Origin of the sequence: Nonomuraea sp. NPDC001831 (assembly GCF_042892035.1) — a bacterium.
Taxonomy (GTDB): Bacteria; Actinomycetota; Actinomycetes; order Streptosporangiales; family Streptosporangiaceae; genus Nonomuraea.
In genome coordinates this window covers 109460-212805 of record NZ_JBIATU010000016.1, presented here as the reverse complement: position 1 = coordinate 212805, position 103346 = coordinate 109460, and the positions used below count along the sequence as shown (strand labels likewise).

The 103346-nt window shown below is 71.8% G+C and carries 86 protein-coding genes (1 of these 86 cut by a window edge); 51 read left to right on the top strand and 35 right to left on the bottom strand.

The window, feature by feature from the left end; translation table 11 throughout:
- The first annotated feature begins 65 nt into the window (after positions 1–65).
- From ACFYYW_RS38770 to ACFYYW_RS38735, 8 genes are all read left to right on the top strand, one after another.
- Positions 66–536 (top strand): hypothetical protein, encoded by a 471-nt coding sequence (locus ACFYYW_RS38770; RefSeq protein ID WP_387656859.1) that lies wholly within the window; start codon positions 66–68, stop codon positions 534–536.
- An 84-nt stretch (positions 537–620) separates the two neighbouring features.
- Positions 621–824: an FxLD family lanthipeptide gene (locus tag ACFYYW_RS38765; protein WP_387656857.1), complete on the top strand. Its 204-nt coding sequence runs from the start codon at positions 621–623 to the stop codon at positions 822–824.
- Between the two features lie 93 nt (positions 825–917).
- Complete coding sequence (locus ACFYYW_RS38760) at positions 918–3977, top strand: lantibiotic dehydratase (RefSeq protein WP_387656855.1); 3060 nt, start codon at positions 918–920, stop codon at positions 3975–3977.
- Entirely contained in the window at positions 3974–5203 is a 1230-nt protein-coding gene (locus ACFYYW_RS38755) for a lanthionine synthetase C family protein (protein WP_387656853.1), read from the top strand. Before ACFYYW_RS38760 ends, ACFYYW_RS38755 begins: the two co-directional genes overlap by 4 nt.
- Positions 5204–5221: 18 nt before the next feature.
- Positions 5222–6052, top strand: a complete 831-nt coding sequence (locus ACFYYW_RS38750) for a thiopeptide-type bacteriocin biosynthesis protein (RefSeq protein WP_387656850.1) — start codon at positions 5222–5224, stop codon at positions 6050–6052.
- Between the two features lie 14 nt (positions 6053–6066).
- Positions 6067–7200, top strand: a complete 1134-nt coding sequence (locus ACFYYW_RS38745) for a hypothetical protein (RefSeq protein ID WP_387656847.1) — start codon at positions 6067–6069, stop codon at positions 7198–7200.
- Positions 7201–7577: 377 nt separating this feature from the next.
- Positions 7578–7736, top strand: coding sequence for a hypothetical protein (locus tag ACFYYW_RS38740; protein ID WP_387656844.1), 159 nt, complete (start codon positions 7578–7580; stop codon positions 7734–7736).
- Positions 7736–8803, top strand: coding sequence for an MFS transporter (locus tag ACFYYW_RS38735; RefSeq protein ID WP_387656841.1), 1068 nt, complete (start codon positions 7736–7738; stop codon positions 8801–8803). Before ACFYYW_RS38740 ends, ACFYYW_RS38735 begins: the two co-directional genes overlap by 1 nt.
- Positions 8804–10201: 1398 nt before the next feature.
- Here ACFYYW_RS38735 and ACFYYW_RS38730 read toward each other — a convergent pair.
- The 8 genes from ACFYYW_RS38730 to ACFYYW_RS38695 all read right to left on the bottom strand — a co-directional run bounded on the left by ACFYYW_RS38730 (position 10202) and on the right by ACFYYW_RS38695 (position 20029).
- Positions 10202–12376 carry an FtsK/SpoIIIE domain-containing protein gene (locus ACFYYW_RS38730; RefSeq protein ID WP_387656838.1) on the bottom strand — a complete coding sequence of 725 codons (2175 nt, stop codon included), beginning with the start codon at positions 12374–12376 and terminating at the stop codon, positions 10202–10204.
- A complete protein-coding gene (locus ACFYYW_RS38725; RefSeq protein ID WP_387656835.1) occupies positions 12373–12672 on the bottom strand; it encodes a hypothetical protein in 300 nt (99 codons plus the stop codon). Before ACFYYW_RS38725 ends, ACFYYW_RS38730 begins: the two co-directional genes overlap by 4 nt.
- On the bottom strand, positions 12672–13406 hold the full coding sequence (locus ACFYYW_RS38720; RefSeq protein WP_387656832.1) for a DUF2637 domain-containing protein: 735 nt from the start codon (positions 13404–13406) through the stop codon (positions 12672–12674). Before ACFYYW_RS38720 ends, ACFYYW_RS38725 begins: the two co-directional genes overlap by 1 nt.
- A 505-nt stretch (positions 13407–13911) precedes the next feature.
- Positions 13912–14337: a hypothetical protein gene (locus tag ACFYYW_RS38715; RefSeq protein WP_387656829.1), complete on the bottom strand. Its 426-nt coding sequence runs from the start codon at positions 14335–14337 to the stop codon at positions 13912–13914.
- Between the two features lie 214 nt (positions 14338–14551).
- Positions 14552–15568 (bottom strand): NAD-dependent epimerase/dehydratase family protein, encoded by a 1017-nt coding sequence (locus ACFYYW_RS38710; RefSeq protein WP_352324258.1) that lies wholly within the window; start codon positions 15566–15568, stop codon positions 14552–14554.
- Positions 15569–15601: 33 nt separating this feature from the next.
- A complete protein-coding gene (locus tag ACFYYW_RS38705; RefSeq protein ID WP_387656826.1) occupies positions 15602–17797 on the bottom strand; it encodes a SulP family inorganic anion transporter in 2196 nt (731 codons plus the stop codon).
- 80 nt (positions 17798–17877) lie between these two features.
- Positions 17878–19317: a hypothetical protein gene (locus ACFYYW_RS38700; RefSeq protein WP_387656823.1), complete on the bottom strand. Its 1440-nt coding sequence runs from the start codon at positions 19315–19317 to the stop codon at positions 17878–17880.
- Positions 19318–19516: 199 nt separating this feature from the next.
- Positions 19517–20029, bottom strand: coding sequence for a YbhB/YbcL family Raf kinase inhibitor-like protein (locus tag ACFYYW_RS38695; protein WP_352324255.1), 513 nt, complete (start codon positions 20027–20029; stop codon positions 19517–19519).
- A gap of 919 nt (positions 20030–20948) precedes the next feature.
- Between ACFYYW_RS38695 and ACFYYW_RS38690 the strand changes: the two genes are divergently transcribed.
- Positions 20949–21470: a PH domain-containing protein gene (locus ACFYYW_RS38690; protein ID WP_352324254.1), complete on the top strand. Its 522-nt coding sequence runs from the start codon at positions 20949–20951 to the stop codon at positions 21468–21470.
- A gap of 74 nt (positions 21471–21544) precedes the next feature.
- The gene (locus ACFYYW_RS38685) at positions 21545–22996 is read left to right on the top strand and encodes a PH domain-containing protein (protein WP_352324253.1); all 1452 of its coding nucleotides are present in this window, start codon (positions 21545–21547) and stop codon (positions 22994–22996) included.
- Positions 22997–23115: 119 nt separating this feature from the next.
- Here ACFYYW_RS38685 and sepH read toward each other — a convergent pair whose 3' ends face one another.
- Together sepH and ACFYYW_RS38675 are read right to left on the bottom strand one after the other, a co-directional pair.
- Entirely contained in the window at positions 23116–25893 is a 2778-nt protein-coding gene (sepH, locus tag ACFYYW_RS38680; RefSeq protein WP_387656818.1) for a septation protein SepH, read from the bottom strand.
- Between the two features lie 161 nt (positions 25894–26054).
- Entirely contained in the window at positions 26055–27011 is a 957-nt protein-coding gene (locus tag ACFYYW_RS38675; RefSeq protein ID WP_387656815.1) for a S8 family serine peptidase, read from the bottom strand.
- A gap of 113 nt (positions 27012–27124) precedes the next feature.
- Between ACFYYW_RS38675 and ACFYYW_RS38670 the strand changes: the two genes are divergently transcribed.
- Complete coding sequence (locus ACFYYW_RS38670; protein ID WP_387656813.1) at positions 27125–28030, top strand: hypothetical protein; 906 nt, start codon at positions 27125–27127, stop codon at positions 28028–28030.
- On the opposite strand, the gene ACFYYW_RS38665 is transcribed toward ACFYYW_RS38670, so the two are convergent.
- From ACFYYW_RS38665 to ACFYYW_RS38655, 3 genes are read right to left on the bottom strand one after another with little or no spacing between them, the layout of a single operon-like run.
- Positions 28027–29304, bottom strand: coding sequence for a D-arabinono-1,4-lactone oxidase (locus tag ACFYYW_RS38665; protein ID WP_387656810.1), 1278 nt, complete (start codon positions 29302–29304; stop codon positions 28027–28029). The two genes, ACFYYW_RS38670 and ACFYYW_RS38665, sit on opposite strands and share 4 nt — an antisense overlap.
- Before the next feature lie 44 nt (positions 29305–29348).
- Complete coding sequence (locus ACFYYW_RS38660) at positions 29349–30071, bottom strand: polysaccharide deacetylase family protein (protein ID WP_352324248.1); 723 nt, start codon at positions 30069–30071, stop codon at positions 29349–29351.
- Positions 30072–30126: 55 nt separating this feature from the next.
- Positions 30127–31278 carry an MFS transporter gene (locus ACFYYW_RS38655; RefSeq protein WP_387656807.1) on the bottom strand — a complete coding sequence of 384 codons (1152 nt, stop codon included), beginning with the start codon at positions 31276–31278 and terminating at the stop codon, positions 30127–30129.
- Between the two features lie 143 nt (positions 31279–31421).
- On the opposite strand from ACFYYW_RS38655, the gene ACFYYW_RS38650 reads away from it, so the two are divergent.
- Entirely contained in the window at positions 31422–32606 is a 1185-nt protein-coding gene (locus ACFYYW_RS38650) for a lytic murein transglycosylase (protein WP_387656804.1), read from the top strand.
- Here the strand turns inward: ACFYYW_RS38650 and ACFYYW_RS38645 are convergent.
- Complete coding sequence (locus ACFYYW_RS38645; RefSeq protein WP_352324245.1) at positions 32597–33556, bottom strand: ferrochelatase; 960 nt, start codon at positions 33554–33556, stop codon at positions 32597–32599. The genes ACFYYW_RS38650 and ACFYYW_RS38645 overlap by 10 nt on opposite strands.
- Before the next feature lie 180 nt (positions 33557–33736).
- On the opposite strand from ACFYYW_RS38645, the gene ACFYYW_RS38640 reads away from it, so the two are divergent.
- A complete protein-coding gene (locus ACFYYW_RS38640) occupies positions 33737–35683 on the top strand; it encodes a prolyl oligopeptidase family serine peptidase (RefSeq protein WP_387656874.1) in 1947 nt (648 codons plus the stop codon).
- On the top strand, positions 35683–36471 hold the full coding sequence (locus tag ACFYYW_RS38635; protein ID WP_352324243.1) for an inositol monophosphatase family protein: 789 nt from the start codon (positions 35683–35685) through the stop codon (positions 36469–36471). The genes ACFYYW_RS38640 and ACFYYW_RS38635 overlap by 1 nt, the downstream gene beginning before the upstream one ends.
- Before the next feature lie 63 nt (positions 36472–36534).
- Here ACFYYW_RS38635 and ACFYYW_RS38630 read toward each other — a convergent pair whose 3' ends face one another.
- On the bottom strand, positions 36535–36699 hold the full coding sequence (locus ACFYYW_RS38630; RefSeq protein WP_352324241.1) for a hypothetical protein: 165 nt from the start codon (positions 36697–36699) through the stop codon (positions 36535–36537).
- A 223-nt stretch (positions 36700–36922) separates the two neighbouring features.
- On the opposite strand from ACFYYW_RS38630, the gene ACFYYW_RS38625 reads away from it, so the two are divergent.
- The 4 genes from ACFYYW_RS38625 to ACFYYW_RS38610 all read left to right on the top strand — a co-directional run bounded on the left by ACFYYW_RS38625 (position 36923) and on the right by ACFYYW_RS38610 (position 40426).
- Positions 36923–37576 carry a response regulator transcription factor gene (locus ACFYYW_RS38625; RefSeq protein WP_357697932.1) on the top strand — a complete coding sequence of 218 codons (654 nt, stop codon included), beginning with the start codon at positions 36923–36925 and terminating at the stop codon, positions 37574–37576.
- Between the two features lie 38 nt (positions 37577–37614).
- Entirely contained in the window at positions 37615–38883 is a 1269-nt protein-coding gene (locus ACFYYW_RS38620) for a sensor histidine kinase (protein ID WP_387656799.1), read from the top strand.
- 340 nt (positions 38884–39223) lie between these two features.
- Positions 39224–39523 carry a DUF4193 domain-containing protein gene (locus ACFYYW_RS38615; protein WP_352324238.1) on the top strand — a complete coding sequence of 100 codons (300 nt, stop codon included), beginning with the start codon at positions 39224–39226 and terminating at the stop codon, positions 39521–39523.
- 93 nt (positions 39524–39616) lie between these two features.
- On the top strand, positions 39617–40426 hold the full coding sequence (locus ACFYYW_RS38610) for a hypothetical protein (RefSeq protein ID WP_364389911.1): 810 nt from the start codon (positions 39617–39619) through the stop codon (positions 40424–40426).
- 16 nt (positions 40427–40442) lie between these two features.
- Here the strand turns inward: ACFYYW_RS38610 and paaK are convergent, their stop codons facing one another.
- Both paaK and paaI read right to left on the bottom strand, forming a co-directional pair.
- Entirely contained in the window at positions 40443–41741 is a 1299-nt protein-coding gene (gene paaK / locus ACFYYW_RS38605) for a phenylacetate--CoA ligase PaaK (protein WP_387656796.1), read from the bottom strand.
- Entirely contained in the window at positions 41738–42106 is a 369-nt protein-coding gene (gene paaI, locus ACFYYW_RS38600) for a hydroxyphenylacetyl-CoA thioesterase PaaI (RefSeq protein ID WP_364414869.1), read from the bottom strand. The genes paaK and paaI overlap by 4 nt, the downstream gene beginning before the upstream one ends.
- Positions 42107–42280: 174 nt before the next feature.
- On the opposite strand from paaI, the gene ACFYYW_RS38595 reads away from it, so the two are divergent.
- Genes ACFYYW_RS38595 through ACFYYW_RS38585 form a run of 3 tightly spaced genes read left to right on the top strand, consistent with a single transcriptional unit; the run spans position 42281 to position 46219 of the window.
- A complete protein-coding gene (locus ACFYYW_RS38595; RefSeq protein ID WP_387656793.1) occupies positions 42281–43228 on the top strand; it encodes an MBL fold metallo-hydrolase in 948 nt (315 codons plus the stop codon).
- Complete coding sequence (locus tag ACFYYW_RS38590; RefSeq protein WP_352324037.1) at positions 43225–44799, top strand: FAD-dependent monooxygenase; 1575 nt, start codon at positions 43225–43227, stop codon at positions 44797–44799. Before ACFYYW_RS38595 ends, ACFYYW_RS38590 begins: the two co-directional genes overlap by 4 nt.
- Positions 44786–46219, top strand: coding sequence for a trehalose-6-phosphate synthase (locus ACFYYW_RS38585; protein WP_352324038.1), 1434 nt, complete (start codon positions 44786–44788; stop codon positions 46217–46219). Before ACFYYW_RS38590 ends, ACFYYW_RS38585 begins: the two co-directional genes overlap by 14 nt.
- Here ACFYYW_RS38585 and ACFYYW_RS38580 read toward each other — a convergent pair.
- On the bottom strand, positions 46152–46436 hold the full coding sequence (locus ACFYYW_RS38580; RefSeq protein ID WP_352324039.1) for a DUF4235 domain-containing protein: 285 nt from the start codon (positions 46434–46436) through the stop codon (positions 46152–46154). The genes ACFYYW_RS38585 and ACFYYW_RS38580 overlap by 68 nt on opposite strands.
- A gap of 107 nt (positions 46437–46543) precedes the next feature.
- Between ACFYYW_RS38580 and valS the strand changes: the two genes are divergently transcribed.
- The 9 genes from valS to ACFYYW_RS38535 all read left to right on the top strand — a co-directional run bounded on the left by valS (position 46544) and on the right by ACFYYW_RS38535 (position 54340).
- The gene (gene valS / locus ACFYYW_RS38575) at positions 46544–49021 is read left to right on the top strand and encodes a valine--tRNA ligase (RefSeq protein ID WP_387656789.1); all 2478 of its coding nucleotides are present in this window, start codon (positions 46544–46546) and stop codon (positions 49019–49021) included.
- Positions 49022–49131: 110 nt separating this feature from the next.
- Positions 49132–50295 (top strand): AI-2E family transporter, encoded by a 1164-nt coding sequence (locus tag ACFYYW_RS38570; RefSeq protein WP_387656786.1) that lies wholly within the window; start codon positions 49132–49134, stop codon positions 50293–50295.
- A 75-nt stretch (positions 50296–50370) separates the two neighbouring features.
- Positions 50371–50925, top strand: a complete 555-nt coding sequence (locus ACFYYW_RS38565; protein WP_352324042.1) for a PaaI family thioesterase — start codon at positions 50371–50373, stop codon at positions 50923–50925.
- Positions 50922–51362, top strand: a complete 441-nt coding sequence (dut, locus tag ACFYYW_RS38560) for a dUTP diphosphatase (RefSeq protein WP_352324043.1) — start codon at positions 50922–50924, stop codon at positions 51360–51362. The genes ACFYYW_RS38565 and dut overlap by 4 nt, the downstream gene beginning before the upstream one ends.
- Before the next feature lie 60 nt (positions 51363–51422).
- A complete protein-coding gene (locus tag ACFYYW_RS38555) occupies positions 51423–52061 on the top strand; it encodes a DUF3710 domain-containing protein (protein WP_387656783.1) in 639 nt (212 codons plus the stop codon).
- A gap of 102 nt (positions 52062–52163) precedes the next feature.
- On the top strand, positions 52164–52550 hold the full coding sequence (locus tag ACFYYW_RS38550; protein WP_352324045.1) for an OB-fold nucleic acid binding domain-containing protein: 387 nt from the start codon (positions 52164–52166) through the stop codon (positions 52548–52550).
- A 4-nt stretch (positions 52551–52554) separates the two neighbouring features.
- Positions 52555–53226, top strand: coding sequence for a DUF3159 domain-containing protein (locus ACFYYW_RS38545; protein WP_352324046.1), 672 nt, complete (start codon positions 52555–52557; stop codon positions 53224–53226).
- A gap of 24 nt (positions 53227–53250) precedes the next feature.
- Positions 53251–53790 (top strand): Uma2 family endonuclease, encoded by a 540-nt coding sequence (locus ACFYYW_RS38540; RefSeq protein WP_387656780.1) that lies wholly within the window; start codon positions 53251–53253, stop codon positions 53788–53790.
- Positions 53791–53857: 67 nt separating this feature from the next.
- Positions 53858–54340, top strand: a complete 483-nt coding sequence (locus tag ACFYYW_RS38535) for an NUDIX domain-containing protein (protein ID WP_387656777.1) — start codon at positions 53858–53860, stop codon at positions 54338–54340.
- Here ACFYYW_RS38535 and ACFYYW_RS38530 read toward each other — a convergent pair.
- The 3 genes from ACFYYW_RS38530 to ACFYYW_RS38520 are packed head-to-tail and all read right to left on the bottom strand — an operon-like array spanning position 54306 to position 56046.
- Positions 54306–54713 carry a TIGR03668 family PPOX class F420-dependent oxidoreductase gene (locus ACFYYW_RS38530; RefSeq protein WP_387656775.1) on the bottom strand — a complete coding sequence of 136 codons (408 nt, stop codon included), beginning with the start codon at positions 54711–54713 and terminating at the stop codon, positions 54306–54308. The genes ACFYYW_RS38535 and ACFYYW_RS38530 overlap by 35 nt on opposite strands.
- Before the next feature lie 8 nt (positions 54714–54721).
- Complete coding sequence (locus tag ACFYYW_RS38525) at positions 54722–55381, bottom strand: TrkA family potassium uptake protein (RefSeq protein ID WP_352324051.1); 660 nt, start codon at positions 55379–55381, stop codon at positions 54722–54724.
- Complete coding sequence (locus ACFYYW_RS38520) at positions 55381–56046, bottom strand: TrkA family potassium uptake protein (protein ID WP_352324052.1); 666 nt, start codon at positions 56044–56046, stop codon at positions 55381–55383. Before ACFYYW_RS38520 ends, ACFYYW_RS38525 begins: the two co-directional genes overlap by 1 nt.
- 101 nt (positions 56047–56147) lie before the next feature.
- Here ACFYYW_RS38520 and ACFYYW_RS38515 point away from each other — a divergent pair, with 101 nt between their 5' ends.
- Positions 56148–58193: an APC family permease gene (locus ACFYYW_RS38515; RefSeq protein WP_352324053.1), complete on the top strand. Its 2046-nt coding sequence runs from the start codon at positions 56148–56150 to the stop codon at positions 58191–58193.
- On the opposite strand, the gene ACFYYW_RS38510 is transcribed toward ACFYYW_RS38515, so the two are convergent.
- Positions 58180–59820, bottom strand: a complete 1641-nt coding sequence (locus tag ACFYYW_RS38510; RefSeq protein ID WP_387656770.1) for an alpha/beta hydrolase — start codon at positions 59818–59820, stop codon at positions 58180–58182. The two genes, ACFYYW_RS38515 and ACFYYW_RS38510, sit on opposite strands and share 14 nt — an antisense overlap.
- A 97-nt stretch (positions 59821–59917) precedes the next feature.
- Between ACFYYW_RS38510 and ACFYYW_RS38505 the strand changes: the two genes are divergently transcribed.
- The 4 genes from ACFYYW_RS38505 (at position 59918) to ACFYYW_RS38490 (ending at position 64426) form a co-directional block, all read left to right on the top strand.
- Complete coding sequence (locus tag ACFYYW_RS38505; protein WP_352324055.1) at positions 59918–61168, top strand: class I SAM-dependent RNA methyltransferase; 1251 nt, start codon at positions 59918–59920, stop codon at positions 61166–61168.
- A 656-nt stretch (positions 61169–61824) separates the two neighbouring features.
- Entirely contained in the window at positions 61825–62592 is a 768-nt protein-coding gene (locus ACFYYW_RS38500) for a DUF4352 domain-containing protein (protein WP_387656767.1), read from the top strand.
- A gap of 214 nt (positions 62593–62806) precedes the next feature.
- Positions 62807–63214, top strand: coding sequence for an STAS domain-containing protein (locus ACFYYW_RS38495; RefSeq protein ID WP_387656764.1), 408 nt, complete (start codon positions 62807–62809; stop codon positions 63212–63214).
- A gap of 69 nt (positions 63215–63283) precedes the next feature.
- Positions 63284–64426, top strand: a complete 1143-nt coding sequence (locus tag ACFYYW_RS38490; RefSeq protein WP_387656761.1) for a DUF418 domain-containing protein — start codon at positions 63284–63286, stop codon at positions 64424–64426.
- A 107-nt stretch (positions 64427–64533) separates the two neighbouring features.
- Here ACFYYW_RS38490 and ACFYYW_RS38485 read toward each other — a convergent pair whose 3' ends face one another.
- Genes ACFYYW_RS38485 through ACFYYW_RS38470 form a run of 4 tightly spaced genes read right to left on the bottom strand, consistent with a single transcriptional unit; the run spans position 64534 to position 68508 of the window.
- Positions 64534–65133, bottom strand: a complete 600-nt coding sequence (locus tag ACFYYW_RS38485) for a response regulator transcription factor (RefSeq protein WP_125646369.1) — start codon at positions 65131–65133, stop codon at positions 64534–64536.
- Positions 65130–66230: a sensor histidine kinase gene (locus ACFYYW_RS38480; RefSeq protein WP_387656758.1), complete on the bottom strand. Its 1101-nt coding sequence runs from the start codon at positions 66228–66230 to the stop codon at positions 65130–65132. The genes ACFYYW_RS38485 and ACFYYW_RS38480 overlap by 4 nt, the downstream gene beginning before the upstream one ends.
- Positions 66227–67345 (bottom strand): sensor histidine kinase, encoded by a 1119-nt coding sequence (locus tag ACFYYW_RS38475; protein ID WP_387656755.1) that lies wholly within the window; start codon positions 67343–67345, stop codon positions 66227–66229. The genes ACFYYW_RS38480 and ACFYYW_RS38475 overlap by 4 nt, the downstream gene beginning before the upstream one ends.
- Positions 67346–67383: 38 nt before the next feature.
- Complete coding sequence (locus ACFYYW_RS38470; RefSeq protein WP_387656752.1) at positions 67384–68508, bottom strand: hypothetical protein; 1125 nt, start codon at positions 68506–68508, stop codon at positions 67384–67386.
- A gap of 119 nt (positions 68509–68627) precedes the next feature.
- Here ACFYYW_RS38470 and ACFYYW_RS38465 point away from each other — a divergent pair, with 119 nt between their 5' ends.
- The 8 genes from ACFYYW_RS38465 to ACFYYW_RS38430 all read left to right on the top strand — a co-directional run bounded on the left by ACFYYW_RS38465 (position 68628) and on the right by ACFYYW_RS38430 (position 87700).
- Positions 68628–69542 carry an LLM class F420-dependent oxidoreductase gene (locus ACFYYW_RS38465; protein WP_387656749.1) on the top strand — a complete coding sequence of 305 codons (915 nt, stop codon included), beginning with the start codon at positions 68628–68630 and terminating at the stop codon, positions 69540–69542.
- A gap of 42 nt (positions 69543–69584) precedes the next feature.
- The gene (locus ACFYYW_RS38460) at positions 69585–71171 is read left to right on the top strand and encodes a 3' terminal RNA ribose 2'-O-methyltransferase Hen1 (RefSeq protein ID WP_387656746.1); all 1587 of its coding nucleotides are present in this window, start codon (positions 69585–69587) and stop codon (positions 71169–71171) included.
- Positions 71155–73614: a polynucleotide kinase-phosphatase gene (locus tag ACFYYW_RS38455; protein WP_387656743.1), complete on the top strand. Its 2460-nt coding sequence runs from the start codon at positions 71155–71157 to the stop codon at positions 73612–73614. The genes ACFYYW_RS38460 and ACFYYW_RS38455 overlap by 17 nt, the downstream gene beginning before the upstream one ends.
- A gap of 67 nt (positions 73615–73681) precedes the next feature.
- Entirely contained in the window at positions 73682–73807 is a 126-nt protein-coding gene (locus tag ACFYYW_RS38450) for a hypothetical protein (RefSeq protein WP_352326762.1), read from the top strand.
- A gap of 85 nt (positions 73808–73892) precedes the next feature.
- On the top strand, positions 73893–75293 hold the full coding sequence (locus ACFYYW_RS38445) for a sugar porter family MFS transporter (protein WP_387656740.1): 1401 nt from the start codon (positions 73893–73895) through the stop codon (positions 75291–75293).
- A 31-nt stretch (positions 75294–75324) separates the two neighbouring features.
- Positions 75325–75858 (top strand): G/U mismatch-specific DNA glycosylase, encoded by a 534-nt coding sequence (gene mug / locus ACFYYW_RS38440; RefSeq protein WP_387656738.1) that lies wholly within the window; start codon positions 75325–75327, stop codon positions 75856–75858.
- A 112-nt stretch (positions 75859–75970) separates the two neighbouring features.
- Positions 75971–85447 carry a hypothetical protein gene (locus ACFYYW_RS38435; RefSeq protein ID WP_387656735.1) on the top strand — a complete coding sequence of 3159 codons (9477 nt, stop codon included), beginning with the start codon at positions 75971–75973 and terminating at the stop codon, positions 85445–85447.
- A gap of 15 nt (positions 85448–85462) precedes the next feature.
- Complete coding sequence (locus tag ACFYYW_RS38430; protein ID WP_387656733.1) at positions 85463–87700, top strand: hypothetical protein; 2238 nt, start codon at positions 85463–85465, stop codon at positions 87698–87700.
- A 73-nt stretch (positions 87701–87773) separates the two neighbouring features.
- On the opposite strand, the gene ACFYYW_RS38425 is transcribed toward ACFYYW_RS38430, so the two are convergent.
- The 4 genes from ACFYYW_RS38425 to ACFYYW_RS38410 all read right to left on the bottom strand — a co-directional run bounded on the left by ACFYYW_RS38425 (position 87774) and on the right by ACFYYW_RS38410 (position 90853).
- Positions 87774–88640, bottom strand: a complete 867-nt coding sequence (locus ACFYYW_RS38425; RefSeq protein ID WP_387656730.1) for a CAP domain-containing protein — start codon at positions 88638–88640, stop codon at positions 87774–87776.
- A 166-nt stretch (positions 88641–88806) separates the two neighbouring features.
- On the bottom strand, positions 88807–89487 hold the full coding sequence (locus ACFYYW_RS38420) for a DUF6879 family protein (RefSeq protein ID WP_387656727.1): 681 nt from the start codon (positions 89485–89487) through the stop codon (positions 88807–88809).
- Between the two features lie 93 nt (positions 89488–89580).
- Positions 89581–90063 carry a DUF1707 domain-containing protein gene (locus ACFYYW_RS38415; protein ID WP_387656724.1) on the bottom strand — a complete coding sequence of 161 codons (483 nt, stop codon included), beginning with the start codon at positions 90061–90063 and terminating at the stop codon, positions 89581–89583.
- 55 nt (positions 90064–90118) lie between these two features.
- The gene (locus tag ACFYYW_RS38410; protein ID WP_387656722.1) at positions 90119–90853 is read right to left on the bottom strand and encodes a PadR family transcriptional regulator; all 735 of its coding nucleotides are present in this window, start codon (positions 90851–90853) and stop codon (positions 90119–90121) included.
- A gap of 311 nt (positions 90854–91164) precedes the next feature.
- Between ACFYYW_RS38410 and ACFYYW_RS38405 the strand changes: the two genes are divergently transcribed.
- Positions 91165–91893: a metal-dependent hydrolase gene (locus tag ACFYYW_RS38405; RefSeq protein WP_352327356.1), complete on the top strand. Its 729-nt coding sequence runs from the start codon at positions 91165–91167 to the stop codon at positions 91891–91893.
- Between the two features lie 145 nt (positions 91894–92038).
- Positions 92039–94768 (top strand): aconitate hydratase AcnA, encoded by a 2730-nt coding sequence (gene acnA, locus ACFYYW_RS38400; RefSeq protein WP_387656719.1) that lies wholly within the window; start codon positions 92039–92041, stop codon positions 94766–94768.
- 153 nt (positions 94769–94921) lie between these two features.
- Here acnA and ACFYYW_RS38395 read toward each other — a convergent pair whose 3' ends face one another.
- Together ACFYYW_RS38395 and ACFYYW_RS38390 are read right to left on the bottom strand one after the other, a co-directional pair.
- A complete protein-coding gene (locus ACFYYW_RS38395) occupies positions 94922–95716 on the bottom strand; it encodes an ABC transporter permease (RefSeq protein WP_387656716.1) in 795 nt (264 codons plus the stop codon).
- A gap of 14 nt (positions 95717–95730) precedes the next feature.
- Complete coding sequence (locus ACFYYW_RS38390) at positions 95731–96645, bottom strand: ATP-binding cassette domain-containing protein (protein ID WP_387656714.1); 915 nt, start codon at positions 96643–96645, stop codon at positions 95731–95733.
- A 70-nt stretch (positions 96646–96715) separates the two neighbouring features.
- Here ACFYYW_RS38390 and ACFYYW_RS38385 point away from each other — a divergent pair, with 70 nt between their 5' ends.
- Positions 96716–97396 (top strand): TetR/AcrR family transcriptional regulator C-terminal domain-containing protein, encoded by a 681-nt coding sequence (locus tag ACFYYW_RS38385; protein ID WP_387656711.1) that lies wholly within the window; start codon positions 96716–96718, stop codon positions 97394–97396.
- On the opposite strand, the gene ACFYYW_RS38380 is transcribed toward ACFYYW_RS38385, so the two are convergent.
- The gene (locus tag ACFYYW_RS38380) at positions 97333–98043 is read right to left on the bottom strand and encodes a neutral zinc metallopeptidase (protein WP_387656708.1); all 711 of its coding nucleotides are present in this window, start codon (positions 98041–98043) and stop codon (positions 97333–97335) included. The genes ACFYYW_RS38385 and ACFYYW_RS38380 overlap by 64 nt on opposite strands.
- Positions 98044–98169: 126 nt before the next feature.
- On the opposite strand from ACFYYW_RS38380, the gene ACFYYW_RS38375 reads away from it, so the two are divergent.
- Positions 98170–98895: a sulfite exporter TauE/SafE family protein gene (locus ACFYYW_RS38375; RefSeq protein ID WP_387656705.1), complete on the top strand. Its 726-nt coding sequence runs from the start codon at positions 98170–98172 to the stop codon at positions 98893–98895.
- Positions 98896–98916: 21 nt separating this feature from the next.
- Here ACFYYW_RS38375 and ACFYYW_RS38370 read toward each other — a convergent pair whose 3' ends face one another.
- Both ACFYYW_RS38370 and ACFYYW_RS38365 read right to left on the bottom strand, forming a co-directional pair.
- Positions 98917–99456, bottom strand: coding sequence for a DinB family protein (locus ACFYYW_RS38370; protein ID WP_387656702.1), 540 nt, complete (start codon positions 99454–99456; stop codon positions 98917–98919).
- A gap of 97 nt (positions 99457–99553) precedes the next feature.
- Complete coding sequence (locus ACFYYW_RS38365) at positions 99554–99868, bottom strand: hypothetical protein (RefSeq protein WP_387656700.1); 315 nt, start codon at positions 99866–99868, stop codon at positions 99554–99556.
- A gap of 228 nt (positions 99869–100096) precedes the next feature.
- Between ACFYYW_RS38365 and ACFYYW_RS38360 the strand changes: the two genes are divergently transcribed.
- The 4 genes in view from ACFYYW_RS38360 to ACFYYW_RS38345 are tightly spaced (at most 60 nt apart) and all read left to right on the top strand, a layout consistent with a single transcriptional unit that may run on beyond the window.
- Positions 100097–101215: a substrate-binding domain-containing protein gene (locus ACFYYW_RS38360; RefSeq protein WP_352325910.1), complete on the top strand. Its 1119-nt coding sequence runs from the start codon at positions 100097–100099 to the stop codon at positions 101213–101215.
- A gap of 60 nt (positions 101216–101275) precedes the next feature.
- Positions 101276–102040 (top strand): ATP-binding cassette domain-containing protein, encoded by a 765-nt coding sequence (locus tag ACFYYW_RS38355; RefSeq protein WP_387656697.1) that lies wholly within the window; start codon positions 101276–101278, stop codon positions 102038–102040.
- Complete coding sequence (locus tag ACFYYW_RS38350; protein ID WP_387656694.1) at positions 102037–103299, top strand: sugar ABC transporter permease; 1263 nt, start codon at positions 102037–102039, stop codon at positions 103297–103299. The genes ACFYYW_RS38355 and ACFYYW_RS38350 overlap by 4 nt, the downstream gene beginning before the upstream one ends.
- 35 nt (positions 103300–103334) lie before the next feature.
- On the top strand, positions 103335–103346 hold the 5' portion of the coding sequence (locus ACFYYW_RS38345) for an ROK family transcriptional regulator (protein WP_352325906.1). 1194 nt of this gene lie beyond the right edge of the window; 12 of the gene's 1206 nt are visible here — the first part of the coding sequence; it begins with the start codon at positions 103335–103337; its stop codon lies beyond the right edge, outside the window.

The window sequence follows — 103346 nt, the reverse complement described above, 5'->3', positions numbered from 1 at the left end:
GCCGCGATCTGGCACAACTGGAACACCGGCGCCCCCGTGAAACGATCACTGACCGCCTACGACCATTGACCCAAATTCACATCAGCGATCTAGGCCGGGCGCTGCACCTGCCGAGGCTCGAACGCTGGTCCGGCGCGGTGTTCGACATGCCCGACGAGCAGGCACTGTTCCTGCTCACCAACGACCCGGACATGGCGCTGCTGCACGCCGACCAGGAGGCCATCGACCACGATCTGATCGCCCGCCCGGCCCTGCGGGGCGTGCCCGTTCTGATCAACGGCGACAGCTTCGCTTACCGCGCGGCGCGGCCGAACGAGGACATGAGCAGCGGATACGAGAGCGGCGTCTACGCGCACGGTCCCTCGGCCGGAATCCTCGCCGCCCGGTACGCGGAGCTGCTGCGCCAGTGGGCGGACAAGTACCACCGCCGCGGCGCCGCCTCCATCCGGTACCTCCCCAAGGCCACCACCCCGCCGGCACCCTCGGCCGGCGTCCTGCCGAAGCGGCACGGGACCGTCGTCGTCACCTGGCCCTAGAGACCGCCGGCGCCCTCGGGGGTCGAACGACCTCCCGGGGACGCGCCGGGGAACCCCAACCGCCCCAACGAAGGAGGCACCGTTATGACCGCCCGCACTTCCACAGGCGCGACAGCACTCGCGCCACCCGCCCCTGATCAGGCCAGCGATGGCTGGGACGCCGAGTGGCTCGCCGACCTGGACGTGAGGATCGTCGAGTCTGGCGTGGCCGCCGAGCAGCTCATCCGCATGACCGACGACGGCTGCAACTCGACCTGCGGGACCGCATGCGTGAGCTGCGGCACGTAGGCGCTCCGCCGAGATCCGACGCCTGACCCGAGCGCCCGACCGGCCATCCGCTGCCCGGCCGGTCGGGCACCCCCCAAATCACGGGAGCGGCTGATGTACCGATACCTCGACTCCGCCGTGTTGCGCGCTCCAGCGTGGCCGCCGACGCAGCAGATCGCCTCGTGGCCCGACCTGACCGGCCTGGACGCCGGTCCCGCTTCCTGGCGTGCTTGGCTGGCTCGTACGTGGCAGACACCCGGGTTCGCGGCGGCCGTGGAGCAGGCCAGCCCGGACCTGGCCCGGCGAGTACGCGAGATCTGCGGTGGAGGGCGCATGTCCGACCTGGCGATGCGCCGGGCGGTGCTCTCCGTGCTGCGCTACCTGCTGCGCGCCTCGGGCCGGGCCACGCCGTTCGGCCTGTTCGCCGGCGTCGCTCCGGCGCGCATCAGTTCCGTGCCGGACCTGCCCGCGGTGTGCATCGGGGACGCGCACCGACCAAGGGCCCGGATCACTGCGGAGTGGCTCGCCGGGGTCGTCCACCGGCTGGAAGGCGAGACTGCGCTGCGGCGGCGGCTGAAGGTGACGGCCAACAACCTCGCCTTCGAGCGTGATGGCCGCCTGGTACTCGAACACCGCGCCAGCACCGAGGCCGGCGGCGCTCCAGGGCATGTGAGCGTGCGCGCCACCGGCCCCGTACGGACGGCGCTCCGGCTGGCCCGTGAGCCCCTCCTAGTGTCGGAGCTGATGACCCGGCTGTCGGTCGCCTGCCCGCGCACTGCCGAGACCACCATCGACTCGCTCGTGGCCGAGCTGGTCGCCCAACGCCTTTTGCTTACCAGCCTGCGCCCGCCCATGACGCGCTGTGATCCCCTGCGGCACCTCCTCCACGAGCTGGACGCGGCGAATGCGGACGAGATCGGCGAGGTGGCCGACATCGTGAAGGGCCTGCGCGTCATCGCCGACGACCTCGCCGCTCATGACCGGGCGCCCACGGCAGCGGCGGGCGAGCATCGAGCACGCGCGGTGGCGGCGATGGCGGGAATCCACCACACCAAGCGCCCGCCACTCTCGGTCGATCTGCACCTGGACGGGGAGGTGACGGTGCCCGCCGCGGTCGCGTCCGAGGCGGCTACGGCGGCCGCCGCGCTGGTCCGTCTTGCCCGCCGACCCGTGCTCTCCGCCGAGTGGGTGACCTGGCACGAGCGGTTCCTGGACCGGTACGGCCCACGCGCCCTGGTACCGCTCCGGGACGCCGTTGGTCCCGACATCGGGCTCGGCTACCCAGCCGGGTACGACGGCGCACCCGCGCCCGAAACGGTGATGCTGGCCGACCGCGACCGCAAGTTGCTGGCCCTGGCCCACAACGCCGCGCTACGCCGCCAGTGCGAGATCCTGCTCGATGACGACATGATCGCCGACCTCGGCGGCGTGGGCCTGGACGCGCCGGTTCAGCCCACCACAGAGCTGACCGTACGAGTAGAGGCGGCCACGCCGCAGGCGTTGGCCGAGGGCCGGTTCACGCTCGTCATCGTTGGTGCCTCGCGTGCCGTGGGCACCATCACCGGCCGGTTCCTGGACCTGTTCGACGACGGGCACATCCAGGCTTACGGGAGCCCGTCCACAGACACCCGGGACTCACTTGCCGTCCAGGTATCGGCCCCGGCACCATACGCCGTCACCGAGAATGTCGCCCGCGCCCCTCAGGTGCTGCCGGACCTGCTGCCGGTAGGCGACGCCCTCGACAATGCCGACGTGGTGGCTTTGAACGATCTGGCCGTCACTGCCGACCTGCGGGGCGTCTACCTGGTGTCGCTGTCACGCCGCCGCACCATCGAGCCGGTGATCTTCAATGCGGTCAACCTGATCCAGCACACCCACCCGCTGGTGCGGTTCCTGCTCGAAGCGCCGCATGCCCTTCGAGCACCGTGCGCCGGCTTCGATTGGGGTCCCGCCTCCGCGCTGCCGTTCGTCCCCGCGCTGCGCTACGGGCGTACGATCCTCTCGCCCGCCCGGTGGCGGCTCACCGCAGGCGACCTGCCCGCGCCCTCGGCCACCTGGGCGGAGTGGGACGCCGCCCTGACCGCCTGGCGGAAGCTGGTGGCGCTGCCAGAGACGGTCAGCCTCGGCGGCGGCGACCAGCACCTACCGATCGACCTGCGCGAGCCCGCGCACCGGGCCCTGCTGCGCGCCCAGGTGGACCGCGCCGGCACCGCCGTGCTGCGCGCCGCCCCCTCAGCGGACGCGGCCGGATGGATCGGCTGCCGCGCCCACGAGCTCGTGATCCCGCTCACCGCGACCGGCCGGCCTGCCGCGCAACCCCGTCTCCCGCGCGAGGTGGCTACTCGAGAGGACGGTTTCCTGCCCGGCCAACGCGGGCGGTTCTCGCTCAAGCTGTACGGGCACCCCGACCGGCACGACGCCATCCTCACCCGCCACCTGCCGCGCCTGATCGACGCGCTCGGCGCCGACGCCCAGTGGTGGTTCCTTCGCTACCGCGATCCCGACCACCACCTCCGCATCCGCCTTACCGTTGCCGAGAGCAGGCTCACCGACGCCACTGCCCAGGTCACCGCATGGACCGAGCAAGTCCGTCGGGCCGGGCTGACGGCGCGCGTGGAGTGGGACACCTACCTGCCGGAGACCGCCCGCTTCGGCGGTCCCGCCGCCATGGACGCGGCCGAGGCGTACTTCGCGGCCGACTCCGCCACCGCCCTCGCGCAGCTGACGGCGACCGCCTCCCGGGGAGGGCCGAACCTGCACGCGGTGACCGCCGCGAGCCTGCTCGACATCGCCGCCGCCTTCCTGGGCGACGCCGGTGCCGCGATGCACTGGCTGATCCGTCACAGCCGACCTGACGCCTTCCCACCCGACCGGATCATCTACGACCAGGCCGTACGCCTGGCCCAGCCGGGCGACCATGCAGCCCTGGCCGAACACCCGGCGGGCGAGCAGATCATTTCCTGCTGGGCCAGGCGACGGCAGACACTCGCCGCCTACCGCGACGCGCTGGAAGAGGCCGGCACGCTGCCCTCGGCCGTCGTACTGCCCGATCTGCTGCACCTGCACCACGTCCGCATGGCCGGGCTCTCCCCGGCCGACGAGCGGGGCTGCCTGCACCTGGCCCGCGCCGCCGCGCTGAGCTGGACCAGCCGCCCCAGGAGACGCCGACCATGAACGAGCCCCGCGCGAGCGCGCTGGCCATGGCACAGTCCATCGCCGCGACACTCGCCGATCCCCTGCCGTGGACAGCCGAACCACCGGGCAACGGCCTGGGCTGGCCCCAATCGCTGTGGTCCGGCGCGGCCGGGGTCGCCCTGCTGCACATCGAGCTTGCCCGCTCTGGGCTCGGCGACCCCGCCACGGCGCACGCTTGGCTGGAGGTGGCCGCCTCCGGGGTGTTGACGGGGGCACCGAACGCGAGCCTGTTCTTCGGCGCTCCCGCGCTGGCCTTCATCACGCATGCCGCCGCAGGCGCCTCACGCCGCTACCGGGGCACGCTCAAGCGCCTGGACGACACGGTCACAGCGATCACCCGCACCCGTCTGGCCGAGGCGCATGCCCGCATCGACCGTGGCGAGCAGCCCCAGATGAAGGAGTTCGACCTGGTCCGCGGCCTGGCCGGCCTGGGTTCCTACCACCTCAGCCGCCGCCCGGACCAGCCCGTCATGGCCGAGGTGCTGTCCTATCTGGTGCGCCTGACCGAACCACTGCCCACAGGCGGCGAGCTGCCGCCGTGGTGGACGACCGTCGCGCCCAACGGGGAGCCCAGCGCGGACTACCCGCACGGGCACGGCAACCTGGGCATGTCCCACGGCATCGCCTCCGCCGTGGCTCTCCTGTCCCTGGCCGTGCTGCGCGACGTCGGCGTGGCCGGCGCGAAAGAGGCGATCGAACGCATCTGCGCCTGGACCGATACCTGGCGGCAGGACGACGCGGGCGCGTGGTGGCCGGGCACGCTCACCATCGAGCAGGTGCGCGAACAGCGCATCGACCCGTCGCAGCGGCCCCGTCCGTCATGGTGCTACGGCATCAGCGGCATGGCCCGCGCCCAGCAACTCGCCGGCCTGGCGCTCGCGGACGAGACCCGCCAGCGGGCCGCCGAAGAGGCGATGCTGGCCACCCTGCGCGACCCGGCACAGCTCGACCAGCTCCCGGAGATCGGACTGTGCCACGGCACGGCCGGGCTGCTCCACGCCGCCTGGCGGATGACCGCCGACGCACCCACCCCTCGCATCGGCGACGAACTCCCCGCCCTCGTCGCCCGCCTGACCACACAGATCTCTCCCACCGAGCCGCAGGCCGGGCTCCTCGACGGCATGGCAGGGGCCGCACTCGCCCTGCACGCCGTCGGCACCGGCGCCGTGGCGTCGCGCTGGGACTCCGTCCTGCTCTTGGCCTGACCCTGGAGGCACCCCCGCATGGATCCCCGCCCGTGGTGGCAAGTCAACGTCGCCTTTCCCGACTGGGCCACCGCCGAGCACACCGCCGTGACCCACCTCGCCCCGCTGCTGGTCGAGGCCGAGAACGAACAGGTCATCACCGCCTGGTTCTTCCTGCGCAAGACGCCCTGCTGGCGCAACCGGTACGTGCCCACTAGCGGCCGAACCCTGGGCTACCTTCGCCACCACCTGCACAACCTCATCGGACAAGGCCACCTCGACGCCGCGATCGAGGCCATCTACGAGCCCGAAACGCACGCCTTCGGCGGCGGCCAGGCCATGGCGTGCGCCCACGACCTGTTCCACCTCGACAGCCGGCACCTGCTCACCTACCTCGCCTCCTCGCCCGGCATCGAGCACCGCCGCGAACTGTCGATCCTGCTCAGCACCGCGCTGCTGCGCTCGGCCGGGCTGGACTGGTACGAGCAGGGCGACGTGTGGGCGCGGGTGGCCGGCCACCGCGACCTCCCCGGGGCGGTCCCTCCGGACCGGCTACGCAGCCTGGAGGCCGGCCTGCGGCGGCTGATGAGTGTGGACGCCGACTCCTTGACGCGCGCCGGCGGACATCTCGCGTCCGCCTCCGAATGGGCCGAGGCGTTCGCCGCCACCGGTTACGAACTGGCCGCCCTGGCAGCTCACGGGCTGCTGAACCGCGGCCTGCGCGCCGTCCTCGCCCACCACATCGTCTTCGCGTGGAACCGGCTCGGCATGCCGTACTCCGCCCAGGCCGTCATGGCCCACGCCGCCGCACGGGTCGCGCTCGGCCCCGACCCCACGACCATCCACGATGCCGACACCGCTAGGAGCTGACCAGGATGGACGCCTTGCAGCAGGCCGCGCAGCGCTTTCCACTGATCCCGCGCCCTCGTCCGGCCTGCCTGCCGCTCGGGGCGCGCATCACCGAACTGCGTGACCTGGCCACGACCGCCGCCGAGGGCACGAGAGCCGACCGCCTGACCATCGCCGCCGAGACGCTGAACAAGGCCGCCCTGATCGCCAGCGACTGCGGCGCCGCCGCCGTGGCCCGCTCCCTGTGCTGGCGGCATTTCACCGCCTACCTGCCCGCCTGGCCCTTGGACGCGCCCCAGGCACGCCACGCCCTGGAACCGCTCGTCAACCTCGCCCGGCTCGCCATCCGCGAACGCGACGGCGCCCGCGGCTACCTCCTGCTGCACTCCCTCTTCCTCGCCGTCAGCGACGGCAGCACGGCCGACATCGACGGCCATCGCGTCCCGTTCGACGGGCTGATCGGATCCGGAAGTGATCTCCACACCGTGCGCAAGTGGCTGTGGGGCGTCTTCCTGGCCGAAGGCATCCGAGCGCTCATCAGCGCGGGCCAGTGGGACCAGGCGGTCGCCCACGCGCATCAGTACCACGGGGTCGGCCAGCGGCTCCTGGACGGCCGCCAGGCCACGATCGTCGCGCACTGCCTCGCCGGGCGCACCGAGGACGCCCTGAACCTCGTTGCCGGCAGCGCCCCCGAGCAGCCGTGGGAACGCCTGGTGGGCGGCTGTCTGGACGCCTTGTGCAACCGCGCTGTCGGGCGATCACCGGACGGCACGATCGCCCAGGTACAACACCAGTTTCTGGAGCTCGACCGCGTGCCAGGACTGTTGATCTTCCGCACGCGGCTCGGCCTGACCATCCTGGATCTGACCGCCGAAACCGGATGCCCCGTGGCCAACCGCGTGTTCACCTCCCTGATCGGCGACATCCGCGCAACCTCCGACGGCTACGCCGCCCGGGAGGTCCTGGCGCACCAGCAGGCCAGTACGCTGCTCAGCCCTGCCGAGCAGCACGAACTCACCTCGGCGGTGCAGGACACCGGGCTCGGGCTCGGCACCATCCCCGACCCATGGATGTCCAGCCTCTTCTCCGCGGTGAAGACGGGCGAGGCGGTGATAGAGGCGGCCCTGACCGTGCCCGCCCAGCCGGTCAACAGCCGTGCGTCCTCTTGAAGACCATCCCGTCCGTGGTTGCCAGCCGCTGACCCCGACCATGGCAGCCGCCCGGCACAGGCCCGAGCCGGGCGGTGTGGCCGTGGGACGGGACCGCCGGAAAGCCTGTCCCACGGCCCTGATGCCGCTCTCGGACATCCGCCGCGAAGGACAGCCATGGACTCCCTTCCGCCCCCTGACGGTGGCTTCTATGGCTGGGTACCGCCCGGTGGGTCGCCGCGCTGGCCATGGCTCGTGAAGCTGCTCCGCTACCTCATCGAGGATCCCTCTGACGGCTCATCCCAGGACGCCGACAACTCGAAGGAGCCTCGACCCCCAGCCGACAAGCAGGGGCAAGCTCAGAGGAGGGGAACCCCTAAGTCATGAAGCGTGACCGCATGCGAGCCCCCGTCGAGCTCCTCCGGACCAACCGCGACTATCGCCGGTACGCGCTGGCGCGGCTGTCCTCCACGATCGGCACCACCGTCGCGCCGCTCGGCCTGGCGTTCGCCATCATCGAGGCCGGGGGTGGTGCCGCCGCGCTCGGGTGGTGCTGATGGGCGGCCTGCTGGTGTTCATCGCGGTCACCCCGGCCGCGGGGGTGCTGGCCGACCGGCTGCCGCGCCTGTCCATCATCGTGGCCTGCCAGATCATCTGCGGGGTGTGCCAGCTCGTCGCCGGCGTGCTGGTGCTGAGGGGCGCGGCAGCGGTCTGGGCGCTGGTCGCGCTACAAATGGTCGCCGGCGCCGCCGGAGCGTTCTTCCAGCCGGCGGTCAAAGGGCTCGTCCCGCAGCTCGTCCCACCGGGGCCGATGCTGAGCCACGCCAACGCCCTGCTCCAGATCGCCAACAACGCCGTCGCCATCCTGGGGCCGGGCCTGGCCGGGCTGGTGATCGCCCTCAGCAGCCCCGGGATCATCCTCGCCTGGGACGGCGCCACCTTCCTCGCCTCCGCCGCCCTGTTTCTCACCCTGCGCCTGCCGCCCTCGCCGCGACGGGAACGGCGGCGCTTCCTGGGCGACCTGGCCGAGGGCTGGTCGGCCTTCCGCAGCCGCCGCTGGCTGTGGGTGCTGACCGTGGTGAGCGCGTTGACGTCGGCGTGCTGGGCGGCCGGCGTGAGCGTGCTCGGTCCCATCTACGCCATCCGCTACCTCGACGGCGCCGTGAGCTGGGGCCTGGTCACCTCCGCGATCGGGATCGGCCTGGCATGCGGCTCGATCACCTCGTTACTCTTCCCACCCACCCGCGTCGGCCTGCTGATGTGCCTCACCCCGATCCCCGTGGCGCTGCTCCTGATCGGCATGGCCACCGGCGCTCCCCTGCTCGCGCTCGCCGGCGCGGGCGCGCTGACCGGAGCGGGCGGGACACTCCAGTTGATCGCCTGGACCTCCTACCTCCAGGAGACCATCCCCACCGAGCAGCTCAGCCGCATCGTGGCCACGAACGCCCTGATCGCCACCCTGCTGGTGCCCGTCGCTTACGCGGTCGCCGGCCCGGCCGCCGAGCTGGTCGGCGTGCGGGCCGTCCTCGGGGGATGCGCCGTGATAGTGCTCGGTGGTGCCGTGATCGCTGCTTGCTCACGCGACGTCCGGCAACTGATTGCGAACCGCATGGACCCTGCCTAGCTCTGCCACCACCCTGGAGCTACCTTGGCCGTGGTCGCGGGCCGCCAGGTTTGGAGGCTGCAACGGTGTTGGCGGACACCCAGCCGGTAGCGCCGAGGGGGCCAGCGCCTCATCCGTCACATCCGTACTGGAGGTGCAGCCGCAGCGCAACGATCACCTCTGGTTGAAACAAGCGGATGACTCGGGGGACCGGAGCGGGCACGTCGTCGCCTGTTGCAACATCGCCACACGACGGCACCGTTCCCGCAACGCGTACTCGCGCTGCTGACCGTCAAGTGTGTCGCAAATCACAATGATCGGGGTGGTCTGCGAAAAACCCCTGATCCGATACGCGAGGTTCCGCGCCCGTCCGCACCGAGCCAACGCAGCCAACGCAGCCAACAGCGAGGGGGATCTGTGTATATCGCCAATGTCCCTCAGACGCAGGACCGCACGTCTAAGCTCTTGCCTGTCCGCTTCGCACGCGGTCCCAGCAGCAGTCCATCGGGGGGTCAGCTGCTCGATGGCGCCGGCCCCGGCACACCATCAACCAGAAAGAAGGGACAGCGTGCGCAAACGGAAAAGAACAACCGACCAGTCCAGGCGGATGGAATGGGCGCAGCTCGCAGTGCGGGCCGTGCTCATCCTCGTAGACCTGGTGGTCAACAGGATCAGGTAACCGCGCCGGTTACCTGATCCCGCAGATGGGTGACCCCCGTCAACGGCCGCTAACCTACGGCGGGGGCGCCTACTTGACAGTGAGGAACGGACCTCACCATGCTCCCTGCATCGTAGCTGCGGCTGCCAGTCAGGGCTCAGTTTTGGTTAAGTTTCGATACCCACCCCGATATTGAGAGCGAAAGCCTCGCAGGACTCTTGCCGCCTTCGAATCACTGCCTGCACGTCAAGGACCTGGTCGCGATCCCTGAAGACTTCACTTCCGCCGTCCCCATGGCGCTGCATGGTGTGTGCCGCGGCTCCTCGCGAGTCCGAGTTTTGGCCGAGTTTCGATATTCAGCCGAAACTAGTCTCCCGTTCGCGTCCGGCCGCCTGCTCTACGTTCGAGCGTCTCGGGAGCGTTGATCTTGCTCTGCCCGGGGCGGGGCTCTCACCTGCTGGGCGGCTCTGACATCGCCGGCTGCCTTCGCCGGATGGTGCGTGCCCTAACCGCGTCCACCATCTTGGCCTGCCCAGCTTCTCCGCAGGCGGCTTCTACATCGGTCTCTTCCCGCTCGGCGACGACGGCATCCCGCCGATTGCCGACGCTCCTCATCTCGCAGTCCTAGCGGATGCAGCCGCGAAGTCTAGCGGCTCAGCTAGCGAAGAAACTCAGCCTGACCTGTGGCCTAGCGTTCTAGCGACCCCACGCGAACGCCCCTGGTATTGGCTCCAGGGGCGTTCGAAGAGGTGATCGGGATGCTAGGCCTGGGCCTTCCGCTTGCCGTACGCGTCGGCGACGTCGCCTCGATTGAAGCCCTTGCGGTTGCGGCCCTTACCGGCGGAGTCGCGGCCCCACGTGTCCTCCGTACGGACGCCGTACTCCTTCAAGCGGGCGGTCAGTGTGGCGGTCTTAGCGTCGTCCTCCAGGTCCGCCCACTGGCCGTAGGCATCCGGCCGGAACTCGGCCAGCCGGTCCACCACCGTGCTATTCCAGATCTTGTCCTCCTTGGCCGTGGTAACGGTCATGATGTCGACCAGCAAGTCGTAGGAGACCCGCTGCGGCCCTTCCTGGCCGATCGCCTGCCCGGACAGCGTCCCAGCCGTCTGGCGCAGGTGGTGAGCGCGCTCGGCGATCAATTCGGAGGTGGGGCCGTCCAGGTACGCGGACCGGACGATGAGCGGGTCTTCGGCGATGCCGACCGCCCAGGAGATCCCCTTGTCGTTGAGGGTGAACATGGTGGCCTTGACCCCGGCCTGGTGCATGCCGGTGCCGAGGATCATGTCGTTCTCCTGCCAGCCCATCACCCGCAGGCAGATCCGGATACCGGCGTTCGCCGAGATGGCCTTGGGCAGGCTGTCCTTGTCTGGACGCTGGGTGGCCAGAACGAGGATGATGCCCAGGGCCGGGCCACGCTTAATGATCGCGGTGGCGTACTTCGCGGCTTCCTCGCCGTACTCGTCGTCGGCGAACAGCTCTTGGCACTCGTCGATCGCCACCACCATCGGGTGCAGGCCGAGCTCACGCCGCGCGGCCAGCTCAGGGGTGACCTTGAACTCGGGCGCCTGATGGCGCGGCATGCCGTCGATGACCTCCGCGCGGCGGTCCAACTCGGCGTACACCTCGGCCAGCGAGGCGACGCAGGCGGCCTTGGCGGAGTCGGTGGCGCCCTTGGCGTAATGGTGGGCCACCTTCTCCAGCGCCGACAGATCCCCGGTGCCCTTCAGCTCGAACAGCCGCAGCTCGGCCAGCGGGTCCAGCGCGCATGCCAGCAGCAGCACCCGCAGTGCGAACGTCTTGCCGTAGCGCGGCATCGAGCCGATGAGCACGTTGGCGAACATGAGCAGAATCGAGATCGGCCGACCGCGCTGATCGTTGCCGTACGGGACGGGCTCGAACAGGCTGACCTGTCCTGACTTGGCCAGCGGCCAGGCGGGCTGCGGAGCCTTGCGCATTTCCTGGTCGCCGACCCACAGCACCAGGCGGCCGGGGTGCTCCTCCGAGACCGGTTCGGGCCACACGCAGCCGAGCGCGCGACGCAGGCCGGAGGCGAGCTTGTCACGCTTCTCCAGCACGTCGGACACGGTCACGCCGAGCGGCAGATCGACCTCGGCCCGCCAGCCCGGCCCTTCGCGCATGATCGGCGCCGGGAAGGTGATGCCGCGCCCGTTCTTGCCGAGCGCCTGGTTGATGGCCGAGATGCCGAGCGAGCCGAACGCGTCCAGCACCTGGTCACTGGTCAGCTTGCGCACCCGGGTGGGGATGACCGCCCGGTCCAGCAGCGGCTGGTCGGCAGGGGTGCCAAGCACGCCCGCCACACCGATGAGCACGCCGAGGATCGCCCACTGCACCCACGTGGGTGCGGCCACGGCGACGAAGATGCCGACCAGGACCGCCGTGATCGCGCCGACGAGGAACATCCACAGGCGGGCCTTGACCCGGTCGTCGCGCTGCCGCGACAGGGCCAGGTACTCCGCCGTTTCCTTCGTGGCCGCCGCACGCCGCACCGGGCGGCCTTCCAGGTCGAACAGCCACCGCACCAGCGCCACCAGGAGCCGCCAGGCGCCGGCCGGGGAGCGGCCCGCGAGCATGGCGGCGTACTTCGGCGTGCGCAGCGCGTGGTAGGCCAGCACGTAGCCGGTGTGCTCGGCCTGCCACTTGAGCACCTGCAAGGCATCCGCCCGCGACCGCAGCCACAGCGGCACCAGCGGCTGCCGCTCCTGGCGGCGCGCGGCCAGCTCGGCGAGCAAGTCTGTCGGTTCGGGCCAGTGCGCCTGATCAACGAGAACCACGGCCCCCTCAAGAACGCTGTCACTCTCCTCCGGGGCCTCCCGGGCAGCCTTCTTCGGCGTAGTCCCAGCGGCGATGCGCACGTGCTCGTCCTGGGCCTGGAGAGCGATCACCTTGCGGTCGATCATCTCTTCCGTGGGGGTCATGCCTGCACCTCCGTCCGGGTGACGAGCGAGCCGAGGATCTCGGTGTGCACGGCGAGCGCCTCGACGACGACCCGCGTCCCGGCGACCGCGTGCCCGACCAGACGGCACAGATCGGCCAGGATGAGCAGCGCGACCACCACGAGGACACGCACCGCCGTGAAGACGGTGCGCCCCCATCCGGCGCGCCCCATGGCCGCCCACATCTGCCCGACACTCAGGGCCTCCGCGTCCGCCTCCCGGGTGGCGCACAGCAGGAACACGAACACGCCTATGGCGGGAATCAGGAAGTTCGTCATCACGCCGCCTCCGCCTGGCTGGTGCCGGTCGGCTGCACGCCGCTCAGCGATGGCGGAGCGGCCTCGGAGCCGGGTGCCTCGGTCGCCTTGGTTTCGGCGGCCTGCGCCCGCTCCCGATCCACCTCGGCGATGATGTCCTCGGCCTCGCGCTGCTCCAGCCCCCACCTGTTCATCAGCGGACGACGGCCGATGCGCTGCTTGCCCTCGCTGAGGCTGTCGAGGTAGGCCAGCCGCGCAGCCTCGTACCGGTCGGTGGGCAGCACCGGCACCTCGCGTTCCACCTCGACGAGGGTCTCGATGGGCTGGCACACGTGCTCCTCCGCTGGCTCCTCGACCGACGGCCGGCGGGTGTTGCGGACGATCCACATCAGCAGCTCGTACGCACCCGCGAACGCCAGCGGCGCCAGGGCGCTGACCAGGCGTGACCCGAGCCCGCCGGACCAGCCGTGCGCCACGTTCGCCGCCAGGGTCACCGCACCGCCCAGGGCGAGCGCGACCCACGCCAGCACTGGCACCCGGATGCGGCGGCGCGAGCAGTAGACCATCACCAGCGACGCCATGACGATCACGCCGTCCGACATGGCCGGGTAGAGGACGGCCATGTCGTGCCGCTCCCCGAGGGTGATGGCCAGGCCGTAGAAGTGGTGGTACGAAACGTAGGCCGCAGCGGCGGCGACGGCCAGCAGCACGGCCACCGCAAAGCCGAGGATGACCCGGTCTCCGAGTTGGCCCACGCCAGTGTCCACGGGGTGCTCAGTGACCGGCACTGAACGATGGCGGCGGTAACGGAAAGGATTGGGGAAGACGCGCTTCGGCAGGATCTCGTCGACCGGATTCGCGCGCTCGATGATCGTGGCTGTGGAAGGGTGGGGGCTCATGGCCTGGCTCCTGGTGTAGTCAGGTTGCTGGGTCACAGGCCGGGGGTCGGTGTTGGAGTCACCGAGCCCCGGCCGCTTGCTACTTACTTGCGGAAGGGACCGCGGCGACCCGACTCAGGCGCGCGGTTACGTGTTATCGGACTACCTGGACACGGCCCTGCCTCCAGCGCGGCGACCGGCTGGAGAGGGAAGCGGCATCCAGGAGGGGCTTCCGGCTCCCTATGCGCCTGTTCCGTCTCTGTTCCGCTGGAGCACCAGAAAGGCGGCAGAACGACACGAAACGACGAAAGGCAAAATGCCAGCGTAAATGGGATGGGGGGGAGAAGTGCAAGGTCACAGAGTGGCAGCGTCTGAGCCCGGCCTACAGGCCGGCTCGTCTCTCACCTCCCAGTTCCTGGGCCTCGCGGCCGTGCACGATCAGGGCGTACAGCACCAGTACGTCCACCGCGATGACCGCGAGCGACCACCACGGGTTGACCGCGATCCAGGTCAGCTGCGTCATCGCGTTGATCATGACGAGAACCACCGCCACGACGCGGGCCCAGGTCTGCCCCACGCTCACCGCGATACCGGTCAGGAGCAGGACGATCCCGAACAACAGGTGGATCCAGCCCCAAGTGCCGACGTTGAAGAACAGCAGGCGGGATGGTGTGCGGACGAACAGCCCGCTGTTGATCACCGCGTAGAGACCGGTGATGATGTTGAACACCCCGGCCATGATCATGAGCATGCCGGCGAACCATACCCAGCCCACCCAGCCCGTGACGGGCCTGCTCTGGTACGTCATGTCGAACCCTCCCCCGTGAGTTCACGTACACCGGCAGTCACCTGCCCGTCGAACTGAGCTGTATGCGTCTTCCCAGCTCACGAGGTTTCGACGACGCGCCAGGAGGCCGACGGCGAGCGCCGGAAGCCCAGCCGCCTCCGGCGCCGCCTGACGGCCTCGGCCGGGCCCGTGGCGGCGCTTCCGCCGAAATCCGGCCCTGGCGACGCTTGTGGGCTCAGGAGGAGCGGGCGTCCCAGGCGGCGAGGATGGCGGCCTCCTTCTCCGGGGCCATCCCGTGGACCATCCTTCGCCCGTAGGAACGCTGCTCCTCCGGGATCTCCCGCAACCACGCCCACGTGTCACGCACGGTCTCCGCGACCGGACGCGCCCGCAGCCCCGCCGCCTCGGCCTTGCCCGTAGGCACGCTCCAGAAGTTGTCGTTCTCCTCGGACGGCGGCCCGCCCCACAGCGGCAGCTCCACGAACGCCCCGGCCCCCTGCTCGACCAGGAACTCCGCGTCCATCCACACGAACTCCGCGTCGGACCCGGTGACCTGCTTGCACAGCTCCAGCCACTCGCCGTAGGTGGTGTTGCCTGCCGGACCGGTCACCGCGAACCGGCCGGCGACGCCCCGCTCGGCCTGGTCGAGGGTGAAGATGGCGACGTCGCGGGCGTCGATGAGCTGCATCGGCGCGGCGGGATCGCCCGGCGCCAGCACCCGGCCACCCCGCGAGATGCGGGTCAGCCACCAGGGCAGCCGGGCCACGTTCTCGTAGGGGCCGAGGATCAGCCCAGGCTGGATGATCAGCGCGTTGCCGTCGAACCCCTGCTCGACCGCCCGCTCGCACCCGGCCTTCAGCACGCCGTAGTCGCCGTCGTCGGGACCGGCGTCGGGCTCGCACGGCCATCCGCCGGTGTCCTCGGTCGCGGCCTTGGCGGGGAACCCGTCGAGGGCCGAGACGCTGGAGATGAACGCGTACGTCGCCGCCCGGCCCGACAACGCCCGCACCGACTCGCCCACCACCCGCGGCACATACCCGGACGTGTCCACCACAAAGTCCCACGACCGGCCGTCGGCCAGCCGCTCCAGATCGGCGACGGACTCCCGGTCGCCGCGCACGGCCTCGACGCCCGGCACGTCGCCGCCGCTCTGCCCTCTGTTGAACGTCGTGACCTCATGGCCACGCGCCAACGCCTCCTCCGCGATGGCGCGCCCCAGGAATCCTGTGCCGCCGATGAGCAAAATCTTCATGAACCCATCTTCCGCGCCCGGCGGGGCGCGGGCTCACAACTTCACGGAGAGCGAAGACCGCAGCGGCGGCACCAGGTGCACCCGCGCCGACCCGATGTCGAAGTACAGGCCCACCAGCTCCAGCTTGCCCGCCCTGACCTGTTCGTCCACCTTCCGGTAGGTGCGCAGGTTCTCCAGCTGCTGCTGGACGTTCACCCGGCACAACACGTCGAGGGCCCCCTTGTGCAGCCGGTCGCCCTCGGTCTCGATGAACCTGGCCAGGCTGTGGTTCCCGTGCCGCAACCACCGCCGCAGCCCCGGCAGGCTGCCGGCCTGCACCCCGGCGCTGAGCACTCCGGCCATGGCCCCGCACCCCGAGTGCCCGCACACGGTGATCGTGTGCACGCCCAGCACCTGCGTGGCGTACTCGATCGCGGCCACCACCGAGTCGTCGTGCGGCTCGGAGCCGCGGCGCGGCACCAGATTGCCGATGTTGCGCACGGTGAACAGGTCGCCGGGACCGCTCGCGGTGATCAGGCTGGGCACGATCCTGGAGTCGGCGCACGTGATGAACAGGTGGGTCGGCTGCTGCTTGCGCGCGAGCTCGGTGAAGATGGGCCGGACCAGCGGCGCCGTGGTGCGGTGGAAGTCGCGCGCCCCTTCGGTGCAGGTCACCGGGGTGGAGCCGCCGTCGTCGGGGATGGCCCGGCGCTGCGGGCGCGTCCGCCGCTGCGCCCACGGCACCCACCGCCGGTCCGGCGACCTGCCGGGATACGCGCGGGCCCCGCCGGCCGCCAGCGTGTACCACTCGTCGTGCGGCTCGTCGAGGTCGACCGTGCCGCCCGCCTGCTCGTGGTCCAGCCGCCAGGAGTGGATGGCCTCGAAGGCCGCGTTGTCCATGAAGTCGATGGTGAGGTCGAGGTCGACCGGCGTGCCGGCGGGGATCGACCGCAGCTCGTGCGTGAGCCTGGGCACGCCGAGGAACGTCAGCGAGCCGCTGATCGTCACGTGCAGCCGGCCGTCCGGCTCCTCGCGCCTGCGCACGCTCACCCAGGTCAGCCGGCGCAGCGCCAGCAGCGCGGCCAGCGCCGCCCCGGCCAGCACCCCCTCGGCCAGGCCCAGCACGATCACGGTCGCCGCCGTCACCACGTAGACCGGCACCTCGCCGTGCCCGCGGCCCTTCCTGACGCGCGCCAGCCCCACCATCCGCACGCCGGTGAACACCAGCAGCGCCGCCAGCGCCTCCAGCGGGATCAACCGCACCGACCAGCCCAGGCCCACCGCGAAGGCCAGCACCCACACGCCGTGCAGGATCGCCGCCGACCGGGTGCGCCCGCCCGCCCGCACGTTCGCCTCTGTACGGACGACGCCGCCGGCGATCGGCAGGCCGCCCAGCGCCCCCGACACCATGTTGGCCACGCCCTGGCCGGTCAGCTCCTGGTCGAGGTCGGCGCGGCGGCCGGGGTGCGTCCCGTCGGCGGCGGACGCGCACAACAACGACTCGACGCTGCCCAGCAGCGCCACGAGCAGCACCGCGCCCACGATCGTGTGCCAGTCGGCGGACGGCAGCACGGGGAAGCCCCACCCGGAGAAGCTGCCCGCCAGGTCGACGTGGGTGACGTCCCAGCCGGCCAGCCAGGCGACGCCCGCCGTGGCCGGCAGCGCGACCAGCGGCGCGGGCACCACCCTGACCCGGGCCGGCAGCCGCGTCCAGGACGCCAGCACCGCGACCGTGAACAGGCCCAGCGCGACCTTGTGCCCGTGGAGGCCGGCGATCTGGCCGGGCAGTGCGGCGAGGTTGGCCAGGGCCGACAGCTGCGGCTGCCCGCCGAGGACCACGTGGAGCTGGGAGAGCGCGAGGATCACGCCGACCGCGGCCAGCAGGCCGCGCACCACCGCGGGGGAGACGGCCGGGACGATCCGGGCTACCTTCACCACGCCGAGCACCAGCTGGACGACCCCCGCCAGCAGCGTGATCATGCACGTGGCCCGCCAGCCGTGGATCCGCACCAGCTCCACGACCACCACGGACACCCCTGCCGCGGGCCCGCTCACCTGGACGGCCGACCCGCCCAGCGAGCCGGCCACGACCCCGCCCACGACGGCGGCGATGAGCCCGGCGGCCGGCGGGGCGCCCGAGGCCGCCGCGATGCCCAGGGAGAACGGGACTGCGACGAGGAAGACCACGAGCGAAGCGGGTAGATCATGCCGTAGCGTGCGCAACCAGCTACTGAGGGTATCGCCGATCATGTCGGAAACCCTAGTGGTGCGCCACCCCCGCTTTAGGGGGTCGTCGCGGGGGTTTTACTCATTCGGTAAGGGGCCGGAGATCACCGGTAGTAGTCGTTGTAGTCCTGCTCGGGGGCGCGGCGACGGCCGCTGCCCTTGTCGGCCTGGCCGGGAGCGGCCGCGCCCTGGGACTGCCCGCCGTACGTCGGCCAGTTGGCCGTGCCGGACGGCGGCTCGGGCCAGGCGGGGCCGGGCCCGGCGGCGGTGAAGTCGCCGGTCTCGTACGCGATGGAGGACGGCGCGGGCGGCACCGGCGGAGCCGACAGGACGTCGTCGTAGGCCGAGACCGCGCGGGCGGGGACGGTGGGCGTGCCGGTGGCCGGAGAGGGGCCCGTGATGGGTGAGCCGGAGTCGTCGGCCACGGCCCAGCCGGCGCGCACCTCGTACGAGGCCGGGAACGCGGCGGCCGGCGAGGCGGCGGCGGGCTGCTCCACGAAGGCGGGCCAGGAGCTCGCCGGGCCGCCGTAGGAGGCGGGGGAGGGGTCGTCGAGGATGTCGGGCGAGGCGGCGGGCCAGGAGCCGGAGGTGGCTGCGGCAGGCGCGCCCGTCCAGGTGGTCTCAAGAGCGTCGGCCGCGGTGTGCGCACCGTTGTTGGCGGCGGTGTTGGCGGCGGTGCCGGCGGCGTTGTTGTAGGCGGGGAACGGGTCGCTGGTCGGTGCGCCGTGGATCGGCGCGACGGGCGCGACCGGGAAGGACCCGCTGGAGGTGACGCCTGCGTAGGACCCGCCGCCGGCGACCGGGTGGGCGGGGAACGAGCCGCCCGCTGCCGGGACGGCCGGGTGGGCGCCGCTCGCGGGCAGGGGCTCGGGGCGGGAGGCCGGCACGACCGGCTGGGCACCGCCGCCGAGGAGGCTGAGCACGTCGGGCGTGGGCGCCGCGAAGGTCACCGTGCGCTGGTCGGCCATGTCGGAGGCGGAGGGGGTGGGCCGCTTGGCGGGCTCCACCAGGTCGGCGAGGTTGGCCGCGGCGGCGGCGGCGGGCTGGCGCTGGGGCAGCGGGGCCTGGACGGTCGCGGCGTTGGGGTCGGCCGCGGCGGCCACGGGCTTAGGCTTCGCGGGACGCTCACGGCGCTCGGCGGGTTGCTCACGCTCGACGGGACGGGCGGCGCCCTTCCTGGCCGCCACGGTGCCGCCGGCGCCGAAACCGCCCTCCTCGGCGTCGCTGCGGATGTTCGCCCAGAACTCCTCGTCCTCGTGGTCGGTGGTCGGGTTGCCCCACTCGTCGACGCCACGCCTGCCACGCTGGCCGGTGCGGACGGGCTTGGGCTTCACCTCGTCGATCGGGGAGAAGTCAGGGCTGAAATTGGCCATGCGCGGTTCGTGCGCGGCGAACTCGTCGGTGGACCGGGCGTGCGTCATCTCCTCCTTCTCGGCCATCTCCTTCAGCCGTTCCGGAGGGAGAGAGCTCTCCCGGCGGTTCATGGAACGCATGCCCAGTGCCACGACGACGAGCACGAGGAGCACGACAGCGACCAAGCTCACGACGACCGCGATCATTGCACCACCCTCAAAGCCATGGCCTCCCTGTGGCATCGGTGAGATCGCGCGGCCATCGACGCGATCTGCCCCCTTTGATCACCAATGCCTAACAATTGGATCTGATTCTGTCGGACCACTATGAGAGTTGTCACACCCTACGTAGAGAATTGGTCCATCCGGTCTACCTGCGGTGATCGATCTGTCACTGGATGTTCACCGCCGTCAGCCGGCCCCGGGCGATCGTGTGGTCGGCGATCTCCTTCAAGATCTCGGGGAGGCCGCCCTCCTTCGCCTCGACCTTGTCGTTCAGCGTGTAGACGGTGAACCGGTAGCTGCCCGGAGTGTTGCAGGGCGGTTCGTAGCCCGCCTTCCCACTGGTCACCGTGGCCTGGCCGGAGCCCTCGGGAGGACTCTCGGCGGCCCCCGGCCCCAGCTCGGTCGTGGTCGCCGGGATGTTGTAGAGCACCCAGTGCACGGCCGATTCGGAGGGAGTATGGGAATCGACCACGATCGCGATCGACTTCGCCTTAGGCAAGGGTTCGCTGGACCAGCGCAGCGGCGGGCTGCCCTGGCGGCCTCGGCAGGAGAACTCGCTCGGCAGCGGCATGCCGTCGCGCAACTCCGGGCTCGAGACGTTGATCTCCGCGATCTCCTTCGCCTGTGATCTTCCGATGCCCAGGGCGGCGCAACCGGACAGGGTGAGCGCGAAAGCCACCACTGTCACACTGACAGCGGCCCGCCTCACACGTGATGCCGTGTTACACAGCCCCATGCCGGATGATGCTACGCGGCTCTCGGCGGTGCGCAGACCGTTTCCCGATGGTCGGTCGTCGGTAAAGGAGCCGAAACCGGCCAGAATGCGGGGATCTCGGGGGTGAAGTTGGCCACAGGGACGCCGTCGGCGAAGGGCCGCGGGTGACGATGCGATGACCTTCCTGGCCTGCCCGTTCGGTGGGGCGCGCGACGCGGTCGCGGCGCGCGGGGTCAAAGGACAAAACGGGCATGGTTTCGGACGGCGCCCAGCACGCAAAATTCAGCTGCGCCGAACGAGGCAGATGTGCTCCGTGCGGAGGATGCGGCCGCCCAGGTCTCTGCGCCTTGTATGGGGGGCGACCGCCCGGGTCTCTGTGGGTTGTACGGGGCGGCGGCGGCCCGAGTCTCTGTGCGTTGCGCGGAGGTGTGGCTGCCCGGGTCTCTGCGTCTTGCGGGAGGGCGGCGGCCGCCGCGGCGGTGTGGCTTGCGGGCGGACGGCGGCTGCCACGCTTCGTGAGGGCGTTTCGCGCGTGGTGCGGTAACGCGCCGCCGGGCCTGGATGGCACGAACGTGGCGCCGCCGACGTGGCCCAGCTCGACAGCCTGCGGCCGGCCGCCACCGAGCATGCACCCGCCGCGCCTGGCCGGCCGTCCGACACGCCGCGCCGCCCGCCCGATCTTTACCTGCCGCCGCGTGGCATGCGGGTGCTGCACAATCCCGTCGCCCATCGCGTGTTGACCAGCCTTCGGCTCCGGACCTCGGAGGGTCGGCCGGCGGTGCCTGTGGGGATGACTTTCGTGGGCAGCCGTGCCGGGGATGGAAGAGATCTTGGGTGGCGGGGTCAGATCGTCTTTCGGGGCGTGCGCCCTAAGCTGGTTCTTGTGACGTCAAAAGGCCCACTGCGTGACCCCGCGCACCGCGTCTCGCCCAAGGCCCGCAGTCTGTGGTTGCTGCAGGCGGCGATCGGGTTCGTGCTCTTCGTGGGCGGTTCGGCCGTGGTGGCCGGGTGGGTGGGCGGCAGCGGGTGGCCGTGGGTTCCGTCCTGGTTCGCCGCCCGTTCGTGGTTGTTGCCGCTGGTGGTCGGGGTCGTGCTGACGCCGTTCCTGGCGGCGGAGCCGTTCATCCGGTACGCCGTCCACCGCTGGGAGTTGTCGGGCGACGTCGTCTACGCCAGGTCGGGGTTCCTGACCAGGGAGTGGGTGTTCGTGCCGGTGAGCCGCATCCAGACGGTCGACAAGGGCCAGGGGTGGATGGAACGGCTGCTCGGCCTGGCCACGCTGGAGATCCGCACCGCCTCGCACGCGGGCTCGTCCACGATCAAGGGCCTCGACTTCGAGGTGGCGGCCGGGCTCGCCGAACGGCTCGCCCACCGCGCCGAAGAGCTCAGGGACGACGCCACGTGACCCAGCCGCCACCACCACCTTCTCCGTCTCCTCCGCCACCCCCGCCCTCCGCGCCCAGGCGGCTGAGCCCCAAGGTGCTGCTCATCGACCCGGTACGCATGCTGCCCTCGCTGCTGCTGCCCCTGGTCGGCGTGCTGTTCGTGGGCGGCTTCTCGGCCAGGTCCTATGCGTGGGCGGCGTTCGGCGTCGTCGGAACCGTCGTGTTCGCGGTCATCCGCTGGGCCACCTTCACGTACGAGATCGTCGGCGACCGCCTGGAGACCAAACGGTCGCTCATCAGCCGCTCCATCCGCACCATCCCGCTGGAACGGGTGCGCGGCGTCGACGTGTCGACGCCGCCCATGCACCGGATTCTCGGGCTCGCCGTGCTCAAGGTCGACACGGGCGCGAGCGGCGACGACGAGGAGGCCGCGCTCGACGGCGTCACGCTGGGCGAGGCCGAACGCCTCAAGGCGGTGCTGTTGCGCCGTGCCGTCCAGGTCAGGGAGGCCGAGCATCTCCCCGGGCCAGGTCCCGCCCCCGTGGACCGGCCGATCATCGCCGTCCCGCGCCGGTGGCTCCTGTACGGGCCGTTGTCCGGGGCGTACCTGCTCACGCCGTTCGCGCTCGCCGGCGGCGCGGTGGGGCTGGCCTTCCAATGGGGCGACGACCTGGGCTTCGGCCAGGACGCCGCCTGGAGCGCGGGGGAGTGGCTGTGGGAGCACCCCTACCTGCTGCTCGTCGTGGCGTTGTTGCTGGTCGTCGCCATGCCGTTCGTGGGCGGCGTGATGTACGCGGTCTTCAACTGGGACTTCAGGCTCACCCGCCGCGACGGCTACCTCGTGGCCGAACGCGGGCTGATCAACCGGCGCAGCGTGTCGCTGGAGTCCCGGCGGGTGCGCGGTTACGAGATCGTCGACGGTCTGGCCGAACGCCTGGCCGGCGTCGTACGAGTCTGGGCGATCGTGACCGGGCTCGGCGACTCCGAGACGCGCGGGCAGCTCCTGCCCGACGTGCCGCGTCAGGTCGCCGTCGGCGTCACCGCCGACGCGGTGGGCCCCTTCCGCTCCACGCTGCGCGCCCATCCGCCCGTCGCCCGCAACCGCCGGCTGTTCCGGGCGGTCTTCCCGTGGCTCCTCCTGGCCACGCTGAGCGCCGCCGGGGCATGGGCCACAGGAATGATGCTCTGGTGGATCCTGGCCGTCCTGGCGTTGCTCCTGGCGGGCGCTGGGGTGTTCCTGGGCCTCGACCGGTACGCCTCCCTGGGACACGGCTACGACGGCGCCCGGCTGGTGGTCCGGTCGGGATCGTTGCGCCGCGCCGAGGCGGTGATCGAACGCCGGGCCGTGGTGGGCTGGCGGCTGCGCCAGACCTGGTTCCAGCGACGGGCCGGGGTGCTGACGCTGATCGCGGGGGTCGGGGCGGGCAAGGGCGGCTACGACGCGCTGGACGTCTCGGAGGCTCAGGGGGCCGCGTTCCCCGCCGAGGTGACGCCGGAGTGGCTGGCCCCGTTCATGCAGCCGCACACCGTCCCGCCACGGAACTGAACGCGCCCGCCGAACACCGCGGTACTTCCTCCTTGAACGACCGAGGCCGCCTTGAACGAGCGAGGCCGCGCCCTCCTGTCGGGGTGGGCGCGGCCTGTGGTCGCTTGATCGGGTGCGGGTCAGTCCTGGCGGCGGGCGCCGAACATGATCTCGTCCCACGTCGGCACGGAGGCTCGGCGGCCCCGCGAACCCTTGCGCGCCTGACGCGCGGCCGGGGCGGGCGGCGGAGAGGGCACCGGGACGTCGTCCTTGCCGGGGCCCTTGGCGTCGTCCTTGCCGGGACGCGCGGCCGGGACCGGCGGGGTGCCCTTGGGCGCGCCTGGGCCCGGCTTGGGCCTGGGCGCGGGCGCCTTCTTCTCGGCCACCTCGACCTTCTCGACCACCTCCTCGGAAGGCTCCGGCACGGCCACGTCCTCGGCAGCCACGTCCTCAGCAGCCACGTCCAGGGTGGACACGTCCTGGGTGGACACGTCCTGGGCGGCGGGCGTCGGTGCCGTCGCCGGGGGCTCCTGCTCGGCGTCCGGGGACTTCTCCGTGGCCTCCTCCGGAGCGGCCGAGGGCTCCTGGCCGGGCTCGTCGGCCGGGACGTCCTGCGAGGTGGCGGCTGAGGGCTCGTCGGCCGGGACGTCCTTGGTGGCAGACGTCTCGTCGGTGACCGGTGCGTCCGTCGTGGCCGTCTCGGTCGGGGCGGGCTCGGCCTGGGTTGTGGCGTCGGTCTCGGCGGGCGTGGGGGGTTCGGAGTCGTCCTCGGCGGCTGCCGGGGTCGCCGGGGCGCTCTCGGTGGTCGGCTGTGGTGCGGTGGCCTGGCCCTGCGCTGCGGTTGCCGCGTCCTCCGGCTCGGTGGATTCGGGCGTCTTGGGCGCGGGCTCCGCGGCGGTCGGCGCGTTTGGCGTCACGTCCGGGGCCGTCGCCTCGGTGGTGGCCACCGTGACGGGTTCGGTGGGTGCGGCGGAAGAAGCCTCCGCAGCGGCGTCCGAGACGTCCGGCGAGGGCGCGGTGGAGTTGTTTGCCTCGGGCGTGGTGGCCTGGGCACTGCCGGTGTCGGAGGTGGCGGCGGCGTCTTCGGGCGCGGGAGAACCCGTGGTGTCGGCCTCGGGCGTCGTGGAGAGCTGAGCGTCCCCGGCCGAGGCCTTCGGCTCGGCCGCCGTGGTGGCCGCGGTCTCCTGCTGCACGTCGGCCGGGGCGGAGGGCTCCGGCTGGACGGGCGTCGCGACCGCGGGTGTCGAGTCAGCGGGCTGCGCCGGGGCCGGGACGGAAACGTCAGGCTTGCCCGTGCGCTCGTCGGCGGACGTCGGCGAGGACGGCTGCTCCGACGGCCGCGTCACCAGCCTTTCAGGAGCGGCCGCCGAGGGCAGGACCTCAGGAACCGAGGACGCAGCGGCGACCTCGGAAGCGGCCACCGCCGCCTGCTGACCGACGGCCTCCGGAGCGGCGGCCGGCTGAGTGCCCGCCTCTGGAGCAGCAGGCGACTGGACGTCGGCCTCTGGAGCAGTGGGCGGCTGGGTGCCGGCCTCCGGAGCGGCGGGCGGCTGCGTACCCGGCGACGGGCTGACCGACGGTTGCCCATGCGGCGATGGGCTGGCCGGCGGCTGTGTGCCAGGTGCCGAGGCAGCAGGCGGCTGCGTGCGCAGATCCGAGGCAGCGGGTGGCTGCGTGCGGAAGTCCGGCGTGGCAGGCGGCTGCGTGCGGAGGTCCGAGGCAGCGGGAGGCTGGGAGGAGGTCGTCGGTTCGGCGGGTGAGGGGTGGGACGTGAGCGGGCGGGAGGGCGGGGTGGCGGGCGCGTAGATGGAGTCGTCGCGCTCGCCCGAGCGGCCGGAGCCGAAGTCGGGCAGCCACGGTGACGTGCCGCCGCGGCGGGAGGAGGCGTCCGTGGAGCGGCCGAAGCCGGTCTCGCGGCCCGCGGTCTCCCCGCGCTGGCCCTCAGCGCGATCCCCGCGATCCCCGCGCTGCCCCTCGGCGCGCGACGGTTCCGGGTGGAAGCCCTCACCCCGGAAGGGGGCGCGGGCGGTCTCGGGCAGGGACGACGAACTGTCCGACGCGCTCTCCCGCCCCGGGGACGGCCGATCGAACGACACGTCACGACCAGGCACGTCACGGCCGGGCACGTCACGGCCGGGCAGGTCGGGGCCGCGGCCGTAGCCGCCGGTGTCGGCGGGCCTGGGCGGCGGGGTGTAGCCGACGGCCGGCTCCTCCGGCTCGCGGCGCACGACCGAAGGGAACGGCAGCGGGTCGGAGGCGAGCGGCGGCACCGGCTGCAGCTTGGCCACCCGCGGCGCGAACGGCGTGACCGTGGTGTCCTCCACCACGGCGGGCTCGGGATCGAAGTCGGCCGACGACAGGCGCATGGCCTCGTCGTCGTGCGGGGAGACGTGGCGCTTGCGCGGGTCGAAGAGCCATTCGGCGTGGCGCGTGTGACCGTTCCAGACGTAGCCGAGCTTGACCCGCCACAGGCCGTCGTCGCGCTTGGCCGAATCCCAGTCGATCTCGTCGGTGGGCACGCCGCGCCTGGTCAGCCGCTCGGCCACCAGCTCGCCGAGGGTGGGACCGGGCGCGGTCTCCCCGGGCATGCGGACGGCGACGCGTTGCGCCTGCTGGGCGACGTACTCCCGCTCCTGCAGCACCGGGCCCTCGAACCAGCGGACTCGTTCGACCGGGATCCCGGCGGTCGCGGCGATCTCTTCCGCTGTCTCTCCGGCGCGGATGCGTGCCTGGATCTCCTTGGGGCGCAACGGGCTCTCCACTTCGATCTCGTACTGGCCGAGACGGGAGAAGTTGCCGCGGACGGCAGCACGGAGCCGGTCGTCCACGGGAAGGGTGAAGCGCGTACCTCGCCCGGCAGTAGCCAGCACGAGATAGGTGCCGTCCTCACTCACCGCGACGAGTCGGAGCTCCTGCATGCGAGTCCCTTCGTCAGCGTCGCCATTCTTCCCCCGGACCCTTGAGTCTCTCGCGTGTGCCGGTTGCCTGCCAGCACCGTACCCGGCATGTCCGAACATCGCCTTCCTGGGAAGCCCCGGGGGCGATGTGACGCCGGTCACATTTGTGGATTCCATTTCCTCTAATGCCCGCCGCTGTGCATGAGGAGGTTAGGGCTCCTCGACGGATTCTGGCGAATCGCGGCGCGTGCTGTTGTGCACTTCAGCGAACTCGCGACAAGGGAGGGACCGGCGTCGGGACGGCGTTCGAGCAGACGCGCCGCGGCGGCGGCGAGGTACGGGGCGCCCGCCGAGAACGCCTGCCCGCCGGAGGAAACCTGGCACCAGCCCGAGTCGGCCGCGCCCACGACGAACACCCCCGAGCGCACCAGCGACCGTACGGCGGCGCCGAGCGCGGGCGAGTCGGCCCCGTCGGCGGCGAGCGTGACGACGGACGGGCCGCGCGCGTGCCGCCGGATCCAGTCGAGCCCGGCCAGCACGTCGGCCAGCGAGCCCGACCCCGCGCAGCCGAGCACCCGCACCGAGGCGATCCTGGCCTCCGGCGCCCGCGAGGCGACGGCCCTGGCCACGCGCGTGCCGTGCCCGCCGCAGTCGCGCCCGGTGCCGCCGGTGGCGTCGAAGGCACGCCAGGCCCGGTCGCCGAACTCGGCCCGGGTGACGTCGACGCCGGTGTCCACGACGAACACGGTCGTCCCCGTGCCCGTCCCCGAGTCGGCGTCCGTGTCGGAGGCGGGGGCGGACGCGTCGCCGGGCATGGCGTGGATCTCGCGGTCGGGCTCGACGGCCAGGACCCGGGGATCGGATCTGAGCTCGGCCAGCTCACCGGCGGTGAGGAAGGTGGCGAAACCGGGCAGGGCCTCGGTGTAGTAACGCCGTACCCGCCATCTCACCTCCGCGACGAGATCCCGGGCGTCCGCGCGGCTGCGCGCGGTGACGATGTAGGGCCGGGTGGGCTCGGAGGCCGAGGGGCGCAGGGCGAGTCCGGAGGCGGGCGTCATGGCGAGTGGGACAGCGGTCGTCGCGGCCGTCGCCACGGCCGCGGCGAGGTAGACGGAGGGTAGGCCGAATCGTCGGGGCACGAGTTACGAGGATGCCTGTCACGCAGGTCACAGGAACAACGGGACACGCGCTCGCGTCTATTCACGAGGAAGCTCTTTACCGTACGCATGACCAGAGGGGACTGATCCGGGGGATGACCGGCGAGCAGCGGAAGTTCGAGCTGAGCGTGCCACAGATCCTCGGGAGCGCCCTCGCCGCCGTCACCGCCGCGGTGGCCGCCTCCTACCTCGGGGTGGCGGGCACCGTGATCGGCGCCGCCGTGGTCAGCGTCGCGAGCACGGTGGCCAGCGCCGTCTATACGCACTATCTCAAGCGCACCGGCGACCGGGTCAAGCAGCACACGCTGTCCGCGTGGCGCGAGGAGCAGGAGGAGGGGCAGGGCCTGCTCGCCGCCGCCGCCAACGCCACCCCGGCCGCGGGCGAGGTGACCGCCGCCAACGCCACCCCGGCCGCGGGCGAGGTGACCGCCGCGCACGCCATCCGGGCGCACGCCGTCCAGGGGGGTGGCGACCAGGCGGGCGGCGACCAGGGGCGTGACACGCTGGTCATGCCGGTCGCCGTCCCCGCCGGGCGCAGGGGGCTGCCGTGGCTGAAGATGGCGGTGGCGGCCGCGCTGGTGTTCGCGGTCAGCATGGGCGGCATCCTCGCCTTCCAGGCCCTCGACCACCGGACGCTGCACGAGCGCGTCACCGGCGGGCAGACGCCGGTGAAGGAGCGGCAGCGCGCCCCCGTCCAGGATCAGGGGCGCGACCGCCAGGACCACGACGACCGGCCGGCCGGCGTGACGCAGTCGCCGACCCCGACCCCCACCCCGACGCCCACGGACACGCCGCGCACCCCGCCGCCGTCGGAGACCGGCGAGCCGAGGCCGACCAGCACGCCGACGCCCACGCCCACGGACACGGTCGAGCCCGTCCCCGAGACGCCCGGGCCCGGCGAGGAGGAGCAGGAGCGTCCCGACCCGGGCGAGCAGCAGTCCAGCGCGCCCCCGGCCACCACGCAGCCGGACGAGCCGCCCGCGCAGCAGCAGGGCCGCTAGCCGAGCACCACGTCGAGATAGTCGTTGGTGAACACCCGACGCGGGTCCAGCCGGTCGCGCAGCGCGACGAAATCGTCGAAGCGGGGGTAGACCTTGCGCAGGTACGCGGCGTCGCGGGTGTGCATCTTGCCCCAGTGCGGCCGGCCGTCCAGCCGGTTCATGATCTCCTCGACGCCCTCGAAGTAGGCGGGGTTGGGCGTGGGCCGGTAGATGTGGCAGGCGACGTAGGCCGAGTCCCGGCCGTACGCGGTGGACAGCCAGGCGTCGCTGGGCGGCGTGACGCGGACCTCGACCGGGAAGGTGATCTTCCAGTCCATCCTGTCGATCAGGTCGCGGGTCTCGCGCAGCGCCTGGGCCAGGAACTGGCGCGGCACGGCGTACTCCATCTCCAGGAACCGCACGTCGCGGCGGGCCGTGAACACCTTGTACGAGGTGTCCACCGCCTCCGAGTCGCCGAGCGCCGCCGCGCTGATCGCGTTGATCCGCGGGATCAGCGCCGGACGCCGGCCGCCGACCGCGCAGGCGGCGCCGAAGACGGTGTTCTCCAGGAACACGTTGTCCAGCCAGTGCTTGAACGGGCTCGGCGGCCTGGCCGGGCCCGGGTCCCTGTTGTTGGTCTTGACCAGGCAGGCGTCGGTGTGCGGCAGCCAGAAGAAGTCGAGGTGCTCGTTGGCCGAGGTCAGCGAGTCGAGCGAGGCGAGGATGTCGGTGAGCGTCATCCTGCGCCGCCGGTTGCGCAGCAGGAACGCGGGCTCCACCCGGAACGTCACGGCCGTCAGCACGCCCAGCGCCCCGAGGCCGACCCGGGCCGCGTCGAACAGGTCCTCGCCGGGCACGGCCGTGACGACCGAGCCGTCGGCGAGCACCAGCTCCAGCTCGGCGACCTGGTCGGCCAGGCCGCCGCTGTCGCGGCCGGTGCCGTGGGTGCCGGTCTGGATCGCGCCGGCGACAGTCTGCTCGGTGATGTCGCCCATGTTGGCCAGGGCCAGCCCGCGCTGGTCGAGCAGCTCGTTCAGCACCTTGAGCGGCGTGCCGGCCAGCACCGTGACGCGGTCCTCGCCGGCGGACCTGATGCCGCTCAGCCCCTCGGGGCGCAGCATGATCCCGTCGGTGAGGGCCACCCCGGTGAAGGAGTGGCCCGTGCCGACCATGCGCAGGCGGCGCCCGGCGGCCGAGGCGTCCCGCACGGCCTGGACGACGTCCGCCACGCTCGCGGGGGTGCGCACCTCGGCAGGGGCGCCCGTCTGATTCCCGGCCCAGTTAGTGAAGACCATGAGGCGCCCCTCCGAGCGTCGTTCCGATTAAACGTGAACGATACTCACTTCTCCCAGCCTTCGGGAACCGGGAAAACCTGACCGGGCTGCAGGTTCTGCTGCTTGATCACGTCGGAGACCGTGACCAGCTGGTATCCCTTGGCCTGCAACGACTTGACGATCGCGGGCATGGCGTCCACGGTCTGCTTGACCCAGTCGTGCATGAGGATGATGCCGTCGCGCTCGGCCACCTCGAGGGTCTTCTTCTTGATGGCCTCGACGTTCTTGCTGTCCCAGTCGTGCGAGCCGGCCGTCCAGAGGATCATCGGCATGCCGAACTCGGTCGCGACGTCCGACACCTGGACGTCGGCCAGCCCGTACGGCGGGCGCAGCAGCTTGGGCTCGACGCCCGCCGCCTTCTTGACCGCGTCCTGGGTCTTCTTGATCTCGGTCCTGATGGCCCCGGCGTCGATCTTGGTGAAGTCGGGGTGCCTGTAGCTGTGGTTGCCCACCTCGTGGCCCTCGGCGACCATGCGCTTGACGAAGGCCGGGCGGCTGTTCACGTACTGGCCCTCCAGGAAGAACGTCGCCTTGGCGCCGTACTTCTTGAGGGTGTCGAGCAGGGTTCCCGCGTACTGGCCGGGCCCGTCGTCGAAGGTCAGCGCGATGCACTTGACCTGCTGGCAATCGACCTCGGCCTTCTTCGGCGTCTGGGCGAACGCGGGCGCGGGAGCCAGAGTGACGCAAACTGCCGCGATAGCTAGAAGTGAAGTGATTTGTCGGGACATAGCAAAGCTTCCGGTGTGATTGGTGTTGCGAGGGATAACTCCCGACCGTAGCGGATCAGGTCTGCAGGGGTGAAGGCGCGTCCGGAAGTCTCAGCAAACCCGAACCTCCGACGCCCACGACCGCCGCCAGGAGCGCCGCGCCCACCGCGAAGCCGAACGCGCTGGACGCGCCGAAGGCGTCGGTGAGCTGCCCGCCCGCCCACGCGCCGATCGCCACGCCGAACCCGATCGAGGTGGAGATCCAGGCCATGCCCTCGGTGAGCAGGGACGGCGGGACCAGCCGCTCGGTGAGCGAGAACCCGGTGATGAGCGTGGGGGAGATGGCCAGACCGGCGACGAACGCCACGGCGGCCATGACCCAGGGGTCGTCCACGAGCAGGATCGGCAGCAGGCCCACCACGAACACGCCCAGCGCGCGGATGAACCGGGCGCGCAGCGAGATCCGCCACTCCCGCGAGCCGAACCACAACCCCGACACCATCGACCCGCCCGCGAACGCCGCCAGCAGGAATCCCGAGGCGCCCTTCACGCCGTGCTCCTCGGCGAAGGCGACCATGATCAGGTCCACCGAGCCGAACACCGCGCCGAGCCCGAGGTAGACGCACGCCAGCAGGGCGATGCCGGGGATCAGGATGGGCGTGCCGCCGCCCGTCCTGACCGGCTGCACGGGCGGCTGCGTACGCCGCTGCGCCGCCAGGGCCAGGCAGCCGCCGAGCATGCACACCAGCGCCACCACCAGCCCCGCGTACGGGTTGATCGCGGTGGCCAGCACCGTGACGAGCGCGGGCCCGGTGACGAAGACGACCTCGTCGGCCACGGACTCGAAGGCGAAGGCGGTGTGCAGCGTCCCGGTGCCGCCGTGGATCGTGGACCAGCGGGCCCGCACCATCGACCCGATGGACAGCGAGGACGCGCCGATCAGCAGGCCGGAGACGTACAGGGTCCACTCGGGCAGGCCGAGCGCGGCGCTGAGCATCAGCGCGGCCATCGCCAGCGCGTTGACCACGGAGAAGGGGGCGATCACCCGGTTCTGTCCGAACCTGTCCACCAGCCGCCCCGACAGCGGCGCCGCGATCGCGAAGGCCACGTTGGTGGTGGCGCCGACCGCGCCGGCGGTGGCGAAGGACCCGGTGACGGTGGAGATCAGCAGCACGACGCCGATGCCGAGCATGGACATCGGCATCCGGCCGACGAACCCGGCCAGCACGAATCCTTTGACGCCGGGCCCTTTGAACAACCCCCGGTAAGGCCCGACCACGCTGTTTCCCCCTTACTTTGCGACCCCACGATGGCGCACCGTCTGTCCGGATGGCAAGTGATATCTCCGGTGAGTGGGTTAACGTGTGCCTGATGTCCGGTCTTCCCTCTCTCCGCGCGGTCCTGCTCATGGCCCTCGGCGTGCTCGTGGTCACCGCCGTGGCCGGGGGAGTCGTCGTGCTCATGGGCGATGACCTGGTCAGAACGGCCCAGGAGCCGGTGCGCAGGCCGATCACCCGCGCGGTTCCGGAGGCCGCTCCCCGCCTCGACCAGCTCGTACCCACGACGGCGCCGGTCAAGGATTTCGGCCAGGGCGGTCCGGGCGTCACCGTGACGCCGCCGCGCGTGCTGGCGATCGCGCCCGCCACGGTCTCCAGGCGGACCAGGCTCGCTCTGGGCGCGCTCAAGCATGTGCAGAAGGCCGCCGTCGTGGACGCCGGCGCGGTCAAGGTCGCCGGCACGTCGCTGAACCTGCTGGCCGTCGACCCGGCCGACTTCCGCTCCTGGACGCCCCAGCCCGTCGCCGACCAGCCCGCCGTCTGGAGCGCGCTGGCCAGGGGCGAGCTGGTCACCGAGGCCGGCACGGCCCGCAAGTACGGCATGATCCTCGGCGCGATGTACCAGGTGGACGGCGGCCCGAGGCTCCGGGTCGCGGCCTCGGCCACGCTCGGGCTCGCCGGCGTGGACGGCCTGGTCAGCATGGAGGTGGGCAGGTCGCTCGGCTTCGCGAAGGGCGTCGCGGTGCTGCTGCACGGCAAGCCGGGCACGATCGGCGAGGCCGGGGTGCGGCGGCTGCTCGGCAAGGGCGCGCAGGTCGTCGTGCTCGACGCGGCCAGCCGTACCCGGCCGCAACAGCAACAGCCGCAACAACAACAGCAGCAGCCGGTCACCGTCGGCCGCCCCACCAGCTACCTCGACCTCTACAAGGCCGCCGCCACCCGCTGCCCCGGCCTGTCCTGGACGGTGCTGGCGGCCATCGGCCAGGTCGAGAGCAGCCACGGCCGCAACAACGGCCCCTCCAGCGCGGGCGCCCTGGGGCCGATGCAGTTCATGCCCGCCACCTGGAAGCACTACGGCGTGGACGGCGACGGCGACGGCAAGGCCGACATCTGGAGCCCCTACGACGCGGTGCCCGGCGCCGCCAACTACCTGTGCGCCAACGGCGCGGGCAAGGGCGGCGCGAAGCTGCGCAAGTCGATCTGGTTCTACAACCACTCGTGGGACTACGTGGACAAGGTCATGAGCATCGCCGAGGCGTACGCCCGCACCTACGCCTGAGGCCGCCCGCCGGGCCGGACCGGACGCGGGCAGCAGGTGAGCGGGCACGGGACGGGCTCCGGCTCGTCCATCAGCTCCCTGACCATGCGCACGAACGCCGGATGGGTGCCGGCCGTCGCCGCGCGCTCCATCGGCAGGCCCAGCTCGGCGGCCACCTGCCGGGCCTCGGTGTCGAGGTCGTAGACGACCTCCATGTGGTCGGAGACGAAGCCGATCGGCACCAGCACGACCGAGCCGGCGTCCGTCTTGCGCAGGAAGTCGCACACGTCGGGCTCCAGCCACGGCACCTGCGGGGGGCCGCTGCGCGACTGCCACACCAGGTGCCACGGCTCGTCGCGGCCCAGCGCCTGGTTGACCAGCTCGGCGCTGCGCCGGAGCTGGGACTCGTACAGGCCGCCCGCGGGGCCGGCGGTCTCGGCCATCGAGACCGGGATGCTGTGGGCGGTGAACACCAGCCGGGCGTCCTGGCGGCCCAGCCGCTCCAGCGCCTGGCGCGTGTGGTCGGCCATCGCCGCGACGAACCCCGGATGGTCGCCGAAGTGCCGCATCTTGATCAGCTCGGGGCCGCCCTCGACGGAGATCCTGGCGATGTCCTCGTAGTACTGGCGGCAGCTCGAATATCCGGCGAACGCCGAGGTGGCGAAGACGGCGGCCCGGCGCACGCCGTCGGCCGCCATCTGCCGCACGGTGTCCTCGCCGAAGGGGTGCCAGTTGCGGTTGCCCCAGTAGACCGGCACGCCCGCGACCGGGCCCAGCGCCTCGACCAGCTCGCGGTTCTGCTGGTTGATCGGGCTGACGCCGCCGAAGCCCTGGTAGTGCTCGGCCACCGCGAGCAGCCGCTCGCGCGGCACGCCGCGCCCCCGCACGACGTTCTCCAGGAACGGCAGCACGTCGTCGGGCCCTTCGGGGCCGCCGAACGACAGGACGAGCAGAGCGTCGTAATCAGCCACGTGTCAAGCCTAGTCAGGGGGCCGGGCGGTCCGGCCCGAGGGAGGGCGAGGGAGCACGGGGAGGCGTGGGGGAGGCGCGGCGGGGGCGCGGGGGAGGCGCGGTGCGCGGTGTCGCCCGCGGAGCGCCGGTGACCAGGTAGGTTCGATCGAGTGAGCGCATTCGATGACATTCGTGACTATGTGGCCATTCCCCGGGTCCTCTCCCTGAAGCTCTCGCCTGACGGCTCCCGTCTGATCTCGGCCGTGCAGGCCCTCAATCCCGACGGCAAGTCGTACGGCACCGCGCTCTGGGCGATCCCCCTCGACGGTGAGCCGTACCGTCTGACCCGGTCGGCCAAGGGCGAGACGGCGGCCGTCTTCACCGACGCCGGGGACGTGCTGTTCACCTCGGCGCGTCCCGACACCACCGTCAAGGACGCGACCGACGAGGTGCCCGCGCTGTGGCTGCTGCCGCGCGCCGGCGGCGAGGCCCGCCAGATCGCCACCCGCCCCGGCGGCATCGGCGCCGCGCGCACGGCGGGCGACGTGGTGGTGTTCGCCTCCGACGTGCTCGACGGCGACGAGTCGACCGAGGAGGAGCGGCGCAAGGCCCGCAAGGACGCCGGTACCAGCGCGATCCTGCACGAGGGCTACCCGGTCCGCTACTGGGACCACGACCTCGGCCCGGCCCGCACCCGGCTGTTCACCGGCCGGCTCGGCGCCGACCGCCTGGAGGACGTGCGCGAGCTGACGCCCGACGCGGGCGAGGCGCTGCGCGACGCCGCCTTCGAGCTCACCCCCGACGGCTCCACCGTGATCGTCACCTGGCGCAGGTTCCTGTCCGGCGGCGACAGCCGTACGGACCTGGTCGCCATCGACGTGGCCACCGGCCGGCGGCGCACCCTGCTCACCGACGAGGCGCACGACTTCGGCGGCCCGATCGCCGTCTCGCCCGACGGCACGCGGGTGGCCTGCGCGCGCGAGCGCATCACGAGCACGGACGTCTCCGTCCGCGTGGAGCTGTGGATCGCCGACCTGGCCACCGGCGAGGGCCGGGCCTACGCCCCCGACCTGTTCCCGACGGACCTCGCCTGGGCCCCCGACTCCACGGCCCTCTACCTCGTCGCCGACCACCAGGGCCGCCGCCCGGTCTTCCGCGTCCCGCTGGACGGCGAGCACACCAGGCTCACCGGCGACGACGCCGCCTACCTCGGGGTCAACGCGAGCGCCGACGGCGCGTACGTCTACGCCCTGCGCAGCAACATCGCCCTCGCCCCCGCCCCGGCCAGGATCGACGCGGTCACCGGCGAGATCGCCGACCTGCCCTCGCCGGCCCCGCGCCCCGAGGTGCCGGGCACGCTGACCGAGATCTCGGCCACCGCCGACGACGGCGCGACCGTGCGCGGCTGGCTCGTGCTGCCCGAGGGCGCCTCGGCCGACAACCCGGCGCCGTTCCTGCTGTGGATCCACGGCGGCCCGGTCGCGTCCTGGAACGACTGGCAGTGGCGCTGGCAGTCGTGGATCATGGCGCAGCGCGGGTACGCCGTCCTCATGCCCGACCCCTGCCTGTCCACCGGCTACGGCCAGGAGATGATCGACCGCGGCTGGGGCGCCTGGGGCCCGCGCACCCAGGCCGACCTCGACGCCATCGTGGACGTCGCCCTGGCCAGGGACGACATCGACGACGAGCGGGTGGCGGCGATGGGCGGCTCGTTCGGCGGCTACATGGCCAACTGGCTGGCCGGGCACACTGACCGCTACCAGGCCATCGTCACCCACGCCGCGCTGTGGAACCTCGACCAGTTCGCCGGCACCACCGACTCCTCCCTGTACTGGCAGCGCGAGTTCGGCGAGCCCGGCTCGGAGCGCTACGACCAGCTCTCCCCGCACCTGGGGCTCGGCAAGATCACCACCCCGATGCTCGTCATCCACGGCGACAAGGACTACCGGGTGCCGATCGGCGAGTCCCTGCGCCTGTGGTGGGACCTGCAGCGCACCGACGTCGAGTCGAAGTTCCTGTACTTCCCGGACGAGAACCACTGGATCCTCAAGCCGGGCAACATTGTCGCCTGGTACGAGACCGTGCTCGCCTTCCTCGCCCAGCACGTGCTCGGCGAGGAGTGGAAGCGCCCGGACTCGGTGGCCTGATGACCGACTTCCTGCGGCTGGCCGAGGACGTCGCCCGCGAGGCCGGGGACATGCTCCTGGCCAAGCGGCCCACGATGTCGGAGGACGTCGAGACCAAGTCCAGCCCCACCGACGTCGTCACCATCCTGGACAAGGCGTCGGAGGAGCTGATCCGCGAGCGCGTCCTGGCGGTCCGTCCGGACGACCGGTTCCTGGGCGAGGAGGGCGGCGAGGCGCCGGGCGCGTCCGACGTGCGGTGGATCGTCGATCCCGTCGACGGCACCGTCAACTTCCTGTACGGCCTGCCCGACTGGGCGGTGTCCATCGCCGTCGAGGTCGCCGGTCGGGTCGTGGCCGGGGTGGTCAACGTGCCGGCGCGCGGCGAGGTGTTCACCGCCGCGCTCGGCGAGGGCGCGTGGCTGGGCGGCGCGCGGCTGCGCTGCAACAGCGGGGTGCCGCTGGCCCGGGCGCTGGTCGCGACCGGGTTCGGTTACTCGGCGCCGCGCCGCGAGGTGCAGGGACAGGTCGTGGCGGCGGTGCTGCCGCGGGTGCGCGACATCCGGCGCGGCGGCTCGTGCGCCATCGACCTGTGCTCGGTGGCGGCGGGCCGGGTGGACGCGTACTACGAGCGCGGCACCAACGCGTGGGACCACGCCGCGGCCGGGCTGGTGGCGACCGAGGCGGGCGCCCGGCTCGGCGGCCTGCACGGCCGGCCGGTCGGCCCGGAGTTCGCGCTGTGCGCGGCGCCCGGCCTGTTCGAGGAGCTGCACGACCTGCTCGTGCCGCTGGACCCCGAACGCGACTCCTGACCGGGCCGCGGGCATGACAGGACGGCCGGGGCCCGGCGGGCCCCGGCCGTCGCACGCTTATGTCTAGCGCGGCAGCGGGACGCCGTGATCGTCGGCCAGGCGGCGCAGGTCCTCGATCTCGGCGGTGAGGGTGTCGGCGAGGTAGTCGTCGCCGGTGCTGCGGGCCTCGGAGAGGCTCTTGTAAGCCTGGTCGAGGCGGCGTTCGATCGTGGTGGTGAACTCGCCCATCTCACCTACTCTCTCAGGGGTTCGATCCGTGCGGGGCGAAGGGAACCATTGCCAGTGGATGTCCGGGCAATGGGTGTCCCGACGGCATACCCCGGGTTATCGCCCTCTGAAACATGAATTTGTGCGGCCCCTGCCCGGCACACCCCTGGACATGCCTTACCGTGCGCTTATCGAGCCTGTAGGCAGAATGAGACACCGGAACCGGAAAGAGGGTGTACCAGGCGTGCGAGTGCTGGTTGTCGAGGATGAGCGGGTGCTCGCCGACGCGATCGCGACCGGGCTGCGGCGTGAGGCCATGGCCGTCGACGTCGCCTACGACGGCGGCGGCGCCCTTGAGCGCACCTCCTACATCGACTACGACGTGATCGTGCTCGACCGCGACCTGCCGGTCGTGCACGGCGACGAGGTGTGCCGCCGGCTGGTCGAGCAGCGCTCGGCCTCGCGGATCCTCATGCTGACCGCCTCCGGCGACGTGGACGACAAGGTGGAGGGCCTCGGCCTCGGGGCCGACGACTACCTGGCCAAGCCGTTCGTGTTCATCGAGCTGGTGGCCCGGGTGCGCGCGCTCGGCCGGCGTTCGGCGCCCGCCCTGCCGCCCGTGCTGGAGCGGGCCGGGATCCGCCTCGACCCGGGCAAGCGGCTGGTCGAGCGCGAGGGCAAGGAGATCGTGCTCACCAAGAAGGAGTTCGCGGTCCTGGAGGAGCTGATGCGCGCCGAGGGCGCGGTGGTCAGCCAGGAGGACCTGCTGGACAAGGCGTGGGACGAGAACATCGACCCGTTCACGAACGTCGTCCGGGTGACCATGATGACGCTGCGGAAGAAGCTGGGCGAGCCTCAGGTGATCGAGACCGTGCCCGGGGTTGGGTACAAGTTGTGAGTGAACGGCCAGAGCGCGGGGCGGGGCCGACGCATCCGATGATCAGCCCCCATACGGCCAGGAAGGCGACGCGCGTGCAGGAGGCGCCACCCCCGACCGGGCCACCGGCCTGGGACGGCCCGCCCCCGCCCGGCTCGGAGACGCCCGCCCGCAGCACCCTGGAACGGGTCAGGGGGCTGCCGGCCAAGGTGAGCATCCGGTGGCGGCTCACGCTCACCTACAGCGCTCTGGTGTTCGCCGCCGCGGCGGTGCTGCTGTTCGTCGTCTACTCGATCGTCGGCAAATCGATCGAGAACGCCTGGCCCGACCTGATCACCGACGACCTCGACCCGCTCGACGCCGCCATCATGCAGAACCGGTGGACCCTGGCCAAGGGGCGGGCCGTCAGCAGCGCGCGCGACGCGCTGTTCACCAGCTCGTTCATGGCGCTGGCCGGGGTCGGCATCCTCGCGCTCATCATCGGCTACTTCGTGGCCGACCGGGCGCTGCGGCCGGTCGCCCAGATGACCAGCGCGGCCCGCAAGCTGTCGGAGAGCACGCTGGCCCACCAGCGCATCGCCCTGCGCGGCCCCAACGACGAGCTGAAGGAGCTGGCCGACACCTTCGACGCCATGCTCACCCGGCTCAACATCGCCTTCGACACCCAGCGCAGATTCGTGGCCAACGCCTCCCACGAATTGCGCACGCCGTTGACGATTAACCGGACCGTCCTGGAGATCGCGTTGTCGGATCCGGAGGCGTCCGAGGACCTCAAAGCGCTCGGCCGCACGCTGCTGGAAGTCAACGCGCGTAACGAGAAGCTCATCGAGGGACTGCTGTTGCTCGCCAGGAGCGAACGAGAACTCGCGGTGCGCAAACCGCTCGACGTTCAGGAAGTCGCGCAGACGGCCGTGGAACAGCTCGCGCCCTTCGCCGCCGAACACGGCGTGACCGTTGTCGCCGAACTGGTCAGCGCGCCTACCGTGGGCGACCCGGTGCTTCTGGAGCGGTCGGTCAGCAACCTGCTGGAGAACGCCGTGAAGTACAACCTTCCCGAAAACGGAAAAGTCTGGATCCGGACGGGAATGGCGGACGGGGGGCTGGTTGTTCAGGTGGCCAACACGGGGCAGCACGTCCCGGCGTACGAGGTGAACAGCCTGTTCGAGCCGTTCAGGAGGCTCCACGCCGACCGCGTGGAATCGGCCAAGGGATCGGGTCTGGGGTTGTCCATCGTCCGTGCGGTGGTGCAGGCACACGGTGGAAACGTGACCGCGGTGCCGCGTGACGGCGGAGGACTTGTGGTGACGATTCGGCTTCCGACACGTTGAACGAGCGTCCTTGAGTGGGCCATGGGGCGCCGGCGGGTGACGTTCCGGGGTGTTCGTCCGCGTGTTGATGTAGTGGGGGCGTCTCGTTCTCGCCGTACATGTGGTTGGATGTGCCGTCGAACACGGTCGTGCATGACGCCAAGGCTGTGGGTTTCGCCATATTTGGCTAACCATTGCCGTCGGCAGCAGGCCCTGTCGTGTTGGGAGGTTCGTTGTCCGTTCGCGCGGGGTACCGATGGAAAATCTCCCCGACGGAACGGGCACAAGATGGGCCTCCCGGACGTTAGAAGACGCGCGATGAGCGCGAAGACATATAGATGAGGGGGATGGAGTAAGCACAATGGCTACCGACTACGACAGCCCGCGAAAGACAGACGACGACCTGGGGGAGGACAGCCTCCAAGAACTCCAGGCACGGCGTACCGACAAGTCGTCCGGCAGCATCGACATCGACGAGACCGACCTCGCCGAGTCGCTGGAGCTGCCCGGCGCGGATCTGTCGAACGAAGAGCTCTCCCTGCGGGTCATTCCCCGTCAGGCCGACGAGTTCACCTGCTCGCGCTGCTTCCTGGTGCACCACCGCAGCCAGCTGGCCTCCGAGAAGAACGGCCAGCAGATCTGCCGGGAGTGCGCCGCCTGACCGCTGGAGCGAAGGAGCTCAGGGTGCGGGACCCAAGGCACGACCGAGCCCGCTGACCCTGAGCGGTCGCGACCAAGAGGACGGAGGCATCGCGTGGCCGAACCCGAGAAGGACAAGCAACAGGCGGACGACGGGATCGCCGACCCCGACAAGGAGGTCGGCGAGCTCGTTGTGCGGCTCACCGAGCCCGGTGAGCTGGAGCCGGCCGAGCGGCGCAGGCTGCTCGGCCGACTAGCCAGGTCCCTGGCCGCAGGGGCGAAGAAGGCCCGCGAGAGCGGCGCCGGCCGCGGCCGCTGGCTGGCCGACGTCTTCCTCAACATCGCGCCCCGCATCCCCATCCGCGACCTGTCGACGCTGTCGGAGCATCATCACGGCCTCACCGGCGAGGAGCTCGCCGACGACCTGGTGCGCACCGCCCAGAAGGCCACGATGACGGTCGGCGCCATCGGCGGAGCGCTGGCGGCGGCCCAGTTCGCCGCACCACCCCTCCTGCTCTCCGCGCCCGCGCAGCTCGTCGCGGAGACCATCGTCGTCGCCGCGATCGAGGTCAAGCTCCTGGCCGAGCTGCACGAGGTCTACGGCGTGCGCGTCCAGGGCAACGGCACGCAGCGTGCCTTCGCCTTCGCCTCCGCCTGGGCCAGGCAGCGCGGGATCGACCCCCTCGCCCCCGCGTCCGTCTCGCTCGCGCTCGGCGCGGCGTCCAAGGCCGCTCTTCGCAACCGTCTCATGCGCACGCTCGGGCGCCATCTGACGACGTTCGGCCCGTTCCTCACCGGAGCCGTCGCGGGCGGCGCGCTCAACCGCGGCGCGACCGGCAAGCTCGGCAAGGCCATCCGCGCCGACCTGCGCCTCAAGGGCCCGTCGTTGCCGCCGCCCGACCCCCGTGACGAGCTGACGCCGTAGCCGGGCGGCCGTGCGGTCAGACGTCCCGGCTGTCCACCACGCGCTTGAGCTTGCCCACCGAGCGCTCCAGCGTCTCGGGGTCCACCACCTCGACCTCGACGCTCACGCCGACGCCCGCCTTGACCGCGTGCCGCAGCGCCCGCCCGGCCTCCTCGCGGCCGGTCGCGCCCGGCCGCGCCTCGACCCTGACGGTGAGCACGTCGAGCCGGTCCGGCCGGGTCAGGTGCAGCTGGAAGTGCGGCGACAGGCCGGGCACACGCAGCACGAGCTCCTCGATCTGGGTCGGGAACACGTTCACGCCGCGCAGGATGATCATGTCGTCGGTGCGGCCGGTGACCTTCTCCATGCGGCGGAAGGCGGGCCTGGCCGTGCCGGGCAGCAGCCGGGTCAGGTCGCGGGTGCGGTAGCGGATGACCGGCATGGCCTCCTTGGTGAGGCTGGTGAACACCAGCTCGCCGCCGTCCGGGGCGGGCTCGCCGGTGAACGGGTCGACGGTCTCGGGATAGAAGTGGTCCTCCCAGACGTGCAGGCCGTCCTTGGTCTCGACGCACTCGTTGGCCACGCCGGGGCCCATGACCTCCGACAGCCCGTAGATGTCGACGGCGTGCAGGTCGAAGCGCTCCTCGATCTCGGCACGCATGCGCTCGGTCCAGGGCTCGGCGCCGAAGATGCCGATCTCCAGCGAGCTCTCGCGCGGGTCGAGGCCCTGGGCGGCGAACTCGTCGAGCAGCGCCAGCAGGTACGACGGCGTAACCATGATGACCCTGGGCCGCAGGTCGGTGATGAGCTGGACCTGCCGGGCCGTCATGCCGCCGGAGACCGGCACCACCGTGCAGCCCAGCCGCTCGGCCCCGTAGTGGGCGCCGAGACCGCCGGTGAACAGCCCGTAGCCGTACGCCACGTGCACCACGTCGCCCGGCCGCCCGCCCGACGCCCGGATCGACCGGGCCATCACCTGCGCCCAGACGTCGAGGTCGGCCTTGGTGTACCCGACGACCGTGGGCTTGCCCGTGGTGCCCGAGGAGGCGTGGACGCGCGCCACCCGCTCGCGCGGCACGGCGAACATGCCGAACGGGTACGACTCGCGCAGGTCCTCCTTGGTGGTGAACGGGAAGAGCGCGAGGTCGTCCAGGCTGCGGCAGTCGCTGGGACGCACGCCGTGCTCGTCGAACTTGCGCCGGTAGAGCGGCACGTTGTCGTAGGCGTGGGACAACGTCCAGCGCAGGCGCTGCAGTTGCAGGGCCATGAGCTCGTCCCTGGAGACGCGCTCGACCGGGTCGAGCTCCTCGGGGGACGGCGGCGGGAAGGGCCTCATCTCAGCTCCCTGCTGCGCCCGCGGAACTCCGCGACCACCCGGCCGCCGGTCCCGCGCACGGTGATGTCGTAGATGCCGCTGCGGCCGTACGTGGTGCGCTCGGCCGCCTCGGCCACCAGCACGTCGCCCTCGTGGGCGGGGGCGACGAAGGTGATCTCGGCCCCGGCCGCCACGGTCACCGGGCCCCGCGTGTTGCACGCGCAGGCGAAGGCGGTGTCGGCCAGGAGGAAGACGTAGCCGCCGTGGCAGATGGCGTGTCCGTTGATCATCTGGCCGGTCACGGTCATCCGGCACACCGCGCGCCCCTCGGCCAGCTCCACCAGCTCGATGCCCAGGGCGGCGGAGGCGGTGTCGGCGTCCAGCATGCGACGCGCGCTCTCCAACTGGTCTCCCTTGCTTACTGACCGATTGTTCGGTAAACACTTCCCCGTCCTGCCGAGCACTGTCAAGGGAGGGCCGGCGCGGCGGAGCTGCAAGGGCCGTCTGTGGGGTATGTCCTGGTTCATCAGCGGGTCGGCCTCAGCGCGTGAGGAGAGACGATGATCAAGCCGTTCGCCTCGTCGGCGGATCTCGGTGAGAAGCGACAGTCCCTTGAGGTGCTGGCGGAAGGCGTCTACGCGCTCACCGCCGAGGGCGACCCCAACGTGGGCGCCATCGAGGGCGAGGACTTCCTGGTCTGCTTCGAGGCCCTGGCCACGCCCACGGCCGCCGGCGAATGGCTGGCCAGGCTGCGCGAGCACACCCGCAAACCGGTCAGATACCTCGTGCTCTCGCACTACCACGCGGTCCGCGTGCTGGGCGCCTCGGCGTTCGGCGCGGACGTCGTCGTGGCCCACGACAAGACCCGCGAGCTGATCGCCGAGCGCGGCGAGCAGGACTGGGCCAGCGAGTACGCCCGGATGCCCCGCCTGTTCAAGGACCCCGGCTCGATCCCCGGCCTGACCTGGCCCACCGCCACCTTCAGCGACACCTTCACCATCGACCTCGGCGGCGGCAGGGGCGACCTGGTGCTGGCCCACTGCGGACGCGGCCACACCGAGGGCGACCTGGTGGCCTGGCTGCCCGAGCGGCGCATCCTGTTCGCCGGCGACCTGGTGGAGTCGCAGGCCGCGCTCTACACCGGCGACGCCTTCCACCGCGAATGGGCCTCCGGCACGCTCGACCGCGTCGCCTCGTTCGGGGCCGAGACGCTGGTCGGCGGCAGGGGAGCGGTGGCCCACGGCAAGGCCGAGGTCGAGGCGGCCATCGCCCAGAGCCGCGACTTCCTGACCGTGATGCTGCGCGAGGTCGGCGCCGCGAGCGGGCTGAAGGAGGCGTTCGAGCGCACCCATCGGGCCCTGCGGCCGCGCTACGGCGGCTGGCCCATCTTCGAGCACTGCCTGCCCTTCAACGTCTCCCGCCTCTGGGACGAGCTCCACGGCGTCGAACGGCCGCGCGTCTGGACCGCCGAGCGCGACCGCGAAGTGTGGGACGAGCTCCAGTCATGAGACCCGCGGAGTCCGGGCCGCAGGTCATCGTCGTCGGCGCGGGACCGGTCGGCCAGACCGCCGCGTTGCTGCTGGCCCGCTGGGGCATCCGGGTGCTGGTGCTGGACCGGCGGCAGGCCCGCGACGGCGGCGGCTCGAAGTCGATCTGCCAGCAGCGCGACGTGCTGGACATCTGGGCCGCGGCGGGCGCGGGCCGGGTGGCGGAGGAGGGGCTGGCCTGGACCACCGCCCGCACGTACTACCGCGACCGCGAGCTGTTCTCCTGGTCCTTCGACGGCCAGGGCCCGCTGCCGCCGTGCGTGAACATCTCCCAGGCCCGCACCGAGCAGCTGCTCGACGAGGTCATCGCCGACCAGCCGCTCATCGAGGTGCGCTGGGGCCACGAGGTCACCGGGCTGGTCCAGGACCCGGCGGGGGTGGAGGTCCAGTGCGGGCAGCGGCTGCTGCGCGCGCCCTACGTGCTGGTCTGCGCGGGTGCGCGGGCCCAGCAGGTACGCCGGTCGCTCGGCGTCTCCTTCGACGGCGAGGCGTTCGACGACCAGTTCCTGATCTGCGACATCCGGGCGGAGCTGCCCGGCTGGGAGAACGAGCGGCGCTTCTACTTCGACCCCGTGTGGAACCCGGGCCGGCAGGTCCTCATCCATCCCTGCCCCAACGGGACGTACCGGATCGACTGGCAGATCGCGCCAGACTTCATCCCAACGAAGGCCGATATTTCGCAGAAAATCCAGCAAATCATTGGGGACCGGCCATATGAGCTGATCTGGCACAGCACGTACCGGTTCCACTCGCGCATCGCCTCGCGGATGCGGGTCGGACGGGTGCTGCTGGCCGGCGACTGCGCCCATCTGGTGGCGCCCTTCGGGGCCCGGGGCCTCAACTCCGGCGTGCCCGACGCCGAGAACGCGGCCTGGAAGCTGGCCTTCGCGCTCAACGGCTGGGCCGGGCCCGAGCTGCTGGAGTCCTACCACGCCGAGCGGCACGCGGCGGCGCGGGAGAACCTGGAGGTGACCGCCGCCACCATGCGCTTCCTCGCGCCCAGGACGGACCGGGACCGGGCCAGGCGGCGGGAGGTGCTGGAGGGCGGCCTGGTCGCCGAGGTGGACTCCGGGCGCTTCGCCGAGCCCTACTGGTACGTGGACTCGCCGCTCACCACCCCCGAGCCGGGCCGCCCGTTCGGGGGGCGTCCGCCGAAGGGCGCACTGTGCGATCCGGCCCCCGGGGTGATCCTGCCGGACGTGCCGCTGGCGAAGGGCAGACTGCGCGAGTTCTGCCGGGACGGTTTCCTCATTCTGTTGGGTGATATGTGCGATTCGAGTTTGTTTGTGCAGGTCCTGGGCAAGGTCATTACGGCACCGCTCGCCGTCCGCGAGCTCACGGAGATGGATGCGACCGGCTCGCTCGCCGAAAGACTCGGTGCGCGGCCGGATGAAGCATGGGTGATCAGGCCAGATGCCCACATCGCCGCGATCATTCCCCGCGGGGGGCCGGACGAGGTCGCGGCCGCCGTGAGCCGCGCCTGCGGCTCTCCTCGACCTGAGCCCCTAGGAGGACTGCGTGACCGGCCGTAGCTCGTTTCTGATCGTCGCGAACCGCTTGCCGGTCGATCGCACGATCGAGCCAGACGGAACGGCCTCGTGGCGCAGGAGCCCGGGGGGGCTCGTGACGGCCATCGCGCCCGTGATGAAGCGCCGCCACGGCGCCTGGGCCGGTTGGCACGGCGCGCCGGACGAGAAGCTCGAACCGTTCGAGCAGGACGGCATGAGCCTCATCCCCATCCCGCTGTCGGCCCGCGAGGTCGAGCTCTACTACGAGGGTTTCTCCAACGCCACGCTCTGGCCGCTCTACCACGACGTGGTGGCGCCGCCGGTGTTCGAGCGGGAGATGTGGGAGACCTACCGCTCGGTCAACGAGCGCTTCGCCGCGGCCGCCGCCGAGGCCGCAGAGGAGGGTGCCGTCGTCTGGGTGCAGGACTACCAGCTCCAGCTCGTGCCCGCGATGCTCCGGCGGCTCCGGCCCGACCTGCGGATCGGCTTCTTCCTGCACATCCCCTTCCCGCCCGTCGAGCTGTTCTGGCGGCTGCCGTGGCGCAAGGAGCTGGTCGAGGGGCTGCTCGGCGCCGACCTGGTGGGCTTCCAGCTGCCCGGGGGCGCCTCGAACTTCCGCAGGCTGTGCCGGCGGCTGCTCGGGCTGCCGTACAAGGGGAACGAGATCTTCCTCGACGACCGGGTGGTGACCACGCAGGCCTTCCCGATCTCGGTGGACTTCGGACAGCTCGACTCGCTGGTGCGCGAGCCGCACGTCGTGGCGCGGGCCAAGGAGATCAGGGGCGAGCTGGGCGACCCCGAGCACGTGCTGCTCGGCGTGGACCGGCTCGACTACACCAAGGGCATCGGCCAGCGTCTGGAGGCGTTCGGCGAACTGCTCAAGGACGGCAGCCTGCGCCCGAACGAGGCGGTCTTCGTGCAGATCGCCACCCCGAGCCGCGAGCGCGTGGACGAGTACCGCAAGCTGCGCGACGACATCGAGCTGCAGGTGGGCCGGATCAACGGCGAGCACGCCCAGATCGGCGTGCAGCCGATCCAGTACTTCCACCAGTCCTACGGCCACGACGAGCTGGCCGCGCTCTACCTGGCGGCCGACGTCATGGTCGTCACGCCCCTGCGCGACGGGATGAACCTGGTGGCCAAGGAGTACGTCTCCTGCCACCACGACCTGCAGGGCGCGCTGGTGCTCAGCGAGTTCACCGGCGCGGCCGACGAGCTGCGGCAGGCGTACCTGGTGAACCCCTACGACATCGAGGACGTCAAGCGGCAGATGATCGCCGCCATGCGGGCCACGCCGCACGAGCTGGCCCGGCGGATGCGCACGATGCGCCGCCGGGTGGCCACCTACGACGTGGACCGCTGGGCGAGCGAGTTCCTCAGTGCCCTTGAGTCACCTGCTTCACAGACTTCCACGCGTCGTAGCGCTTCTTGGCGGTCCGGTTGACCACGATCTGCGCCACGGACATCCCGACGCCGGTGAGGATCGCGTAACCGATCGCCTCACCCATGCTGACCTCGGGCGAGTCGTCGTCGAGGGGCGGCTCCTTGCCGGTCGCCTTGACCCAGACGAACCCGAGGAGCTTCCGCATCCCCCAGGCGGTCGCCATGCCCACCAGACCACCGATGACACGCCAGGCGATGTCGGGTTTGTCCTCCGCCATGCCAACTCCCTTCCCCTATGTAACGAACACTAGTCTCTAACGCTTGCGGGGCCCCCGAAGCCGTACCATAAGGAGGCATGACTCAACAGCGACTACGCCATGCATCCATGCCGGAAAAGCCGACCCTCGACGGCTTGGAGCAGGTATGGGTAGCTCGCTGGCAGGAGGAGGGCACCTACCGCTTCGACCGGTCCAAGCCGCGCGAGCAGGTCTACTCCATCGACACGCCGCCACCGACCGTGTCCGGCTCCCTCCACGTCGGTCATGTCTTCTCCTACACCCACAGCGACATCATGGCCCGCTACCAGCGGATGATCGGCAAGTCGGTGTTCTACCCCATCGGCTGGGACGACAACGGCCTGCCTACCGAACGGCGGGTGCAGAACGTCTACGGGGTGCGCTGCGATCCGTCGCTGCCGTACGATCCTGACTTCGTTCCACCGGACAAGCCGGGCAAACGTGAGATCTCCATTTCGCGGCGCAACTTCGTCGAGCTGTGTCACCAGCTCACCGCCATCGACGAGAAAGCGTTCGAGGAGGTCTGGCGCCGGGTCGGCCTGTCGGTCGACTGGGACCTGCTCTACACCACGATCAGCGACGAGTCGCAGGCCGTCTCCCAGCGGGCGTTCCTGCGCAACCTGCGCCGCGGCGAGGCCTACCTCGCCGAGGCGCCCACGCTGTGGGACGTCACCTACCGCACCGCGGTGGCCCAGGCCGAGCTGGAGGACCGCGAGTGGCCCGGCGCCTTCCACCGCATCTCCTTCTACGGCGAGCGCGGCCCGATCTGGATCGAGACGACCAGGCCCGAGCTGATCCCGGCCTGCGTCGCGCTGGTCGCCCACCCCGACGACGAGCGCTACAAGCCGCTGTTCGGCACGTCCGCGCTCACGCCGCTGTTCGGCGTCGAGGTGCCGATCCTGGCCCACCACCTGGCCGAGCCCGACAAGGGGTCCGGCATCGCGATGATCTGCACGTTCGGCGACGTCACCGACGTCACCTGGTGGCGTGAGCTGCACCTGCCCACCCGGCCGGTCATCGGCTGGGACGGCCGGCTGCTGCCCGAGCCGCCCGACGGCGTGGAGCCGGAGCCGTACAAGGAGCTGGCCGGCAAGACCGTCCACAGCGCGCGCGAGCGCATCGTCGAGCTGCTGCGCGAGTCCGGCGACCTCGACGGCGACCCGCGTCCGGTGCAGCGGCCGGTGAAGTTCTACGAGCGCGGCGACAAGCCGCTGGAGATCGTCACCACCCGCCAGTGGTACATCCGCAACGGCGGGCGCGAGCAGGCGCTGCGCGACCGGCTGCTGGAGCGCGGCAGCGAGCTGGCCTGGCACCCGCCGCACATGCGGGTGCGCTACGACAACTGGGTCGAGGGCCTGACCAGCGACTGGCTGATCTCCCGCCAGCGCTTCTTCGGCGTGCCGTTCCCGGTGTGGTATCCGCTGGACGAGGCCGGCAACCCGGTCCACGACGCGCCGATCCTGCCGGCCGAGGAGTCGCTGCCGATCGACCCGTCCTCCGACGTGCCGCCCGGATACGGCGAGGAGCAGCGGGGGGCGCCCGGCGGGTTCATGGCCGACCCCGACGTCATGGACACCTGGGCGACCTCGTCCCTGACGCCGCAGATCGCCGGCCGCTGGGCGAGCGACGACGACCTCTACCGGCGCGTGTCCCCCTACGACCTGCGGCCGCAGGCGCACGAGATCATCCGCACCTGGCTGTTCTCCACGGTGGTCCGCTCCCACCTGGAGTCCGACGCGCTGCCGTGGACCGACGTGGCGATCTCCGGCTGGATCCTCGACCCTGACCGCAAGAAGATGTCCAAGTCCAAGGGCAACGTGGTCACCCCGCTGGACCTGCTGGAGCAGCACGGCTCCGACGCCGTCCGCTACTGGGCCGCCAACGGCCGCTACGGCGTGGACACCACGTTCGACGTGGGCCAGCTCAAGATCGGGCGGCGGCTGGCGATCAAGATCCTCAACGCCTCGAAGTTCGTGCTCGGGCTGGCCGGCAGCGACGGCGAGGTCACCGAGCCGGTCGACCTGTCGATGCTCGCCGCCCTGTCCGACATGGCCCGCGAGGCCACGCAGGCGTTCGAGTCCTACGACCACACCCGCGCGCTGGAGGCCGTCGAGCGGTTCTTCTGGTCCTTCTGCGACGACTACCTGGAGCTGGTCAAGGCGCGGGCGTACGAGTCGGGGCCGGGCGCCGCCTCGGCGCACGCGGCGCTGCGGCAGGCCCTCGACGTGCTGCTGCGGCTGTTCGCGCCGGTGCTGCCGTTCGTGACCGAGGAGGTGTGGTCCTGGTGGCGTGAGGGCTCGGTGCACCGCGCCGCCTGGCCGGCTCCCGAGCGCGGCACGGGCGACCCGGCGGTGCTGACCGTGGCCTCGGAGGTGCTGCGGCGGGTGCGCAAGGCCAAGTCGGAGGCCAAGGTGTCGATGCGGGCCGAGGTGTCCAGGCTGACCGTCACGGGGCCCGAGGCCGACCTCGTCCGCCAGGCCCAGGACGACCTGTGCGCGGCGGGAGTCGTCGAGGAGTTCGTCCTCGACGGCGGCGACGTGCTGACCGTCGAGGTGCACCTGGGCTGAGGCACGGCCGTCCGGCACGGGCGGTGGGGGACGCCTCCCTCACCGCCCGTCCGGCATCCCGGCGTTTTATCGGTGCGCATCCCGGGCCCGGACGTGCCAGTCTTGAACACGTGCAGATCGACCGCCCCACCACACTCGTACCGCCCGTGCTGGCCAAGATGGCCGCATGGTGCGGGTGCCTGATCCTCGTCGGCGTGGTCGTCTACTTCTTCGTCCTGGCGATCGCCCGGCTCACCTTCGTGGCGCTGCCCGTGGCCATCGCGCTGCTGCTGACCGCGCTGCTCTTCCCGCTGACCAAGAGCCTGCGGCGGGCGGGCCTGCGGCCCATCTACGCCACCTGGCTGACCATGCTGGTCGCGCTGGCCGTCCTGGCCGGCACCGGCTGGCTGGTCGGGGCGCGGGCCAGCGAGGAGTTCCCCAACCTGGTCACGCAGGTGCAGGCCACCGCGCGCTCGGTCCAGGAGTGGCTGATCACCGGCCCGCTGCACCTGAAGCAGGCCCAGATCACCGGCTACGTCGACGAGCTCGCCACGATGGTCAACACCCAGCGCACCGCCATCACCGGCACGGTGTTGTCGGCCAGCGCCGTCGCGATCGAGGTGCTCGCGTCCATCGTGCTGCTGCTGTTCGTGACGTTCTTCCTGCTCAAGGACGGCGACCGCATCTGGTCGTGGTTCCTGCGCGCCTTCGGCTCGATGTCGCCGCGGGTCGACCGGGCGGGCCGGGCGGCCTGGACCACGCTCTCCCACTACGTCCAGGGCACCGTGGCCGTGGCCGCCGTGCACGGGCTCATCATGGGCATCGTGCTGGCCGGCATGGGGGTGCCGCTGTGGGCGCCGCTGGCGGTGCTGATCTTCTTCGCCAGCTTCATCCCCATCGTCGGCATCTTCTTCGCCGGCACCGTCGCCACCCTCGTCACCCTCGGCGCCAAGGGCCTGGTCTACGCGCTGATCTTCCTCGGCATCCTCATCGTCGAGCAGCAGCTGGAGAACCACGTGCTCCAGCCGCTGATCGTGGGCAGGGCGCTCAACTTCCACCCGCTGGCGATCATCCTGGTGCTGTCGGTCGGCGGCATCCTGGCGGGCATCGCGGGAGCGGCCGTGGCCGTGCCGGTCGCGGCGGTGATCTACCGGGCACTGCCGGAACTGCGCCACAAACCGCCCGCCCTCCCGCCACCGCCCCACCACGGGCCACCGGCGGGGGAACCGCCGGCGGGAGGCGCCCCTCCCGCCGGTGAGCCGCCGTCCGGGGGCGCGGTCGCCGCGACGGGGTGACGTGGGGCGGCCCCGGTGGTTCCGATCCGGTGTCGAGGGCGAGTCCAGGGGCCGCAGCGAGTAACCTCGTCACCCGTGACGCGTTCCTCCCTCACCACCCCGCCGCCGGACGCCTCGGCGCCCGCGGCCCATCCCGGCGCCCCGGCGCCGGGCAGCTCCCTCGGCTCCCACTACAGCCGCTGCTTCGGCTGCGGCGGCGACCACCCGACCGGCCTGCATCTGAAGGCCGCCACGCCCGACGGCGTCACGGTCGAGGCCGAGTTCACCGTGGGGGAGGCCCACCAGGGCGCGCCGATGCTCGCCCACGGCGGCGTGCTGGCCGCCGCGATGGACGAGGTCATCGGGATGTCGGTCTACCTGTTCCACAAGCCCTACGTGACGGCCCGGCTGGAGACCGACTACCTTCTCCCCGTTCCCGTGGGCACGACACTCCACCTGCGCGCCTGGTGCAACGGGATCACGGGCAGGAAGGCGTACCTTGAGGCTGAGGGGCGCGTCGGCGCCCCCGACGGACCGGTCGCCGTCCGCGCGGCGGCGCTGTTCATCGAGGTGAGCATGGAACACTTCGCTGAGCACGGCGACCTTGCGGCCATCGCCGCCGAACACCAGGACTTCGAGGTGAACCCGTGAGCGACGTGGAGGTCCTCATCCAGCGGCTCGACACCGGGCTGCCGGTGCCGTCCTACGCCCACCCGGGCGACGCCGGCGCCGACCTCTACGCGGCCGAGGACGTCGAGCTGCTGCCCGGCGAGCGGGCCGTGGTCGGCACCGGCGTGGCGATCGCGCTGCCCGACGGCTACGCCGCGTTCGTGCACCCGCGCTCCGGCCTGGCGGCCCGCCACGGCGTCACGCTCGTCAACGCCCCCGGCACCGTCGACGCGGGCTACCGGGGTGAGATCAAGGTGACGCTGATCAACACCGACGCCAAGGAGCCGTTCCGCCTCCAGCGCGGCGACCGGGTGGCCCAGCTCGTGGTCCAGCGGGTCGAACGCGCGGCCTTCTACGAGGTCGAACGCCTGCCCGGCTCGGTGCGCGGCGCCAACGGATTCGGATCGACGGGCCGCTGAAGCGGCCGGCCCGAAGCAAGCCTGGGGCTCCGGCCCCGCGAACAGGGAGAGTGAGGAAGCGTGTTCCGACGTCGTCGTCGTGAGCAGCCGGAAACGGTGGCCGAGCAGGAGTCCCAGGCCCCCACCCGCGAGTCCGGCCCGTGGGACGCCGACGAGCCCCACCCCGACACGGACAGGATCGACCTCGGCGGCCTGCGGCTGCCGCACAACCCCGACTTCGACGTGCGCCTGGCCTCGCTCGGCGACCAGCACGTCGGTGTCGTCGTCCTGTACGAGGACAGCTCGCTGCAGCTGCAGGCCCTGGCCGCGCCGCGCTCGGGCGGCCTGTGGGACGACGTCAGGACCAAGATCGTCGCCCAGGCCAAGACCCTGGAGGAGCGGGAGGGCCCGTTCGGCGTCGAGCTGGCCGGCGAGGTCGCCATGGAAGGCGGCAGCCGGGCGGCCCGCTACATCGGCATCGACGGCCCGCGCTGGTTCCTCCTGGCCGCCATCACCGGCCCCGGCGCCCTCGACGAGCGCGTCTCCGGGGCGTTCCTCGACTTCGTCAAGGACGTCGTGGTCGTGCGCGGCGGCGAGCCGATGGCCCGCGAGGAGCCCATCACGCTGAGCCGTCCGCACGAGCGGCAGGCCGTCGAGCAGGACGAACGCCCGGCGTTCAGCCCCTTCAAGCGCGGCCCGGAAATCAGCGAGACCCGCTGAGCGTTACATCTCCGGGCCCCCGCCCGGCCCAGCCCGGCGACATTCCCAAGACCCCCCATCGGCTATTCGCTGACGGCTTACCATCACATAGGCTGAACCATCATGAGTACGGCAGAGCCTCCGAAACGCGGGGGATTGCGCGGCTTCTTCAGCCGGCTGGCCACGACCCAGTCGGAGATCGAGGCCCAGGAACTGCGGGAAGACGCCGACGAGGTCGGCGCGACGCCCATCGTGTCGTGTGGCGGGCGCCGCAGGTTCTGTGTAGCGGGTACGCTACGTACGGTGACATTGCGCCCGAGGGGCGGCGCCCCCGCCCTGGAGGCCGAGCTGTACGACGGGTCCGACGTGATCGACCTGGTGTGGCTCGGCCGCCGCAAGATCGTCGGCATCGAGCCGGGCCGCACGGTCAAGGCCGAGGGCCTGGTCAGCATGCAGGACGGGCGCAAGGTGATGTTCAATCCGCGATACGAACTGCGCCCAGGGAGTTGATCAGGTGAGTGCTGAGGCGGAAGAGGCCGCGCACGAGACCGTCGAGGCGGCGGTGCGAGCCCAGCTCGCCAAGGCCTTCGGCGGCGTCCGCGGCATCATCGAGGCCGCGGTGCCGACGATCGCCTTCACGGTCTCGTGGATCGTCACCGAAGACCTGAAGACGTCGCTCATCGTCAGCATCTCGCTCTCGGTGGTGCTCCTGCTGGTCAGGGTGGTCCAGCGGTCCACGCCGCAGTTCGTGATCAACAGCCTGATCGGCATCGCGATCGGCGCCTTCTTCGCCAGCCGCACCGGCAACGCGAAAGACTACTTCCTGCCCGGCATCCTGTGGAACGGCGCGTACTCGGTGGGCATGTTGCTGTCCATCGTCACCCGCTGGCCGGTGGTCGGGTTCCTCATCGGCTCGGTCACCAACGACCCGGTGGGCTGGCACAAAGACGCGGGCGTCGTCCGGCTCTGCACGCGGCTGACCTGGCTGCTCATGGTGCCGTGCGTGGTGCGGGTGGCCGTGCAGGGCCCGGTCTACCTGTTCGGCGGCGGCGACGAGGCGGTGGCCGCGCTCGGCTTCGCCAAGATCGTGATGGGCTGGCCCCTGCAGGTGGCGGCCCTGGCCGCGATGTTGTGGCTGCTCGGCCGCGGCCGCACCCCCATCAAGCCCCCGGTCGCCCCGGCCTGACCCGTGCCGGAGGACGGGCGGGTCGTGCCGCCGCCTGGGGGTCTCGTCGCGGAAGACCTCGATCGTCTGCCTGACCTGCCCGCGCGTACGGAGCTGATCGACGGAAGGCTGGTCCTCGCGGGCCCCCAGTCGTCCTTCCGCTCGACCGTGGTCGATCTGCTCGTCGAGGGCCTCCGGCGGGCCGTCCCCTCGGAGTTCCGGGTGCGGCGGGGGATGAGCGTCGTCCTGGACGCCCGCCAGCGCCCGCAGCCGGACGTCAGCGTGGTCAGGGCGGCCGCGGTGCGCGACGACGGCGGCGAGACCTTCTACCGCGCCCAGGATCTGCTGCTGGTCGCCGAGGTCGTCCCGGTGGAGTCCGGGGAGCGTAAGCGGGCTCTTTATGCCGCGGCCGGGATTCCGCACTTCTGGCGGGTCGAGGACGACTGTGGCGAGCCCGTCGTCCGCGTCCACGAGCGTGACCCCGCCACCCGCGCCTACGCGCTCACCGGCATCCACCAGGACAGGCTCAAGCTGACCGTCCCCTTCGACCTCGACGTCGACCTCAGCCGGATCCACCGCCTCTGACCCTCGGCCCGCCATGATGCCCGGACGCGGGGAGTGAGAGGTTCGTGGGCGTGGGAGTCTGGGGGGGATGAAGGGGAATGCGGTGGGCTGGGTGGTCGCGCGGGTGTGGAAGGCGCTGGGCGGGCGGGTTCGCTGGCGGGTGTTGTGGCTGACCCATGCCACCTTCATGGTCGGCGTCACCGGCCTCGTACGCGACCCCGACGGCCGGGTGCTCGTGCTGCGTCACCGTCTGTGGCAGGAAGGGCGGCAGTGGGGCTTCCCCACCGGGTTCGCCAGGCGGGACGAGACCTTCGAGGGCACCGTCGAGCGCGAGGTGTTCGAGGAGACCGGCCTGCGCGTGCGCACCGGCCGGCTGCTGCGCGTGCGCAGCGGGTTCGGGCTGCGGGCCGAGGTGGCCTACGAGGCCCTGCTCGTCGGCGGCACGCTCAGGATCGACCCGCTGGAGATCCTCGAAGCCCGCTGGGTCACCGCCGACGACCTGCCCGAGGGCCTGCAGGGCGCCCACCGCGACCTGCTCATCCCGAGTACGCCCACCCCGACCACCGACTGACCGCGACGACGATCACCGGCCCTTCGGGCGGCCGCCGGCGGTACTGGTCGTACTTGTCGGCCAGCGCCCGCAGGGCGGCGTCGTGGCCGCCCTCGCGCACGGTCGCCGTGCCGTCGGCGCGCGCCCACCACAGCCTGGCCCAGTCGTCCTCGTAGTGGTCGGCGAGCAGGCTGACCCGCGGGTTCGCCCGGATGTCGCGCAGCCGCGCCAGGTCGTACGTGCTCTTCGGCTTGTGGTCGACGGCGGTGACCACGTCGTCGCCCAGGACGGCGAAGGTGACGGGCACCACGCGCGGCACCCCGGCCGCGTCGGCCGTCGCCAGTCGGGCGACGCGGGCGCCCTCGAACAACGACCGGGCGCGGCCGGCGTCCATGACCGGGCTCAGCGCTGCGAGAGCAGGTGGGCCAGCTCCTCCTCGACCTCCTGGCTGGCCACGAACAGCAGCTCGTCGCCCGCCTCCAGGGGGTCGTCGGCGGTGGGCACCAGCACCCGGCCCTCGCGCAGGATCGCCACCAGCGCGGAGTCGACCGGCCACGGCACCGACCCGGCGCGCTGGCCCACCACCGGGGCGTCCTCGGCCAGCGTCAGCTCGACGAGGTTGGCCTGGCCCTGGCGGAACGTCATCAGCCGCACCAGGTCGCCGACGCTGACCGCCTCCTCCACCAGCGCGCTCAGCAGCCGCGGCGTCGAGACGGCGACGTCGACGCCCCACGACTCGTTGAACAGCCACTCGTTGTTGGGGTGGTTGATGCGGGCCACCACGCGCGGCACGCCGTACTCGGTCTTGGCCAGCAGCGACACCACGAGGTTGACCTTGTCGTCGCCGGAGGAGGCCACCACGACGTGGCAGTTGCCGAGCCCGGCCTCGTCGAGCGAGGCGATCTCGCACGCGTCGGCGAGCAGCCACTCGGCGCGCGGCACGCTGTCGATCTTGATCGCCCGCGGGTCGACGTCGATGAGCAGCACCTCGTGGCCGTTCTCCAGCAGCTCGGAGGCGATGGAACGGCCCACGGCGCCCGCGCCGGCGATGGCGATGCGCATCAGTCGTCCTGTTCCGGCGCCGCGGCGAGCACCTTGTTGATCCGGTCCATGTCGTTCTCGGCCGCGATGACGTGGAGCAGGTCGCCCTCCTGCACCACGGTCTCGTCCGTGATGGTCAGGGCCTCGCCCATCCGGTTGATGAAGGCCACCCGGGCGCCGGCCCGGCTCTCCAGGTCGACGACGCGGGTGGCGATCCAGGCCTGGTTGGCGGCCACCTCGGCCAGCACGACCGTGCCCGTGGGGTCGCGCCACAGCGGCTCGGCGCCCTCGGGGAGGATGCGGCGCAGGATCTGGTCGGCCGTCCAGCGGACGGTGGCCACCGTGGGGATGCCCAGCCGCTGGTACACCTCGGCCCGCCGGGGGTCGTAGATGCGGGCCACGACGTTGTCGACGCCGAACGTCTCGCGGGCCACGCGCGCGGAGATGATGTTGGAGTTGTCGCCGCTGGAGACGGCGACGTAGGCGGCCGCCGACTCGATGCCGGCCTCGGTGAGCACGTCGCGATCGAAGCCGACGCCGGTCACCCGCCGCCCCCGGAACCCCGCGCGCAGGCGGCGGAACGCCTGCGGGTCACGGTCGATGATGGCGACGGAATGGCCGCTGTCCTCGAGGATGTGGGCGAGGGTCGAACCGACCCTGCCGCATCCCATGATCACAATATGCATACTCCCCCGCACTTCGCGGTCGGCCGGTTGCTCGACACCAGTATGGCCCGATGGGGGAGCGCCGCGTTTAGGGCATCGGCATGCGGCTAGCATCTCGTTACGTGGCGAAGGTAACGGATCTTGTCAAACGCGTGCTCGTGGGACGTGCCCTGCGAAGCGGGCAGCTCCACGAGCAACTCCTGCCCAAACGCATCGCCCTGCCGGTCTTCGCCAGTGACGCGCTGTCCTCGGTGGCCTACGCCCCGCAGGAGATTTTGGTCATCCTGTCGCTGGCCGGCGTCTCGTTCTATTCCTACAGCCCCTGGATCGCCGTCGCCGTCGTGGTGGTGATGCTCACAGTCGTGGCGTCGTACCGGCAGAACGTGCACGCCTATCCGAGCGGCGGCGGCGACTACGAGGTGGCCACCACCAACCTGGGCAAGAACGCGGGGCTCACCGTCGCCAGCGCCCTCATGGTCGACTACGTGCTGACCGTTGCCGTGTCGGTGGCCAACGGCGTCGACTACGTCGGCGCGACCATCCCGTTCGTGGCCGAGCACCGGCCCGCGATCGCCATCATCATCGTGATCCTGCTCACGGTGGTCAACCTGCGCGGCATCCGCGAGTCCGGCGCGGCCTTCGCCGTCCCCACGTACGCCTTCATGTTCGCGGTGATCGGCCTGGTCGCCTGGGGCGGCATCCGGCTGCTGGTGTTCGGCGACGAGCTGCACGCGCCCAGCGCCGGGTTCACCATCCGGCCCGAGCAGACGAACCTGGCCTCCTTCGCCGCGGCCTTCCTGATCCTGCGCGCCTTCTCCTCCGGCTGCGCCGCGCTGACCGGCGTCGAGGCCATCAGCAACGGCGTGCCCGCCTTCCGCAAGCCCAAGAGCAAGAACGCCGCCACGACCCTGCTCATGATGGGCCTGATCGCCATCACCATGTTCGGCGGCATCATCGCGCTGGGGCTGGCCTCCGGCGTGCGGGTGGCCGAGCCGAGCGTCGTCGCCCACGACCTGCTCAGGCCCGACGGCACCCCGGTCGGCGAGGGCTACTACCAGCAGCCGATCATCTCGCAGGTGGCCGACGCGGTGTTCGGCGGCGGCTCGCTGCCGTTCGTGGTGATCTCCGCGGTGACCGCGCTCATCCTGTTCCTGGCCGCGAACACCGCCTTCAACGGCTTCCCCGTGCTCGGCTCGATCCTCGCCCAGGACCGTTACCTGCCGCGCCAGCTCCACACCCGGGGCGACCGGCTGGCCTTCTCCAACGGCATCATCATCCTGGCCCTCGGCGCCTGCCTGCTGCTGTGGGGCTTCCAGGCCGACGTCAGCCGCCTGCTCAACCTCTACATCGTCGGCGTGTTCGTCTCCTTCACGCTCAGCCAGACCGGCATGGTCATCCACTGGACCCGTCACCTGAGGACGGAGACCGACCGCCAGGTCCGCCACCAGATGCACCGCTCGCGCGTGATCAACTTCTTCGGCGCCATCATGACCGGCCTGGTGCTGATCGTCGTGCTGCTGACCAAGTTCCTGGTCGGGGCGTGGATCGTGGTCATCGCGATGCCGGTGCTGTTCCTCATGATGAAGGGCATCCGCCGCCACTACGACAAGGTCGCGGCCGAGCTGGAGATCACCGACGAGTACGAGCCCGCCATGCTGCCGGCCCGCAACCACGCGATCGTGCTGGTCTCCAAGATCCACAAGCCGACCATGCGGGCGCTCGCCTACGCCCGCGCCACCCGCCCGTCCTCGCTGGAGGCGATCACGGTCGGCGTCGAGGGCGAGGAGGCGCGCCAGCTGCAGGAGGAGTGGGAGCGGCGCGGCATCCCGGTGCCGCTCAAGATGCTCGACTCGCCCTACCGCGAGATCACCCAGCCCATCCTCGACTACGTCAAGAGCCTGCGCCGCCGCTCGCCGCGGGACGTGGTCACCGTCTTCATCCCCGAGTACGTCGTCGGCCACTGGTGGGAGCACCTGCTGCACAACCAGAGCGCGCTGCGGCTGAAGGCCAGGCTGCTGTTCAAGCCGGGCGTCATGGTGACCAGCGTGCCCTGGCAGCTCCACTCCTCCGACCGGCTCAAGGGCCGGCCCGAGCCGTACGCGCCGGGCGCGGTGCGCCGTCCCTGGCACCAGACCGTCAAGGACGAGGGGCAGATCAAGGCGCGCTGACCAGCGCCCGCAGCCGCCAGGTGTCGGACGCCGTCCAGCCCCGCGGCGCGGCGACGGCGGCCCACCCGTCCACGATGTTGGCGCCGTAGCGGTGGCCGTGGCCGGGCGGCACGGACATCGCCGCCGTCATGTCCACCAGCACCTGCCAGAACGTCACCAGCGGGAACCAGTTCATCTGCGGGTTCACCCCGGGCCCCCGCGGGCCCTCCAGCCAGGCCGGCCGGTGGTAGATCAGCGTGGGCGACCACCACACGACCGGGTCGGTGGCGTTCTGCAGGTAGACCACGCGCGGCGGCTGCCACGGGCTCCGCGGACGCCACAGGTCGGCCGGGTGCTGGGCGAAGCGGGCCGTCCTGCCGCCTTGGTAGACCGGCCGCCAGACGGGGGTGCCGGGGTCCCGCTGGGTGGTGAGGTGGTTCCAGATGTGGTTGGCGTTGGGCGGGCCGACGAACAGCGCGCCGTCGGTCCGGGCGACCAGGTCGGTCAGGTCGCGGAAGGAGTTCTCCAGCTCGTAGGAGCCCAGGCTCTCGCCGGCGACCAGCAGCCGGGGCCGGTGGCCGGGCGGGAGCCGGTCCCACCTGGCGCGCACCGCCTCGAACAGGGCCCGCCCGGCGGCCGCCGCCTTGTGCCGGTCGGCCAGGAACGACACCCAGCTCGGCAGGTAGGAGTACTGCACCGCGACCATGGCGGTGTCGCCGTTGTACATGAACTCCAGCGAGTCGGCGATGTGCTGGTCGACCCAGCCGGTGCCGGTGGTGCCGAGCACCGCGAGCACCGGACGGCCGAAGCCGCCCGTCCGTTCCAGCTCCCGTACGGCCACCGCGGCCTGCTGCCGGGGCGAGGAGGTGGCGCCGAGGCCGACGTACACGCGGATGGGCTCGGTCGCCGGGCGGCCGGAGAAGGCGGTCAGCTCGGAGACCGTGGAGGCGGTGCCGGTGAAGCGGCGGCCCTCGCGGCCCAGGGAGTCCCAGGCCACCAGCGACCCCGGCCCGCCGGACACCTTGGCCGAGCCCGGCCTGCGCACGCCCGGATGGGTGCCCTCGTTGGTGACCGAGGAGATGTCGCTCATCGTGTTGAGGAACCCCGAGAACAGCACGTCGTCGGCGAACACCGCGACCACGGAGGCGACGATCAGCACGCCGGCGATGTGGCCCACGTAGGCGGGGACGTACCGGTCGAGCCAGTCGATCAGCCTGCGCCCGGCCAGCCGGACGAGCCGGGCCAGCAGCAGGCACAGCGCGAAGAGCGTGACCGCCACCGCGAGGATCACCGGCGGGAACCAGTTGATCCGGACGTCCATGCCCATGAGCGCCCGCACGTCGCGCTGCCAGTCGATGCTGTACCAGAGCGCCACGACGGTCAGCCCCGAGCAGCCGCCGATCATGATCTGCCAGGCGGCCCGCCGCCCCCGCTCCGGCAGCCGGTACGGGATCGCCGCCCGCCCCAGCGCGCCCGCCGTGGCCCCCACGCCGTAGCCGAGGATGCCGGTGACCGCGCCCATCACGCCCTGGAACAGCCACGTGCGCGGCAGCAGCGAGGGCGTCAGCGAGGCGCAGGCGAACAGCACGGCCAGCAGCGTGCCCCCGAATCCGAGCCGCCGGCGCACCACCCGACTTCTGTCCATCATCACCCACAGTAATGACTCAAGTCCGGAAAGTGGGCATGCGGGGCACGAGGCAGGGCGCGCGGACGTCGCCCGTGGCGGCTCACCATAGGGTGGGGGTGTGGAACAGGCATCTCTGGAGCTGACGGTCGGTCCGGTCGCGCATGGCGGCTGGTGTGTGGCACGCCATGAAGGGCGGGTGGTCTTCGTCCGGCACGCGCTGCCCGGCGAGCGGGTGATCGCCGACGTGACCGAGGAGACCAGCCGGTTCCTGCGCGCCGACGCCGTGGAGATCCTGGAGCCCTCGCCCGACCGCGTCGTCCCGCCCTGCCCGTACGCCGGCCCCGGCCGCTGCGGCGGCTGCGACTGGCAGCACGCCACGCTGGAGGCGCAGCGCCGGCTCAAGGCCCAGGTCGTGACCGAGCAGCTGCACCGGCTGGCGGGCATCGAGCGCGAGGTCGTCGTGGAGGAGGTGCCCGGCGCCAAGGACGGGCTCGGCTGGCGCACCCGCGTGCAGTTCGCCGCCACGCCCGCCGGCGAGCTGGGCTTCCGCCGGCACCGCTCGCACGAGATCGAGGTCGTCGACGCCTGCCTGATCGCCCACCCCGAGGTCGAGGCGGTCGCCGCCGAAGACCACGCGTGGCCCGGCGCGGCCGGCATCGAGGTCATCGCCTCCGCCGGCGGCGACCGTGCCGTGGTGGTCTCGCCGCGACCGCGGCGCAGCGTGAGCGTGCCCGAGCTCGACGCGCCCGCCTCGATCCTGCTCGACCAGGGCAAGGGCCGCACGGTGCCGCGCCGCGGCTCCGGCGTGCTGCACGAGCACGTGGGCGACCGCGAGTTCCGGGTCGCGGGCAGCGGCTTCTGGCAGATCCACCCGGGGGCGGCCGAGACGCTGCTCGACGCGGTGCTGGCCTACGCCGCGCCCGAGCCGGGGGAGTGGGCGCTCGACCTCTACTGCGGGGTCGGCCTGTTCGCGGCCGGGCTGGCCGAGGCGGTCGGGCCCGAGGGCGCGGTGTTCGGGCTGGAGTCCGACGCGGCGGCCGTCCGCGACGCCCGCGCCAACCTGCGCGACCTGCCGCAGGCCAGGGTCGAGCGCGGCCGGGTCGAGGAGGCGCTCGACCGGTTCCAGATCGAGCGCGCCGACCTCGTCGTGGTCGACCCGCCGCGGTCGGGCCTCGGGCGCGAGGTGGTGGAGCGCGTCGCGGGGCTGGAGGCGCTGCGCATCGTCTACGTCTCCTGCGACCCGGCGACGCTGGCCAGAGACCTCAAGTGGCTGGGCGAGCTGGGCTACGAGCTGACCGACCTGCGCGCCTTCGACGCCTTCCCGATGACCCACCACGTCGAGTGCGTGGCGCTGCTGGTGAAGCGCTGAATTGTCGCCCTGATCGGCGCTCGTCGGTGCTCACCGTCGTCGGCAGGCTGGTCGGCCAGAGCCTCTTACCCGCGGTATGAGGGCAGAAAGTGGCTACGCCGTCAGGGGCAGCGCGTCCCGGACCACCCGCACATGCTGATGCGCCGCCAGTTCGCCGTCAAGCACGTTCGCCGACCCCTTGCGCCGGCGCTCAGCGCAGCGAAGAGTGGCACTCCACTATGAGGACGAACTCGACGTTCCTCGCCCTGGGCAGGCCGCGCCCCATCTCCGCCAAGGTGCTCGGCTGCGCTCCAAAGCTCCAGGTCGCGTCAGGAAATGCGCGGAAAGACGGGTGAGGAGGGGGCTCGATCGGACCGCCGGCCCCGTCCACAGGCTTGCAAACGCGGTGGCCAGGCGCTCCAGCCGCAACAGCCGGTAAAGCCGCCAATGCCAGGGTCAGTAGGATCACAGCACGACGCCGCCGCATGTCCGACCTGCCTTCCAAGATTGGCAGCAGCATGCCTCACCTGGATCACGAATGGCGGCTGGGCCCGATTCCACGTATCGCCGCCGCCCTTCTGAAGGTGTCCGCAATCGGTCGTGCACGTTCTGTGAACCAGGCGGATGCTTGGAACGTCACACAGAGGTTCCCACTCGCTTCCCCCTGGAGTCGATCAATGGGCTACCCGACCCAGCCGCCGCACGACCCGTATGGCCAGAACCCCCAGCAGCCCTACGGCTCGGGCCCGCAATACCCTCAGCAGTCGTACGGCCCTGGACCCCAGCAGCAGCCGTACGGGTACGGCTACCAACAGCCGACCCCGCCGCCTCCGCCCAAGCGCAGCAACCTCGGCCTCATCCTCGCGCTGGCCATCGGGGTGCCGCTGCTGCTCCTCGGCGGATGCGCCGCGATCGTCGCCGTGCTGGGCGACAGCACCAGCAGGGACAGGATCGTCACCGAGGCCGACTCGCCCAACGCCAGCATGCCGGCGACGGCACCGAGCACCGCCCCGCCGAGGAAGGCTGAGCCGTCCACCGCGAGCGTCGGCGGAGCGATCACCCTGGAGGGGTTCGAGGGGCTGAAGATGGCCGTCACGCTCACCAAGTTGGTCGATCCAGCCACAGCGGGCCAGTATCAGGCCCCGAAGGCAGGCTACCGACTCGTCGCCGTCCAGCTCACTCTCAAGAACGTAGGGCCCACGGTCTACAGCGACTCGCCGACGAACGGCGCGGTCCTGATCGATGCCGATGACCAGCAGTACCAGTCGTCGTTCCAGGATGTGCGGGAAGGGCAGGGCTTCGGTGGCACGGCCACGATCAACAACGGCGACAGCCGGAAGGGTGTGATCGTGTACGAGGTGCCGAAGTCGGCGAAGGTGGTCAAGTTCCAGTTCGCGCTCAACAGCGGTTTCGCCGATCAGAAGGGCGAGTGGACCCTCAGCTGACCGCAGGGGGGCGTCTTCCTGGAGCTTCTCCACCTCGACGGCAAGCAGGTTCTGCTTAGCGGTCGCGGAGACGGCACAGATGGTCGCTCTGATGTCCGTCCGTGAGCGCTCCTCCATGGAGTCGGTGCGCCACCCGATGGCCTCAGCCAAGGCGTGACCTCATCGTGACGGTTTGCCGGAACCTCGGGCGGGTGAAGCTGTCTATCGTGCATCCATGGTCGCCTCCGGAGGCGCGGGCCGCCCAGGATCGGACAGGCCGCCGATGACGCCGCTGACGATGAGCCATCGGCACCTGCCCGGCGTGACCGTGATCGAGGTGTGCGGTGAGCTCGACGCCACCAACCACGCGCGATTACGGGAGCACGTCCGGCAGGTCAGGGCGCGTCCGGCCGATCACGTGGTGTTCGACCTGAGCGCGATGACGTTCATGGACAGCTCGGGGCTGCACGCCCTGCTCGCCTGCCACCAGGAGGCCCGCGCGCACGACGCCCGGATCTACCTCGCGGCCCCGCAGGGCGCCCCCGCCCGGCTGCTGGAGATCACCGGGGTCGACGCGCACCTGCCGGTCTACCCCACCGCCGAGGCCGCCGTGGCCGCCGCCGTGGCCGATCCGCCCGCCTGAGTCTTTGGTCACGCCCGTCCAGACCAAGGACGGACGCGCCGCGCGGGGAGGCGTCCCTAGCGTCGGGGCATGACGCAAACCACCCTCGCCGGACGCGTCCAGGAGATCGACGCCGTACGCGGCTTCGCGCTGGCGGGCATCCTGGTCGCGAACATCGGCTTCCTGGCCGACCCGGGGTACGCGCTGTCGGGCGCCATGCCGATCCCCGACGGGCCCGTGGCTCTGGCGATCACGGCGTTCGTGCTGACGAAGTTCTACATCATCTTCTCGTTCCTGTTCGGGTACTCCTTCACGTTGCAGATGCGGGCGGCCGAGCGGGCGGGGGCGAGCGTGCGGGCCAGGACGTTGCGCCGCTGCCTGGCGCTGTTCGTCATCGGGCTGGCGCACGGCCTGCTGCTGTGGATCGGTGACATCCTCACCCTGTACGCCGTGCTCGGCCTGGTCCTGCTGGCCCTGCGCGGGCTCAGACCGAGAACGGCCGTCATCGCCGGCTCCTCGATCATCGGCGCGCTGACCCTGTTCTGGCTGGCCCTGGCCTGGCTGTCCACCCTCGACCCGGCCGCCGGGCAGCCCGCCGCGGCCGACCCGGCGGCGGCCGCCCGCGTGCTGGCCCTGGCCACCGGCGGGCCGCTGGACTTCCTGACGATGCAGACCGAGCTCTATCCGCCGCTCGTGGCCATGATCTGGCTCTTCCAGGGGCCGACCGCGCTGGCCATGTTCCTGTTCGGGCTCGCGGCCGGCAAGTCCAGGCTGCTGGAGGGGCTCGGGCGCCGGCCCCGCCTGCTGGCCCGCGTCCAGTGGGTCGGCTTCGGCGTCGGCCTGCCCGGCGGCCTGCTGTACGCCTGGACGTCCGGCCGGACCGGCGCGGTCGAGCTGATCGGCGGCGCGGTCAACACGCTCACCTCGATCCTGCTGGCCGCCGCCTACGTCGCCACCCTGCTCCGGCTGATCGGGCGCTTCCCGGCGGCGGGCCGCGTCCTGGCCGCGCCGGGACGGGTGGCCGCCTCCAACTACGTCGGCCAGTCGCTGCTCATCGCCCTGGTCTTCACCGGGTACGGCCTCGCACTCGCGGGCCGCCTGTCACCGATCGCGGTGATGGGCGTCGCCCTGGTGATCTACACCGTGCTCGTGTGGGCGAGCGCACTTTGGCTGCGCACCCACCGCCACGGCCCGGTGGAGTACGTGCTGCGCCGGATCACCCACTGGCGCTGAGGTCGCCGGCGCTGAGGTCACTGGCACTGAGGTGACCGGGGCTGAGGTGACCAGGGCTGAGGTGACCGGGGCTGAGGCGACCGGCGCTGAGGCGACCAGTGCTGGGGTCAGAGCCAGCCCATGCGCTGGGCGGTGCGGATCGCCTCCAGCCGGTTCTGGGCGTTGAGCTTGGTCATGGCGCTGGACAGGTAGTTGCGCACGGTGCCCTCGGTGAGGTGCAGCTCGCCGGCGATCCTGGAGATCGTCGCCCCGTCGCCCGCCAGGCGCAGCGCGTCGCGCTCCCGTTCGGTCAGCGGGCTGTCGCCGGCGGCCATCGCGGCGGCGGCCAGCTCGGCGTCCAGGTAGCGGCCGCCGGCCATGACCTTGCGGATCGCCATCGCCAGCTCCTCGGCGGAGGCGTCCTTGCCCAGGAAGCCGCTCACGCCGGCGGCCATCGCCCTGCGCAGGTAGCCGGGGCGGCCCAGGCTGGTCAGGATGACGATCTTGCACTGCGCGCTGATCCGCTCGGCGGCGCTCAGGCCGTCCATGCCGGGCATCTCGATGTCCAGCACGGCCACGTCGGGGCGGTGTTCGGCGACCGCGTCCACGACCTCGTCGCCCCGGCCCACCTGGGCCACGACCTCGATGCCGTCCTCCAGGTCGAGCAGCGCGGCGATGGCGCCGCGGATCAGGTGCTCGTCGTCGGCGAGCAGCACGCGGGTGGTCATGCCGGCACCGCCGCGCGCAGCAGGTAGCCGCCGTCGGACGTCGGCTCGGCCCGCAACACGCCGCCCGCCGCGCCGACCCGCTGGGCCAGGCCCGCCAGCCCGTTGGCCGCGTGCTCGCCCACCGGGCCGCTCACCCCGTCGTTGGACATCTCCAGGACCCCGTTCTCGATCGTGATCGTGCAGCGTTCGGCCGTGCTGTGCTTGAGCACGTTGGTGGCGCCCTCGCGGACGACGGTGGCCAGCAGGGTGCGCGCCTCCGGGGCCAGCGCCGTGGTGTCGGCCCGTACCGTGCAGCGGACCTCGGCAGCCTCCAGCACCGCCCGGACGCCGGCCAACACCTCGTCCAGGTCGAGCGCCCGGTAGTTCTGCACCACGGCCCGCACCTCGCGCAGCGACCGCCTGGCCAGGTCGCGCACCTCGAACATGGCCCGCTCGGCGGCGGCCGGGTCGCCGGGCAGCGACTCGGCGGCGCGGGCGGTCCTGGCCGAGACGTCGGCGAGGCTCTGCCCGAGCAGGTCGTTGAGGTCGCGGGCGAAGCGCAGCCGTTCCTCCGAGACCGCCAGTCTGGACCTGGCCTCCTGCCCTTCGTGCGCCTCCTTGGCCACCCGCCACAACCACAGGTTCGCCAGCACGCCGCCCACGCCGATCCCGGTGAACACGGCCAGCACCGCGACCGCCGACACCATCTGCACGGGCAGGCCCATGGTCAGCGCGAGGACGACGACCAGGACGGCGATCCAGCCGACCGACAACGTGACGATCGTCCGACGGCGGACGAAGGGGGCCAGCATCGCCAGCCACACCGGCACGGTGTAGAGGATCGTGCCGGCCGCGAGGACCACGGCGAGCACCCCGGAGACGGCCAGCAGCGCCGTCGGGCGGGGGCCGCCGCGCACGGCGATCCGGAACGGCCGCGTGGCCAGCGCCATGAAGACCAGCAGCAGCACGCCGGCGGCCACGAACACCTGTCCGGGCAGGTCGACGCTCTGCCCGAGGAGGTACAGGTTGTAGAAGCCGGTCGCGGACACCAGCAGGATGATGTCGGTGGAGTAGACGATCAGCCAGCGGACCTTGTCCAGCCGGGTCGGCCGCCTCACGCGGGCACCGCCGCGCGCAGCAGGAACTCGCCGGTGGGCGTCGGGGCGGCCGAGAGCGAGCCGCCCGCCGTGGTCAGGCGCTCCGACAGGCCGCGCAGGCCGCTGCCCGGCGCCGCGGAGAGATCTTTGACGCCGTCGTTGCGCATCTCCAGCACGCCGCCCTCGATCGTGATCGCGCAGGTGGTGGCCGAGCTGTGCTTGAGCACGTTCGTGCCGCCCTCACGCACGACCCACGCCAGCAGCGCTCGTCCGGCGGGGGACAGGTCGCCGGCCCTGGTCTCGATCAGGCAGCGGGCGCCGGCCGCCTCCAGCGCCGCCCGTACGCCGGCCAGCTCGGTGTCCAGGTCGAGCGTGTGGTAGCCGTCCACGGCCAGTTGCACCTCGGCCAGCGAGCCGCGGGCCAGCTCGCGCACCTCGTCCATCTCGGCGAGGGCCCTGGCCTGGTCCTTGGCCGCCAGCTTGGCCGCCAGCTCGCTCTTCAGCGTGATCACCGACAGGCTGCGGCCGAGCAGGTCGTGCAGGTCGCGGGCGAAGCGCAGGCGCTCCTCGGCGATGGCCAGGCGCGCCTTGGCCTCCTGGCCGTCGCTGGCGTCCCTGATCGTCCACCACAGCCAGCGCCACAGCAGCATGGCCGCGACCATGAGCGCGCAACTGGCCGCCTCGGGGATCAGGGTGCCGGCCCAGGACCGGTCGGTGATCGCCACGACGTACGCGCTGACCAGGACGGTCACGGCGGCGCCCAGGCAGGCCGTGGCCCACAGCGGCAGGTAGAACGCGGCCACCGACACCCACAGGACGCCGGTCTCCAGCCAGGTGGCCGTGCTCGCGATCTCGTCGTGCGGCAGCAGCAGCACCGAGCCGGCCGCGCACAACCCGGACACCAGCAGCTTCGCCGTCGGCCGCGGCCGGTCGTCGAAGGCGGCCCGCAGCACGGAGGGGAACAGCGCGAACTGGCCCGCCAGGAAGGCGATCGCGAGCAGCGCCTGCGGCAGGCCCATCAGGCCGCGCGTGGCGTAGATGAGGACGAGGGTGACGAACACCAGGCCCAGGAGGGTGACCATGACGTCCATCCAGTGGATGAGGATCTTGCGTGCGCTCTCGGCACGGCTCGCCATCGTCTCCCTCACCCCCTGGATTCGGGAGAAATCCTATGTCAGGAGTGTGTCTTCCAGAGAATGCGGGATATTTCCGGTTTGGGGGATGTGCCGCGCAGGGACAACCAGGCCAGCCCGTGCCGGACGGCGTACTCCGCCAGTTTGCGGGCCTCCGGCTCGTCCAGATCGCCGGCCCTGGCGAGCACCGGGGTCAGGGCGAGCCGCTCCCACACCTGCTCCTCGTCGGCCAGGCCGTAGGCCCGCGCGAGCTGCCCGGCCGCCGCCCGCACGGCCGATCCCAGCCTGCGCAGCCGCCCCTGCGGCCCGGTACGCGGCTCCATCTCGGCCAGCAGCTCGACGGCGTCCACCCGGACGCCCTCCCGCCGGGTCGCGCGCAGTGCCGCCAGATCGGCCGCGTCCAGCCCGTCCGGTGTCAGGCGCAGGGTGAAGAAGACCCGCAGCGGCCGTTCCCCTTGCAGGGCGCGCAGCGCCCGCGCCCTGCGCGGCGCGACGGCAGGGTCGGCGGCGTCGCGGATCTCGAACGCCGCCGCGGCGGCCCCGAACGCGCCGACCGCCTTGCGGTAGGCGGTGGCCAGACCGCCCGGCCTGGTGCACGTGACGGCCGGGTCGTCCCCGCCGGGCCCGCCGAACACCGGGAAGGCGTCGCCGCCTGCCGCCCGCAGCTGCCCGAGCCCGGCTACCGGTTCGCCCGCCGCCCGCAGCCGTCCGAGCCCGGCGGCATCCGGTTCGCCCGCCGCCCGCAGCCGTCCGAGCCCGGCGGCATCCGGGTCGCCCGCCGGCCGCGGCGGCCCGAGCCCGGCGGCATCCGGTTCGCCCGCCGGCCGCGGCGGCCCGGCCCACCGGACGAGGCAGCCGTCGCCGTCGGCGACGAGATGACCGAGTGCGTACCGGGCGACGCCGGTGGCGCGCGACTCGGCCGCCAGGTCGAACTCCGGGTCGCGGGCGGTGTCGACGAACCCCACGAAAGAACCCGGCGGCTGCCGGACCGCCGCCGGCCGCTGCGGCGGCGCGAAGCGCACGGGAGCGGCGCCGGCCGGCGGCGCGGGCTCGGCGCCCGCGGGCAACATCCGGATCGCCAGGGCCGTGGCTCCGGCGAGCACGAACGCGGCGAGCACCGCCAGCGGGCGGGGGAGCGTGCCGGACTCTCTTGCTTTCCGCGACATATGCCACCCATCGTGATCGATCGGCTACTTTCAGCGGTTGCTGGTGAAGGTAGCAAGCGTTCGCCGGACGGCGTGGGGCTTTTCCGGTCGCCGTCCGATGTGGGCGGATAATGAGCTTCATGAAGCTGCGGATCTTCACCGAGCCCCAGCAGGGCGCCACCTATGACGACCTGCTCGCCGTCGCCCAGGCCGCGGAACGCCTGGGGTTCGACGCCTTCTTCCGGTCCGACCACTACCAGCGCATCGGCCCCGGCGACCCCGGCGCCGGCTCCACCGACGCCTGGGTGACGCTCGGCGCCCTGGCCAGGGAGACCTCCACGATCAGGCTCGGCACGCTGGTGACGCCGGCCACCTTCCGGCTGCCCGGCCCGCTGGCGATCAGCGTGGCCCAGGTCGACCAGATGAGCGGCGGCCGGGTCGAGCTGGGCTTCGGCACCGGCTGGTTCGACGGGGAGCACTCCGCCTACGGCATCCCGTTCCCCCCGCTCGGCGAGCGGTTCGGCCGGTTCGAGGAGCAGCTGGAGATCGTCACCGGCCTGTGGACGGCGAAGGACTCCTACTCCTTCGAGGGCCGCTACTACCGGCTGGTCGACTCACCGGCGCTGCCCAAGCCGGTCCAGCGGCCCCGGCCGCCGGTGATCATCGGCGGCTTCGGCGCCAAGCGCACGCCCCGGCTGGCGGCCGCGTACGCCGACGAGTACAACGTGCCGTTCCGCACCCTGGCCGACACCGGGCAGGCGTTCACGCGGGTCCGGGAGGCGGCCGACGAGGCGGGCCGCGGCCTGATCCTGTCGGCGGCGCAGACCGTCGTCGTGGGCGCAGACGAGGCCGAGATCGAGCGGCGCGCCGCCGCCATCGGCCAGGAGCCGGGCGCGCTGCGCGAGGGCGGCCTGTGCGGCACCCCCGAGGAGGTGCTGGCCAAGCTGGGCGCCTTCGCCAAGCTCGGGGCCGAGCGCGTCTACCTCCAGGTCCTCGACCTGGCGGACCTGGAGCACCTGGAGCTCATCGCCGCCGAGGTGTTGCCGCACGTGTAATTCCGTTGGCGGTGCTTCGTCCGGCTACGGCACACTTGGGACGTGCTGCTGACGATCACGACCACCGCCGCGCCGGCCACCGACCTGGGCTTCCTCCTGCACAAGCATCCCGAGCGCGTGCAGGAGTTCAGCCAATCGTTCGGCACGGCCACGGTGTTCTACCCGGAGGCGGGCGAGGAGCGCTGCACGGCGGCCCTGCTGCTGGAGGTCGACCCGATCGCGCTGGTCCGCTCGCGCGGCCGCAACTCGCCCGACTTCAGCCTGTCGCAGTACGTCAACGACCGCCCGTACGCGGCCTCCTCGCTGCTGGCCGTCGCGCTCGCCGACGTCTTCCGCACCGCGCGGGCGGGCCGCTGCAAGGCCCGTCCCGAGCTGCCGGGCACCCCGCTGCCGCTGGAGATCCGGGTGCCCGCGCTGCCCTGCCGGGGCGGCCCCGAGCTGGCCCGGCGGCTGTTCGAGCCGCTGGGGTGGGCGGTGGAGGCGCAGACGCTGCCGCTCGACGAGGGTTTCCCCGAATGGGGCGAGTCCCGGTACGTGCGGCTGACCCTGCGCGGCACCCTGCTGCTGGCCGACGCGCTCAACCACCTCTACGTGCTGCTCCCCGTGCTCGACGACGGCAAGCACTACTGGATGGCCTCCGACGAGATCGACAAGCTGGTCAGGGCAGGGGCGGGCTGGCTCGGCGGGCACCCGGAGCGCGGGCTGATCGCCCGGCGCTACTTCGGGCGGCGCTGGGCGCTGGCCCGCACCGCGCTGACCAGGCTGGCCGAGCTGGGCGACGAGACCGAGGAGGAGCTGGAGCCGGCGCTCGCCGAGGAGGCGCCCGCCGGGGAGACCGCGTCCGACGAGGCCGCCTTCGCCGAAGCCGCCGCCGAAGCCGAGGCCGCCGCCGAAGCCGGTGCCGGTGCCGGTGCCGAAGCCGGGGCCGATGGCGAGGGCGTTTCGGAAAGCGGCGTGCAGGGCGATGTCCAGGGCGGCGTCACGGAAGGCGAAGCCGAGGGGGCCGGCGCGGTGCGGAAGGCGCGGCCGCTCAACACGCTGCGGCGCGAGGCCGTGCTGCGCAAGCTGGAAGAGCTCGGCGCGGTCAGCGTGATCGACCTGGGCTGCGGGCAGGGCGAGCTGGTCGCCGCGCTGCTGGCCAGGCCCAGGTTCGCGCGCGTGGCCGGCATGGACGTCTCCTCCCTGGCGCTCACCATCGCCGCCCGCAAGCTGCGCCTGGACCGCATGCCCGACAGCAAGCGGGCCCGGCTCACCCTGTTCCAGGGCGCGCTCACCTACACCGACAAGCGCCTGGCCGGCTACGACGCCGCCGTGCTCATGGAGGTCGTCGAGCACGTCGACCCGCCGCGGCTGGCCGCGCTCGAACGCGTCGTGTTCGGCCGCGCCCGCCCGAACCACGTGCTCGTCACCACCCCCAACATCGAGCACAACGTGCGCTACGAGTTCCTGACCGGCCTGCGCCACCCCGACCACCGCTTCGAGTGGACGCGGGCCGAGTTCGCCGCCTGGGCCGGCCAGGTGGCCGCCCGGTACGGCTACCACGTCGCCGTCGAACCCGTCGGCGAGGACGACCCCGAGGTCGGCCCGCCCACCCAGATGGGAGTCTTCACCCGTGATCAGCGTTCCTGAGCTGTCGCTCGTGGTGCTCGTCGGCGTCTCCGGCAGCGGCAAGTCCACCTTCGCGCGCCGGCACTTCAAGCCCACGCAGGTCATCTCCTCCGACTTCTGCCGCGGCCTGGTGTCCGACGACGAGAACGACCAGGCCGCCACGCCCGCGGCGTTCGACCTGCTGCACCACATCGTCGGCGTCCGCCTGGCCAGGGGGCTGTTCACCGTCGTGGACGCCACCAACGTCCAGTACCCCGCCCGCAAGAGCCTCATCGAGCTGGCCAGGAAGCACGACGTGCTGGCCGACGCCATCGTGCTGGACACGCCCGAGGAGGTGGCGATCGAGCGCAACGCCGCGCGTCCGGACCGCGACTTCGGCCCCGGCGTGGTGATCCGCCAGCGCAAGGAGCTGCGCCGCTCGCTGTCCAAGATCTCCGCCGACGGCTTCCGGCGGGTGCACGTGCTGCGCGGCCTGGAGGAGATCGACAACGCCGAGATCACCTACGAGAAGGCGTGGTCGGACCGGACCGAGCTGACCGGCCCGTTCGACATCATCGGCGACGTGCACGGCTGCCGCTCGGAGCTGGAGAGGCTGCTGGCCAAGCTGGGCTGGCAGGGCCTGACCCACCCCGAGGGCCGCACCGCCGTGTTCGTCGGCGACCTGGTCGACCGCGGGCCCGACACGCCGGGCGTGCTGCGCCTGGTCATGGACATGGTCGAGGCGGGCACCGCGCTCTGCGTGGCCGGCAACCACGAGCAGAAGCTCGTGCGCGCGCTGAACGGCCGCAAGGTCACCGTCGCCCACGGCCTGCGCGAGTCGCTGGACCAGCTCGCCGCCGGGCCGCCCGAGTTCGCCGAGCGGGCCCGGACGTTCATGGACGGCCTGCTCAGCCACTACCGCCTGGACGGCGGCCGGCTCGTCGTCGCGCACGCCGGGCTGAAGGAGTCCTACCACGGCCGCGCCTCCAAGCGCGTGCGCGCCTTCGCCCTGTACGGCGACACCACCGGCGAGACCGACGAGTACGGCCTGCCGGTCCGCTACCCGTGGGCCGACGAGTACCGCGGCCGGGCCATGGTCGTCTACGGCCACACGCCCACGGTCACCCCCGAGTGGGTCAACAACACGATCTGCCTGGACACCGGCTGCGTCTTCGGCGGCCACCTGACCGCGCTGCGCTACCCCGAGCGCGAGATCGTCCAGGTGCCGGCCGAGCAGGTCTGGTACGAGCCGACCAAGCCGCTCGGCGAGCCCGCCCGCGAGCCGGGCATGCTCGACGTCGGCGACGTGATCGGCACCCGGCACGTCGAGACCCGCTTCGGCGGCCGGGTCAAGGTGCTGGAGCAGAACGCGGCCGCCGCGCTGGAGGTGATGAGCCGGTTCGCGGTCGACCCGAGCTGGCTGGTCTACCTGCCGCCGACGATGGCGCCGCCGGAGACGTCCAGGCTCGACGGCTACCTGGAGCACCCGCGCGAGGCGTTCGAGGAGTTCGCCGCGGCGGGGGTGAGCGAGGTCGTGTGCGAGGAGAAGCACATGGGCTCGCGCGCCGTCGCCGTGCTGGCCAGGACGCCCGAGGTCGCCGCGGCCCGGTTCGGCGTGGCCGACGGCAGCACGGGCGCGGTCTACACGCGTACCGGACGGCCGTTCTTCCGGGACATGACGCCGCTGGTCGAGGCGGTGCGCGCGGCCTGCGAGCCGCTGTGGGAGGAGCTGGGCTCCGACTGGGTCGTGCTCGACTGCGAGCTGCTGCCCTGGTCGGCCAAGGCGGGCGAGCTGATCAGGTCGCAGTACGCCTCCGTCGGCGCCGCCGCGCGGGCCGCGCTGCCGGAGGCCGTCACGGCTCTGGAAGCGGCGGCCGGACGCGGGCTGGATGTGGGTGGGTTGTTGACCCGCACCCGACGCCGCTCCGAGAACGCTGCCCTGTTCCGCGACGCCTATGCGCGCTACTGCTGGCCGGTCGACGGTCTCGACGGCATCAGGCTGGCGCCGTTCCAGATCCTGGCCTGCGAGGGACGGGCCACGGCGCTGCAGCCGCACGCCTGGCACCTGTCCACGCTGGCGCTGCTCGACTCGCCGCTGATCGCGCCGACCAGGAACGTGTCGGTCACGCTGGATTCGCCGGAGTCCAGGGCCGCGGCCACCGCGTGGTGGGAGGAGCTGACCGCCGCCGGGGGAGAGGGCATGGTGGTCAAGCCGGCCACGTACGTGCCCGGCCGGGTGCAGCCCGGCGTGAAGGTGCGCGGCCGGGAGTACCTGCGGATCATCTACGGGCCCGACTACACCGAGTCCCTCGACGTGCTGCGCCGCCGTTTCCTGGGCAAGAAGCGCTCGCTCGCGCTGCGCGAGTACGCCCTCGGCCTGGAGGCGCTGTCGCGCCTGGCGGTCGGCGAGGCGGGCTGGCGGGTGCACGAGCCGGTCTTCGCGGTGCTCGCCCTGGAGTCCGAGCCGGTGGACCCGCGCCTGTGACCCCGGCCCCCGTCCCCGTGCGGGAGCCTTCCCCGAGCAGGAGCCCAACCCCGCGAAGGAGAACGTGATGACCGCCGACCGTCACCGTCCCGGCTACGTCCGGCGTGCTCTCGGGCGCGCGCTGCTGCGGTACGCCGTGGCGGTGGTGGTGGCGGTCGTCGTGATCGCGGTCTTCTGGCTGACCCGGGCGTGACGTCCGGTTTGCGGCAAGGTTGGGTAAGCGCCGCGCTACACAGGTGATCTCCGGGTAGGTCCCCGATCACGGGGAAGGGACCTGTATGGCAACTCGGTACACCCATCAGGAGCATCTGGGCCACGTCGTCTTCATCACCGCGGCGGCGGCCATCGGCGGGTTCCTGTTCGGATACGACAGCTCGGTCATCAACGGCGCGGTCACCGGCATCCAGCGGCACTTCGACGTGGGAGCGGTCCAGATCGGCTTCGTCGTGGCCATCGCGCTGCTCGGGTCCGCGCTCGGGGCCTGGATCGGCGGCGGGCTGGCCGACCGGTGGGGGCGTACCAGGTCGATGCAGGTGGCCGCCGGCCTGTTCACCGTCAGCTCGATCGGGCAGATGTTGCCGTTCGCCATCTGGGACCTGGGGGTGTGGCGGGTCATCGCGGGCTTCGCCATCGGCATGGCGTCGGTGCTCGGGCCGGCCTACATCGCCGAGGTCGCGCCGCCCGCCTACCGCGGGCGGCTGGGCTCGTTCCAGCAGCTCGCCATCGTGCTCGGCATCGCGGTCTCGCAGCTCGTCAACTACCTGATCGCCGAGCTGGCCGGCGGCGACGTCAACAACCACCTGTGGGGGCTGCAGGCCTGGCAGTGGATGCTGGGCGCCTGCGCCGTCCCGGCCCTGCTCTACCTGCTGTTCGCCTCCACCATCCCCGAGTCGCCGCGCTACCTGATCATGTCGGGACGGTCGCGGAAGGCCCGCGAGGTGCTGGCCGAGGTCGAGGGCGACGACGTGGACCTCGACGCCCGGATCGCCGAGATCCAGCACGTGCTGCGGACCGAGCGCGTGCCAGGGCTGAAGGACCTGCGCGGCAGCGCGCTCGGCCTGCTGCCGATCGTCTGGGTGGGCGTCATCCTGTCAGCGTTCCAGCAGCTGGTCGGCATCAACGTGATCTTCTACTACTCGTCGGTGTTGTGGCAGTCGGTGGGCATCAACCAGAGCAACTCGCTGCTGATCAGCTTCTCCAGCTCGATCATCAACATCATCGGCACGTTCATCGCGATCGCGCTGGTCGACCGGATCGGGCGCAAGCCGCTGCTGCTCGTCGGCTCGGCCGGCATGGCGATCGCGCTGGGCACCGCGGCCTGGGCGTTCAGCGCGTCGCGGGAGGTCGGCGGCGTGGTCTCGCTGCCCAGCCCGCAGGGGCCGATCGCGCTCGTCGCGGCCAACGTGTTCGTGCTGTTCTTCGCCCTGTCGTGGGGCGTGGTGGTCTGGGTGCTGCTCGGCGAGATGTTCCCCAACCGCATCCGCGCCGCCGCGCTCGGCGTCGCCGCCGCGGCGCAGTGGATCGCCAACTGGCTGATCACGGTCTCGTTCCCGGCGCTGTCGGAGTGGAACCTGCCGCTCACCTACGCCATGTACGCCCTGTTCGCCGCGCTGTCCTTCTTCTTCGTCAGCAAATGGGTCAAGGAGACCAAGGGCCGCAAGCTGGAAGACATGGGCTGACCACGCCGCGGAGTGGGCTAATCTCCGGCACGTGCTTGTCGACGTGCTCGGTCCCGGCCTGAACGTGCTCTTCTGCGGCATCAACCCCGGCCTGATGTCGGAGGCCACCGGCCACCACTTCGCCCGGCCGGGCAACAGGTTCTGGCCCGCGCTGCACCTGTCCGGCTTCACGCCGCGCCTGCTGGCCCCGGCCGAGCAGCACCTGCTCCCCTCGTACGGGCTGGGCATCACGAACATCGTCCCCCGGGCCAGCGCCAAGGCGGCGGAGCTGACCAGGGACGAGCTGGTGGCCGGCGGCCGGCAGCTGGCGGAGAAGGTGGGCGAGCTGGGGCCGCAGGTGCTGGCCGTGCTCGGCATCTCGGCGTACCGGACGGCCTTCGCGCGGCCCAAGGCGGTCATCGGCCCCCAGCCCGAGCAGGTCGGCGGAGCCCGCGTGTGGGTGCTGCCGAACCCGAGCGGGCTCAACGCCCACTGGACCGTCGCCACGATCGCCGGGGAGATGGCCCGCCTGCGCGCCTCGCTGCGCCCGGGCCGGGAACCGATGGTCCCTGACCTGCGCTTGTAGCCGGATCCAAGTCACGCACAAGCCTTGATCGCTAGATACGTACCCGGTTCGTTGTGTCTTCGCACTGGGGGGTCTGGTGGCAAGCCGGCGATTGTCGCGCGTGGTCTGCGCATTGGCGTTGTTAGTGGGTCTGGTCGCGGCCGTGCCGCCACCGGCCGTCGCGTCCGCGGCACCGGACGCCGAGACCGCGGCGCTGCTGTCCGCGGTCGAACGGTTCACGGTCGCGAGCGGCGGCCTGGCCACGCTCGGCCCGATGGGCGAGCAACTGCCGTTCGTCGGCCTGGTGCCCGGCGGCGAGGACGCCCTGGGCCTGAACGACCTGTTCCAGGTGGCCGTCCACGACAAGCTCAAGAGCCTCACCACCCTGGACGACCTCCAGGACGAGTACGAGCTGTCCGGCCCCCGCGCAGGAAAGCTCCTGGCCAAGGCGAGCACGCAGAACGGGACCAGGCGGCTCGACCTGACCCTGGAGGTCACCAGGACGGCGGCCGGCCGCCCGATCTCCGTCAGCAGCGCCCAGCCCAAGGTCTCGCTGACCACCTCGGGCGGCGTGGACGTCACGCTGAAGCTCACCGCCAAGCTGCCCTTCGCCTACGACCCGGCCACGAAGTCCGCCTGGCTGGCCAAGGACGCCGCCATGACCGTGCGGGCCGAGGGCAGGCTCGCCGCAGGGTCCAGGCCCACCGCCGCCTTCGGCATCCTCGGCGTCGACCTCTCGGCGGCCTCGACGCTCTCCGTCGACGCCGAGTTCGCCGCCACCGCCGCCGACCCGGACGGCAACGGCAGGCTGGACACCTCGGAACTGGGCTCGGAGAGCCTGTTCAGCTTCGCCCGCAAGGGCTCGGCCGCGGCCAGGCTGCAGGTCACCGCGCAGCCGTTCGCCGGCGCCCAGGTCGAGGGGGCGGCCGCGACCATCGACGCGAGCTGGCCCGACCTGGCCACCGGCGGGCCGGCCGTCAGCGTGACCCAGGCCGACCTGGACCGGCTCGGCCGCTTCCAGACGCTCACGCCCAAGGACCTGCTCGACGGCCTGACCCACCTGGCCAACGCCGTCACCGCCGCCCAGCGCGCCCGCTGGGACGGGCAGGGCGACCTCGACCTGCCGTTCATGCGCGGCTCGCTGGCCGACGCCGTGCAGGTGTCGGAGGCGATCCACGCCTTCGCCGCCGCCAGCGTGGACCGCAACACCGGCCGGCCCACCTTCACCTCGATCCAGGACCTGTTCGCCGCGCTGGGCAAGGCCCGCGGCCTGCCCGGCGGCGCGATCATCAAGGTCGCCGACGCCGGCTACGACGACGCCGCCAAGAAGATCGCCTTCACCGTCGTCGTGGACCGGACCGTCAACCAGGCCCCCGAGCCGCTCAACCCCGTGGGCCAGACCGTCAGCGGGACGGGCGCGGGCGTCACGTACGAGGCCAAGACGCTGCGGCACGCCGGGCAGAAGTGGACGCCGGGGCAGTTCGCCGGGCGCACGGTCACCGCCGGGACGTCCAGCGGCATCGTGGCCGGCAACACCGCCGACACCGTCACCCTCGCCGAGGAGGGCTGGCGCGGGGGCGTGCCCGCCGCGGGCGCGCCGTACCGGATCTCCGCGAACGACCCCATGATCGGGCAGATCGCCTTCGGCGACACCTTCAAGGCCGCCGCCGGGCTCGACCGCGCCAACGCGACCGCCGCGGTGGCGGGCGTCATGCGCGGCTACCACGCCTCGGCCACGGTCGTGCTCGACCTGAGCGACCCGGTGACGGGCCAGGGGTGCGCGCAGCGGCCGGACGGGCAGCAGAAGGCCTGCCCGTACAAGCACGTCAACGCCGACGGCAGCGCCACCGTGGTGAACGAGCTGCCCAGGGCCGCCGACCGGATCATGTTGCGGACCGGCCGCGACCTGTTCGGCGCCCGCGTGTCGGTGCTCTCCTCGGTCAACGTCAACGCCGTCGCCGGCTACCTGGGCGTCCAGATCACCGGCGACCTCACCATGGGCAGCAGGAACGGCGGCGAGCTGGTCAAGGTCGGGCTCAAGGACCTCGGCGACGTGCCGCTGACCCGGCTGTTCGAGCGGCTGGCCAGCAAGCCGGGCGACGTCCTGACCTCCCAGGTGGACGCGGTGGCCAAGGCACGGCTCACGCTGGGCGTGCCGGGCCTGGCCGACTTCTTCGGCGGGAAGGTCACCGGCGAGGTGGAGATGCCGGACCTCGGCAAGCCCGCCACCGTCAATTTCCGCGGCTTCGACCAGATCGGGAAGGTCAAGGACTTCGCCTTCGACCCCGACAACCCGCAGGCGCTGTTCGGCGCGCTGATCAAGTCCCTGGGCGCGGTGGCCGCGTACCTCGACGGCGTCAAGGGCGCCGGGCCGGTCAACGAGGCGATGACGGCGAAGCTGCCGCTGCTCGGCCGCTCGCTGTCCGACCTGGTGGCCGCGGAGGAGACCGGCTCGGGCCCCGGCGTCGTCTACGGCGACGGCGCCTGCGGCAACGAGAACGCCTACGTCACCGACCCCAGGCGCACGTTCACCCAGGCGCACGTCGGCCGCCGCGTCGCCGTCGGCACCCGGGTGCTGACCGTCGCGACCGCGTGCGGCGAGCACACGTTGTCCTTCGCCGAGAAGTTCGGCCAGGCCGTGCCCGAGGCGGGCGCCGCCTACGCGCTGCGCTCGCCGCTGCGGGACGCGATCGACCGCCTGACCGCCGCGCCGCCGGACACCGTCCAGGCGCTGGTCGCCGAGCTGAACAAGGCGCTGGGCGGCCAGGTGCGCATCGGCTACGAGGACGGCGCCCTGCGGCTGTCGCTGGCCTACGACAAGAAGGCGGCCGTGCAGGAGCCGCTGCGCTTCGCCTTCGGCGACAGCAGCCTGGTCGCCGCCAAGGGCTCGGCCACGCTGGACGCCGCCGTCGAGGGCGAGGTGCGCCTCGGCCTGCGCGTGGCGCTCAAGCGCGGCTTCGACCCGGCCCGCGACCTGCTCGTCGAGACCGACTCCGGCCTCGACCTCCAGGCGAAGGCGCAGCTCGACGGCACCGTCCAGGCCGACGTCGGCCCGCTGCCGCTGGCGCTCGGCAAGGAGGGCGACGACCCGCTGCAGGCCAGGCTCGGTTACGGCATGACCCTGCGCTACGGCGGCGAGGCCCAGGACGCGGTGACCCCCGCCGCCTTCTTCTCCGGGCTCGACCTGGCGCTGAACGAGACGAGCGAGCCGGTCGCCTGCGACCGCGACCCGCACCGCGACGACACCGACCTGGCGCTGTGCGCCGTCCTGCCCGCCTACCTCAACGGCGCGCCGCTCACCGCGGACGGCAAGCACGCGCTCGTGCTGCGGCTGCCCAGGTCCGCCCCGCTGGCCGAGATGTTCGACCTGACGAAGAAGCTCCCCGGCGACGTGAACCGGCTGGAGCTGCCCTCCTTCGACTTCTCGACCCTGCCTCCCGGCCTGGAGCTGGACTGGACCAACCTGGGCGACGGCATCGACCGCTACCTCACCGCCCTGGAGACCGGCATGCGCATGGCCTCCGGCAAGGGCCGGCTGCCCATGGTCGGCGCCGACCTCCAGCAGGGGGCCGACTTCGTCGGCGCCAAGCGCCAAGAGATCAAGGCCGCCCTCGCCAAGCTGCCGAACGGCGGCAAGGTGCCGACCGGCGGCGACCTGCGCAAGTGGTACAACGACGAGCTCGCGCCCAAGGTCGGGCCGGGCGTGCAGCCGGTGATCACCTGCGTGCAGGCGCCCGTCCCCGACCCCGCCAAGCCCGAGGCCTGCGACGCGGCCAAGGGCACCGAGCTGACCGGCATCGCGTTCAAGGTCAGCGTCGGCAAGGGCGACGTCGATCCCGAACAGGGCTGCGTCAAGGACTGCCTGGGCGTGGAGCGGCCGCTCGACGTCGGCGTGCCCGGCCTCGCGCTGAAGCAGGGCAAGGGCAAGGGCGTACGGGCCGAGCTGGGCTGGCACGCCGAGGTCATGGTGGGCCTGGACCGGACCAGCGGCTTCTACGTCGACGCCGGCGAGGCCAACCGGCCGCGGGCGACCGTCGGCGTCAACGTCTCGCTGCCCGACGAGATCAACGCCAGGCTGGCGATCCTCGACGTCACGCTCAAGAACCGCGAGCAGAACGCCCCCGACCTGTTCGCGGGCGCCTTCACCATCGGCTTCAAGCCGGTCGGCCGGATCGGCCTGGACCAGCTCGCCGACGCCGGCAGCCTGGTGGAGACGTCGCTGAACGCCAAGGTCGCCGTGGACTGGCGCTTCAAGGTGACGGCCGGCTCGGCCATGTTCCCCGGCCTGTACGGCGACTTCGACCTGGACTGGGACCTCACCAAGGGCGGCTCGCCCGATCCGGCGAACCTGAACATCGCCTTCAACAACGTGAACCTGGAGGCCGGCGACTTCTTCCGGAGCGTGCTCGGCCCGGTGGTGACCCAGGTCAAGAAGGTCACCGACCCGGTCAAACCGGTGATCGACCAGCTCTACGCGCCCATCCCCGTGCTGTCGGACCTGAGCAGGGCCGCAGGCGGCGGCGAGGTGAACCTCATGACGATCGCCAAGAAGTACAACACGGTCGCGGGCGGCGGCACGACCAAGTTCATCGAGCGGATGATCGAGGTCGGCAGGCTGGTCACGTCGTTGCCCGACTGCCAGGGAGAGCTGCGCATCCCGATCGGCAGCTTCACCGTGGCCGGTGACCGCGCGCTGAACACCGAGAACTCGCCCGACGTCGCCGACTCGCTGATCAAGGACGTGGCGCCCGCCACGGACGACCTGTTCGCCGCGCTCGACCAGGGCGCCAGGTCGTGCGGGAAGGGCAAGACCGCCGACGCGCAGGGGCCGATGGAGCACTCCGCGAAGGCGGGCTTCAGCTTCCCCGTGCTGCAGAACGCCGGGCGGTCGATCTTCAGCCTGCTGATGGGCAAGGACGTGGAGCTGGTCGCGTTCGACTCCGGGCCGCTGCGCCTCGGCTTCTCCTACAGCCAGTCCTTCGGCCCGGTCTGGTCGCCGCCGCCGATCATGGTCGTCATCTCCGGCACCGCCGGGGTCGAGGCCCAGATCAGGGCGGGCTTCGACACCTACGGCATCCGCAAGGCGATCGAGCAGGGCAAGGTCGACCTCCAGGTCCTCGACAGCCTCTACCTGAAGACCACCGACGACCAGGGCAGACCGCTGCCGGCGATCTCCCTGACCGGGCGGCTGGAGGCGGGCGCGGCGGTCGACGTGGTGCTGGTCAAGGCGGGCGTGAGCGGCGGCATCTTCCTCACCGTCGCCATGAACTGGCTCGACCCCACCAACGACGGCAAGTTCAGGTTCTTCGAGTTCGCCGACGTCCTGCTGCGCAACCCGCTGTGCCTGTTCTCCCTGGACGGCGAGCTGAAGGTCTATCTGAAGGCGTGGGTCGAGGTGGGCATCTCGATCTTCAAGAAGCGGTTCGACTGGACCATCGTCGAGGCCAAGCTGCTCGACTTCTCGGTCCGGCCCAAGTGCGACGAGGACCCGCCGAAGCTCGCGACCGAGGCGGGCGACGCCCTGGTGCTGCACGTCGGCGCGATGCGCAAGGCCAGAGGCGGCAGCACCGCCAAGCCGGGCGACGACGCCGAGCAGTGGACCGTCAGCCAGCTCCCCGGCGACGAGGGCTTCGTGGTCAGCGCGCTGGGCGTGCGCGAGGAGCACCGCGCGTCCGGCCTGACGCGGGTGCTGGCCGACGGCCGGGGCGCGAAGGGCGCGCTGCGGCTGGTCTTCCAGGGGTACGGCGACGACGCCGCCGGAGCTCACCCGTTCGACCGGACGGTGGTGGCCTTCGGCGGCGACGGCGACGACCTGATCCTGGCCGGCGCCGGCCGCAACGTGATCGACGGCGGCAAGGGCGACGACCAGATCACCAGCGGCGACCAGTACGACGGGCCCGCCGCGATCGTGGCCGGCGGCCCCGGCGACGACTACGTCACCATGGGCGGCGCGGGCGGCTGGGTGGCCGGCGACGGCCGCCTGACCCCCGCCACCCGCAAGGTCGGCGACGTCGACGTGGCCGACTGGACCGGCGACGACCTGCCCGGCGCGCCGGACGACGGCCCGGCCGACGGCGGCGACCGCATCGCGGCCGGTCTCGGCGCGAACCGGCTGTACGGCAACGGCGGGAACGACACCATCGCCGTCGCCTCCGACAGCCCGCTGGCCGCCACCGACCCCTCGCCGCGGTTCCGCGCGCAGCCGAGCCTGCTGGTCGGCGGCCCCGGCGCCGACACCCTGACCGGCGGCTCGGCGGCCGACGAGATCTACACCGGGCCGCGCGAGGAGATCGGCCGCGACGAGTCGGGACCCGCCGACTCCGGGCCGAACTACGTCGACACCGGCGCGGGCGCCGACAAGGTGTACGGCGGTCAGGGCGTGGACCTGGTCGCCGGCCACTCGGCCCCCGGCGAGGCCGTGCAGATCATCGGCGGTGGCGGGGACGACGTGCTCGCGGGCGGCCACGGCAAGGACGACATCTCCGGCGGCCCCGGCGACGACTGGGTGATCGCCGAGCCGTCCGACGTCGGCGAGGCCCAGGGCCGCGACGACTTCGGCCCGGCCAGGCAGGTGCGTCACCTGCCGCTGCCCGCGGGCGTCCAGCCCTCGGCCAAGGAGCTGTCCGGCGGCGACGGGAACGACCACGTCATCGGCGGCGACGGCGGCGCTACCGTCTTCGGCGACCGCCGGCGGGACGAGCCGTGCGAGGAGCACGACGGCGCCGCCGACGGCCGGGACCTGATCATCGGCGGCGCGGGCAAGGAGACCGTGTCGGCCGGCGGCGGCGCCGACCGGGTCGAGGCCGGCGGCGGCCAGGACGTGGTCTGCGGCGAACGCGGCGACGACCGCCTGTCCGGCGGCTCGGGCGACGACCGGGTCTCGGGCGGCTCGGGCGACGACACGGCGCTCGGCGACGACGGCGCCGACGAGGTGACCGGCGGCTCCGGCGACGACACCCTGTACGGCGGCGCGCACGACGACACCGTCGTGGGCGAGTCCGGGCAGGACCGCGCGTTCGGCGGCGACGGCGACGACCTGGTCGTCGGCGGCACCCGTACGGCGGGCAAGGACGACAAGGGCGACTTCCTGTACGGCGACGCCGGGGCGGACACGCTGATCGGCGACAACGGCGGCGCCGACGGCCCGTTCGACCTCGACGGCACCCCGGAGGAGGCCGGCGGCCCGGACGTGATCCACGGCGGCGACGGCGCCGACCGGGCGCACGGCGGGATCGGCGCCGACGAGGTGCACGGCGACGCGGGCGACGACCACCTGGAGGGCGGCGTCGGCGGCGACGAGGTGTACGGCGAGGCGGGCGAGGACGAACTGGTGGGCGGCGCTTCGGGCGCGTACCCGGACGGCGGCGACACGCTGCTGGGCGGCGACGGCCCGGACGTGATCGCCGCCGACAACGCCACCCTGACCTCCACCAAGGCAGGCACGTCAGCCAAGCAGGGCCCGTCAACCACGGAGAGCCCGTCGGCGACGGAAAGCCCGTCGGCCAAGGAGGGCACATCCGCGACGGAAAGCCCGTCGGCCAAGGAAGACACGTCAGCCGCGGAAGGCGCGTCGGCGACCTCGGTCGCCGTGCGGACGGGGCAGACGGCCGCGCACCAGGTGAAGCTGCTCGCGGGCGGCTTCGGCCCGGACGTGGCCGACGGCGGCGCGGGCAACGACGCGATCTTCGGCCAGGGCGGCCCCGACCGGCTGCGCGGCCAGGAGGGCGACGACTACGCCGAGGGCAGCGCGGGCGTGGACTGGGTCGAGGGCGACCAGGGCGACGACGACCTGGTCGGCGGCAGCCACACCACGATCGACGACGCCGCCGACGCGCTCCACGGCGGCCCCGGCGACGACGTCGTGGCCGGCGACAACGCCGTGGTGACGCTGACCGGCACCCCGGCCAGGGCCACCGTCCGCATCGGCTCGGCGGGCGCCCCGATGACCCCGCGCGCGGTCACCCTCCTGAGCGACGGCTCGGGTGGGGATCGCATATCGGGTGGGGCAGGGGTGGACGTGCTGTGGGGGCAGGGCGGTGATGACCAGCTGTCCGGCGGCGGCCACGGCGACTACGCCGAGGGCGGTGACGGCAAGGACCAGATCCGCGGCGACCTGCCGCTGACGGCCGAGTCCGCCCACACCACCACGCAACCGCTCACCGACCCCGGCTGGAGGGGCGACGCCAGTGGCCCCGCCGACCTGGAGGGCGACGGCGCCCCCGGTCAGGACGACCTGATCGGCGGCTCGGCCAAGCAGGCCGCCCCCGACGCGGCCGACGCGATCGAGGGCAACGGCGGCGCCGACGTCCTGCTCGGTGACAACGGCTCGCTCGTCCGCACCGTGACGGGCAACGCCGAGAAGGTCTACACCGAGCGCTACCCGGCGGGCCAGGCGCCCGCGGACGCGACCCGCGTACGCAGCCACGACCCGGCCCTGCCGGGCGACTCGACCCGGTTCTGCACCCAGGCCCAGGCCACCTGCGAGCCGGCCGGCTCCTACGGCGCCGACCACCTGTACGGCGACGACGGCGACGACGCGCTGTGGGGCCAGGACGGCGACGACACCCTGCACGGCGGCCAGGGCGACGACGACCTGTTCGGCGAGCTGGGCGACGACGACCTGGACGGCGGCGCGGGCGAGGACGCCATGCTCGGCGACCGCGGCGGCGTGCTGAACGAGCGCATCGACGCCTCCGACGCCCAGCGGCTCGGCTTCACCGTCAGCCTCAACGCCCCGCCGAAGGAGACCTACAAGGGCTTCCAGGCCGGCACCTACGACCGCCGCACCGACCTGCTGCACGACACCGACGGCGACACCTGGACGGCCGCCGCCATGCCGCACGACGGTTTCGCCAAGGGCGGGGCGGACCGCATGCGCGGCGGCCCCGGACGCGACAGCATGCACGGCGGCGCCGGCGACGACCTGGTCAACGGCGACAGCGGCGGCGACGAGGTGTTCGGCGGCGACGGCGACGACCTGCTGTGGGGCGGAAAGGGCTGCGACCCGGCCCTGGACGCGGCCACCGCGGACTGCCTGTCGGGCGGCGTGTTCGACCCGGCCGCCCGCGGCGCCGGCGACCGCTTCGTCGACCACGTCTTCGGCGGGGCCGGCGCGGACCTGCTCGACTACAACCCGCGCGGCTCCTACCCCGGCTCGTGCGCCCCCGGCAAGATGCCCGAAGGCGAGCTGACCACGGTGGTGGACCCGTGCGCGTGGTTCCGCATGACCGACAAGGACAACGCCGCCACCGCCGACGACCAGCACCACCAGGGCGTGGACTGGCAGTACGGCGGCGCCGACCGCGACGTCCTGCAGGGCGACCGCACGGCCAACGGGCCCAACCCGGGCGACAAGATGATCGACTGGAACGGCGGCTTCAACCTCTACACCCACTGCGGCCCGGCCAACGGCGGACACAACATCGTCCGCCAGCACTCCCCGGCGATGCTCGACTTCCTGGCCAAGGTGGCCTGGGGCGCGGGCGCGGGCCGCAGCGCGGGCGACCCGTCGGGTTCGCGGGAGGTGGCCGTCCCGGCCTCGGGCGACAGCGGTTCGCCCTATCCCACCTCACCTGGCCACTTCGACTCGCCCGTGGCCTGCGCGGGCTGATCAGGAGACATGCCGATGTCACGCCGACTGATGGCGACCACCTTGGCGGGGGTGCTGGCGGCCGTGGGACTCACCACGGCCCCGGCCCAGGCCGCCGCCCCGGGACAGCCGTCCTGCGTCCCGGGGGACTGTTTCACCGTCAATGTCTCGCTCGACCGCGCCCCCGCCGTGGGGCAGAGCGCGAAGCTCACGGTCGAGGTGACCCCGAAGCAGGACATATCCGACGCGACCACGATCATCGAGCTGCCGGACACCCTGAAGTGGGCGACCCCGCCCGCCGGGCTCGACCGCGCCGCCGCGACGATCGGCCGCAGCCCGGTGGACCGGGCCACCCGGACCTGGCGGGCCCACGCGGGCCGGACGGTCCGGTATGAGGGCGTCGTCACGGCGGTCAGGGCCGGGCCCGCCTCCGTACGCGTCCAGGCCCGCGACGGGCGTCCGGGGCCCTCGTCCGACGGGCTCGCCTACGTCACCGTGGGCGAGCGGTCGTCGGTGTTCGGCATGCCGCGCGAGGGCCGCGGGCGCCGTACGGAGAGGTCCGCGAGGGCGGTGGCGGCCTTCGACACGTGCGTGCAGGGGCGCGTCACCTACGTCAGGACGGACGGAACCATCGGCGGCGTGCCCATGGCCGAGGTGGACGCGTTCGACACCGACACGAAGGGTCGGCAGAGTCTCGGCTGGGCCGAGACCGACGCCACCGGCGGCTACCAGGTGTGCTTCCCCGGCACCGAGGAGGACGGCACGGGCCAGGACGTCAACATCGAGGTCAGCCCGATCAGCAATTACTGGTCCGTGCGCTTCTCGGAGAAGTCCGGCGACGTCTACACCGACGCCGGTCCGGTCACTCAGGACGTCCCTCCCGGCACGTCGGCCACCGTCATCGACTATCGCAGCGTGGCCGGCGACCCGATGGAGGGGGCGTTCCGCCTGCACTCGGCCGCCTACGACACCTGGAAGGCCTACACCGGCTGGCTGAACGACCCGGCCGACGACTGCTGGAAGCCGGGCGAGCAGAACTGCCAGTCGGTGACCATCATCTGGCGGCCGGACAAGGTGCTGCCCACGTCGTACTACTGCCCGGGTGCCGGCCCCGACTGCCTGGGCCGCTTCCAGATCAACCTGGACGCCTCGATACCGCTGGAGAAGATGACGCTTCCCCACGAGCTGGGGCACTTCATCATGGACTACACCGGCGTGCGGCCGTCGACCGGCGGCGCCTGCGGACAGCACTTCATGTGGGCGCCGATGATCAACCCGACCTGCGCCTGGATCGAGGGGTGGGCCGACTGGGTCGCCGTCCAGACCTACGACGACACGCACTACCGGTGGCCGACCTCCGCGATCGACCTGGAGAGCCCGCGCTGGTTCAGCGAGGGCTGGCCGACCGGCGCGGAGGCGGCCAAGACCGAGGGCCGCGTCGCCGGCGTGCTCCTCGACCTGGCCGACTCCGGGACGCGCGACGAGAAGTACTGGGACATCGGCGGCATCGGCCCCGAGGGCGTCGTGGCCGAGTTCAAGAAGGGGCCCGCCCAGGACCTCGACCACTTCCTGAGCACGTTCGGCGCCCAGCACTACGACCTCACGCAGGGCGCGCTGTTCCAGAACGCCATCAGCACGAGCCACGTCGAGAACCTGGCCGACCGGCATCCGGTGCGGTGGCCCGCCAACGTCCCGCTCCAGACGGCCTTCATGACCACCCCGGACAGGTGGCACGTGATCGCCGCCGTCACCGGACCGGACGGCGCGGACGTGGACCTGGCCACGACGCCCAACGCCGGCGGCGACGCCGTCAGGAGCGCCGACTGGACCGCCACCAGCGCGGACTTCGTCGCCGTGCAGCCCAGCTCCGCCACCCGCAACTGGTTCGTCAACTCGGTCAGTTCCGACGCCGACTACGAGGAATACGCGATGGAGGTGACCGAGGCGCCCGCGGGCAACCTGGAGGCCGGGACGCCGCAGGAGTTCCCCATCGCCGCCGGCCGGCTGGCCGAGGTGCGGACGACGTGGATCGAGAAGGGCGTGCCCGCCACGCTCACGGTCGTGCCGCGCAACGGGCAGGACCTCGACCTCTTCGTGATGGCGCCCGACTCCGCCGCGTGGGGCCTGCCGCGTTCCGCCGCCCGCAAGTCCGCGAGCGGCGGCCCGAACAAGATGGAACGCCTGACCATCAGCGATCCGAAGGTGACCGGGCTGTACGCGGTCATCGTGGTCAGGAAGGCCGGCGACGGGAACGTCCTGCTGACCCGTGTCTGACCCGTGTCTGACCCGTGTCTGACCCGTGTCTGACCCGTGGGTGCCCCGCGCGGCGCGGGGCACCCGCCGAGGGCTACCTGGCCGCGAAGTCCTGCGTCCAGTGGAGGGGACCCTGGCCCTTCCTGGCCGCGCCCACGCCGATCACCGTGTACCGGCAGTTCATGATGTTGGCCCGGTGGCCCGAGCTGTTCATCCAGGAGTTCATCACGGCGGCCGGGGTGGCCTGGCCCTTGGCGATGTTCTCGGCGAAGGCGGTCCCGCCGGTGAAGCCGGCCGCCCTGATGCGGTCCATGAAGCTGCGGCCGTCCTGCGAGGTGTGGTCGAAGTAGCCCTTGGCGGCCATGTCGGCGGAGTGGCCGTACGCCGCGGCGCGCAGCTGGGCGTCGTGCTTGAGCGGGCGGCAGCCGCCCTTGGCGCGTTCGGCGTTGACCAGGCGCAGGACCTCGTTCTCCTCGGCGGTGCCCACCGTGCCGGCGGGGCCGGTCGCGGTCGGCTGGGGAGCCGGGGTGCCGGTGGCCGTCGGGGTGGGCCTGGGGGTCGCCGTGGGCGTCGAGGCCGGGGCGCAGGTCAGCCGGACCGCCCTGGACGTCGCGCCGCGGCCCCGGTGGTCGGTGGCGACCGCGTAGTAGACGCCGGGCGCGCAGGGGAGGGTGAGCGCGACGCTGCCGGACCGGGTGGCGCCGCTCTTGACGACGGGGTCGGCGCCCGGGACGGCGCGCTTGAGCCGCACGCGCAGCAGCGCGTCCGTACGGCAGCCCTGACGGGCGGCGGAGGAGACGATCTGAGCGGTGTCGTTGACGCGAGGCGTGGCCACGGTGACCCGGCAGCGGCCGGCGGCCTCGCCGCCGGCCGCGGCTGCCGTCGCGGCGTCCGCCGGGGTCGGCGTGCCGAGTGCAGCCAGGCTCACCAGGCCGGCGAGTACCCCTAGGGGTCTGCGCATGGGGGCTTCCTCCAGTTGCGATGGACGCTGGATCGCACCGCATTCTGGTAGGACCGCAACCCCCGTGTCACGAAATTTGCGAAATTCCCTTGATGTCCGGGTAAACCAAAGTGTCAGTAGATGCGTCGTGGCCCGTTCCAGCCGCGGGCCGGAATCCCAGGCGCGCTCAGACCCGGAACTCCTCCGTCCGGTGGGCGTACGGGGGCACCGCGGCCCGCATCTCGTCGGTGACCGACGGCGGCGGCAGCGGCACGATCTCCCGCCGGTGGAAGTCGCGCACGTCCTCGCCCTCGGCGAACAACTGCCGGACCGCCCGCAGGCAGGGGCCGATCACGCCGGGATCGGTGATGCGCCGGCCGCCGCGGCCGCCGCCGTACTCGTCGTAGAGGACCTCGTACATCAGGTCGGGGGAGAAGATCACCAGCTCGGGCACCGGTTCGAGGGCGGCCACGCGCGCCGCGGGCACCACCCGGCAGGGGGAGCCCGCCCTGGCCCGCATGTCCAGCAGGTGCATCTCCCATTGCAGGTACGCGCTGACGGGGAACTCCACCACGCGCACCCGGCGCACCGGCATCCGGTGGTGGAAGTAGCCGGCCACCAGCGGCGCCATCTGCTCGGCCAGCGAGAGCGAGCCGGCCCAGTCGCCGTCCATCATGGCCCGCCAGCTCGCCACGTCCGGCTCGTAGAAGCTCTGGGCGCGCTCCAGCTTCCACAGCGGGACGACGCAGTCCGCGTGGTCGCGCTCGAAGGCCGCCAGGTAGCCGGGCGCGTCCAGGACGAGTGCGTCGGCGCCGCCCACCGCGGCGAACGGATTCGTGACGGCCACCACGGAACCCGGCTCGGTCATACGACGCCCCTTCGTTCGGTCAGATCCGCCCGCCAGATCATGAAATGTCAGTTGATTCTGGTCAAGGCCCAACGTCACGAAGGGACGTGAAGGTCACCCGCGGTAGTGAAAGCGGCGGTGCACCAGGTTGAACACGGTGGCCACCAGGAAGACCGCCAGCAGGATCTTGAAGAGGCCGAACCCGAAGACCAGCCCCAGCACCCCGAAGACGACCAGGAGGGGCAGGAGGCCGGGACCGCGGTGGCCGCGCCAGTGACGGCGGGAATGGTCGTGCCAGGGACGGCCGGCCTGCGCGTGGCGCATGGTCTGCATCTGGTGGCGGTGCGCCCTCATCGCCTGGCGCCAGGCGTCCCGGTCGAACTGGGGCAGCTGCTGGGGCTGGGCGTAGGCGGGGGACGAGCCGGGCAGGTCGGCCGTCACCTGGGACAGGTCGCGGACCGTCTTGGCGGCCAGCGTCCGGTCGAGGCGTTCGTCGAGCTCTTCGTGGGTCAGGCGGCCCTGGGCGAAGTGCTCGCGCAGGGCCGCCATCGTCTGCTCGCGCTCGGCGTCGCCGATGCGGAGATCGTTGTGGTCCATGACTGGTTCCTCGCTCTCCCCGAACCGGCCTGTCGCTGCGGAGCCGGTCACCTGGTTACTCCTCGCCCGGTTCGCCGTCGGCCAGGATCTGGTAGAGCTTGCGCCGGGTCTCAACCAGAGTCTTACGCGCTTCGCGGATTTGTGCGTCGTTTCCGGTCTGGAGAACCTGCATCATGGCGAATGCCGACTGTCGGGCGATGTGCCAGAGATCGGCGGTGTTGTCGTCGATGTCCGGACGCATCTCGTCCCAGGGGGCGCGGACCTCGTCGGCGTGGGCGTCGATGTAGGCGCGGCCCTCGTCGGTGAGGCGGAAGGTCTTGCGGCCCTCGTTCTCCTCCGAGATCACCAGCCCCTCGTCGGTGAGCTGCTGCAACGCCGGGTAGACGGCGCCGGGGCTGGGCTTCCAGCCGCCCTCGCTGCGCTCGGCGATCTCCTGGATGATCTGGTAGCCGTTGCGCGGCTCCTCGGCGAGCAGGGCCAGGATCGCGGCGCGGACGTCGCCCCGCTTGGCCTTACGGCCCCGGCCGCCGCCCCAGCCGTGGTGCCCGCCCCAGGGCCCGCCCGGGCCGAAGGGGCCGCCGCGGCCGAAGTCGAACGGGAACGGTCCGCCCGGCCCGCCGCGCCGGCCGCGTTGCCGGCGCTCGCCCGGCCCGCCGCCGCCCCGGTGATGGTGGTGCGGGCCGCCCATCTGCTCGAACGCGTCGGCGATGGCCCTCAGCTTCTCGCGGGCCGCGCGCAGGTTCTCCCGCGGGCCGAACCACTGGCCGCCCGCTGCGTGTGCGTAACTCATTCTCTTTCTCCCTATATCGCGATCTGTTCTCGATGCGTCAAAGATATATCGCTACTGTTTCGTTGGCAAGGCCGGGCACAGAGTGAGCCAGATCACGAAAAAGTTGCGGAATTGGGGAACAGTCTTGGGATGTCCGCCGTTGAACAGAGCAGACGAGGTCGTTCCGCGTCGGCAGGGCTGGGGGGTGCTGTCGCCGCGGAGACGACCTCGTCTGCGTTTGCGGGTGTTTTCGGGCGGACCGTTCCAGCGTCAGGAGAACCTGGCGGCCGGGATCTCCGCGTAAAGCGGTTCTTTGCAATACAGTCCCGATCATGATGGGGCACACGCACGCGATGACCGGGGCGATCGCGTGGCTGGCGCTGGCGCCGCCGCTCGCCGCACTCCCGTTGCTGAACGAGAGCTCCCGGTTCATCGAGACCGGCATCATGGCCGGCGCGCTCGGCCCGGCCGAGCTGATCGCCGGCGCCCTGGTCTGCGCGGGCGCGGCCATGCTGCCCGACCTCGACCATCCCAGCGCGACCATCGCCCAGACCTTCGGCCCGGTCACCTGGCTGCTCAGCAAGTTCGTGTCCTGGATCAGCGGCGGCCACCGCGGCATGACGCACTCGCTGGCCTTCGCGGCGGCGCTCGGGTTCGGCGTCCACTGGCTGGTCAACAGCTATCCGATCGCCCGTGACATCACGGTCGTGCTGATGATCGGGCTGGCCCTGCGGGCGATCGGCATCGGCATCCCGGGCAACAAGGCCGGGTCCATCATGATCAACATCGGCCTGACGGCCGGGCTCTACGCCGTGTTCCTCTCCCTGAACGTCGGCTACGCCTGGCTCGGGCTGGCCGTGGGGGTCGGCTGCCTGATCCACGTCGTGGGCGACTGCATGACGGAACGGGGCTGCCCGGTGCTCTGGCCGCTCGGCGCCAAGTTCGTGCTGCCGTGGAAGATCGGCATCAAGACCGGCAAGAAGTTCGAGCAGAAGATCCTCGCGCCGATCCTCTCCGTCGCCATCATCGGCCTGCTCTTTTGGCGGCTCGCCCCGCTTTAACTTGATGTCGAGATACCGTAGTAATATCTTGACGTCGAGACATCCGTCGCGAGCCCCGCAGGTTAGGTTCACCTAACGTACGTGTCGTTCCGTGGGTGCGGCAGGATTCAACTGAGCAATTGTCTGATGGAGGAGGCGAATCACCGTGTCCGCGAACAGCTTCGGCAGCCGTGACACGCTACGCGTCGGCGACGCGTCGTACGAGATTTTCCGGCTTGACGCCGTCGAGGGCGCCGCACGCCTCCCGTACAGCCTGAAGATCCTGCTGGAGAACCTCCTCCGCACCGAGGACGGCGCCAACATCACCGCCGACCACATCCGGGCGCTCGGCGGCTGGGACCCGGCCGCGACGCCCAGCGTGGAGATCCAGTTCACCCCGGCCCGCGTCATCATGCAGGACTTCACCGGCGTCCCCTGCGTGGTCGACCTGGCCACCATGCGCGAGGCCGTGCGCGACCTGGGCGGCGACGCCGCCAGGATCAACCCGCTGGCGCCCGCCGAGATGGTCATCGACCACTCCGTCATCGTCGACTACTTCGGCCACCCCGACGCCTTCCAGCGCAACGTCGAGCGCGAGTACGAGCGCAACCGCGAGCGCTACCAGTTCCTGCGCTGGGGCCAGACGGCCTTCGACGAGTTCAAGGTCGTGCCGCCCGGCACCGGCATCGTCCACCAGGTCAACATCGAGCACCTGGCCCGCGTGGTCATGATCCGCGACGGCAAGGCCTACCCCGACACCTGCGTCGGCACCGACTCCCACACCACGATGGAGAACGGCATCGGCGTGCTGGGCTGGGGCGTCGGCGGCATCGAGGCCGAGGCCGCCATGCTCGGCCAGCCGATCTCCATGCTGATCCCGCGCGTGGTCGGCTTCAAGCTCAGCGGCAAGCTGCCCGCCGGCGCCACCGCCACCGACCTGGTCCTGACGATCACCGAGATCCTGCGCAAGCACGGCGTGGTCGGCAAGTTCGTCGAGTTCTACGGCGAGGGCGTCTCCTCCGTGCCGCTGGCCGACCGGGCCACGATCGGCAACATGAGCCCCGAGTTCGGCTCCACCTGCGCGATCTTCCCGATCGACGGCCAGACCGTCGACTACCTGCGCCTGACCGGCCGCTCCGAGGAGCAGATCGCGCTGGTCGAGGCGTACGCCAAGGCCCAGGGCCTCTGGCTCGACCCGCAGGGCCCCGAGCCGGTCTTCTCCGAGTACATCGAGCTCGACCTCGGCACGGTCGTCCCGTCGATCGCGGGCCCCAAGCGTCCTCAGGACCGCATCGAGCTGTCGGCGGCCAAGGACGCCTGGCGCCGCGACGTCCAGAACTACGTGGCCGACGGCGTCGACGAGGAGGGCGAGGAGTCCTTCCCGGCCTCCGACGCGCCCGCCTCCAACGCCCGCGCCGACGGCGGCCGGCCGCACAAGCCGGTCCCGGTCACGCTGGCCGACGGCACGTCGTTCGAGATCGACCACGGCATCGTGTCGATCGCCGCGATCACCTCGTGCACCAACACCTCCAACCCGTACGTCATGCTCGGCGCGGCGCTGCTGGCCCGCAACGCCGTCGAGAAGGGCCTGACCCGCAAGCCGTGGGTCAAGACCTCGCTGGCCCCGGGTTCGCAGGTCGTCACCGGCTACTTCGAGCGCTCCGGGCTGCAGCCGTACCTCGACAAGATCGGCTTCAACCTGGTCGGCTACGGCTGCACCACCTGCATCGGCAACTCGGGCCCGCTGCCCACCGAGATCTCCGACGCCATCCAGGCCAACGACCTCGCGGTCACCGCGGTCCTGTCCGGCAACCGGAACTTCGAGGGTCGCATCAACCCCGACGTCAAGATGAACTACCTGGCCTCGCCGCCGCTCGTGGTGGCGTACGCGCTGGCCGGCACGATGGACATCGACCTCGACAACGAGCCGCTCGGCCTCGGCTCCGACGGGCAGCCGGTGTTCCTGCGCGACATCTGGCCCGCGCCGGAGGAGATCGCCGCGGTGGTCAACTCCTCGATCGGCCGCGACATGTTCGAGCGCGACTACGCCGACGTGTTCAAGGGCGACGACCACTGGCGGTCGCTGCCGATCCCGACCGGCGACACCTTCGAGTGGGACCCGTCCTCCACGTACGTGCGCAAGGCGCCCTACTTCGAGGGCATGCCGGAGAAGCCGGAGCCGGTGACCGACATCTCGGGCGCCCGCGTGCTGGTCAAGGTCGGCGACTCGGTCACCACCGACCACATCTCCCCGGCCGGCTCGATCAAGGTCGGCACCCCCGCGGCCCAGTACCTCCAGGCCAACGGCGTCGAGGTGCGCGACTTCAACTCCTACGGCTCGCGGCGCGGCAACCACGAGGTGATGATCCGCGGCACGTTCGCCAACATCCGCCTGCGCAACCAGATCGCGCCGGGCACCGAGGGCGGCTACACCCGCGACTTCACCCAGCCCGACGGCCCGGTGTCGTTCATCTACGACGCCTCGGTCAACTACGCCGAGGCCGGCACGCCGCTGGTGGTGCTGGCGGGCAAGGAGTACGGCTCGGGCTCCTCGCGCGACTGGGCGGCCAAGGGCACCGCGCTGCTCGGCGTGCGCGCCGTGATCGCCGAGTCCTACGAGCGCATCCACCGCTCCAACCTGATCGGCATGGGCGTGCTCCCGCTGCAGTTCCCCGAGGGCGCCACGGCGGCCTCGCTCGGGCTGACCGGCGAGGAGACGTTCGACATCACCGGCGTCGAGGCGCTCAACGGCGGCGGCATCCCGTCCACCGTGCACGTCAAGGCCGGCGACGTCGAGTTCGACGCGGTCGTCCGCATCGACACGCCCGGCGAGGCCGACTACTACCGGCACGGCGGCATCATGCAGTACGTCCTGCGCTCGCTGCTGGCCAAGTAGAACTTCCCGCGCCCGCGCCCGGTCAAGAGCCGGACGCGGGCCGGGGACGGGGCGCGGATCCTCACGCGCCCGCATCGGGGGTTTCACCCGACCCGTGAGAGCCGCCCGGCGGAACACCCTCCGCCGGGCGGCTCTCCGCCGTTCAGCGGGGTCTCACCGGCTGGACGTGCGGTAACGGTGGGTCGCCAGCGGGGCGAAGACGGCGATGAGCGCCACCGACCACAGCAGGCTCGCCGCGACCGGATGTTGCAGCGGCCAGACCGACCCCGCCGAGGTGGGGTTGCCGAACAGGCGGCGGGCGGCGGCCACGGTCGCGCTCATCGGGTTCCAGTCGGCGACCGGCCGCAGCCAGGCGGGCAGGCCCTCGGTCGGCACGAACGTATTGGCCAGGAAGGTCATCGGGAACAGCCAGCCGAACGTGGCCGCGTCGGCCTGCGCGCCGCTGCGCACGTACAGGCCGATGCAGGTGCCCACCCAGATCATCGCCAGGCCGAACAGCGCCAGCAGCCCGAACGCCGCCGCCGTCTCGCCCGGGGAGCCGTGCGCACGCCAGCCGGCCAGCAGCACGGCCGCCGCGACCATGGCGGCCAGCGACATCAGGTGCATCGACAGGTCGGCCACGCTGCGCCCGATGAGCACGGCACTGCGGGCGATGGGCTGCGCGCGGAACCTGTCGATGATCCCGCGTTCCATGTCCTCGGCCACCGCCGTGGCGGCCGCGGTCGCCGTCATGGCCATGACCTGCATGAAGATGCCCGGCATCAGGAAGCTGCGGTAGTCGCCGCCGCCGGGCAGGGTGATCGCGCTGCCGAAGACGTACCCGAACAGCACGGTCATGATGATGGGGAACACCAGGAACCCGGCGATCTCCCCGGGTTGGGCCTTCCACCGCGAGTACGTGCGGCCCGCGATGGTCAGGGAGTCGGTGACGGTCCAGCGCAGGTTCATGCTCGTGGCTCCTGTCATGCGGTCAGGTGGAGGAAGACCTCGTCGAGCGTCGGACGGCGCAGCGCCAGGTCCTCGACGGCGATCCCGGCCACGTCGAGGGCGCGGGCGACGCGGACCAGCGACTGTGCGCCGTCGGGCGCCGGCAGGGTCACCCGGGTCCCGCCCGGCTCGCAGGCGAGGTTGGACGCGGTCCCGAGCGTGCGGAGGGCCGCGGCCGCGTCGCCGGGGTCGTGGAAGACGATCTGCACGCGGTCGCCGCCGACCTGCTTCTTGAGCGCGCCGGGGGAGCCCGCCGCCGCGACCCGCCCCTCGCGCAGCACCACGACCTGGTCCGCCAGGTGGTCGGCCTCGTCGAGGTACTGGGTGGTGAGCAGCAGCGTGGTGCCCTCGCGGACCAGGTCGCGCAGCGCGTCCCAGAGCTCGCGGCGGCTGCGCGGGTCGAGCCCCGCGGTCGGCTCGTCCATGAACAGCACGGGCGGCGCGACGATCAGGCTCGCGGCCAGGTCGAGCCGCCGCCGCATGCCGCCCGAGTACGTCCTGACCAGCCGCCGCCCGGCCGCGGCCAGCCCGAACCGCTCCAGCAGCTCATCGGCCCTGCTCCTGGCCCGCGCCCTGGGCAGGTGGTAGAGGCGGCCGAACAGCTCCAGGTTGCGCCGGCCGGTCAGCAGCTCGTCCACGGCGGCGTGCTGACCGGCCAGGCCGATGCGGAAGCGCAGCCGGGCCGCGTCGCGCACCACGTCGAGCCCGGCGACCGCGGCCCGGCCGCCGTCCGGTTGGAGCAGGGTGGCCAGGATGCGCACGGTCGTCGTCTTGCCTGCTCCGTTGGGGCCGAGCAGCCCGCACACCGTGCCGGCCGGGACGTCGAGGTCGATGCCCCTGAGCGCCTCCGTGGCCGCGTACCGCTTCCGCAAACCCTCCGCGTGGATCATCGCGAGGCTCCTTAACGGCGTTAAATCTAACAGCGTTAAGGATGCATTGAACGTTGTTAAGCTGTCAACCGTGGCACTTGAGAAGGGCACCATCCTGGCCGCGGCGCTGCGGCTGCTGCAGGAGACCGGGCTCGACGGGCTCACGCTGCGGCGGCTCGCGGGCGAGCTGGGCGTCCAGGCGCCCGCGCTCTACTGGCACTTCAAGAACAAGCAGGAGCTCCTCGACGCGATGGCCGAGGCGATGACCGCCGCCCACATGGCCCGCCCCGCGCTCACCGAGCCCGCCGCCTGGCGCGAGTGGATGAGGGACCACGCCCACCGCGACCGGGCGATGCTCAACTCCTACCGCGACGGCGCCCGGCTGGTGGCCGGCACCCGGCCGTCACCGCTGCTGTTCGAGGTGGTGGAGCGGTCGGTGGCGGCCCTGGAGTCGGCCGGGTTCGCGGTGGGCGACGCCGTCCGCGGGCTGTTCGCGATGAGCGTGTACGTCGCCGGGTTCGTGCTGGAGGAACAGGCCGACCGGACCCGCCCGGACGCCGGCGGCGCCATGCCCGACATGGCCGCCTTCCAGCGGGCCCACCCCCGGCTGACCGCCGGGCTGGCGGAGGTGGGCGACCCGCAGGGGGAACGCTCGTTCGAGGACGGGCTGCGGCTCATCCTCGACGGCATGCAGGGCCGCCTCGACCGTCAGGAGACCCGCGAGGCGGGGGCCGACCAGGTGTCGCAGGCCGCCGGCGAGACCGCCCGGTAGCCGCGCTCCAGCCAGCGCACGCGGTTGGCGCCCGTGCCGTGGGTGTGCTCCTCGCCTTCGTCGCCGGCGGCCCTGGTGGCGTCGAGCAGCGCCGTCCAGTCCTGCCGGGTACGGCTCAGCGACGGCCACACGCTGCCCAGGAACGCGCCGGCCAGGCAGTCGGCCTGGAGCTCGTAGCGCCGGCTCTGCGTGCCCTTGCGCACGCCGAGGAGGCTCTGCACGTGGTGGCCGTACTCGTGGGCGGCGACCTTGAACGGGTAGAGGTCGGTGCGGCCCTCGATCCAGCCGCCGGTCAGCGGGAGGACGAGGGTGTCGCGGCCGATGCAGTAGAAGGCGGCCGCGTGCGCGGGCCAGGCGAGCCCGCACACCTCGCGCACCGGCTCGTCGTAGTAGCGGACGACGGGCTTGCGGAACGTCCGGCCGGTGCGCCTGAAATAGGCGGACCACGACCTGTCCAGGCATTTCATGATCGCTGTGAGGTATTCGCGGCTCCGGGGGATGCCGCCTGAGCTCATCGGCGTCTCGGGGCACGCCGACCGGCCGAGCCTCGGCGCCGCGGCGGCCTCCACGGGCCCGGCCTGGAGGACGACCGCCAGCACCGACAGGGCGACGAGGACGACGAGGGCACGCGGAGCGGGGGAGTGCACGGTGAGCAGCATAAGGCTTCACCGAGAGCCTTCCCGCCGTCCAGCCCGGCCCCGTGGGGCGCGTCCGTTCGGTGGGTGGGCTGTCCAGCGGGGGTGACTCTGCGTGAGGGTGGTTGACTTTCGCGCGTGAGCGATGCGGGATTGGTGCTGCTTGTCGGAAGTGTGGCGGTTTTTCTGGGGGCGGTCGTTCAGGGAAGCGTGGGGTTCGGACTGGGGCTGGTGGCCGCGCCCGTGCTGACGATGCTCGACCACAGCCTGATGCCCGGCGCGATCCAGGTGGTCAACATGACGCTGCCGCTGTTCACGCTGGCCGCCGAGTGGCGCAGGGTGGACTGGCGGGGGCTGGGGTTCGCGCTGCTGGGCCGGGTCCCCGGCAGCGCCGTCGGCGCCGTCATCGTCGTGTACGTCTCCGTCCAGGCGCTGGGGGTGCTGGTCGGGGTGATGGTGCTGCTGGCGGTCGGGCTCACCGCGCGTACGGTCAGCGTCGTGCGCAACGGCGCGACGATCACCGGCGCCGGCTTCGCGTCCGGGATCACCGGCACCGCCACGGGCATCGGCGGCCCGCCCCTGGCGCTGGTCTACCAAGATGCCAAGGGGCCGCAGATCCGGGCCACCCTGGCGATGTTCTTCTTCCTGAGCGCCGCGCAGTCGATCGGCATCCTGGCGTTGGTCGGCCACCTGCCCGGCCGCGCGCTGGCCACGGGCGCGATCCTGATCGTGCCGATGATCCTGGGCTTCCTGGCGTCGCGGCCGCTGCGGCGCCACCTGGACGGCGGCAAGGTGCGCACGGCCGTCCTGGTCGTGGCCACCGCGTCGGCGCTGGCCCTGATCGCGCAGAGCCTGCTCACCTGACCCGCCGGGTTACTCACCGGGTTACTCGCCGGTCTGCCCGTCGACGGACTCGCGGATGAGGTCGGCGTGGCCGTTGTGCCGGGCGTACTCCTCGATCATGTGGACGAGGATCCAGCGCAGGTGGGGGCGGCGGCCGTCCGGCCAGGGGCGCCGGGCGGGTTGGTCGAGCCCGCCGGCGGCCAGCGCCTCGGCGGTCAGGGCGCGCGAGCGGGCCACCGCGTCCCGCCAGAGCGCGCGCAGCTCGTCGGGGGAGTCGTGGGCGGCGGAGTGCCAGTCCCAGTCGGGGTCGGCCGTCCAGTCGACGGTGTCCCAGGGGGCGTGCGGGTCGTTCCCGTGCAGACGGCGGGAGAACCAGTGGTCCTCGACGTAGGCCAGGTGCTTGAGCATGCCGCCGAGCGTCAGTGAGGACGCGCCGGTGGTGGCGTCGAGGCCCGCCGCGTCGAGGCCGGAGCACTTCCACTCCAGGGTGGCCCGCAGGAAGTCGAGGAAGCCCAGAAGGGTCTCGACCTCGTCGCCCAGGAGGGGCGGTTCCGGGCGTCCCTGCTCGTCCAGTTCGGTCATGGTCGGGCAGTCTAGCTGCAGGGCGGTTCCGCCCCTTCTGTACGCTCGCGCCGCTGAGCGAGCGGCCACCGCGGGCCGCTCGCGGCACGGCGATCGCTTAGGCGACGGAGAAGCTCCCCGACCCGGCCGGGACGTGGCTGCCGTAGCCGGGCTGGACCGTGACGGACGGCCCGAGACAGAACGGGTCGCCGTGCACGCGCACGGGCCGGTCGGTCTGGTTGCTCAGCACGTGCGCGGCCAGAGGCAGCCTGGTGCAGCCGCTGGGGTCGTCGTAGACATCCAGGTGCACGAGCTCGGCCTGGAAGACGACGACCTGGCCGGTCGCCGCCAGGGCGGGCGCGGGCGCGAGCAGCGGGACGGTCGCGCAGGCGAGAGCCAGGGTCAACGCGGCCGGACGGGCACGGTTGCGCATGGTCGGGTCCTTTCGTTGCGAGGGCCCCTCCATCCTCACGAGCCTCCATAGTCACACACAGTAACTAAATAGTTACTCTGCGCTATCGGGCCGCGAGTCCGTGTTTCTGGATTGTTACCGGAAACAACAAACTGCCCGACGGAAGGGTCTTCCAAAGCAGGCCGTGGCGGAATACGTTGCCGCAAACAACATTCATCCGGGCCCCTCCGGAAGAAAGGACCCTGCATCATGCGCAAGGGGATCCTCAGCCTGACCGCCGCGGCGGCGACGCTCGCCCTCGGTCTCACCGCCTGCGGGGGCGAAAGCGGTCAGACCGGCACCACCTCGACCTCCTCCGCCTCGGCGACGCAGCCCGCGAAGGCCGGCAAGATCGGCGTCATCCTCCCGGACAGCAAGTCGTCGGCGCGCTGGGAGACGGCGGACCGCAAGTACCTGGAAGAGGCGTTCAAGGCCGCCGGCGTCCAGTACGACATCCAGAACGCCCAGAACGACAAGACGGCGTTCCAGACCATCGCCGACCAGATGATCACCAACGGGGCCACCGTCCTGATGATCGTCAACCTGGACAGCGGCAGCGGCAAGGCCGTGATCGAGAAGGCCAAGTCGCAGGGCGTGGCCACCATCGACTACGACCGCCTGACGCTGGGCGGCGGCGCCGCCTACTACGTCAGCTTCGACAACACCAAGGTCGGCACGCTCCAGGGCGAGGGCCTGAGTAAATGCCTGGCCGACAAGAAGGCCGACAAGCCCATCGTCGCCTACCTGAACGGCTCGCCGACCGACAACAACGCGACCCTGTTCAAGAACGGCTACGACGGCGTGCTCAAGCCCAAGTTCGACTCCGGCGAGTACGTCAAGGGCCCCGACCAGGCCGTGCCCGACTGGGACAACACCCAGGCCGGGACGATCTTCGAGCAGATGCTCACCCAGCAGCCGAAGATCGCCGGCGTGCTGGCCGCCAACGACGGCCTCGGCAACGCCGCCATCACCGTGCTGAAGAAGCAGAACCTCAACGGCAAGGTGCCGGTCACCGGCCAGGACGCCACGGTCCAGGGCCTGCAGAACATCCTGGCGGGCGACCAGTGCATGACGGTCTACAAGGCGGTCAAGAAGGAGGCCGACGCCGGGGCCAAGCTCGCCGTCGCGCTGGCCAAGGGCGAGAAGCCCACGGCGAGCGCCAGCGTCAAGGACCCCGAGACCAGCCAGGACGTGCCCTCCGAGCTGCTGGAGCCGCAGGCCATCACCTTCGACAACGTCAAGGACGTCGTGGCCGACGGTTACGTCACCAAGGAGGAGCTCTGCACCGCCGACTTCGCCAAGAAGTGCACTGAGGCCGGAATTCAATAGCATGGACGGGCGCGGCCGGGTGCCACCGGCGCGAGGCCGCGCCCCTCTTTAGGGAGCCCCATGACCCCCCTCCTCGAAGTGCGCGGGATCGACAAGAGTTTCGGTCCGGTGAAGGTGCTGCACGAGGTCGAGTTCTCCGCCTACCCCGGCGAGGTCACGGCGCTGGTCGGCGACAACGGCGCCGGCAAGTCGACGCTGGTCAAGTGCATCGGCGGCATCTACCCCATTGATTCCGGCCAGATCCTCTTCGACGGCCGCCAGGTCTCCGTCCACACCCCCCGGGACGCGGGCGAGCTCGGCATCGAGATCGTCTACCAGGACCTGGCGCTGTGCGACAACCTCGACATCGTCCAGAACATGTTCCTCGGCAGGGAACGCAAGAACGGCTTCCTGCTCGACGAGGACAGCATGGAGGAACTGGCCGAGAAGACGCTCAGCAGCCTGTCCGTGCGCACGGTGAAGTCCATCAGGCAGCAGGTCTCCAGCCTGTCCGGCGGGCAGCGGCAGACCGTCGCGATCGCCAAGGCCGTGTTGTGGAACAGCAAGGTCGTCATCCTCGACGAGCCCACCGCGGCCCTCGGCGTGGCCCAGACGGCGCAGGTGCTCGAACTCGTGCGCAGGCTGGCCGACACGGGCCTCGCGGTCGTCCTCATCTCGCACAACATGAACGACGTGTTCGCCGTCTCCGACCGGATCGCGGCGCTCTACCTCGGCAGGATGGCCGCCCAGGTCAAGACCGCCGACGTGACGCACGCCCAGGTCGTCGAACTGATCACCTCGGGTCGCAGCGGCGAACTCGGCCTCAAGAACGGGGTCACCCCATGAGCAAGGTCAAGGAACTCCCGGGCGAGGCCATCGTCGTCGCCGCGCAGTCCCCGTCGATCGCGCACAGCGTGCGGGCGTACTGGGAGCGGGTGCGGGGCGGCGACATGGGCGCACTGCCCGCCGTGCTCGGCCTCGTCGTGCTCTGCACGGTCTTCGCCCTGGCCCGGCCCGCCTTCGTCACCTCGATCAACTTCGCCAACCTGTTCACCCAGGGCGCGAACGTCACGCTCATCGCCATGGGCCTGGTCTTCGTGCTGCTGCTGGGCGAGATCGACCTGTCGGCCGGCTTCGCCAGCGGCGTCTGCGCGGCGGTGCTCGCCGTCACGCTGGCCACCTTCGGCCTGCCCTGGTACGTCTGCGTGCTGGCCGCCATCGCCACCGGCGTGCTCATCGGGATCGTGCTCGGCACGCTGGTGGCCAAGGTCGGCATACCGTCGTTCGTGGTCACGCTGGCCGCCTTCCTGGCCTTCCAGGGCCTGGTGCTGGTGCTGGTCAACGAGGGCACGAACATCTCCGTCCGGGACAGCGTGATCGTCGCCGTCGCCAACAAGAACCTGCCGCCGCTGCTCGGCTGGATCCTGTACGCGGTGTGCGTGGTCGGTTTCGCGGCCGTGCAGCTCCTGCGGGCCAGGAACCGGTCCGCGCGCGGCCTGGTCGCCGACCCGCTGTCGCTCATCGCGGCCCGTGTGGGCGCCCTGGCGCTGCTCGGCGGGCTCGCGGTCTACGTGCTCAACCTGGAGCGCAGCCGCAACCCCGCGCTGGTCTCGCTCACCGGGGTGCCGATCGTGGTGCCGGTGATCGTCGTGCTGCTGGTCGTGTGGACGCTGGTGCTGCGACGCACGGCGTTCGGCCGGCACCTGTACGCGGTCGGCGGCAACACCGAGGCCGCGCGGCGGGCGGGCATCCCGGTCGATCGCATCAAGATCGCGGCGTTCGTGATCTGCTCCGCGATGGCGGCGGTCGGCGGGATCGTGGCCGCCTCCAGGGCCAGCTCGGTCGACCCGAACACGGGCGGCAGCTCGGTGCTGCTGTACGCGGTCGGCGCGGCCGTCATCGGCGGCACCAGCCTGTTCGGCGGCAAGGGGCGGGTGCTCGACGCGGTGCTCGGCGGCGCCGTGGTGGCCGTGATCGAGAACGGCATGGGCCTGATGGGCTACGGTGCGAGCGTCAAGTACCTGGTCACCGGGTGCGTGCTGCTGCTGGCCGCAGGCGTCGACGCCCTGGCGCGCAAGCGGGCGGCTGCTGCTGGTCTAAGGTGATCAGCGACCCGCAGCCCCTGAAGGAACCCCAGACGATGCGTGCCGGA

What these genes read in the sequence shown, in the direction of transcription:
- ACFYYW_RS38765 (WP_387656857.1), top strand. Translation starts at nt 621, where the DNA reads ATGACCGCCCGCACTTCCACAGGCGCGACAGCACTCGCGCCACCCGCC.
- ACFYYW_RS38760 (WP_387656855.1), top strand. Translation starts at nt 918, where the DNA reads ATGTACCGATACCTCGACTCCGCCGTGTTGCGCGCTCCAGCGTGGCCG.
- ACFYYW_RS38755 (WP_387656853.1), top strand. Translation starts at nt 3,974, where the DNA reads ATGAACGAGCCCCGCGCGAGCGCGCTGGCCATGGCACAGTCCATCGCC.
- ACFYYW_RS38750 (WP_387656850.1), top strand. Translation starts at nt 5,222, where the DNA reads ATGGATCCCCGCCCGTGGTGGCAAGTCAACGTCGCCTTTCCCGACTGG.
- ACFYYW_RS38740 (WP_387656844.1), top strand. Translation starts at nt 7,578, where the DNA reads ATGCGAGCCCCCGTCGAGCTCCTCCGGACCAACCGCGACTATCGCCGG.
- ACFYYW_RS38735 (WP_387656841.1), top strand. Translation starts at nt 7,736, where the DNA reads ATGGGCGGCCTGCTGGTGTTCATCGCGGTCACCCCGGCCGCGGGGGTG.
- ACFYYW_RS38730 (WP_387656838.1), bottom strand. Translation starts at nt 12,376, where the DNA reads ATGACCCCCACGGAAGAGATGATCGACCGCAAGGTGATCGCTCTCCAG.
- ACFYYW_RS38725 (WP_387656835.1), bottom strand. Translation starts at nt 12,672, where the DNA reads ATGACGAACTTCCTGATTCCCGCCATAGGCGTGTTCGTGTTCCTGCTG.
- ACFYYW_RS38715 (WP_387656829.1), bottom strand. Translation starts at nt 14,337, where the DNA reads ATGACGTACCAGAGCAGGCCCGTCACGGGCTGGGTGGGCTGGGTATGG.
- ACFYYW_RS38710 (WP_352324258.1), bottom strand. Translation starts at nt 15,568, where the DNA reads ATGAAGATTTTGCTCATCGGCGGCACAGGATTCCTGGGGCGCGCCATC.
- ACFYYW_RS38705 (WP_387656826.1), bottom strand. Translation starts at nt 17,797, where the DNA reads ATGATCGGCGATACCCTCAGTAGCTGGTTGCGCACGCTACGGCATGAT.
- sepH (WP_387656818.1), bottom strand. Translation starts at nt 25,893, where the DNA reads ATGCAGGAGCTCCGACTCGTCGCGGTGAGTGAGGACGGCACCTATCTC.
- ACFYYW_RS38670 (WP_387656813.1), top strand. Translation starts at nt 27,125, where the DNA reads ATGACCGGCGAGCAGCGGAAGTTCGAGCTGAGCGTGCCACAGATCCTC.
- ACFYYW_RS38665 (WP_387656810.1), bottom strand. Translation starts at nt 29,304, where the DNA reads ATGGTCTTCACTAACTGGGCCGGGAATCAGACGGGCGCCCCTGCCGAG.
- ACFYYW_RS38660 (WP_352324248.1), bottom strand. Translation starts at nt 30,071, where the DNA reads ATGTCCCGACAAATCACTTCACTTCTAGCTATCGCGGCAGTTTGCGTC.
- ACFYYW_RS38650 (WP_387656804.1), top strand. Translation starts at nt 31,422, where the DNA reads ATGTCCGGTCTTCCCTCTCTCCGCGCGGTCCTGCTCATGGCCCTCGGC.
- ACFYYW_RS38635 (WP_352324243.1), top strand. Translation starts at nt 35,683, where the DNA reads ATGACCGACTTCCTGCGGCTGGCCGAGGACGTCGCCCGCGAGGCCGGG.
- ACFYYW_RS38630 (WP_352324241.1), bottom strand. Translation starts at nt 36,699, where the DNA reads ATGGGCGAGTTCACCACCACGATCGAACGCCGCCTCGACCAGGCTTAC.
- ACFYYW_RS38620 (WP_387656799.1), top strand. Translation starts at nt 37,615, where the DNA reads ATGATCAGCCCCCATACGGCCAGGAAGGCGACGCGCGTGCAGGAGGCG.
- ACFYYW_RS38615 (WP_352324238.1), top strand. Translation starts at nt 39,224, where the DNA reads ATGGCTACCGACTACGACAGCCCGCGAAAGACAGACGACGACCTGGGG.
- paaK (WP_387656796.1), bottom strand. Translation starts at nt 41,741, where the DNA reads ATGAGGCCCTTCCCGCCGCCGTCCCCCGAGGAGCTCGACCCGGTCGAG.
- paaI (WP_364414869.1), bottom strand. Translation starts at nt 42,106, where the DNA reads ATGCTGGACGCCGACACCGCCTCCGCCGCCCTGGGCATCGAGCTGGTG.
- ACFYYW_RS38595 (WP_387656793.1), top strand. Translation starts at nt 42,281, where the DNA reads ATGATCAAGCCGTTCGCCTCGTCGGCGGATCTCGGTGAGAAGCGACAG.
- ACFYYW_RS38590 (WP_352324037.1), top strand. Translation starts at nt 43,225, where the DNA reads ATGAGACCCGCGGAGTCCGGGCCGCAGGTCATCGTCGTCGGCGCGGGA.
- ACFYYW_RS38580 (WP_352324039.1), bottom strand. Translation starts at nt 46,436, where the DNA reads ATGGCGGAGGACAAACCCGACATCGCCTGGCGTGTCATCGGTGGTCTG.
- valS (WP_387656789.1), top strand. Translation starts at nt 46,544, where the DNA reads ATGCCGGAAAAGCCGACCCTCGACGGCTTGGAGCAGGTATGGGTAGCT.
- ACFYYW_RS38550 (WP_352324045.1), top strand. Translation starts at nt 52,164, where the DNA reads ATGAGTACGGCAGAGCCTCCGAAACGCGGGGGATTGCGCGGCTTCTTC.
- ACFYYW_RS38535 (WP_387656777.1), top strand. Translation starts at nt 53,858, where the DNA reads ATGAAGGGGAATGCGGTGGGCTGGGTGGTCGCGCGGGTGTGGAAGGCG.
- ACFYYW_RS38530 (WP_387656775.1), bottom strand. Translation starts at nt 54,713, where the DNA reads ATGGACGCCGGCCGCGCCCGGTCGTTGTTCGAGGGCGCCCGCGTCGCC.
- ACFYYW_RS38525 (WP_352324051.1), bottom strand. Translation starts at nt 55,381, where the DNA reads ATGCGCATCGCCATCGCCGGCGCGGGCGCCGTGGGCCGTTCCATCGCC.
- ACFYYW_RS38520 (WP_352324052.1), bottom strand. Translation starts at nt 56,046, where the DNA reads ATGCATATTGTGATCATGGGATGCGGCAGGGTCGGTTCGACCCTCGCC.
- ACFYYW_RS38510 (WP_387656770.1), bottom strand. Translation starts at nt 59,820, where the DNA reads ATGATGGACAGAAGTCGGGTGGTGCGCCGGCGGCTCGGATTCGGGGGC.
- ACFYYW_RS38500 (WP_387656767.1), top strand. Translation starts at nt 61,825, where the DNA reads ATGGGCTACCCGACCCAGCCGCCGCACGACCCGTATGGCCAGAACCCC.
- ACFYYW_RS38495 (WP_387656764.1), top strand. Translation starts at nt 62,807, where the DNA reads ATGGTCGCCTCCGGAGGCGCGGGCCGCCCAGGATCGGACAGGCCGCCG.
- ACFYYW_RS38490 (WP_387656761.1), top strand. Translation starts at nt 63,284, where the DNA reads ATGACGCAAACCACCCTCGCCGGACGCGTCCAGGAGATCGACGCCGTA.
- ACFYYW_RS38485 (WP_125646369.1), bottom strand. Translation starts at nt 65,133, where the DNA reads ATGACCACCCGCGTGCTGCTCGCCGACGACGAGCACCTGATCCGCGGC.
- ACFYYW_RS38475 (WP_387656755.1), bottom strand. Translation starts at nt 67,345, where the DNA reads ATGGCGAGCCGTGCCGAGAGCGCACGCAAGATCCTCATCCACTGGATG.
- ACFYYW_RS38470 (WP_387656752.1), bottom strand. Translation starts at nt 68,508, where the DNA reads ATGTCGCGGAAAGCAAGAGAGTCCGGCACGCTCCCCCGCCCGCTGGCG.
- ACFYYW_RS38465 (WP_387656749.1), top strand. Translation starts at nt 68,628, where the DNA reads ATGAAGCTGCGGATCTTCACCGAGCCCCAGCAGGGCGCCACCTATGAC.
- ACFYYW_RS38450 (WP_352326762.1), top strand. Translation starts at nt 73,682, where the DNA reads ATGACCGCCGACCGTCACCGTCCCGGCTACGTCCGGCGTGCTCTCGGG.
- ACFYYW_RS38445 (WP_387656740.1), top strand. Translation starts at nt 73,893, where the DNA reads ATGGCAACTCGGTACACCCATCAGGAGCATCTGGGCCACGTCGTCTTC.
- ACFYYW_RS38430 (WP_387656733.1), top strand. Translation starts at nt 85,463, where the DNA reads ATGTCACGCCGACTGATGGCGACCACCTTGGCGGGGGTGCTGGCGGCC.
- ACFYYW_RS38425 (WP_387656730.1), bottom strand. Translation starts at nt 88,640, where the DNA reads ATGCGCAGACCCCTAGGGGTACTCGCCGGCCTGGTGAGCCTGGCTGCA.
- ACFYYW_RS38420 (WP_387656727.1), bottom strand. Translation starts at nt 89,487, where the DNA reads ATGACCGAGCCGGGTTCCGTGGTGGCCGTCACGAATCCGTTCGCCGCG.
- ACFYYW_RS38415 (WP_387656724.1), bottom strand. Translation starts at nt 90,063, where the DNA reads ATGGACCACAACGATCTCCGCATCGGCGACGCCGAGCGCGAGCAGACG.
- ACFYYW_RS38410 (WP_387656722.1), bottom strand. Translation starts at nt 90,853, where the DNA reads ATGAGTTACGCACACGCAGCGGGCGGCCAGTGGTTCGGCCCGCGGGAG.
- ACFYYW_RS38405 (WP_352327356.1), top strand. Translation starts at nt 91,165, where the DNA reads ATGATGGGGCACACGCACGCGATGACCGGGGCGATCGCGTGGCTGGCG.
- ACFYYW_RS38395 (WP_387656716.1), bottom strand. Translation starts at nt 95,716, where the DNA reads ATGAACCTGCGCTGGACCGTCACCGACTCCCTGACCATCGCGGGCCGC.
- ACFYYW_RS38390 (WP_387656714.1), bottom strand. Translation starts at nt 96,645, where the DNA reads ATGATCCACGCGGAGGGTTTGCGGAAGCGGTACGCGGCCACGGAGGCG.
- ACFYYW_RS38370 (WP_387656702.1), bottom strand. Translation starts at nt 99,456, where the DNA reads ATGACCGAACTGGACGAGCAGGGACGCCCGGAACCGCCCCTCCTGGGC.
- ACFYYW_RS38365 (WP_387656700.1), bottom strand. Translation starts at nt 99,868, where the DNA reads ATGCGCAACCGTGCCCGTCCGGCCGCGTTGACCCTGGCTCTCGCCTGC.
- ACFYYW_RS38360 (WP_352325910.1), top strand. Translation starts at nt 100,097, where the DNA reads ATGCGCAAGGGGATCCTCAGCCTGACCGCCGCGGCGGCGACGCTCGCC.
- ACFYYW_RS38355 (WP_387656697.1), top strand. Translation starts at nt 101,276, where the DNA reads ATGACCCCCCTCCTCGAAGTGCGCGGGATCGACAAGAGTTTCGGTCCG.
- ACFYYW_RS38350 (WP_387656694.1), top strand. Translation starts at nt 102,037, where the DNA reads ATGAGCAAGGTCAAGGAACTCCCGGGCGAGGCCATCGTCGTCGCCGCG.